Below are 115,343 nucleotides of genomic sequence, written 5' to 3' on the forward strand. Positions count from 1 at the left end.
CTTCATCAGAAGGGAGAAACAGAGATCTCCTTGCGGTCCCGCATGGCGCGCCTTGAGGCCGAGCTTGTGAAGGAGCGGGAATCCGCGGGCGAGAAGGTGGCCCTGCTCTCTGCCCAGAAAGACGAATTGCGCCAGATGCTCAAGGCCCTGTCTGCCGACGCCCTGGCAGACAACGCAAAGACCTTTGCCCAGCTCTCCAAGGAGACCCTGGAGGCGGTGGTTGGCGAGGCCCGGCGTGATTTTACCCGCCGGGGGGAGGCGGTCAAAGAGATCGTGGCCCCTGTGGCCGAGGCCATGAAAGCCTACGACGAGAAGGTCCGTCAGATGGAGATGCAGCGGGAAAAGGCTTACGGGGCCCTCACCGAGCAAGTGGAGACCCTGGCCCGGACCCATGCCGTGCTCCAGAAGGAGACCACCAAGCTCTCCGGGGCCCTGCAGGTGCCCAACGTGCGCGGCCGCTGGGGGGAGATCACCCTGAAGCGGGTGGCCGAGCTCTCCGGCATGGTGGACCGTTGCGATTTTTTCGAGCAGGTGAGCATGAGGGGCGAGGCCGGTGCCATGCGTCCGGACATGGTGGTGCAGCTCCCCGGGGGGCGGCGCATTGCGGTTGACTCCAAGGTCCCCCTGGCCGCCTATCTGCGGGCCATGGAGGCCACCACCCAAGGGGAAAAGGCCAAACATCTGGACGAACATGCCCGGGCCCTTCATCACCATGTGCAGGTTCTCTCGGGCAAGGCGTATTGGGCGGGTCTCAAGCCCGCCCCTGAGTTTGTGGTCCTCTTTATCCCGGGGGAGAGCTTTTTCTCCGCGGCCCTTGCCAAGCGGCCCGGCCTTATTGAAGAGGGCATTGAAAAAGGGGTGGTGCTGGCCACCCCCACCACCCTGATCTCCCTGCTCAAGGCCGTGGCCTACGGGTGGCGCCAGGAGCAGGCCGCTGAAAGCGTTCACGAGATCCAGGAGCTGGGCAAGGAACTCTACAGCCGCGTGGTTACCTTTGCCTCCCATTTGAACAAGCTGGGCGGGGAGATCGGCAAAGTGACCTCAACCTACAACCAGCTGGCAGGCTCCTTTGAGCGGCGCCTCTTTGTCTCGGCCCGGCGGTTTGAAGAGCTGGGGGTGCGGGAGAAGGATACGGCCGTTATTGAAGCACCGGATCCCGTCGAAACGGTGCCCAGAAAGGTGGAGGCAGGATGATGGACGCCTTTAAACGAACCGGTGCACGGTGGTGGCTCGTGGCTGCTGCGTTGGTTTTTCTGTGCTTTGGCTGCATCACCACGGGCAAAGAGAAGGGCAAGGCGCTTCCTGCGCTGGTGCCCGTGGTTCCGGGGGAGGCTGGGTACCCCGCCTTTGAAGACGACCTGGATTTCGAAGGGCTTGAAGAGGCCCTGCTCCGGAGCCTGGTCTACTACAACAGGATTCCCAAGACGCGTACCTTTACTGTGGGAGAGGACCGCTACAGCGTCTCGGAGATGATCCGCTCGGCCGTTGCCCTTCTCTACGCCATCCACGAGGACCCTTCCCCTGAGGCGGTTGCGGGATTTATCCGGGACAACTATCGTGTCTACCGGTCCACGGGACGGGACGGAAAAGGGGAGGTTCTCTTTACCGGGTACTACGAAGCCTCACTTTTCGGCAACACCGAAGAGACCGATCGGTACCGCTACCCCGTGCTCACCCGGCCCGACGACCTGGTGACCATCGACATCTCCCGGTTTCCCGGGGTGAAGGCCTCGGGAAAGCGGCACCTCATCGGCCGGGTGACGGAAAAGGGAACGGTGGTGCCCTACTACACCCGTCATGAGGCGGACAACGGCAGTGCTCTTCTCGATCGCACCGAGCCCCTGGCCTGGGTGGATGATCCCGTGGATCTGTTTTTCCTGGAAATTCAGGGTTCGGGGGTTATCACCATGGAGAACGGGGAGGAGCTCAGGGTCCACTATCAGACCAAAAACGGCCACCCCTACCGCAGTATCGGCAGGTACATGATTCGGCAGGGGTTCCTGGAAAGGGAGGCGGTCTCCATGCAGTCCATCCGCAGGTGGCTGGAGGAGAATCCCGAGCGCAGGCAGGAGGTGTTCAACTACAACCCCAGCATGGTCTTTTTTATGGAAGAGGCCAAGGGGCCCCTGGGCTGCTACAACGTGCCCGTGACCCCCAACCGTTCCATCGCCACGGATAAGAGGCCCTTTCCCGCCTGCGGCATCGCCTTTATCACCACGGAAAAACCCGGGGAAACAAGGCCGGATGAAGTGCTCTCCTGGGAGTCCTTCGGCAGGTTCGTGATGAATCAGGACACGGGCGGGGCCATCAAAGGCCCGGGGCGGGTGGATCTGTTCACCGGCCATGGGGAAGAAGCGGAACTTACGGCTGGCCACATGAAGCAGACCGGGTCCCTCTATTTTCTCGTGTTGAAGCCCTCGGTGAGGTGACGCCCTACGGCAAATTAACGAACACGAAACCACCTCGAAAGCGGATGTGAGAACAAAAAAAGGGTGGCCCCTGCCAGCGGGCCACCCTTGGAGAGTGAGCAAACCTCCCCGAATACCACCGGAACTCCCTTTGTTGTACGTTAACCTTTCGGGCCTTCACCCTGCCCAAGGTTACATGAATGGTGTTGAAGCTCGGCGGTAATCTCAATTTTTCATTTAGCGTACATTTACCTTATCTTTCCTGGAAAAACGTTTCAAGATCAGTCAAAGTTGTTGCTAAAAAACAAAGTTATAACGGGTGGTTAATCTCTCGTTCTCCTTCGTTGGCAGGGCTTTCGGCTCGGATAGGCCGCACCCCAATCTTTCGGTTTCCTCCTTAATTTTTACCCCCGCATTCAAATTAAGTTGATCTCTGGTTTGGTTTAATAGTTATTTCATGGGATTGAGCAATGATCTCCCCCGTGAATTGATTTGACAACCGACAGGCCCGGTGATTCAATGGTGTCAGACTGTCGACGCCCCGGGCGTTGGCTGATTTTCCTCATCGATTACCCTTCTGGGTCGGAACTTTGTGTCTTGCATCCGACCTGAGCGCACCCGGTTTCCTTCTCGTGCCCTGGAACCGGGCCCGCAGCCGCCCGCAAAAGACGGTCTGACCAACACCACCCGCTGAGCACTCGCATACCTGAAATGACGAAGGTTTCATGAAAAAGGGGGACCGGATGGACGCTGAGATCTTTTTGACCACAGAAGAAGCCAAAGATGCCGTATGCCTGGACCTGGAGCAGTACGGTCTCCAGGAGGACACCCTGGAAGAGATGGCTGCCATGGCCGGCGGGGGGTGGCCGGAGCGCTTCCAGGAGGTCATGAGCGGGGGGGAGGGGAGTCTGTACGAGATGATCGCCCTGGTCCAGGAGTTTTTGAACAGCCCAACCCTCACCGAAGAGGCCCTGTGCCGGGCCTTTTCCCTCATGTTCTGGTCGGATGTGCGAAAGGCAAGGGGGCCCGAAGGGGAAGAGGGGGTGGCCTTAACCACGGAACTCCACGACTTTACATGCCTCCAGTGCGGCCAGTGCTGCACCAACCTGGACTATAGCCGTGCCCTCACCGCCGAGGATATTGCCATGTGGAAGAAGGCCGGAAGGGACGATCTCCTGGCCTGGGTGGGCAAAGACAAGGTGGACGGGGGCTACACCATCTGGATCGACCCCGGCACAGGCGAGCCCCAGGACCCTTGTCCCTTTCTCACCATGGAAGGGGGCAAAGCCAAATGCGCCATCCATGATGTGAAGCCCGCCATCTGCCGGGAATACCCCGCCACCAAAAAACACGGCTTTATGACCGGCTGCCTGGGGGTGGAGCTGATGTTCCAAAAAGAGCAGGCAGGGTAGGCGAAAGGCCTTTGAGTTTTTTTCAGCGCACTTCGCGTAGCTACCGAAATTTTTGAGGATGGCAAGGACGTGGTCCTGGGTAACCTTGAGTTGATGGACGGGCCGTACCTGAAAAGGGCGGCCCGTCTTCTTTTTGCAGAAGAGGATCGGTGCCGGGTTCCTGGTGCGTGGATCAAGGTCGGCTTTTTTGTTTTTACGAGCTTTGCCCATCAGCGAATGTGACGTGCCCGAGGAACGAGGGCTCGGAGCATTCGCAACCCGCTTTCGAGGTGGTACACCTCGCCGCCGGAGGCCTGCTTTTTCTGCTTTTATTTCACCGCCGGCATGTTCCCCTCCCGGGTATGCTCAAAGAAATCTTTGATATACAGAATGTGTTCGGCCATGGCGGCATAGGCGTTGCCGCTGTCGCGCCGTGCGATGGCCTCAAGGATGCGGCGGTGCTGGGTGAGGATCTCTTCGGTGCGGTCGGGCATGTCAAAGAAGCGTTTCAGGCTTTCGTTGATGCCGTAGAAGATGAAGTCGTGGAAGTACTTCATCATGTGGACCTGCAGGGGGTTTCTCGTGGCGTGGGCGATGGCCATGTGGAAGTGGGCGTCTTCGTCGGTGCCCACCCGCCCTTCGGCGATGGCTTCTTCCATGGTGGCGATGCTTTTCTCCATGGTGCGGATGTCGTCCAGGGTCGCCTTTTCCGCTGCCAGGGCCGCGCCGTTGCACTCCAGGCCCATGCGCACCTCCAGGAGGTCGGTGATGGTGGCGTTGTGGGAGGCCATGAGATCCATGATGGGGTTGTCCTGCACCGACCCGAGGCCGCGGACAAAGGTGCCCTGGCCTTGTCGCTGATCCACCAGCCCCATGGCCACGAGCTTGTTCAGGGCCTCCCGCACCGAATTGCGGCTTACGCCCATCTCTTTCATGAGCTCCCGCTCGGGCATGATCTTCTCCCCCGGTTTCAGGTCTCCACGGAAAATGAGGTCACGGATCTGTTCAAAGACCTGGTCGGCAACGCGTTTGGGTTTGACAGGGGCCAGATGGCTGTTCATGGGGTCGGGTCCTTTGCTTGGAGAACGTCTGATAAAAAGCCGTACCGTTTTTTGCGTCCCGGGTGCTCTGCAGGGCCCGGGGGCGATGATCCGCCATTCGTTATCACGAAGGCGGATTTTTTGTGTGGGGTTTTTTGGCCTGGAAATGGTCGTACCTTTTTGCTGAACCCCTTCTGACTTGGTGTTTTATCAAAATCCGCACCGGGAATCAAAACAAATCAGGCGTGGCTTTTTCGGGTTATGGCGGTGTATTTCCTGTGGGTTTTGGAATTTTTCTTGACAGGGGGGCAATGTGTGCCTCATATTGGTACTACCAATTTTTGGTAGTACCAATGACGACATGCTGGCAACCCCAGGCCCGTGACCAGCTTCCACACGCGGAAGAGGTCCGGGGGGAAAGAGGGCTTCGGGCCGTTGCCATGCCATCAGGACAATGCCTTTGAAACGAACGCTGTTCAGCAGGCTGTTCGGCGCGTTAGGCGCCGATGGGTGTTTGAAGGGACGACGACGTCCCGATTCGTTTCAGGCGGTAACGAAGGGTGCCTGGTCCCAGGCGTTTTAAGGCCGCGGCCTCCGGGGTAACGGAGGGCGCAGGTGTCAGGGGCCCCACATAAGCGGGGCGGTCCGGGCCGAGGCATCCACAAGCAAGGAGGGCAACGTGAGTCAGGGTGAGATTCTTGAATCCATGAAAGCGGGGGCGGAGAAGGTGGCTGCGGTTGTGGCGCCGGCTGCATCCCTTGAAGAGGCGATAACCTACGCGGTTAATCTGACGGCGGAGGAGGGCGGCACCACCATGGCGGCCCCGGGCATGGAGGGGGAAGCGCGGGAGGCCCTGGCCTCAGCCTGCGCCGAAAAGGGGATCGTTCTTCTGGAGTCCCCCCTGCGGGCCCACATGAACGGGATCCACACGGCCTTTACCTGGGCGGACCGGGGCATTGCCGACACCGGTACCCTGGTGCTCAACTCCGACTCCGAGGAGCTTCGCCTGGCCACCATGCTCAGTGAAACCCATGTGGCGGTCCTTCCCACGGACAAGGTGGTCCCGGACATGGACGCCCTGGAGGGGTACATGAGCGATCATTTCAAAAAGGGCGCGGGGTACGTGGCCTTTATCACCGGGCCCAGCCGCACCGCGGACATCGAGAGGATCCTCACCATCGGGGTGCACGGGCCTGAACGACTTCATATTTTGTTGGCAGACCTTGCGGACGGAGGTGACAAATGATCCATACCCCTGAAACCGATAAAGCCTTTAAAAAGCAGATCAAGGAGTCCCTGGACAAGGACTTCATGCGCAAGACCCTCAACACCTTTTCCGTGGCCTACCGCCAGTCCCGCGCCAACGCCTTTGCCGAGCTGGACCTTGACGGGTTGCGAAACGACGTGGCCTGCATGAAGGACGAGGGCATCCCCCATCTCTCCGAGCTTTTTGATGCCTTCAAGAAAAACGCCGAGGCCGCAGGCACCGTGATCCACGTGGCCCGGGATGCCGACGAGGCCAACCGGATCATCGCCGAGATCGCCAAAGAGAACAACGTCAAGAGCATCGTCAAGTCCAAGTCCATGACCGCCGAAGAGACCTTCCTCAACGACCATCTGGAAAAGGACGGCTACGAGGTGGTGGAGACCGACCTCGGGGAGTGGATCATCCAGATGCGCCACGAAGGCCCCTCCCACATGGTGATGCCCGCCATCCACCTCTCCCGGTACCAGGTGGGGGAACTCTTTTCCGGTGTTACCGCCAGAAAGCAGGACCCCGAGGACATCGAGGGGCTGGTGAAGGTGGCCCGCAAGGAGCTGCGTCCCAAGTTTATCAACGCGGACATGGGTGTATCCGGGGGGAACTTTGCCATCGCAGATACCGGGGCCATCGGCCTGGTGACCAACGAAGGCAACGCCCGTCTCACCACCACCCTGCCCAGGGTCCACGTGGCCCTCATGGGCTTTGACAAGCTGGTGCCGGACATGGCTGCCGCCATGAAGATCCTGAAGATCCTTCCCCGAAACGCCACAGGCCAGGCCCTTACCTCCTACGTTACCTGGATCAAGGGCACCAACGAGTGCGCCACCGGGCCTGCCGGGCGCAAGGTTCAGCACATCGTTTTTCTGGACAACGGCCGCCTGGAGCTGGCCAAGGACCCGATCTTTGCCGAGGCCCTCCGATGCATTCGGTGCGGGGCCTGCGCCAACGTCTGCCCCATTTACCGCATGGTTGGGGGGCACACCTTCGGGCATGTGTATATCGGTGCCATTGGCCTGATCCTCACGCCCTTTTTCCACGGCAAGGAAAAAGCCCGGGAGATCGTGAAGTGCTGCCTCAACTGTCAGTCCTGCAAGAGCGTCTGCCCGTCCAAGATCGATCTGCCCTACCTTATTAAGAACGTGTACGCCAAGGTTCAGGACGAAGACGGCAAAAAGCCCTTCAAGACCCGCATGACATCCATGCTCCTGAAAAACCGCCGACTCTTTCACGCGGCCCTGAAGACCGCCTCCAAGATCCAGGGCCCGGCCACCGAAGGGCCTTACATCCGCCATCTGCCCACCTTTCTCATGGGAGAGCACAACTTCAGGCGCCTTCCGGCCATTGCCGACCGTTCCCTTCGGGATGACTGGAAAAAGGTGAAACCCAAGGTAACCAAACCCGCTCTGAAGGTGGCTCTTTTCGGCGGCTGCGCCGGGGACTTCATCTACCCCGAGCACGGCAAGGCCTTTGCCAGGCTCTGCGAGGCGTACAACATCGCCGTGGACTACCCCATGGACCAGACCTGCTGCGGCCTTCCCACCATGATGATGGCCCAGATGGACACGGCCAAGGAGATCGCCGCCCAGAACGTGAAGGCTTTTCATGCGGGCAACTACGACTACATCGTGACCCTGTGCGCTTCCTGCGGTTCCCACATCAAGGAGAATTTTCCCAAGCTCCTGACAACCAAGGGTGCGGTGCCAGCCGATGTCCAGGCCATGGCCGACAAGCTCATCGACTTCAGCTCCTTTATGAACGACGTGGTCAAAGTAAAGGCCGAAGACTTCATGAATCTGGGACGCAAGGTGACCTACCACTATCCCTGTCACCTGGTGCGGGGCCTGGATGTCACCGAGGCCCCCATGGCCCTTCTTGAAAAAGCCGGGGTAAACTTTACGGAGTGCGACGAAAGCCAGGTCTGCTGCGGTTTTTCCGGGTCCTTTTCCGTGGATTTCCCCATGATCTCCAAGAACATGCTGGCCCACAAGCTGGACAACGTGGAAGCCACCCAGGCAACCACCCTGGTCACGGACTGCCCGGGGTGCGTCCTCCAGCTGAAAGGCGGCATCAAGGCCCGGGGCATGAACGTCACCGTCAAGCACATGGCCGAGGTTCTGCTGGAGGAAAAGAAATAAGCAGGGGCTCCGGGCACGAACGTGCCCGGTGACCCCCTGGTTTACCATCCGATTAGTCGGCTTATGACTTCGGCGGGTCGCTTTATTAAAAAAAGATCCGAAAAAAAAATTTTTCAGGAACATGCCGTCATTGTTTCAGAGAGACCAGGAAAAAAGGGATTTACGGCCTGTTTGTCAAACGTATTAAACGGTTGGCCCCCCAAGGCAAGGGGTCGCTGAAAAAAGACCCACCACATTTGATTGTTCTGACCTCGCCCGCCCCGGTGTTGACGACCATAGCCCCCTCCCACAGGATCATGGTGTCACCGGGGCGGGTTTTTTTTATCCACCCCAGAGGGGAGCCGGCCCGTAGGTGCCTCTCCCCGGAACGGGGCCTTCCTTTTTTCCATACGCGGGGTTCGAAAAATCGGACTTTTCCCGGTGAATCAAAGATGTTAAAAATGGAGGATATGTGATTAACATGCCGGTTATATACGGATATATTTCTGTGGTCCCTTTTTCGGGGCCCCAGGGGCGCAACGCCGCCTGAAAGGCCCGTTGCAGCCGGTAACGTGGATCATTTCATGACGTTTCGTTCACAGGGTGTATGGCCATCGGTCATGGCGTCCATGGTGCTCACCGCGGGATACGCAACGGACGGCTGTTTCGCGTGGATAACAGTCCCCGGGGCGACCAATGCGGGCCCTGGGGACCAAAAAACGTGTTTTGGCAAAATTGATTTCCCTTTCGTTTCAACCACAAGGTTCCTCCTCTCCTGACGCTAACCTCCTATTGAAATAGCCTTTTTTTTGCGTCGTTTTTTTAAGGTACATTCTGCTTGATCACGGGATCCCAGCAGGTAAGCTTTGTTTGCTTGAAATTGTGGCACGACTTTTGTATGTTTCCCGGGTTGTCGAAAACCGCCCGTGCGGGCGTAATGCCAAAACACCAGAACATTTTTCACCTTCTTTCCTTATATGAAAAATTCCACTCCGCATGGGTGGTTTTCGACTTCTCATAATGCCCATATCAATCAACTGCCTGGTTTTTCAGGCGGTTTTTTCTGATTGGTCCGGGGGCCGGAGGCAGAGATTTTGATTTTTGTGCCAACCGGCAGCACCGACACAGGCAACACACTCCGTTTGCGTTAACTCAGGCGGGGTTCATATAACAACGACGTGCATCCGTCCGTCCCCTTCGGGGCGGTGCAGCCGGCGGACCGCACCAGCCAGGGCTGCGGCATGAGAACAAACAAAGACAAGGGAGTCTTCTTGTGAATCAGACGAAACAGTTTAAAAAGACGATTGACGGTAACACGGCAGCGGCCCATGTGGCCTATGCCCTGAGCGACGTGGCGGCCATCTATCCGATCACCCCCTCTACTCCCATCGGCGAGAACGCCGATGTGTGGGCTGCCGGCGGTAAGAAGAACGCCTTCGGCGAAACCCTCACCATCAAGGAGATGCAGTCCGAAGCCGGTGCGGCGGGCGCGGTTCACGGTGCCATTGCAGCCGGTGCGCTGACCAGTACCTTCACCGCTTCCCAGGGCCTCCTGCTGATGATCCCCAACATGTACAAGATCGCAGGGGAGCTGCTCCCTTGTGTCTTCCATGTCACGGCCCGCGCCCTGGCTTCACACGCTCTCTCCATCTTCGGAGACCACCAGGACGTCATGGCCACCCGTCAGACCGGTTTTGCCATGCTCTGCTCCAACTCTGTTCAGGAAGCCCACGACATGGCCCTGGTAGCCCACCTGGCCACCATCGAAGGCCGCGTGCCCTTCCTCCACTTCTTCGACGGCTTCCGTACCTCCCACGAGATCCAGAAGGTCGACGTGCTGGAGTACGACGCCATCAAAGAGCTGGTGAACATGGACGCCGTTCAGGAGTTCAAGGCCAACGCCATGAACCCCGAGCACCCCGAGATCCGCGGCACCGCCCAGAACCCCGACATCTACTTCCAGGGTTGCGAAGCCGCCAACCTCTACTACGATGCCATCCCCGCCATCGTCACCGATTACATGGACAAGGTGTACGAGGTTACCGGCCGTAAGTACCGCCCCTTCGACTACGTGGGCCACCCCGAAGCCGAGCGCGTCATCGTTGCCATGGGCTCTGCCTGTGAGACCATCGAAGAGACCATCGATCACCTCTCCGCCCAGGGCGAGCGCATCGGTCTGGTCAAGGTTCGTCTCTACCGTCCCTTTGTCACCGAAGCCTTCCTCAACGTGCTGCCCGCCACCTGCGACCGCATCACCGTTCTGGACCGTACCAAAGAGCGCGGCGCCATCGGCGACCCCCTCTACCTCGACGTCTGCACCGCTTTCATGGAGAGCAACGTCCTGACTCCCCAGATCACCGCAGGCCGCTACGGCCTCGGCTCCAAGGAGTTCACCCCCTCCATGGTGAAGGCTGTCTACGACAACATGAAGGCCACCTCACCCAAGAACCACTTCACCGTGGGCATCAAGGACGACGTCTCCTACACCTCCCTTGACGTGGTGGACGAGATTCACCCCGATGCCGAGGGCACGGTTCAGGCCAAGTTCTGGGGCCTCGGTTCCGACGGCACCGTCGGCGCCAACAAGAGCGCCATCAAAATCATCGGGGACAACACCGAGAAGTTTGCCCAGGGCTACTTCTCTTACGACTCCAAGAAGTCCGGCGGCATCACCGTGTCTCACCTGCGTTTCGGTGACACACCCATCCGCTCCACCTACCTGGTCACCGCCCCCGACTACGTGGGCTGCCACGTGCCCGCCTACGTCAACCAGTACGACGTGCTGGAAGGGATCAAAGAGGGCGGCACCTTTGTGCTCAACTCCTCCTGGAGCGCCGATGAGATGGAGACCCGTCTCCCCGGCAGCATGAAGCGCGTCCTGGCCACCAAGAAGATCAAGTTCTACACCATCGACGCCGTGAAGATCGCCGGTGAAGTGGGCCTGCGCAACCGCATCAACATGGTGATGCAGACCGCCTTCTTCAAGCTGGCCAACGTGCTTCCCATCGATGAGGCCATCGCGTACCTCAAGGCCGACATCAAGAAGACCTACGGCAAGAAGGGCGACAAGATCGTCAACATGAACATCGAAGCCGTGGATCAGGCCATGGACAAACTCGTGGAAGTGGCTGTTCCCGAGAGTTGGGCCGAAGCTGAGATCGAGAAGCCCGCCCAGGCCGACCTCCCCGAGTTCGTCACCGACGTGATGAAGCCCATCCTGGCCCAGAAAGGGGACACCCTGCCCGTCAGCGCCTTCGAGCCCGACGGCATCTTCCCCGTTGCCACCAGCCAGTACGAGAAACGCGGTGTGGCCATCGAGGTTCCCGAGTGGATCGCTGAAAACTGCATCCAGTGCAACCAGTGCTCCTTTGTCTGCCCCCACGCATCCATCCTGCCCGTTGTGGCTACCGATGAGGAGCTGGAAGGCGCACCCGAAACCTTCACCACCCTGCCCGCCATCGGCAAGGAGCTCAAAGGCAAGTACAAGTTCCGTATTCAGGTCAACACCCTGGACTGCCTGGGTTGCGGCAACTGTGCAGACATCTGCCCTGCCAAGACCCCTGCCCTGGTCATGAAGCCCCTGGCTACCCAGACCGCCGTTGAGGTGCCCAACCACGAGTTCTCCGAGACCATCGAGTTCAAAGATGAGGTTATGCCCAAGACCAGCGTCAAAGGCAGTCAGCTCCAGAAGCCCCTCCTCGAGTTCTCCGGTGCATGCTCCGGTTGCGGTGAGACCCCTTACGTCAAGCTCATCACCCAGCTCTTCGGGGACCGCATGTTCGTGGCCAACGCCACCGGTTGCTCCTCCATCTGGGCTGCTTCTGCTCCCTCGTCTCCCTACTGCGTCAACAAGGATGGCTTCGGTCCCACCTGGGGCAACTCCCTCTTTGAGGACGCTGCAGAGTTCGGGTACGGCAAGCAGGTTGCCATCACCCATCGCCGCAAGGCCCTGAAGAACCAGGTCCTGGCTGCCATGGAACTTGAGATCTCCGATGAGCTCAAGGCTGCCATGGGCGAGTGGGTCGAGAACATGGACGACGCCGAAGGTTCCAAGAAAGCCGGCCAGACCATGGAAGCCCTCCTGGTTGTCGAGCCCCTGGAAAACGAGCTGATCGATGAGATCGCTGCACAGGCCGACCTCTTCACCAAGAAGTCCTTCTGGGTCTTCGGTGGCGACGGCTGGGCATACGACATCGGTTTCGGCGGCGTGGACCACGTCCTGGCCTCCGGCGAAGACATCAACATCTTCGTTATGGATACCGAGGTCTACTCCAACACCGGCGGTCAGTGCTCCAAGGCTACCCCCACCGGTTCCATCGCCAAGTTCGCAGCCTCCGGTAAGAAGGTCTCCAAAAAAGACCTCGGCGCCATCGCCATGAGCTACGGTTACGTCTACGTGGCCTACATCTCCATGGGCGCCAACAAGCAGCAGACCCTGAAGGCCCTGCTGGAAGCCGAAGCTTACCCCGGTCCCTCACTGGTCATCGCTTATGCTCCGTGCATCAACCACGGCATCAAGAAAGGCATGGGCAAAACCCAGGAAGAGTCCAAGCTGGCTGTTGAGTGCGGCTACTGGCCCCTGTACAGGTACAACCCCCTCCTCAAAGACGAAGGCAAGAACCCCTTCATCTTCGAGTCCAAAGAGCCCAACGGCACCATCCAGGAGTTCCTGGGCGGTGAGAACCGTTACGCAGCCCTGGAAAAGAGCTTCCCCGAAGAGTCCAAAGCCCTTCGTGCGAAGATCGAAGAGGACATGCTCAAGAAGTACGAAATGTACAAGCACCTCGCTGAGCGTGACATGGGCGGCGAGTAGGCCCCCGGTGAGCTGACACCGTAAAAAACGAAAAAAACGCGCATCACCTGATGCGCGTCGAATAAAAAAAAGCCGCCCTTTCCGGATTATTTGGAAAGGGCGGCTTTTTGTTTTTGAAAAGGCGGTGGCTAACCCAAGGCCCGGGATCAGAGGTTGGCTGTGGTCAAGAGGTCCTCAAAGGCCTTCTGGCTCTTGGTCACCTGGCCCTTGAATGTCTCGCGGCCTTGCTTGCATGCATCAAAACCGCTCTTGACGATCTTTTTGGCCGGCTCGGGGAAGAGGGGGTTGTCACCGATAAGCCGGAGGGTGACCTCTTCTGCCTGCTCCTGGAATGAGCCCATGGCGTTGTAAGCATTTTCAAAACCGTTTTTGTTGAACTCATAGGCCTTGCGGATAAAACTGGTGGTCTCGCTCATGCTGCACCTCCGTTATATGGATGGGTTAAGGATGGGTTGGCTTGGGTGAAGTGGATATATAACATCTTCGTATTGTTTCGATAAACAATGTAACGCAGCCTGTACTTGTGTCAAGTATAAAAATGTTGCAGTGCAGCATAACGGAGCCCGATTCTCATGGAAAAGGCCAGCGGACGGAGGTCTTCACGCAATGGGGCGGCACAAAAAAAGTGGGGAAGAAGAAGGGCGGGAACCTCTGGGGCTCCGGCGTGGACGCGGGTAGGGCACAAGGGGGACCGGACGGCCCCCCTGTGGGGTTGAACAAAGGGAAGAGGGATAAGGATCAGACGTGGTAATCCACCACGCGGCGCTCGCTCATCACCTGCTGGATAAAGGCCACGACCCGCTGGTGCTCGGGGTGGTTGGCGTAGCGGTCCAGGGCCTCTTCATCGTCGAACTCGGAGTAGAGGCAGATGTGGGCGGTCTGGCTTCCGGAGAAGATGTTGATCCCCACTTCAAAGGCCCGAATCTCATCGATCTTGCCCACCAGGGCGTCGAGCATGGCTTTGAGCTTGTTTGCGTTTTCCGCGGCGCTGGCGCCTTTGGCCTCGTCCTTAAGTTTGAGCATCACAATATGTTTGAGCATGGTTCCTCCTTTAAAAAACGGGTGCGTTACCCGTCCGGTTGTGCGTTGGAACCATTCCCGCCTGGCGTCCCGGCAAGAATGGCAGGGCGTCTGTTCACGATCCGTGGGGTATATCACCTTTGGGCACCAAAAAAAAAGATGAAGCCCGGCATCAACCGCTGGTCGCCATGGGGACGGGCCGAAAGGTGATGCCGGGCTTCAGGTTCCCCGGCTGAAGGGAACCCACGGAAGACAGGATGTCGGTTTTCAGTGACGATGGTTAAAGGCCCCGGAAAAGAGCCGTGTTGTTCGGTTCATATGTCCTGCCGTGCTCATGGTGCGTCGATTGAAAAACCGGGCTGCCGGATGCAGATCGGCCATCGGTGGTGCTGCACGGGAAGACGGCTGAAGTTTGGGACGCTGCGCATGGGGGTCGAAGGGAGATTGATGGGGGGGACCCGGACGGGTCCCCCCCATCAGACGCAGTTTTGGAGTATTTCTGTGTAACACTGTTAAACCCAGCAGGAGAAAGAGAATCTAACAGGTTGTCTTTGTTAATATACAAATATTATGCCATGCACAATAGAAAAGTGTAACGCGTTGATAGGTAAGGTGTTGGGAGTACGGGGCTTCCGGTGTATCGGAAAAACCGTGCCGCCTTTGGCCGCATCTTATGAAAAATAGGACCGAAAGTCCGAAATTCAGAACTCCGTCCGAAAGGGAAACAGTGGTTTGCCTCATGGCTCGGGTATCACCTCTTCCTGGTAAAAAAAATACGTCACGGCAGGACCGGCGGGCCTCCTTCGCCCCAGAAAGCATGCGCACAGGGGCGAAGGTACCGTGACCGATTCGGTGCTCAACCCCGCCAAGGGAGGCTAGTCCGAGGAGATGGAGATCTCCTTCTTTTTAAGAAGGGTGTAAAAATGGGACTTGGAGAGCCCGGAAATCTGCATGATTTTTTTGGCGTTGCCCCCGGTGTGGCGGATGAGCTCCCGCAGGTACTGCTCTTCCATGATCCCCTTGAACTCCTTGATCTCCGGAATTCGGTTCCCGAAATGGCGGCTCACCTGGGCTTCGGTTTCCGACAGGATACGGCTTACGGGCGGGTTGGTGTCCCCGGGGGCGGCCTCGGGTGTGCTCGCCGATTCCCGGGTGAGGGTGGCCTTGGCCACCTTGATGCGGATGTTGCTGGGCAGGTCCATGGCATACAGGGTGGTGGTGCGCCCCGAGGTGATGAAGGCCATCTCCAGGACGTTGAAGAGTTCCCGGACGTTGCCGGGCCAGTCGTAGGCGGAGAGGGTCTCGAAGAACTCGGCGTCAAAGCCCTTGTTGGGCACACCGTACTCCTCGCAGAGGTGGTCCACAAAGAACATGGCCAGGCGCTTGATGTCCCCTTTGCGGCTTCTCAAGGGGGGCAGCTCCAGGTGAACGGCCCAGAGGCGGAAGAGGAGATCCCTTCGGAACTGGCCTTTTTCCACCATCTCTTCCAGATTGCGGTTGGTGGCGGCGATGAGGCGGAAGTTGCTGGTCACCTCCTGGGTCTGGCCCACGGGGCGGAACCGTTTTTCCTGGAGCACCCGCAAGAAAGAGCGCTGAATGGACAGGGGCATGTCCCCCACCTCATCCAGAAAGAGGGTGCCGCCGTCGGCCACCTTTACCAGGCCGGTGCGGTCGGCGTCCGCCCCGGTGAAGGCCCCTTTGCGGTGGCCGAAGAGGGTGCTCTCCAGGAGGGTCTCGGTGAGGGACGCGCAGTCCACGATGACAAAGTTGTGCCCTGCCCGGGCGCTGTTTTCGTGGATGGTCCGGGCAAAGAGTTCCTTGCCCGTTCCTGTTTCTCCAGTGATGAGCACCTGGGAATTGGAGACGGCGGCCTTGGCCACCAGGTCAAAGCATTTGCGCATGGACGGGCTCACCCCGATGATGTTGTCCAGGTTAAGGGCCACCGGGGTCTCGGCCTGTTTCTCCTGCCGGTACTTCAGGGCCCTGGAGAGGCTCAGGCGGGTCTGTTTGATGGAGGTGGGCTTCACCAGGTAATCCCAGACCCCGCCCTGGATGGCCAGCTCCGCGCCGTCCGGGTCCCCCTGGCCCGTAAGGATGATCACCTCGGGCTCGGAAGGGGCTTTTTTGATGAGGGGCAAGGCCGTGAGTCCGTTGCCGTCGGGGAGGCGCACGTCGAGGAACACCACGTCCACGTCGTTTCCGGCGAGAAAGTCCGAGCCCGCCTTCAGGGTGTGAGCGGTGACGCAGCGGTGGTCCATCCTCCCCACGAGGCTTTCCATGGTTTCGCAGAACTCGATGTCGTCGTCGATGATGAGGATGGTGGTCATGGGGTCTCCTTGGGCTGCTGATGCAGGGCGCTGTTGATGGCCTCGGACAGGCTTTGGCGGTTGTAGGGTTTGATCAGAACGCTCCGGACGTTTTCCGTGCGATCCATGGAGAGGCTTTTCTGGCGGCCCGAGACGATGATGACAGGGCAGGCCGGTGCGATGTTGCAGAGCTTTGCGGCAAGGACAAAACCGTTGTCCCCCGGCATGTCAAAATCGGTGATCACCAGGTCAACGGCCTCGGTCTGGGCGGTGATGATGGCAAGGGCTGTGGCGGCGTCACCGGCCACCAGCACTTGATACCCCAGGCGCTCCAGAACCCGGGGAACGGTTTGTTGCTGCTCCTCGTCGTCCTCCACGAACAGGATGGTTCCCTTGCCTGTGGCAGGGGAGAAAGAGCGCTGGGCTGCCGGGACATCGGGTTTCTCCGTCCTCGGCAGGTAGATGTCGAAGGTGGTTTCGATGCCGGGCAGGCTGCTGACGTGGATGCCCCCGCGGTGCCCCTTGAGTATACCATGAACCACGGCAAGGCCAAGGCCTGTTCCCACCCCCTTCTCCTTGGTGGTGAAGAAGGGGTCGAAGATCTTGTCCATGAGTTCTGAAGGGATGCCCGGGCCGTTGTCCGAGACCGTGACGCGGCAGTACTCCCCGGCCTGGATGCTGAGCAGGTCGGCCAGGTGGTCGTCCACCTCGGCCGGAGCCACGGAGACGGTGATGGTGCCGCCCCCGGTCTTCATGGCGTGAAACGAGTTGGTGCACAGGTTCATGATGATCTGGTGAAGCTGGGTGGGGGCGGCCAGGCAGATGCACTCCGAACACTTCTTGATCTCATTGAGTTCGATGTTCCCCGGAATGGTGGAGCGGAACAGGGAGAGGGCCTCGGCCACCACGTCGGTGACGTTGACGATCTGGTGTTCCTCCCGGGACGGGCGGCTGAAGGCCAGGATGCGGTTGACCAGCTCGCTGCCACGGGAGCTGGCCTTGAGGACCCGTTTGAGGTCGTCGGCGGCCATGGCCGTGGGATCGATGTCCTCCAGGGCCAGCTCCGTGGAGTTGATGATGGAGGTCAGGATGTTGTTGAAGTCGTGGGCGATGCCCCCGGAGAGGGTGCCCAGGGCCTCCATTTTCTGGGACTGCACGAGCTGCTTTTCCAGGTTCACCTTTTTGGTGATGTCCTCGGCCGTGCCCAGGATGCCCGTGATGTGGCCGTGCTCATCGCTCAAGGGGATCTTGTTGATCTCCAGGCACACCTCCTTGCCGTTGCGCTTTTTGATGTTGCGGCGGATCCGGTAACGAGGGGATGCCGAGCGGATGACAGTGCGGTCCACCTCGCAGGAGTTGCGAATGTCCTCGGGCTCGGCCATGAGATCCGTGTAGGTGACGTTGACCTCTTGGGCCGGGTCCAGGTCGTAGAAGAGCTTAAAGGAGCGGTTGCCCCCCACGTACGTAAGGGAGGGGTCCTGCCAGTAGACCAGCTGGGGGATGTTGTCCAGGACGATCTGGAGTTTGTTCTTGGACTCCTCCATGGCGATCTCCGCAAGCTTTCTCTGGGTGATGTCCTCGCCGATTCCCTCGATGTGCTCCATCTCTCCGTGCTTGTTTCTCACCAGGCCGGCATTGAGGGATGCCCACCGCTTTTTGCCGCCGATGGTGTAGAATTCGATCTCCAGCCCCTGGATGGTGTCGCCCTTTCGGATCATCTCCCGGAGCTTTCTCCGGGTCTCCTCGGTGGCGTAGTGGTTTTCGATCTTGTCGACATGGGCCAGGGCCTCCTTTCGCCCGTCGTACCCCAGCATCTGGGCAAAGGCGTTGTTGATGTTCAGGAGGCGACCGGAAAGATCGGAGAGAAAGATGCCCTTGGTGGCGTTTTCAAAGATGCTCCGGTACCGCTCCTCGGCCTTCTGCAGGTCCCATTGCGCCTTTTTCATGTCGTTGATGTCCAGAATGGCCCCCACGAGCCCGCAGATTTCGTTTTTGGCGTTGCGGTAGGTGGCTTTGTGCAGGATCACGTGATGGTTGTCGCTGCCGTGCTTGAAGATGCTTGCGTGGTGGGCTCGGATGCCGTTTTCCGCGGTAAGGTGGGTGTCGCTCTCATCGGAAAGGGGCGGGACCCCCTTGGGGTAGAAGAGGTCGTCGGTGTGGCCCAGGATTTCTGCGCGGGTTACCCCGAACCACTTTTCAAATTCCCGGTTCACCCCCTGGTAGTGGCCGTTGAGGTCCTTGACATAGATGGGGACGGGCACGGTCTCCATGAAGATCTCCAGAAAGGAGAGCTGGTCCTTTAAGTCCTCCTCCACCCGACGGCGCATGATGATGTTCATGACCAGGAAGATCAGCACCACGGTGAGGGTGACAAAGCTCACCACCAGCACCCAGAAGAGCTCCCGGTTCAGCCGGTAGAAGGGCTGGGGCATGTTGAGGATCTCGGCTTCGTCGGGCAGGGCGGTCAGGGGGATGTTGAATTTTTTGAGCTGATTGTGGTCAAAGATCCAGCTGTACTGGGCGTCGTAGGAGACAGGAAGCTCAGAGACCGGGGTCCCGCTCAGGATCTCCAGGGCCATGTGGGCAGCGGTCTCGCCGTGGAGGCGACCGCTGGTGACACGGCCCCCCATGGTCCCCTCGCCCACCATGAATTTCCAGAAGCTGTAGATGGGGGCCCGGGAGTTTTTCTCCAGGTCGGGAACGATGTCGGCGGTGCCGTAAAAGGTGCCGTCCCCTGCGCTGTACTGGGGAATGAAAAAGAAGATGGTGTCGTCGGTGGCCCCGCGGACCGTCTGAAAGAGGTTGTCCCGGTTGGCCATGTTGATGAATTCGATGTGCAGCTGCCGGTGGGCGTCGGGATAGATCTCCCGGATCTCACTGCTCACCGCCACCCCCGTGGCCGACGAGTCGGTGATCACCACGATGCGGTTGCGGGTGGGGTGAAGCTTCAGGGCGATGTCGATGTTGCCCGAGATATCCACGGACTCGGCCACACCGGTGATCTTGGTCTGGCCCTGGAGCAGCTCCGGGCTGTAGTTGTTGACCCCGCAGAAGACGATGGGGACCTCCGGGAAGAGGGCCTGGCGGTGGGTGACTGCAAATCGGAAGGCGTTGTTGTCCGAGACGATGACGATATCGGGGCGGAAAAAGGTGAGCTTGTGCCGGTACAGGGCCAGCAGGGTCTCCTCCACGGCATCGCCCCGGTACCTTTTGGAGTCCATGTACTCCACCTGCAGCTCAATGGGCACGCCGCTTTCTTTGAAGACAGCCCGGATTCCCTCCAGGATCTTGTCGGACCACGCGTAGCCGTTTTCATAGGAGTTGAGGATCAGCACATTGGTCTTACCGGCCAACGCCGGTGTGGCTGTCAGGAAAATAGCCGCGGCTGCTGCCAGCCAGAGGGTAACCGTGCGAATCATGACCTTCCTCTCTCTTTTTGGATCCTGTTTGCTCAATGGTACCTTTTTTCGGAAAATCAGCGTATTATGGACAAAATATACCGGAAAACGCCCGCCGTACCATGTGTCCATGGGGACGCTCCCGTACCCCTTGATCCTCGCCTCTCCCTACAGAATTGAATGTTCAAGATCCATGCCAGCTGCTCCCCTTCCAGTGTTCCCTGTTTTGGCTTCCCGTGACGTGTTGTGAGCGCTTTGGAAGACCCCGGCCGGGATGGGATCGGGAACTCGAAGGCCCCGTGGCGTGGAAAACACCGGATGTTCCTCATCACCTTACACCACCTGGCAATGTGGAGAAAGGGCGCCGCCCCCTCCCCGGGCAGTGGGTCCGTAAAAAAAGACCCTGCCGATTCTACCTGAAACCAGTTGCTTCTTGGGGCGGGATCGGCAACTCGCCTGATGGCGGCTTGCTCTTCTATTTCAGGTGAATACAAGGGGATATCTCGGGTTTCTCATCGGCCTGTTCCATGGCGGAGAAGCCAAAAGCCCCGAAGGCTCGGGGCGGAGTAGATGGTACAGGAAGTCCTTTTTTTGGAACCGTCCCACGCATGGAAATCCCGGGAAATTGGTCAGACCGGTTTGTTTTTCGGGAAAGGGCCGAGCGTTTTTAAGGGGAACACCGTTACACGCCCGGGACGATATTCAACCCCCGGCCCTGGCTAACGTCGCGTCGGATAAGGCGAAACAAAAAAGGACGGGCTGTAGGCACGGAAATTGAAACTCGGGTGTGGAAGCGTTTTGTGGCTTTATCTGCATTCCTTCTCTTACGGCTCGGGGCCGTCCCCATGGTGTAGGCGGGTGAACGTGGGTACCAAACATGCTCTGCACGTGCAGGGTTCATCGCACTCAAATCTAAAGTTAGGGGGATTTGAAATGTCGTTAGGTGTATTAGCACTCATTGCCTTTATTCCCATTGCCATCGTACTGATCTTCATGGTTGGTATGAAATGGCCTGCCACCAAGGCGATGCCCTTGGCCTGGGCCGCCTGTGCCGTGATTGCCATGGCCGTCTGGAAGATGCCGGCCGGTTTTGTTGCGGCGTCGACCCTTGCGGGTTTCGGAAGTGCCGTTAACGTCTTGATCATCGTCTTCGGGGCCATCATCATCCTGTATACCATGCAGGTGAGCGGGGCCATGGAGACGATCAGTTACGGGTTCCTGGGAATCTCCCGGGACCGTCGAATCCAGACCATCATCATCGCCTTTACCTTCGGTGCCTTTATCGAAGGTGCGGCAGGTTTTGGTACGCCGGCAGCCATCGCGGCCCCGTTGCTTCTGGGACTGGGGTTCCCCGCCCTGGCGGCGGTGTGTGTGTGCCTGATCTTTAACTCTGTGCCCGTAACCTTTGGCGCCGTCGGTACCCCGGTCTGGTTCGGTTTTAAAACCCTTCGAACCCCCATCGAGCAGGCCCTGGCGGACGGAGCCGTCGAGACCGGTTTCACCACCTTTGATGGGTTCCTCAAGCATGTGGGCCAGTGGGCCGCCATCACCCACGCCATCATCGCCTGCTTCCTTCTCGTCTTCGTGATCTGCTTTTTGACCCGCTATTTCGGCAAGAACAAGAAATGGAGTGAAGGCCTGGGCGCCTGGAAATTTGCTCTTTTTACCGCTGTTACCTTCGATGTTGTCTATCTCTCCACGGCCTTTCTGGTCGGCGTTGAATTCCCTTCTCTTATCGGTGGCCTCGTGAGCCTCGGTATTGTTGTGACCGCTGCCAAAAAAGGGCTCTTCATGCCTGAAGAGATCTGGGAGTTTGGCGAGCGCGCTTCCTGGGACAAGGATTGGGTCGGTGAAATCGAGCCCGGTAAAACGGATCTCAAGCCCCGCATGAGCCAGCTCATGGCCTGGATGCCGTACGTTCTTATTGCCGTGATCCTGGTGCTTACCCGCTTAAGTTCCCTGCCCTTTAAGGGATGGGTCACCTCATGGGTAATCAGCTTCCCCCATATCCTGGGGTATGAAAGCGTTAACTTTGCCACCAAGCTCCTTTACCTGCCCGGTACCATTCCGTTTATGCTGGTGGCCCTCATCACCATCGCTCTCCACAAAATTCCGGCGGAAAAAGCCATCGGCGCATGGAAAGAGAGCTTCATCCGCATGAAGAACCCCACCATCGCCATGCTCTTTGCCGTGGCCATGGTAGAAATCATGAAGCAGTCCGGGCACAACGTCCTGGGCTACAGCTCCCTGCCCTTGACCATGGCAGAGGCTGTGGCGTCCATCACCGGTAAGACATGGCCCATGTTTGCATCCTATGTGGGTGCACTGGGATCCTTTATCACCGGCTCCTGTACCGTGTCCGACCTTCTTTTTGCCGACTTCCAGTACGGCCTGGCCACCACCATCGGCGCCAGCCGTGAGATCATTGTCGCCCTCCAGGGCGTGGGCGGTGCCATGGGCAACATGATCTGTGTCCACAACGTGGTCGCGGTCTCCGCCACCGTAGGTCTGGTGGGCATGGAAGGCACCATCATTCGGCGCACCATGATTCCGCTGGTACTCTACGGCATCATGGCCGGTACCATCGGTACCGTTTTCTGCTACGTTCTGTTCCCCGGGGTCTTCTAACCCGGCCGCACAGAAGCCATACGTATAAAAAACACCAGGGGGCCCCACCAGGCTTGGTCCGGCAGGGGCCCCCTTTTCATGTCCGGACCTGAGTTGTGAGATAAAAACCCATAAGAAACATAAGGAACCTGTGGGAGGGGGCTATATGATTTCTGAGAATTTGAAAAAAGAGTTCGAGGCCCTGCTGGGTGAGAAAAACGTAATGAGTGACGAAGTCACCCGCATGAACTACGCATACGACGCAGCGGTCCTGGACCCTGTGATGCCTGCGCTGGTCCTGCGGCCCGACTCCAGCGAGCAGCTGGGCTCAGCCATCCGCCTGTGCGGTGAAAACGGCATCCCCGTCACCGTGCGCGGTGCCGGAACCAATCTCTCCGGGGGGACCATCCCCTTTAAAAACGGCGTGGTGATTCTGACCAACGCCATGAACAAAATCATCGAGATCAACGAAGCGGACATGTACGCCATTGTCCAGCCCGGCGTGGTCACCGCGGACTTTGCCGCGGCCGTGGCCGCCAAGGGGCTCTTCTATCCCCCGGACCCGGGTAGCCAGAAGGTCTCCACCCTGGCGGGCAACGTGGCGGAAAACGCAGGCGGCCTGCGGGGCCTGAAGTACGGCGTCACCAAAGACTACCTCATGGGCATCGATTTTTTCGACGCCGAAGGCAACCTGGTGAAGACCGGCTCCAAGACCGTGAAGTGCGTCACCGGGTACAATGTGGGGGGCCTTATGGTGGCCTCCGAAGGGACCCTGGGGATCTTTAACGAGATTACCTTAAAGCTCGTTCCGCCCCCCAGCGCCTCCAAATCCATGATGGCCGTCTACGACAGCGTGGCTGATGCCACCGAGTCCGTGGCCGCCATTATCGCTGCCAAGATCGTCCCCTGTACCCTGGAGTTCATGGATAACTTCACCATCCGTGCCGTGGAAGACTACGCCAAGGCAGGCCTGCCCACCGAGGCCCAGGCCCTCCTGCTCATCGAAGTGGACGGCCACGCCGGCCAGGTGGCCGATGACGCTGCCAAGGTGGAGGAGATCTGCAAGAAGCACAACGCCACCCGCATCCAGGTGGCCAAGGACGAAGAGGAGAAGAACAAGGTGTGGGAAGCCCGAAGGGCGGCCCTGTCGGCCCTGGCCAAGCTCAAGCCTACCCTGGTCCTCGAAGACGCCACCGTACCCCGGAGCAAGATACCCGAGATGGTGCGCGGCCTGGACACCGTGGCCGCCAAGTACGGCCTGTCCATCGGCACCTTCGGTCACGCCGGGGACGGCAACCTGCACCCCACCATCCTGTGTGACCGCCGAAACGAAAAAGAGTGGCACAAGGTGGAGACCGCCATCGAGGACATCTTTGATCTGGCCCTCAAGCTGGGGGGCACCCTCTCCGGGGAGCACGGCATCGGCATCGCCAAGGCCGGGTTCATGGCCCGTGAGGTGGGCGAGAAATCCCTCACCTATTTCCACAAGATCAAACAGGCGGTGGATCCCAAGGGCATCCTCAACCCCGGTAAGGTCATAGGAGATTAAGCCATGAAAGACATCGCCAATCTCCGGACCACCCTTGCCGAACTGGACGACCTGCTGGTGACCTGCATGCGCTGCGGGATGTGCCAGTCGGTGTGCCCCGTGTTCAAGGACTCCATGCTGGAAGGGGACGTGGCCAGGGGCAAGCTGGCCCTCATCGACAGCCTGGCCAAACGCATGATCGACAGCCCCGTGGAGGTTAAGGACCGTCTGGAAAAATGCCTCCTGTGCGGCTCCTGCGAAGCCAACTGCCCCAGCGGGGTAAAGATCACCGATATCTTTATCAAGGCCCGCGCCATCCTCACCGGATACATCGGCCTGTCGCCTATGAAAAAGGCCATTTTCAGGGGTACCCTGGTGCACCCCAGGCTCTTTTCCGGGCTTCTCTCCATGGGCTCCAAGTTCCAGGGGATCATGACCAGTGAGGCGGACACCTTCCTGGGGACCTCCTGCTCCAAGATCATGTCCCCCCTCATCGGGGACCGACACTTCATGCCCCTGGCCAAACGGCCTTTCCGAAAGGACTACTCGGGCATGGACACGGGCAAGGGCACCGCAAACATCCGCGTGGCCTTCTACCCGGGCTGCGTGGTGGACAAGATGCTTCCCCAGGTGGGCCACGCCGTGATCAAGGTGCTGGAACACCACGGATGCGGTATCTACCTGCCCAAGAACCAGGCCTGCTGCGGGATCCCCACCCTGGCCTCCGGTGACGAGGAGAGTTTCCTGAAACTCCTCAAACACAACCTGAAGCCCTTCTCCAGCGGCAACTACGACGTGCTTGTCACCCCGTGCGCCACCTGTACCTCCACCATCAAGAAGCTCTGGCCCAAAATGGCGGCCAAGATCTCTCCTGAGGCGGAGAAAAAGGCCCAGCGGGTTGCCAATCGCACCATGGACATCAGCGAGTTCCTCGTGAAACATTTCAACGTGGACCTCGCCGCCCAGGCAGGAAAGGGAGCGACCAAAAAAGTCACCTGGCACGATCCCTGCCACCTGAAAAAGTCCATTGGCGTCTCCCAGGAGCCCCGGGCCATACTCAAAGGCCTGCCCGGCTACGAGTTCGTGGAGATGAACGAGGCCGACACCTGCTGTGGCAACGGCGGCAGCTTCAACCTGGCCCACTACGACACCTCCAGCCGCATCGGCGGCCGCAAGCGGGAGAACATCCTCGCCACCGGCGCCGACGTGGTCACCACCGGGTGCCCGGCCTGCATGATGCAGATGACGGACATGCTCTCCCAGGCCCACGACCACGTGGCCGTCAAACACGTCATCGAACTCTACGCCGACGCACTCTAAACCCCACCAAAGCGCCTCTCCATCGGCGTGATGCCGAATCAAAAAACCCCCGCCCTTAGATCAGGGCGGGGTTTTTTGTTTGGGCAAAAACATTGGGAAAAACGCCTCCGGCGGGCAGGGGATAAATCCCCTGCACCCCAGGTTCGGGAATGCTCTCGGGCCTTCGTTCCTCAGGCCCATCGCATTCCCTGGCGGGCTTCGCCCGTGTTGACATCCGGGTGCAGGGTCCAATCCACTGAATCGGGGGCCCTTTCGTTCCCAGGCTCTGCCTGGGAATGATCAACGGAGGCTCTGCCTCCAACGTTGGTGACGGGCGGAGCCCGCAGCGAACGCCCTTGCGCTTTGCCCTGAGGAACGAAGGGCAAAGCGCAAGGGCAATCAGCTTTCGAGGTGGCTCACCTCGCCGCCGGAGGCATTTTTTAACTTAGGCCACGTGATGCTCGGCGAGGACGGCGTCGGTGAAGTGTTCGGTGTAGAAGCGCATGGATTCGAGTTGGGTGGCCTTGACCTGTTGGGAGATCTCTTTGGCGTGGTCGCCCAAGAGGCTCACCACCCGGGGTTCGATTTTGCCGTTGTCCGCCTGGTTTTTCAGGATGCCCAGGGCTTTGTCCAGGGGCATGCCGGTGCGGTAGGGGCGGTCTTCGGTGAGGGCGGTGAAGATGTCGGCAACAGCCATGATACGTGCCCCGGTGTTGATCTTTTCAGCCCCCACGCGGAAGGGGTAGCCGGTGCCGTCGAGTTTTTCGTGGTGAAAGGCCGCCCATTCGGCCACCCGCTCCAGGCGGTCGATGGAGTGGATCACCTCGTAGGTAAAGTAGGTGTGTTGTTTCATCACCTGGAACTCTTCCCGGGTGAGCTTGCCCGGCTTTTCCAGGATGGCATTGGGGATGATGAGCTTGCCCAGGTCGTGGAAGTGGCCTGCCAGGCGCATGAGTTTGACTTCGCTCTCCATGTAGCCGAAGTGATGGGTGAGAAGGGAAGCGCATTCGGCCACGCCCGCGGAGTGGGTGGCGGTGAAGGGGGACCGGAAGTCGATGAGTTTCTGTATGACCCGGGCAATGGAGCCGATCTCTTCAATGGGGGTCTCGATGGACCGCAAGGGGCCGTTTCGAAGGAGCAGGCCGTAGAGCCGGGTTGAGGAGAGGTCCAGCCAGAACTCCTCCCGGTCCGAGGTGCGGATGAAGAGCTCCACGACGTCCGGGTGAAAGACGGTGTGCTCCATGGTGCGGATCTGTGTGGTGATGACCTCCATCTGGCTGAGGATAAAGGCGTCCCGTTGAATAAGCCTTTCCACCCAGTCTGCCAGGTGGAGGATCTGGGCGTCGAGGACGTCCGGGTCCCCGATGGGGGCCTCACAGTCGCTCCAGTTGCGGTGGTGGTGGCGGATAAGGGGCGCGGCCGGGGCCAGCAGGGGGACGGATTCGAAGAGGACCTCCCCCCGGAGGCAGTGGGCCAGGATGTCCGATTCCTCAAAGGTGTGGAGTCGTATTTTGTCCTTGGGGGTCATGGCCCCGATGTCGTGGAGCAGGGCCGCCATGTAGAGCCGCTTGATGCGCTCTTTGGAGAGTTTGGCGGCTTTTCCCATTTGCCAGACGATGTAGGCACAGCGCATCTGGTGGCAGGCAATACTCGGGTTGGCCAGGTCGATGGCATCGGACAGGGAGAGAAAGACGTTGTTTAAGTCGACGTAAATTTCACGCAACATGGGGTAAGGCTCCACATACTGATCAAATCAGAAAAGGCTTATTTTTTATGTAACTATTTAGCTGAAAATTGCCTCCGGCGGCCCGGCCGAACGTTACCGATTACCTGACTGTTTTGAGCGTAACGAACAGGCATCGCCTTCTGCCGCCCAGCCCCAACGGGGCAGGGCGGCAGAAGACGATGCAACCGGAACGTTTCTGCGGAGCTTTTTTCAAAAAGCGACCCGCCGGAGGCATAAGCTGAATTCGGTACATTTTTATCAGACACGTTTCTTATCGGATCAAAAGAATGGAGCCTGAAGGCTTTTTGATCAGGCCGTAAAGAGGTTGAGGTTGGGAGTGGCGGCCAGGTCCAGGGGGCCGGCAAAGGTCTGGCGGACGTTTTCCCGCAGGCCGTCCAGGGTGTCGGCGTAGGCGAGTTGTTTGAACACGGGGTGGCCGAATTTGAAGTTGGCGGAAAAATAGATGACAAATTTCTTGAAAAGGCGCACGGCGTAGGCCGGGTCAAAGGCCTCTTCCACCAGATCGAGGAAGCGCAGGGCCACCTGGGGGTAGATGTCGGGGCCGAAGCTCTTTCCCTCCAGCATCTCGGCAAAGACAAAGGGCCGGGCAATGGCGATGCGGCCCAGGGAGACACCGTCACAGCCGGTGGTGTCCACCATGCGGCTAAGATCCGCCGGGGTGAAGACGTTGCCGTTGCCGAAGACGGGGATGGTGACGCCCTCCTTCACGGCTTTTATGTGCTGCCACTTCGGGGGACGGCTGCGGCGGTCCGGCGAGACCCTGGGGTGAAAGACCAGGGCGTCGGCACCGGCGTCTTCAAAGCGTTTTGCCATGTCCGAGGCAAAGACAGGGTCGTCTGTCCAGCCCGTGCGGTACTTGACGAACAGGGGCAGGGTGGTTGCGTTGCGGACCTCACGGACGATGGCCTCGGCCCGGTCGGGGTCACGGAGAACAGCAGCCCCGCTCTCCTTTTTGCAGATACCGGCGACGGAGCAGCCGAAGTTGATGTCCACTCCGAAAAGCCCCTCTTTCTCGATGCGCTCGGCGGCAAGGGCCATCTCCTGTGGGGCGGCGCCGACGATCTGCATGACAAGGCGCTTGGCCTCCTGGTCCCGCCAGCGGAACATGGGGGAGATGAGCCGGTTTTCTCCGGGCAGGGCCTTGGCGCTGCACATCTCAGAGAAGAAGAGGCCGCAGCCGCCGAATTCATCGATGATCTGCCGCATGGCCACGTGGCCGAGACCGGCAAGGGGGGCCAGGAAGAGGCGATTGGGGATCTCTTTGCCCCCGATGGTGATGGGGGTTTTTATGGTTTCAGGTATGGTGGTCATAGCTCGTGTTGCCGTGTCGCGACGTCTCTCTTTATTGGGGTTATGGTCAACGCATGCCTCCGGCGGCCCTGCCGGTGGCCAAACTTTTGAAACGTTAGATAAACAGGCTTTAAAAAACGTTCGTTCGGCTCCTCATTTTTTCACAAGGCGATCCACTGGCGGCATACGCATCTCACCGGGATGCTGGCGCAACATCCATGGTTGGGGCGCGTCAACCTTACTTTACGGGCACAGCCCGCAAGGGAATGTGATCCCCCGGGGTACGGGGGAGGAGCATTCGCGAACCATAGCATATTCGGCAGGGGGCGGGAAGGTGGATGCCGATTGATCTTGGTTAGATAGTGTACTATAGTTGCGGGATACCTTCGACCTTCGTTGGCATGAGTGGAAACGACTCTGATGATATGGATACGCGATGATTCTGGTGTAACGACAGAGAAGGAGTAAGGAAGAGATGAGCGAAAGCACGTACTATCTGGTGGAAAAGAAAGGCCATGTGGCCTGGGTATGGTTTAACAGGGCGGACAAAAAGAACGCCATGAGCCAGGACGCCTGGATGGACTCCCCGGCCGTGTTCAAGGAGCTGGACGAAGACCCTGAGATCCGCGCCATCGTGGTGGCGGGCAAGGGGGATTGCTTCTGCGCGGGCATCGACCTCATCGGCATGGTGGGCGCCATGCCCGAGCTGATGGAGAACGAGCAGAAAGGGGGGCTCAAGTGGAAGCTCCTTAAAAAGATCTACCCTCTCCAGGAGACCATGAGCGCCATGGAGAAGTGCCGCAAGCCCGTGATCGCGGCCATTCACGGCCACTGCATCGGAGCCGGCCTCGATTTTGTCACCGCCTGCGACATCCGTCTCTGCACGGAAGACGCCACCTTCTGCCTCAAGGAGACCGCCATCGGCTTTGTGGCCGACGTGGGTGTGCTCCAGCGCCTCCCCTTCATCGTGGGCCAGGGGGTGACCCGGGAGATGGCCTACACGGCCAAGAGCATTGATTCCCAACGCGCCCTGGATGTCAACCTGGTCAATGAGGTGTACAAGGACGTTGACACCCTGTTTGCCGAGGCCCAGGCCATGGCCGACACCATCGCGGCCAACCCGCCCATTGCGGTGCAGGCCTCCAAGGACGTCCTCAACCACGCCACCGAATCCACGGTGGCCGAGGGGCTCAAGTACGTGGCTTCCATCAGCTCAAACATCATTCCGTCCCACGATTTGATTGAAGCGTTTACCGCCTTTGCGGAAAAACGAAAACCGGTTTTTACGGGCAACTAGCCCAGACGGCAAGTCCCCTGATTCTCCCATGATCCCCGGGCGCCCTTTTTTGGAAAAAGAGCGCCCGGGCGATCCGCGGTGCTTGGGTACGGGCCGTTGTATCAGGAGTTTTTTTAAGATCCCATGAACATTTACCTGGTCAGCCTGGGTTGCGCGCGCAACCTCGTCGACAGCGAAGTGATGCTGGGCCACCTCACCGAGGCCCGCTGCACCATCATCGATTCACCGGAAGAGGCGGATGTCATCATCATCAACACCTGCAGCTTCATTACGTCCGCCGTGGACGAATCCATCGACACCATCCTGGAGATGGCGGAGTACAAAAAAAAGGGGACCTGTCGCTACCTGGTGGTGGCGGGCTGCCTTCCCCAGCGATTCAAGGAAGATGCCGTGCCCGAGCTTCCCGAGGTGGACCTGTTCATCGGCACCGGTGGGTACGAGCGCATCGCCGAGGAGGTTAACCGGCTCATGGCCGTGGACGGGCGCATAGGCAAAGCCACCTGCCTGTTTCCCGATCCCAACAGCACCTCCCCTGCCCGGACCCATTCGCCGCGCATCACCACCACAGGCCCCCTGGCTTACCTCAAGATCGCCGAGGGCTGCAGCAGGCACTGCACCTACTGCATCATCCCCAGCCTCAGGGGCCGGTACCGTAGCCGCTCCGTTGCGGATATTACGGCCGAAGCAGGGCGCCTTCTGGACGCGGGTGTTCAGGAGCTGAACCTCGTGGCCGAAAGCACCACCGATTACGGGGAGGACCTGGGCGAACCCGGCAAGCTCGCCGAGGTGCTTGAAACCCTGTCCGATAAGGCTCCGGACGCATGGATCCGGTTCCTCTACGCTTTTCCGGACACCCTGGACGATGCCACCATCAAGCTGGCCGCCGACAGGGAGAATGTCTGCGCCTACTTTGACATCCCCATCCAGCACGCCTCGGACCCCATCATCAAGAAGATGGGTCGCCATTACACCCAGGCGGACCTGAAGGCCCTTTTTGCACGGCTCCGAAAAGAGGTCCCGGGCGTGGCCCTGCGCACCACCCTCATCGTGGGCTTTCCCGGGGAGACCGAAGAGGATTTTCAGGAGCTCCTCGATTTCATCACCGAGGTAGAGTTCGACCACCTGGGTGTCTTTACCTATTCCGATTCCGAAGAGCAGGCCTCCCACGCCCTGCCGGACCATGTGGACGAAGAGGTCGCCCAGATGCGGCAGGACACCCTCATGGCCGCCCAGGAGGAGATCTCGGCCCGCCGGAACATGGAGCGGGTGGGCATGGTCACCAAGGTGCTCATCGAGGAGAACCCCGAAGAGGGTGTCTTTGTCGGTCGTACCTTTTTTCAGGCCCCGGAGGTGGACGGCGTCACCTTTGTCTACGGTGACGGGATCACCGTCGGTTCCTTTGTGGACGTCCGCATCACGGACGCCATCGTCTACGATTTGTCAGGAGAAGTGGTATGAGCGATTTGAAGGCGAGAATCCTGGGCGAGGTGGCCGGCGAGCTTGCCGCCATCGAAGCCGCGTTGAAAGAGAACCTGAATCCCTGGGCTGAGCTGGCCGGAGAGGTGGCGGGGCACCTCCTCTTTTCCGGGGGGAAACGCCTTCGCCCCCTGCTGATGATCCTGGCTGCCCGGGCCTGCGGGTCCGATCGCCAGGACCTTGCCCGCTACTCCGTGCTCTTTGAGTACCTTCACGCCGCCACCCTCATCCACGACGACCTGGTGGACGAGGCGGTGATGCGGCGGGGCAAGCCCGCGGCCCACGGGGTGTATGGCGCTCCCGAGGCGGTCCTTACCGGGGATTTTATCCTGGCCCGGTGCCTTACGCTCACGGCCGAGACCCGCAATTTTGCCGTCATCGACGAGATCTGCGGGATCACCGAGGCCATGAGCCAGGGGGAGATCCAGCAGCTTTACAACAAAGGCCGCATGGACCTCACCGAGGCCGAGTACCTGGATGTCATTGAGCGCAAGACCGCTGTCCTTCTCAAAGGGGCCTGCGTGACCGGCGCTCACCTGGCCGGTCAGCCCGACGAGGTGGTGGACGCCCTGGGGCGCTACGGGTGGCACATCGGCATGGCTTTTCAGATGGCCGACGACTTGCTGGATTACACCGCGGACCTGGCCAGCCTGGGCAAGGAGCCCGGGGCGGACCTCAGGGAAGGCAAACTCACCCTGCCGGTGATCTATGCCCTTTCCAAAGCCTCCAACGGTGAGAAAGAGCGCATGGAGGCCATCATGGCCGACCCCGATTTTACAGCGGACGCCTTTGCCGAGCTGGTGGCCATGCTCACGAGGCTTGACGGCATCGGGTACACCGAGCGTTGCGCCAGCGACCACGTGGCACAGGCCAAGAAAGCGTTGGAAGGGCTTCCCCACAGCCGTGAAAAGGAGCTGTTGCTCCTCGTGGGAGATTACAGCCTGGGACGTAAATCATAAAGGATGGAGCACCTGATGCAGAAACGGATCTTTTCATGGACTATGGCCATGCTTCTCGCCCTTTCCCTGACACTACCCTGCGCCCTGCGTGCGGAAGGGGAAGGCTCCCTCAAGGTCTTTCTTGCCCTGGGCAAGGGCGTGATTGCCCGCAGCAACATCCCGGACGCCAAGGACAAGGCGGTAAAGGAGGGGCTGTATACCGCCGTGGAAGAGGCGTTGTTTGATATCCTCTCGGATCGGGCCGTGGCAGCACACTTCGAGGCGGTGACCGAAATACTCACCGAGTCCCCTGCAACCTACATCGACGGATACAAGGTGGTGGCGGAGCGACGTTCCGGCACCTATTACCATGTGGCCGTGGAAGCCTCCGTGGCCATGGATCGCCTGGAAGGGCGCCTCACCTCTTCGGGCATCGTCCTTGAAGGCACGGACAAGCCCAAGCTGCTGTTTCTGGTCTCGGAAAAGCTGTCGGGTAGCGACTCTTTTGTGCACTGGTGGGGGCCGGGCATGTCCATTATCTCCACGGTCTCCGATGATGCCATTACAGGCATTATGGCCAAACGTGGCTTTGAGGTGCTTCCCCATCGGGCGATCATCGACGATGCGACTCCCCTGGGGCCCGACGGGCTGGTGCACCGGGAGGAGGCCTTGCGCATCGGCCGGGCCTTTGGTGCCGATGTGGTGGTGGTTGGACGGGCCTGGACCGAGCCGTCCGGCAACGTCATGGGGGATGAACGATCCATCAGGGCGTCCGTTGAGTTGGAAGGGTTTCTTGTGGGCTCGGACCGGTCCACAGACGGAGTCCTCAGGGCCAGCATTGCCGTGGGTACCGATCCTGTGGACGTAGGCACCCGGGCCATGAGCGATGCGGCCGCAGACGCAGGCCGGGATCTTTCAGCCCAGATCGTGGACGCCATGAAGGAGAAGAAGAGCCGTACCACCATGATCGAGGTGGTGGTGGAGGGCACCAACTTTTTCGAGAATTTTACCCAGCTTTCCCGCGACATGGAGGGGCTCAAAGGGGTGATTTCCGTAAGGCCCAGGGAGCGTCGCATCGAGCGGGCGGTGATGGTGGTGAACTTCACAGGGGAAGGCAGGCTGCTCGCCGAGCAGCTCCTGGCCAGGAACTACAACGGGTTTTCCATTACCCTTTCCGAGGTCTCCAGGGATCACATCAAGGTGGACATGGTGGCCGGAGGGAAAAACACCTTCATGCAGTAAGGGAATATCCTCCTTTGGAGAGGAGGGGTTAGGGAGGATACCCTTGGGGATGGTCTGTTTTTCGGGCGCCTCGGTCTTTTTCCCCTTGACACTCCCGGCCCATCGCTGCTAAATGTATCTTGTTTTTACAGGTAACACCTGAAGGCGCGTAGCTCAGTTGGTAGAGCGCTACCCCGACACGGTAGAAGTCACCAGTTCAAGTCTGGTCGTGCCTACCATGCATATTAAAGGGATCCAGTTTTCTGGATCCCTTTTTTTATTGCCTTAAGGCCGCTCTGCCCGCCAGAGCGCATCCAGCACCTCGCCCCCCATGGGGCGTGTCACAACGTATCGAATCTCCCCTTTGGACACATCGTAAATCTCCATGACCGGCCCTTTTTGATCAGGGTGGGTTTTGAACCATGCATTGAGCCTGGGGTAGACCTTCAAGGTCCCCAGCACCACCGAGAGCTTTCCTTTGTAAGGGAAGGTGATCACCGGCAGGGTTGCGCCGGGAATGGTGCCGATCAGGTAGTCTGCCCGAAGCCCTTCCCACTTTTCAATGCTTTCGTCAGGCAGGATGCAGCCGGCCAGGGAACGCAGGTTCTTTACCTCCACTTTTCTGGGGTTGTCGAAGTAGAGGCCCACCCCTTGCGTGGTGGAGATGCCCTCCTTATCGAGCTCCAGGTACATGTCGTTCATGGTTCGCCCGCTTTGGCGGTAATTGCCCGTCTGTTTTTTGTACGCAAAGCTGAAAGAGGGGATGGTCTGCTCGGATAAGGTGATGGGGGCAAAGAGGCCGTACCAGGAAAGGATGGCAACAATGGCGGCCAGGGCGATGAGCGTGACGGAGAGTATCGGTTTCATCCGCTATTCCTCATTGTGGGTGGGTGAGGGCCCGGCAGAGAAGGGCCTCAGCCCCTGATGCCGGTGCTGTTGCACCCGCCTTTTCTTCCTGATTCCATTGTAAGCAGATGCAAATACCCTTTATCACAACAACCAGGTGGGGACAAGAAGAGCAATGCTTCCGGCCAGGGGCAACGCATGTAAAAATTCAGTTGCCTCCGGCGGCCCGGTGGGGGTAACAGGGAAACCCTGTGGCGAATGCATGAAGGCAGTCATTATGCCAGTGTTCTCGGGGCATTCGCGTGATGTGTGATATGTGGCAACCGTTTTTGAAGGAGAGGCCGATTTTATTCTTCTGGAAATGTGATGAAGGCCGTTTGGCAACTGCCCCACGGGCGCAGCCCGTCAGCACATGTGACGCCGCTGAGGAACGAAGGGACGAAGGGACGGAGCATGTGCGCCCCCCTGCTTTTTAGTCGGCTGTGATGACCACCAGGCCGCCGTGGCCGTATCCGTAGGGCTTCAGGAGGCCCCCGTAGTGACTGGCGATGCCGTCGGCAAAGCGGGCCAGGGAGACCTCGTAGGGGACGGGCTGGTCTGGGTCCACGTCCAGCATGAGGACGGTCTGTGTCTCGGGGTTCCAGCGGCCCACTGGCGAGATATGGGGAATGGTGAGGACCGGCAGGAAGGCGCCTTGGTCAAAGTGGGCGATGAGATAGAGGCCGGGGTCGTTGGCAAACCGATCCAGAAGGGTGCCGGCCCGTGCCATGCGCGTTTCCAGGGACTCTTCCGGGTAAAAGGGCACCACCTCGGTGAGGGCGTGGATGCCGTGGTAGGCCAGGGCCGCAGGCACCACTTCACCCAGGACCTCCAGGGGCAGCCCCCGGCGGCCTTGCCATCCTTCCGGCGAGAGGCGCTCCTTCCAGCGCCCGGCACGGATCGTCTCCAGAAGATCCATCTGGTTTTGGATGCGCGGTTTTTCCCCTTCATCCATGGCGTTGATTACGCAGGCCACGGCCGCCGCCGAACAGGAAGACTCAGTGACCTGGGGCGTGCGCGTGGCAAAAAGCCGCTTGAACCGGCCGTCTTTGTCTCCGAGCACCGCAAGCTCCGCAGGGGAGAGGTGGTGCGGCGCCTCGCCGTGGGGCCCGCGCTTGAGGGTGCGCAGCCAGAGGAACCGGAGCCGCAGAAGGCTTCTGAGAATGTGGCGGAAGAGAGTGGCTAACATGGGGTTCATGGGCATCCTTTCGGGAAAAATCAAGATAGCTATTCAGTTCCAGTTTGCCTCCGGCGGCCCTGCCGGGGGCCAAACTTTTGAAAAGTTTGACAAACAGGTATTAAGAACGTCGCTCCAGGCTTCGCCGAAAGAAATTCATCACGTCTTTTGGAACGTTTTTGTGCGGGGCTTTTTTTCAAAAAAGTGACCCGCCGGAGTTATTCCGATTAAAGTCAATCAAATGCCACGTGCCCTTCATGGTGTTTTCAGAAGAATGAAATGAGCCTCTCCTGCAAAGACGGTTGCCCAATGCCATACATCACGCGAATGCCCCAAGAGCGATGGCATAATGACAGCCTCCATGCATTCGCCATAGGGTTTCCAGGTGCCCCCACCTGGCCGCCGGAGGCTGGTTTGTTCCTGCCGCTACACAACCGTTTGAAGCAGTTCCGTCAATCGGGTAAAGCGCTTGATGGTTTTGTTGGTACGGACGGCGATGGCAAGGGCCTTGTAGGACCCCACGAGGACCACGAGCTCTTTGCCCCGGGTGATGCCGGTGTAGATCAGGTTTCGCTGGAGCATGATCTGGTGCTGGGTGGAGACGGGGATGACCACGGCCGGGTACTCCGATCCCTGGGATTTATGGATGGAGACGGCGTAGGCCAGGGTGATCTCGTCCAGCTCGGCGGCCTCGTAGGTGACCTGGTTGTCGTCGAACCGTGCGGTGACGCGTTTTGCGGCCGGGTCTGCGTCGACGACTCGGCCGATGTCCCCGTTGAAGACGTCTTTGTCGTAGTTGTTTTTAAGCTGCATTACCTTGTCCCCCAGTCGGAACCTGAACCCGGCTTCGTCCGGGGCTCCCGGGGGCCTGGGGTTGAGGGTGTCCTGGAGGAGCTGATTGAGGCGCTCGCCCCCCAGGGAGCCCCGGTGCATGGGGGTGAGGAGCTGGATGTCTTCCATGGGGTTTAAGTTAAAGCGCCGGGGGATTCGCCGGGCCACCAGCTCCACGATGGTGCGGGCCACGGCTTCGGGGTCGTTTCTCTCGATGATGAAAAAATCCCCACCCGGTTCGCGGGTTCCGGAAAAAGGTTTTTCCCCTTTGTTGATGCGGTGGGCGTTGACCACGATGAGGCTTTTTTCAGCCTGCCGGAAGATTTCGGTGAGGGTGGTGACCGGGATGCATGTGGAGGCGATGATGTCCCGAAGCACGTTGCCCGGGCCCACCGGGGGCAGCTGATGAACGTCCCCCACTAGGATGAGGGTGGCGGTGTCGGGCACGGCCTTCAAGAGGTTGAACATCAGGGGCACGTCGATCATGGAGGCCTCGTCCACCACCAGGACGTCGCAGGAGAGAGGGTTCTCCCGGTTTCGCTGAAAGCCTCCCTTTTGAAAGCTGAATTCCAGGAGCCGGTGGATGGTCTTGGACGGAAAGCCTGTGGACTCGGTCATGCGCTTGGCCGCGCGGCCCGTGGGGGCGGCCAGGAGCATCCTGGCCCCGGCCTTGTGGTAGATCTTCAGGATGGCTTTTATGATGGTGGTCTTGCCCGTGCCCGGGCCGCCGGTGATCACCATGGCCTTGGCGGTGAGGGCTCCTTGCACTGCTTCCCGCTGGCGGGGGGCAAGGCGGATGGAGAGGCGTTTTTCCATGGCAGCCACTTCCCCTTGGGCATCTTCGAACACCGGAAATTTTTTTCCCCGTGCCACCTGGGCAAGGGTGTTGGCGATGCCCCGCTCCGAGTGAAAGAGCCAGGGCAGGTAGACGGCCTCACCGATCTCCGGGTTGTCCACCTTTTTGGTGATCACCTTTTCGTGTTCGGCAAGGTGGGCGATGCCTTGTCCGATGGGCTCGGCCGGGAGCTGGAGAAGCTCTACGGCCTTTTGGAGGAGCTGGTCCGCGGGCAGGAAAAGGTGGCCTTCGTCCGTGGCGTGGGAGAGGACGTAGAGAAGCCCCGCATGGATTCTCTGGGGAGCGTCCATGGCAAACCCGGTGGAGCGCGCAATGCGGTCCGCCGTAAGAAACCCGATACCCGCCACCTCCGTGGCCAGGGCGTAAGGGTTTCTCGTCACAACAGACACCGCCTTTTTGCCGAAGGCTTTGACAATGCGGGTGGCAAAGGCCGACCCCACCCCGTGGGAGTGGAGAAACACCATCACCTGGCGCACGTCCATCTGTTCTTCCCAGCCGGACAAGATCTGCTCGGCCTTCTTTTTGCCGATACCCTCCACGTCCAGAAGCTTTTCCGGCTCCTTGTCGATGACCTCCAGGGTCTTGGTTCCAAAGGCCGCCACAAGCTTTTCGGCCATTTTCGGTCCGATGCCGTGGATGGCCTTGGACGCCAGGTACTTTTCGATGCCCTTGGGCGTCACCGGCAGGGCCGTGGAGAATCTGTCGACCTTGAACTGCAACCCGTACTGGGAGTGGGATTCAAATCGCCCCAATGCCTCGATGAACGTACCGTCCGGAGGCCCCATGAGCGGCCCCACCATGGTCACTTCACCACGCCCCTTCACCTTTACCTTGGCAATGGTAAACCCCGTCTCCTCACTGGTAAACGTGGTGCGAACAATCTCTCCACAAAGGGTTTCGGTCATGATGAAAAGCGAGCCTTTCTATGGTTAACGTCGGTGGAAAAGCGTGCCTCCGGCGGCAAGGGGCTGAGCCCCTTGACCCCAGGATTGCGAATGCTCCAACCCTCGTGCCTCGGGTTGTCCCATTCGCTGACGGGCTTCGCCCGTGTTTATCGGAACGTTGAAACCGTTCTTTTATACGTTATTCACTAATAGACTACATAGTCGGCGAAATGCCAAGATTCAAGGGAAGAGCAAAATTAAAAAGTAACGATTCAGTGTGTGCCTTCTGTTGCTCTGCCACGGATTCCAAAACAACCACGAAAGATCGACCAAAACGGAGCGCCGCACTCCGGTGCGGCATTTTAGTCCGTCGTTACCCGTGCCGCACAGGAGTGCGGCGCTCCAGGGGACAAGGATATGAGGGGGGATGTGAATTGACCCGAGGAAACCGCCTGTGCCCGTGTCTATGTGGCACTATTTGTTCCACATCAACGGGCTACGGCGCGATAAGCGATTCGTCTTCGCCTGCGGCCAGTGTTTTCAAGGCGGTACCTTGTCGCCGGAAGCAGGCCGGTTAAGGCTGATTCTTAACGGGTTACGATAGCGCATCCTGGCCTGCCAATGCTTGTGGGACCGTTTGTACAAACTGCCAGCTCACGTATCGGGCGAAGCCCGAGCCGAAGGCGCGTGCGCATTTTTCTGAGGAACGAAGGAAAATGCGCACGCGCAACCAGCTTTCGAGGTGGCTCCACCTCGCCGCCGGAGGCTTTTTCCCTTAGCTATCCATCCACAATCGCCAGCGTGGCGTGGCCGTCGGCTGTGCGGGTCACTTCGATCTGGGTTCCCAGGCGGTTTTTGAGGAGTTCCACGTGGGAGATGACGCCGATGGTGCGGCTTGACAGGCGCAGGTTTTCCAGGGCGGCCAGGGCCGTGTCCAGGGTATCTGAGTCGAGGCTTCCGAAGCCTTCGTCGATGAAGAGGCTTTCGATGCGGGTTTTTCGGCCGGCCATTTCCGAGAGGCCCAGGGCCAGGGCGAGGCTCACGAGAAAGGACTCGCCACCGGAGAGGCTCTTGGTGGGGCGCACGGCATCGGCCTGGTAGCGGTCGATGATTTCGAGTTCCAGGTCTTCCCCCGGGATTCGCTGGATCTCGTAGCGGGGGTTCAAGGTGACGAGGTGCCTGTTGGCCAGGCTCACCAGCTGGGCCAGGGTAAGGCCCTGGGCAAAGGTGGAAAACTTGCTGCCGTTGGAGGAGCCGATGAGGTCTTTGAGAACCAGCCAGGGGCGGGCTTCGGCTTCCAATGCGTCGATTTGTTTGAGCTGATCGGCCTGGTCTGCACGGGCTTTTTTGTCTGCGGCAAGGGCGGCGCTTATTTCGCCCATGCGTTTTAAGAGGTTGTCCCGTTCTTTCTCTTTTTCCTGTTTCAGCCGGGTGAGCTCTAAAGCTTCTTCATCTGTGGGCGGCTTTTTCTCGGCGAGACGGGCCAGGGCCTCTTCGGTCTGGCGGGTCAGGGTCTCCAGGCGGACTTTTTGGGTTTCGAGGCGCTGACTTTCGGCTTGGAGGCCTGCCAGGGTGTCTTCATCCAGGAGGGCCGACGTAAGCTCCGGGATGTCCGCAAACCCCCGTTTGATGGCATTGGCAGTCAGTTCCACGTGAAACGCTTCCCGTGATGTTTCGCCATCGGCAAGCTCACGTTCGGTGGTGGCGATGCGGGTGGCAAGGGCGGCGAGGGCAGAGAGGGCCTTCTCGCAGAGGGTGCGGCGTGCTGGGTCTGTCAGGAGGGCGTCGGGCACCTCGGAGGGGGTAACCTCGATGTCGCTGAAGGGGGCGCTTTTTTCAGTCCATTCGTTGCGCTCAGTGTCGATGCGGGTGATCTGATCGGCAAGGGTGGCAAGGCCGGCCTCGGTGGTGGTGAGGGTATGCCGGGCCGTTTTGAGCGTATCTCCCTTTGATCGCCAGGTTGCAGCCCGGGTTTCCAGGGCGAAAAGGGCTTTGGATGCCTCTTCGGGAGATGTTGCCGTAAGGTCCCACGGGGCAAGGGACTGCCCAAAGGCGGATAGGGCCTGGTGGGTGTCCTTTTTGAGTCGCGCCTGGTGAGCCCTTTGCTCTTCAAGGCGGGCGGCTGTGTCGACCAGGGAGGCGTTTAGATGCACGAGCCGGGCAGCGATGGCCTCGCTTTTTCCGCGGGCTGCGATGCACGCTTTTTCGGCTGCGGTGAGTTTGGTCTCTAAGGTTTCGATGCTGCTGAGTTGACGGCCAATGGCGTCGAGTGTTTCTCTGTTTTTGGAGATCAGGGCGTCAAGTCCCGGACGGTCACCGATGGCTATTTCAATGGCCTGCTCAGACGAGATACGGGAAACATTTTTGCTTATCTCGCTGGCTTTTTTCTTCTGTGCTGTGAGCTGGGTATCAAGGCCTTTGAGGGTGGCGGCGGTTGCCGTGAGGCATTTTTCACAGTGCCGCTCTTTTTTCTCCAGGTCGGCCACGGTTTTTTTCTGTGTTTTTAAAGCCGCTTCGGTGTCCGAGGGTTTTGGGAGTTCGTGGTCTGCAAAGGGGTGGTCTGTGGCCCCGCACAGGGGGCACGCCTCTCCGGGCACGAGTTGTAATCTTCTTTCCTCCAGGCTGGCTATGACAGTGGCCTGGGTGTGAAGCAACTCTTTATCTGAAAGAATCCTTTGCTCGGTCTCCAGGGCTTTGCACAGCTCAGCAGCTTCGGCGTCCAGGCGTTTTTTCTCGGCCTCCTGCACTGATCGCTGGGCCTTCAGCGTTTCTTGTTCCGCACAGAGGGCGAGGTGGGTGTCCATGAGGCGGGTGAGATCTTCAAGGGCACCGCGCATCTTTTCAGCCGTTTCCTTTTGCCGGGTCCACTCTGCCTTGGGCTTGAGGGCGGAAAGATCAGTGGCCAGGTTTTTTGCGATCCCCTCTTTGTCTGCCAGCTCTTTTTTGGCTTGGGCCTCCTCGGCGTTGGCTGTGGCCATTTCTTTTTGGAGGCGATCCATGGATTGAAGGGTGAGGGCCGCTGCTTTGTCCGCTTCCATCAGGCCCTGGGCTATGGACCGGATTTCTTCGGCGTTGCCGCGCAATTTGGCAAGCGCGTTCTCGATGGCTTCATCGCTGCTGTGGGCTTGCTGCCAGGCTTCCATGGTAGCTATGTCAAGCGTGAGGGCCTCTTTTTGAGCAAGACCCTTGCCTCTTCTGGTTTCAATGGCCTGGATCTGGTTTGTGCAGGCCGCAACTGCCGATGCAAAGGCGGTGGCTGCACCGTGTCGGGCGTTGGTGTGGGCTGTCTTGAGCTCTGCCAGCTGGCCCTTGAGGGTTGTCAGGGTATTATTTTTAGAGGCCCAGAGTTTCAGGTCCCCTGCAAGGGGGGACGCTGCCTGATGGCGTTTCAGCTTTTCACGTTGCGGCTGAAAACCTGTGTTTTGCTCTGTCCAGGCCTGTTGATCTTTTGCAAGGGTCTCTTTTTCTGCTGTTGCCTTTACCCAGGCTGTGTGGCAGTCCAGGCGGCCGGTGAGGGTTTTCAGCTCACATTCAAGGGCCTGTTTCAGTTCGGCAAGGGAGCCGTGCTCCCGGTTTAGATTTTCGAGTTCTTCATCGGAAAGAAGGGCGATGAGGTTGGCCGCGATGCGGGCGTCCTTGATGGCCTCCTCTTTTTCCCGGGCCGCTTCGTGGGCCAGGATGCTCAGCTCCGAGTAGATCTCGGTGCCGGTGATGCGCTCTAAAAGCTCTCCCCGGTCTTTGATGCCAGCGTCGAGGAACTCTTTGAACCGGCCCTGGGCGAGGAGCACGGACCGGAGAAACCGGTGGTAATCAAGGCCCGTGAGTTCGGTGACGGCCTCGTCCACCAGCCTGATCTTTGTCTCCAGCACATCGCCGGAGGCGTCCGCCAGCTGGCGCTTGGTCCCCTGGATGCGGCCGTCGGGTTTTTTGCGGGCCCTGGCCAGGTCCCACCTAGCCGAATAGACCCCTTTCCCGCACTCAAAACTCACTTCGGCAAAGCATTCTCCTGTGCCCCGGCTCATCATGTTTTCCGGGTTGTTTCGTTTGTTGTCGTCGTACCGGGCTGCCTTGCCGAAGAGGGCCAGGGTGATGGCATCCAGGATGGTGGTCTTCCCGGAGCCCGTGGGGCCGGTGATGGCAAAGATGCCTGCTTCGGCCAGGGGGCCTTCGGAAAAATCGATGTCGAAACGGCCTTTCAGGGAGTTGAGATTCTGGAAGGCAAGGTGGAGGATTTTCATTTTTCCGACTCCTGGGCCAGGGTGAGAAGGTGAGCAAAGCACTGGCCCAGGGTTTCGGCGGGCACGTCGCCCTCATAGGCCTCGAGGCGCCGTTGGAAGACCTCTTCGGGTTTCAGTTCATTGATGGAGAGATCCCCCCGGGTAAGCTCGGCAGAGGGGCGGCCCGAGGTATCAAGGCCCACCTTGAGGACCTCTGCGCCGTGTTCTCCTGCCAGGGTCCTCAGTTCTTCGTTGAGGGTGGAGGAGGGAAGGCTCCCTTTGACGGTGAGTTCCACCCAGGGTGTGAGGCCTTCTTCGCTTACCTCAAGGGCTGTCAGGGTTTCCTTGAGGGTATCGGCGTCGCCTTTGATGCGCAGCAGGGGGCGGAACGCGGGGACGGCGATGGGCTCCTGGGTGAGGGTGTCGCCTGCCGTGTCGATGAACCGAAGTTCCTTGGGATGGCTTGCTTCGCTGAAGCTTAAGGCAATGGGGCTGCCCGAGTACCGGATGGTCTGGCTGCCCCCCACGGCCTGGGGGGTGTGGATGTGGCCCAGGGCCACGTAGTCGAAGGTATCGGGAAAGTCTCCCCCGGAGATGCTGCCCAGGTTGCCGATGTGGATGGTGCGCTCCGAGTCGGAGACCGAAGAGCCCAGGGCCGTGAGGTGGCCGGTGCCGATGACCGGGGTGCCGTTGCTTCTGGCGTGGGCCACCTCGGCAATCTCTGTGTAGGCGGCCCTGATGCCTGCGCGGGTTCGCGCTGACAACTCGTCAAAGCTTTCCCCGGCCACAGCCTTTCGCACGTCCCGGTCCCGTAAGTAGGGAACAGCCGCCACCCACACACCGGGATCGGTTTCATCCCGCAGGCAGGGCACATGAAAGACCGCCTCTTCCGCGCTTTCCGGCAGGGCGCCCACCACCCTGATGTTGAGGGTCTCCAGCACCGTGGCCGGGGCGTCCAGGTGGGGGGCTGAGTCGTGGTTGCCCCCGACGATGACCGCAGCGCAGGTCCCCATGGCCCCAAGGCGGGTGAGGAACCGGTAGTACATGCGCTCGGCCTCCCTGGGCGGATTGGCCGTGTCAAAGATGTCGCCGGACACAATGAGAAGGTCCACCCGGCGGGTTTCAATGGTAGCAAGGAGAAAGCGCAGAAACGCCTCGTGTTCCTCAAAGCGATCCCGGTCGAAGAAGTGCTGGCCCAGGTGCCAGTCCGAGGTGTGGATGATGTGCATGGCTCTCCGGTTTCGCATATGCTCCGACCCCTCGCTTATGGGGCTCCTCACATATGCTTACGGGCTGTGCCCGCAAAAAATAGGGTAACGATTCGGCTTCCAAAAGCGGCCTCCGGCGGCCCTGCCGGGGGGCAAACTTTTGAAAAGTTTGACAAACAGGCCTTGCTGATGACGTGGGCCGACCGAACGCTTTCGGCGATACTGCCGGGGGGAACCGATTTGATATCCAGAATTAGCAGTCCGGTGTAGGGGTGTCAAACGGGGATAAGCACGTGCCTTTCGTAACCGGTACATAGAAAATCCAGGGCACCGATGATGGCGGGGCAGTGTTCATGGAGGGTGCAAATGGCGTCGCCAAGCTCAGATGCCGGGATGGCGGAGAGCTGGGGCGTCAAAAGAACGTGGGGGGGGGGCAATGGACAGCACAGGGGGCAGCCTCTCAATGGGGGTGGTGATGAGGCGGGATTGCTTTGATATGGGAGTCACAACCCAGTCTAACCAAGGCAAAAAACCTCCGCAGGCAACGGTGCCCGGCGGAGGTTTTTTTAATGGTTGTTTCCAGGTTGGCGTGGGCTCTCTGTGATCAGACCTTGAACCGGCCCACCATGGAGGTGAGGTTTTCGCTCATGGACAGGATGCTGGAGACCCCTTCGTCGGATCGGGCACAGCTCTCGTTCATATCGCCGGAGGCGTGGCTGACGTCTTCGATGTCCTGGGCGATGGTGGAGGAGAGACCGGAGGTGGCCGCGACGTTTTCGTTGATCTCGGACAGGCCGCTGGAGATCTGGGTGACGTTGTCGGCAATGCCCTGGGTGGTCTGGGCCTGGGAGTCCACGGAGGAGGCGATTTCCGAGACAATGTCGCTGGTTTTGTCGATGACCCCGGAGATCCCTTCGATGTCCCCGATGGTGGCCTGGGTGGAGGTCTGGATGTTGACGATGGTGTCCCGGATGTCCCGGGTGGCATCGGCGGTCTGGCGGGCCAGGTCCTTGATTTCGGCGGCCACTACGGCAAACCCCTTGCCGTATTCACCGGCACGGGCCGCTTCGATGGTGGCGTTCAGGGCCAGGAGGTTGGTCTGCTCGGAGATGTCGGTGATGGCCTCGGTGACCTTGCCGATGGCTTCGGCCTGGTTGCCCAGCTCACCCACGCGCTCGGTGGCGTTGCGGGACTGGGTGACGGCTTCCATGGTGATTTCCCGGGCCCTTTCCGAGCTTTCGGCGATGGTGCGGATGGTGGCCGTCATCTCTTCGGTGGAGGCGGCCACGGCCGTGGTGCTGGTGGAGGCCTGCTCCATGGCGGCGGCCACAGAGTCCATGTTGCCCTTCATCTGGTCCGAGGCGGTGGAAACGGCTTCGGACTTGGACTTGACTCCGTGGGCCCCCTCTTTGAGGTTCCCGGAGAGGCGGGTGAGTTCTTCGGCGGAGTCGTTGAGGGAGGTGGCGTTGTCTGCGATGCGGGCAATCATGCTCTGGAGGTTCTCGATGAATTTGTTCATCCAGAAGGCGAGCTGGCCCACGTCGTCCTTGCTGTGGACGGTGAGGCGTTTGGTGAGGTCCCCTTCGCCCTGGGCGATGTCTTTGACCATCTCCACGGTGTCCGACAGGGGCCCGGTGATGAAGCGGCGGATGATGATGAGGTTAAAAAGGATGGTGGCCACCACCACCACGATGAACAGGGCCAGGTTCATCATTTGCTGGTGCCCTGCTTCCTGGCCCACGTCGTGGAGTCGGCTCTGGAGGGCTTCGGAGCGGGTTTTGGACAGGGTGGCCAGGGCCTCGGTGAGGACCTGGGTTTCATTGGCCAGAGCCTTGGATTCACGGGCTGCTTCTGTGTCCGTGCCTTCGAAGTCTTCGGCCACGCGGGTGTAGATGGTAAGGGCTTTGTCTGAGAAGGAGCGGATCTGTTGGGCCAGGGCCCGGGCCTCGGGTGCTGCTCCAGGGTCCAGCCCTGCAATGGCGTCCAGGTGGGAGATGACCTCGTCTGCTCGCTGCCCCGCAGCTTCCAGGAGTTCGGTGTCACCGGCCATGACGGCATCACCGTAGAGTTTGACCTGGGCCTTGAACTTGGCAAGGGTGGTCAAGGATTCCATGGCTGCAGGGAACATGGTGTCCGAGACTTGGTTCAGCTCCCCCCGCATGGAATAGCCGCCGATGAGCCCGACGCCCGTGGTAATGGCGTAACCCGCCATGAGGATCAACAGACTGCACCAGATTTTTTTCCCTGTGCTCAGCGATTGCCACATATGGTTTCCCCTCCACTGGTAAATTGTATGTCAGATACGTTTGTGTCCGTACGGTGTGTTTCGTTTGGTATCGGTGATCTCTTATTTAATATCGGTTCCTGTTCAACGTATATTTAACGGGTGTTTGTGTTTTGTGCCTGTTCTGTGATTACTCTTTATACTTATCTCGCCGTATTTGATTGACACTGTGTTTTTGGTTACTAACCAGCTGTACGGCGAGTATGATAGTCCGAAAATAAAGAATTATTCAGCTATGGTATTTCTAGTATTGATAAGACGGTAAAGGATATCGATGGTTTTTGTCAAAGAAAAACTATGTATACAAAGTTTTTGCGCAGGGAGGTGTCGGATATGGACTCGGGAGGCTCAAGAAAGGGTAAATAGATATTTCGAATATAGAACGACGGTTGCACAGAGCGAACGCTCGATAAGGTGGTCAACCTGTTTCACAGAGACGCCGGATGCATTTTTTCAGGCTGGTAAGTTCAGTGCCCGGAATGGTCGAGGTAGGTGACATCTCCGGAGAGAATCCGCAGGGCCTCACCGGCATCGGTGGTTACCAGCAGCACGCCGTCTGCGTCGATGTCCGTGACCCGGCCTTCGATCTCTTCACGCATCATGGAGACCCGGACCCGTCGTCCCACAATGTCGGAGAGTTCCTTCCAGCGGGTGAGAATGGACTCCGGGCCCTGGGTGGCCAGGGTGTGGTAGTGGGTTTCAAAGCTGGAGAGAATGGCCTGCAGGAGGGCGACCCGGGAAAAGGGGGCCGAGGATTCGGCCATGACCGAGGTGGCGATGTCCCGGATGTCCGGGGAAAACGCTTCGGCGGGGGTGTTGACGTTGAGGCCCAGGCCGGTGATGACGTAGTCCACGGCGTCGAGCTCCATGCTCATCTCCGTGAGGATCCCCGCGAGTTTTCTCCCCCCCACCAGAATATCGTTGGGCCACTTGATGCGGGTATCGATGCCGGTCTCGCGGATGAGGGCCTCGGCAACGGAGACGGCTGTCATCAGGGTGATGAGGGCGGCGCGTGACGGGTCCATGGCCGGGCGCAGCACAAGGGAGAAGAGGAGGCCTTCCCCGGGCCTGGCCAGCCAGGAGCGACCTTTCCGGCCGCGGCCCGCGCTCTGGGATTCGGCCACCACCAGGGTGCCTTCGGGGGCGCCGTCGCGGGCGAGCTCCCGGGCCCGGGTGTTGGTGGAGTCGGTGAGGTGGTGGTGGATAATGCCGGTTTTTCCCATGACCGAGGTGTCCAGCCCGAAGAGGACCTCTTCGGCCAGGAGAAGGTCGGGGGCTTCGGTGAGGAGGTATCCCTTGCCCGGCGCCGAGGAGATGGCGTAGCCGAGCCCCTTGATGGCGGAGATGTGTTTGGAGATGGCGGCGCGGCTGATGCCGAGTTCGCCGCTGAGTTCTTCTCCCGAGACCCAGTGGCCGGTGCGGCTGCGCAGGGTGGACAAAAGGTCCTGGCGTTTTCCAGACAAGGTCATGGTGGCTCCCATGGGGTGAAAGGATTTGGGCTCGGTCCCCGGAAACGCTTCGCCGGGCCCGTGGGGCCCCGGGAAGCGAAGGGGAAACCGGGTGGAGGTGATGCCGACGCTATTCCGGGCTGAGGAATTCGTTGAGCTTTTCGCACATCTCTTCCGGCCAGACCTCGGCGTGGAGGAAGAGTTCCACCTCTTCATCGGTGAGGCTTTTCCGGATGTTGGGGGGAAGGGCATCCAGGGCCATCTGACGCTCCGGATCCACGTTGTTCTTCTTGCTCTTCTTGTTGCCCATGGGGTGTGTTTCCTGTATTTCTATGTATTATTTACGAACCATTGGGGTGTCTGCGGCAGGGTTTTGGGATCGAAAAGAAAAGACACCGGTCTTGTTCTTGCTTCGGTCCTTCTCGTGCATGGTACCCGGCCTGCCGCACTCTCTTCGAGCTACTTATCACACAACCCCCGGAAAGGGCAACGTGATCCCCACGGGAAGGCCAAACCCATGAGCACCCAACAGGAGCGAAGTCTCAGGACACGGAAAAAACTGGTGGACGCCACCCTGTCGTGCCTCCAGGACTACGGTTACGCAGGGGCGAGCCTCTCCCGGATCCTGGATCGGGCCGGCGTCTCCCGCGGGGCCTGGAGCCACCATTATGAGACCAAGCGGGCCATGGTGGCCGACAGTGCCAAGGCCCTTTTGGCCATTGCCCTTGAAGAGGCCCGGGAGGTGGGGGGCCACCTGGCGTCCGAAGCCCCTGATCTGGAAACGATTCTGGAGGAGGTCTGGAACCGTTTTTATCAGGGACCGTACCGGGATGTCTGGGTGGAGTTCAATGTTGCCTGCCGCACCGACGACGATCTGCGGATTCGGCTGACACCTGTCATCGAAGACTTTTTCGACGAGCTGGACGCCATCTGGCGCTCACGGCTTCCCGATGCCGCCACCTATGCCATGGCCAAAGACCTTCTGGACCTCTCCCTTTATCTTTTGCGGGGCATGGCCATCCAATCCCTCTCCCTGGACCGTCCCGACCACTACCGCCATCTCAGGCAGGCCTGGGCTTCGATCATTCGACATACCGCTGCTTCCATACCTTGAACGGAACCATTCCGCTTGCCTCCGGCAGGACCGCCGGGGACCTGTGTTACCTGAGTTGTTCTCCCTGAAAATCCATTCCCTCTCCGGGAAACCGGTAACGCCACGGCACGCCCACGCTATGGGCCTGGCTGGAGATGATGTTTCTCGTTTGTGTTGTGGAACAATGTTTCTTGAAATGGTATAAGTTCTTTACTTTATTGGCTTGAGGTGTGACAATTCATAAACAGACTGTGTGGTCTGTTTTGGGTTGGCGCGGTGGCCGCCTGCTTTTAATTAGGGCTCACTTTGCCGATGGAGGAAATGCTGAGCATGTCTGGTGTGAATCCTGAATCAACCGATGGAACAAGGGGGAGAGATGGCGCACAGGCGGTTTGAAGCGGATGTGGTGATTGTGGGCGGGGGGCTGGCGGGCATGACCGCCGCCTTTGAGCTCCTCGGGCTGGGGGTAAAGGTCGTGATCCTGGACCGCGATGTGCCGGAGCGGTTCGGGGGCCTTGCCAAGGAGTCCTTTGGCGGGGTGATGATGGTGGATACGCCCCTGCAGCGAAAAAACGGAATTCGGGACTCCCCGGAACTGGCCCTGGCCGACTGGCTGAGCTGCGCCGATTTCGAAGAGGACGCCCACTGGCCCAGGAAATGGGCCGAGCTGTATGTGCACCGGTCCGCAGACATTATCCATGAGTTCCTCAAGGACCGGAAGGTCACCTTCCTTCCCGTGGTCAACTGGCCGGAGCGGGGGCTTTTCAAACCCGGGAATTCAGTGCCCCGCTGGCACATCGCCTGGGGCACGGGGTTCGGGATCATTGAGGCCATGGAAGCCGGGTTGAGCGGCCACCCTCACCGGAGGAACCTGGAGGTGCATTTCGGATGCAGGGTCGAGGCGCTCGACCTCAGGGCCGGGGCCGTCACCGGCGTGAGGGGGACTATGGAGGAGACCAGGGAGCCTTTTTCCGCCACGGGCGAGGCCGTGATCCTGGCTGCAGGGGGCATGTGCGGCGGTGACCTGTCCAAGGTGCGGGAGAACTGGTACGCCCCCTGGGGCGAGCCCCCGGACAAGCTCCTCAACGGCTCCCACCGCTACGCAGACGGCCTGATCCACGACGCGGCCGCAGCTGCCGGGGCCACCATCACCCACCTGGACAAGCAGTGGCACTACGCAGCCGGGGTGGACTACCCCGACGCGGATATGCCGGGCAAGGGACTCAGCCTGGTGCCGCCTCGGTCTGCCCTCTGGGTCAACGCCCTGGGGGAGCGCATCATGGATCCGGCCCCCCTCGTGGGGTACACCGACACCCGTTACCTGGTGGAGCAGATCTGCAGGCAGCCCGGAAAATACTCCTATCAGATCATGAACTGGAAAATCGCCGCCAAAGAGCTTGCCGTCTCCGGGAGCGAGCACATGAAAGCCTTTCGCAACAGAGACAAGGTGCGTCTTGTCAAAGAGCTCCTTTTGGGCAACACCGAGCTGGTGAAACGACTCCTGACCGAGTCCCGGGACTTCATCGCCGCAAGCTCCCTGGACGAGCTGGTGGACAGGATGAACGACATGGGCAACCCCCTGACCGTGGACCGTGACGCCCTCAAAACCGCGGTCAAAACCTACGACGCCCAGATCGACCGGGGCCCGGCCTTTTTCAACGACGACCAGCTCCGCCGCATCGCCAATTTCCGCACCTACCGGGGCGACCGCCTCCGGACCTGCAAGTTTCGAAAAATCGACGACCCCAAAGCCCGCCCCCTCATCGCCGTGCGCGAGTTCATCCTCAGCCGAAAAAGCCTGGGCGGCATCCAGACCGACCTCTTCTGCCGGGTCCTGAATAATGACGGAGACCCCATGGAGGGCCTCTACGCCGCCGGCGAAACCGCCGGCTTCGGCGGCGGAGGCATCCACGGCAAAGGCTCCCTCGAAGGCACCTTCCTCGGCTCCTGTATCCTCATGGGCCGCATCGCCGCCCACCATATCTGTGGCAAGGGATTGTAGGAGAAAAGCAGGCCTCCGGCGGCGAGGGTGGCGAAGCCACAATAGCGAAAACACCTCGAAAGCTGATTGCCCTTGCGCTTTTTCCTTCGTACCTCAGGAAAAAGCGCAAGGGCGTTCGCCGCGGGCTGCGCCCGCCATCAAGGCTGGTGGCTACGCAGGCATTTTCATAAGCTTCGCATGTCCATCAAATGTCGGGTTCACTCTTGACGCTGTCGGAAATGGAGCAGAACCATTGGAAGCACCCTGCTCCGTAGGGTGCATTCCATGCACCAGAACGAACGCATCGCGTATACCAAATTCATCCGTAAAATCGAGGGTATCACCTGGTAATGGGAGGGGATCACATGTCACCTGCGGGGTGGTGGCTGACGTTCTATACATACCAAAACAGGCCGTGGGAGATCCGAATGGATCATCCACGGCCTGTTTTGGTTAATCGACAACGAAGGCGAGCTAAACGCTCCGGCATCGTTCGCGGCAACGCCAGCGTCTGTTACGGGCGCAGCCCGTCAGCGAATGTGACAGCCCGAGGAACGAGGGGTGGAGCATTCGCGAACTTGGGTTCCAAGGGCTCAGCCCTTGGCCGCCGGAGGCGTGTACGTCTTACTGTCCTTCCACGGTCCCGATCTCCCGGCTGACGGTGGGGACAAAGGGGACGGGGCGGGGGATCTCTTCGAGGCCGAGGAACCGCCTTGCGCCGTTCAAGGCGTCGTCGATGTTGGTGTAGACGTTGTCCTCGCCGATTTTGTAGTAGAGGCCCGACTGTTCGAGGCAGATGAGGGGCTGGGCGTGGACGCCGGAGAGGATGAGCAGGGTTTTTTCCCGCTTGGCCTCGTCCACCATCTCTTCCAGGGCCCTTAAGGCGGTGGCGTCCATCATGAGGATGTGGCGGCATCGCAGGATGAGCACCTGGGGTTTTTCACGCACCACCCGCAGGGTGTCTTTGAATCGGTTGGCCGCCCCGAAGAAGAAGGGGCCGTTGATCTCGAAGATCTCCACGCGGCGGGGCACCTTGCGGCAGGCCAGGGCGTGGGGGTCGTTTTCAAAGTCGTCGGTGCGGCGTTTGATGCGGGTGAGGTTGGCCATGCGGTTCATGAAGAGCAGGGAGGCCATGACCACACCCACCTCAATGGCCACGGTGAGGTCCACGAAGACGGTGAGGCCGAAGGTCACCAGCATGACGGCGATGTCCGATGGCGGGCTCTTGAGGAGTTTGACGAAGAAGCGCCACTCGCTCATGTGGTAGGCCACCATCATGAGGATGGCCGACAGGGTGGCCATGGGGATGAGCACCGCCCATTTGCCGAAGAAGAGCAGGATGAGAAGCAGGGTCACGGCATGGACCATGCCTGCAACCGGTGTGGTGCCACCGCTTTTGATGTTGGTGGCGGTTCGCGCGATGGCTCCGGTGGCGGGGATGCCGCCGAAGAGGGGAACCACGAAGTTGGCAAGGCCCTGGGCCACCAGCTCCATGTTGGCGTTGTGGCGTTTGCCGATCATCCCGTCGGCCACCACGGCTGAAAGAAGGGACTCAATGGCGGCGAGCATGGCGATGGTAAAGGCCGGAGAGCTGAGCTGCTTGATCATCTCCCAGTTGACCTCGGGAATGGACGGGGAGGGCAGGCAGGAGGGCACGCTGCCGAAACGGCTCCCGATGGTCTCCACGTCGAGGCCGAGAAGGGCGGTGAGGACGGTGGTGGCGATGATGGCCACCACGGACCCGGGCACTTTTCGGGTGACCTTGGGCCAGAAGAGCAGGATGGCAAGGGTCACGGCCCCCACGGCCAGGGCCTGGAGGTTCAGGGTGTCCATGCCCGCTATATAGGCGCCGATCTTGCCGATGAAATCACCCGGGGTGTTTGCCAGGGTGAGCCCGAAAAAGTCCGGGATCTGCGTGGTGAAGATGATGAGGGCAATGCCGCTGGTAAAGCCCACGGTCATGGGGTAGGGGATAAACCGGATGGTGGCCCCCAGCTTGGAGAAACCCATGATGAGGAGCATGACCCCGGCCATCATGGTGGCCACGGCCAGGCCTTCGTAGCCGTACTGGGCCACGATGTCGAAGACCACGATGATAAAGGCCCCGGTGGGGCCGCCGATCTGGACCCGGCTTCCTCCGAAACAGGAGATGATAAAGCCGGCCACAACCGCCGTGAAGATTCCCTGTTCGGGCTTGACCCCCGAGGCAATGGCAAAGGCAATGGCCAGGGGCAGGGCCACAATACCTACGATGACACCGGCCATGACGTCACTGACGAGGATCTTTTTTGAGATCCCCTCCTTGAACGCACGCACCGATTCCGGAACAAAAAGCGAAAACATCTGACAACTCCTTGAGGAAGACAATCACCAGTTTTTTATGAGTCATGCGTATCGGTTGATTGGTCTGTCGGGTTGCCGGTGACGGCAAGGCGGCAATGGGGCGGCACGGGCAGCGACGGGGCGCTGCTTCGGTCGTGGCCAATCAAAGGATAACAACCTTTAGAATGGGGCTTGTTGCGGTTGATACGAAGGGAGGGCGCACCATGCCATGGCCCGGAATGGGGTGATATCTCCGGGTTGTTCAGCGGGATGCGGTCCGCTTGTTCTATCAAAAATACTTATGATAATTATGAATTTTAATAAGTATCCAACAAGACGACGCCGCTACGGTAACGCCATCACACAGTGATGTCAAGGAGGAATAAGGGGCATACTATTGTTGATTCTTCAGGCAGATGGGGTATGGTAAACGGCGGATGCGGGACGCCCGGAACGGACGGCGGGAAAGTGACGGTCCGGTTCGATTTCAATCCTGATGCGGCCCGCGAGCTGACCTTTAATCCTGGATCGAAACGTACACGCCATGACCGATATATTCTCACGAAAAATGAAGGTGAGGCTCTCCGAGGTGGACCCCCGGGCGCTGCTTAAGGTGCAGAGCCTCTTTGACTGGCTTCAGGACGGCGGTTGCGAGCATGCTTCCCAGCTGGGCATGAGCGCTGCAGAGCTTCTGGCCAAGAACCGTACCTGGGTGCTCCTGAAGTATCAGGTGCGGGTTTCGCGCTATCCTTTCTGGAACGAGGAGGTGACCCTCACCTCCTGGCGGTCGCCCTTGAACGACCTCTACGACTTAAGGGAGTTCCGGGTGGCGGATGCCTGGGGCGAAACCCTCATCACCGTGAACAGCGCCTGGGTGATCATGGATTACACCACCCGGAAACCCACACGGCTGAGCCGGTGTCTCTCTCCTGAGCAGTTGTCCGGTGGCGGGGCCATCCCCGACAGCTTTGAGCGGATCCTTCCGGTCAAGGAGCCTGCGCACACCACCGATTTCCGTGTGCGGATCTCAGACCTTGATTTCAACCGCCACGTGAACAACTCCATTTACATCGGCTGGGCCCTGGAGGCCCTTCCCGAATCTTTTCTCAGCCATCACCTTCCCACCCGGCTGGAGGTGCGCTTTATCCGGGAGATCTCCCGCGGCCGGGGCGTTGTTTCCGAAGCCCAGGTCGATGAAACCGACGATAACGCGTTTCTTCATCGCATCTCCGGCAAAAACGGCGAAGGGGAGCTCATGCGCATGCGGACCGTCTGGCAGCCCATGGAGGCCTTTGAGATGCCGGAGGCGCTTCAGTCCTTTTGTTAGCCGGGCGGGGCCGGCGCATCACAAGCCCGTTACCTCCGTCCAGGGGGAGTCGCTTTCCCATATCTCCTCTGCATGTGATGCCATGACTGTACCTGGTGGTTGACAGTCGCAATGTTCTCTGTCTATGATTAAGGCATTCCTTTTCATTGATTTTCGGCTTTTTCTCTCCCATCAGATTCCGTAACAGCAGCATGCACCCCCAGGCACAGGAGGATCATCCATGGTCTATCAGCCCGGCGAGCCGTATGACTACCCCCTTATTCTCAAGAAACTTCTGAATACGCCGCTTGTTTACTCACCGGAGCAGGAAATTGTCTATCGGGACCAGGTACGGTTCACGTACCGGGATTTTCGTCAGCGTATCGGCCGCCTGGGATCAGCCCTGGGGCAGCTGGGCGTCTCGACCGGAGACGTGGTGGCGGTGATGGATTACGACAGCCACCGGTTCCTCGAATGTTTTTTCGGCGTGCCCATGACCGGGGCCACGCTGCAGATGGTCAACTGGCGCCTCTCCCTGGAGCAGATGGTTTATACGGTGAACCATGCCCGTGCCCGGGTGCTTTTTGTGAACACCGATTTTCTGCCCCTGGTGGAGGCCATGCGCTCCCGCCTGGAGACGGTGGAGTCCGTGGTGCTGATGCAGGAGGGGGAGAGCCGCGTCAGCCCGTCATTTCCAGTTGCCGGTGATTATGAGGGGGTGCTTGGGGGCGGAGACCCGGCTTATGAGTTTCCCGACCTGGATGAACGTACCGTGGCCACCACCTTTTACACCACGGGCACCACAGGCAACCCCAAGGGGGTGTCGTTTACCCACCGTCAGCTGGTACTCCACACCCTGGCCGGTGCAGCGGCCCTGGGAGCCTTCGACTCGGTGGGGCGCTTTCGCTCCGGGGACGTGTACATGCCCTTGACGCCTATGTTCCATGTCCATGCCTGGGGCATGCCCTACCTGGCCACCCTGCTGGGGGTAAAGCAGGTGTACCCCGGCAAGTACGAGCCGCCCATGCTCCTGAAGCTCATCGTGGGCGAAAAGGTGACTTTCTCCCACTGCGTGCCCACCATTCTCCAGATGATTACCTCCAACCCGGCGGTGGCCTCCTTTGATCTGTCCCACTGGAAGGTGATCATCGGCGGGGCGAGGCTCCCCAGGGGGCTGGCCGAAGATGCATGGAAGATCGGAATCAAGGTGTATGCGGGGTTCGGCATGTCCGAGACCTGCCCCCTCATCAGCCTGGGCATGCCCGGGGCCGACTGGGAGAGCCTGGACCGCGACGCGCTCATGGAGACCGTGGTGAAAACCGGGCGCCCGGTTCCCCTTGCCGAGGTGGAGGTGGTGGACGAGGTGGGCCGGTTCCTCCCCCATGACGGGGTTTCCACCGGGGAGCTGGTTTTCCGGGCGCCCTGGCTGACACAGGGGTATGTGGCCGATGCGGAGCGAAGCACCGAGCTGTGGCGGGACGGGTGGCTCTACAGCGGGGACGTGGGCATCATCGATCCGGACGGCTACATTCAGATCACGGATCGCATGAAGGATGTCATCAAAAGTGGTGGTGAGTGGATCTCGTCTCTGGACCTGGAAAACATCCTGAGTCGCCACGAGGCCGTGCTGGAGTCGGCGGCCATCGGGGTGCCCCATGAAACGTGGGGAGAAAGGCCCATGATGATCGTGCACCTGAAGCCCGAGTACGTGGGAAGTGTGGGAGCTGAAGACCTGAAGTCCTATCTTCAGGGGGCGGCTGAAAAGGGGGACATCCCCCGATACGGGGTACCGGACGCCTTTGAGTTTGTAGACGATATCCCCAAGACCAGCGTGGGGAAACTGGACAAAAAAAGCATGCGCAGTGCCTTTCGATAAGGAGGTTTGCCATGGAACAGGATAAGTCGACACGTACGTCTCAATCGTTGAAGCAGGAGCCCCGGGGAGCCGGTCCGGGTTTTATCCGGGATCTGAGCGAGACCTGGGCGTTTTTAAAGGACATCACACGGGAGCCCTCCTGTGCGGAAGAACTCGGCTGGCCGGAGTGGCGGCGGTGGTTTTGAGCCGTCGGTTTTCGGTGACGCCTGCCGCCTGAGCAGGGCTCTTTCACAGGATCGAAACGGAGCCGACCCATGACACACAACAGGTTTGAGGTGGTGGTGGAGGTGGTGCCTCCGGCCGGGGCCGATGTGGAACCGTTACTTACGGCCCTTGAGGGGATCAATGACCTTTCCTTTACCGGGTTCAGCGTGGCCACCAATCCGGTGGCCAAGCCCCGCATGGATGCCCTCTCCCTGTGCCGAATTCTCCAGGACGAACTGAAACGGCCCGCCACCCTCCATGTCACCACCCGGGACCACAACCGGTTGAGCCTCCAGGGGATCCTCTGGGGGGCAAAGGCCCTGGGCATTACCACGGTGCTGGCCATGACCGGGGACTTTGTGCCCCTGGCCGAAAAGGGCATGACCAGTTCGGTTCGGGATATCTCCCTCACGGAGCTCATCGGCATGGCCAGGCAGGCCGGGTTAAAGGTCGGAGTGGTGATGAACCCCTTCACCGACGAGCTGCGCCTGGGTATCGCGGTCAAGCGCTTGAAGGAGAAGGTTGCTGCCGGGGCTCAGTTCGTGGTGACCCAGCCTGTCTATACCCCGGGGGATGCCGACATCCTGGCAGGCGCCCTCACCCCCCTGGGGATTCCGGTCATGCTCGGAATCCTTCCCCTGCGCACGTTCCGCCATGCCGCCTTTCTTCACCACAAGGTCTCGGGCATTGAGGTGCCCGATGAGGTGAGGAGCGCCATGGCAACGGCCGGGAACCCCACGGCCGAGGGGATTCGCCTGGCCCGCGACCTGTTGGCCGCCGCCCGGAAATGCTATGACGGCGTGTGCATCATGCCGCCCTTCGATCATTTTGAGATTCTGCACGGGGTGTTGCCAAGGGAAGGGGAAGACGCAGGGTAAGGGCCCGGGTGCGTTTCACGTACAGAGAGTGGGGGAAGGCCTGGCAAAAGACGGAAAGACCGTTTTGTGCCGGGCCTTTTTTGTTTACGTGGGAACGCACCCGGGCCGGGTGGAATCAGTAGCCCCAGGGGATGGCCGGGAGCGTGGGGTTCTTGGTGGAGAAGATCCGCTCAAGTTGACGCTTGACCTTCTTGAGCGCCTTGCGATGGGTTCGCACGGTGCTTCGTTTTTTGAGGTCGGTGAGGTACTGCTTCAGCACCGACAGGTCGGTGTTGCCGATTTCAATGTCGTACATGGCGTGCCTCCTTTGTCTGTGGGTGAGCTTCCGTGCCGTGGTCAGGACGCTGTCATGCCCGGCGCGCCTTCCGGGCCTTTGGCTTCCGGATCTCAGGGCTGTGAAGATCTGGCCCAGGTAGGTTCTGGTTGAATGTCGGTCCCGGATGCGGCAAGCCGCAGCGTTGGGGCCATAAGCATTTGCTTTCGTTGGAAGGATAGAGTCAAAAGGCGTGCCAAGGGAGGCGCAAAAATGAAATATCTATTGATATCAGTTGGATAGAAAAAAGCCCGTGGGGCCGGCATGGCCATGGCGTGTGCACCCGGTGACGGGCATGTACGGCAAAAAGGCAAAAATGAATGGCGAATGTTCTGTGAGTTCAGGGTGTTGAATAGTGTAGCCGGTGAGAAATAAATCAGGGCCATGGGGCAGTGTGTGCTTGCGCACCGCCGAAGAATCGTAACGGTCATGAAAACCCATATACGGGTACACTTCGCGGAGTAAAGACGATTGAGACACCTGGGCAAAGAAAGAGGCGGGGTACAAACGTGAAAGCCCCCCTGGCGCCATGCGCCAGGGGGGCTTTCGTGTGTGCGGCGGGTAGTGCTTACTCGATAACGCAGAGGACATCGCCGGTGGAGACGGTGTCTCCTTCGCGGCAGGGGAGGTCCCCGACGGTGCCGGAGGCTGGAGCCGAGAGGACGTTTTCCATCTTCATGGCTTCCAGGACCACGACCACGTCGCCTTTTTCCACCTTGTCACCGGGCTTTTTCTCGTAGCGGAGAACCACACCGGGCATGGGGGCGGTGAGGGTGGCCCCTCCTCCTGCGGCAGGTGCTGCAGAGGGTTTGGGGGCGGCGGGCGCAGGGGCCGGTGCCGCAGGTTTGGGCGCGGGCGCAGGGGCCGGAGCCGCGGGCTGGGCCGGGGCGGGTGCCGGAGCAACCGGGGCCGGTGCGGCCGGGGCCGCGGGGGCAGCCACCGGGGCGTGGCTCAGGACGGTGGGGCCTCCCACCTCGTCCACGGCCACTTCAAAGTGGTCACCGCCCACAAAGACGTTGAAAGTCCTTGCATAGGGGCTCTGGTCCGGGGCGTTGGACTTCCGGGCAAGGGCGTCCATGTCCCCGTCGAGGATCTTTTCCGCGATGGCGGCGCGGTCCAGGGCCTCTTCCAGGGAGAGGAACTTGGCCCCTTCCGGAACGCGCTTCACCCCTTTCTGCCACTCCAGGTGGCGTTTGCCTTCCACGGGGAAGAGGGCCATGATCACCTCGTCCTCCAGGCCGTTGGCCAGGGGGTTGCGGCCTTCCTCACCCTTGAGGGCGGCGGGGAGAAGTTCCGGGGGAAATTCGGTGGTGGGGGCCTCGCCCCTGGGGTAGCCTTCCAGGACGGTTTTTACGATGGCCGGGTCAATGGCTGCGGTCGGGCGGCCGTTCATGCCGTAGCAGTGGTCCTTCACCGCTGTGGTGGCGATAGAGTAGCGGGCTTCCACGTTGTCGAAGACCACGTTGTTGATGGACTGGGTCACCACCATCTCATCCAGGGGGAACTTCAGGGCGATGTTGCCCAGGTCGTTTCGCACGGCAAGGATCTCGGCCACCACCTTGTCCATAAGATCGGATTTGTCGATCTCGGCCAGCTGGTTCACGGCCACGCGCAGGGTGGTCACCGGGATGCGGTATTTCAGGGCCAGGCTGCGCAGGTGGAGGTTGGAACGCTTCATCAGGGTGCTCAGGTGCCGGGGGCGGATCTCCTCTTCAAAGAGGGCGGCGGCTTCGCACAGGGGTTCCAGGGCGCCTTCACGGGCCATGTTGAGCGAGTTGATGAGGCCTTCGGAGGGGATGGTGACCCCGCCGTCGGCAAAGGGGGAGAGGGCGGCTTCCACAACGGCTGCCCCGGCCTCAAAGGCGGCGTGGGCCGCGGCCGTGCCGCACATGGCGGTGTTGGCGATGGAGAGGTGCACGGGGATGGAGACCGCTTCGTTGACACGGCTCACAAGTTTTCTGGTGCTGTCCGGGCAGAGGAAACCTTCGGTGTCCATGAGGCAGACGGCATCGGCGCCGAGCGCCTGGATGCGGACGGCGATCTGGGCGATCTCGTCAAAGGGGGTGCGCTTTCCCGAGGTGGGGATGAGGATGGCGGCAACGGCCGTTGCTCCCAGCTCCTTAACGGTTTCCAGGGGTGCGGAGAGGTTCCTCAGGTCGTTCACCGGATCGAAGATGCGGAAAATGGAGACGCCGGCTTCAAAGGCGCTGCCCAGGAAGGCCTTCATCAGGTCCAGGGGGGCGGCGGATCGCCCGGCCATGTGAAGGGCGGAAAGGGTCATGGCAACGGGGGTGTCGTCCATGGCCCGTTTGATGGCCCGGATGCGACCGAAGGGGTTCTCGTTGAGTTCGGCCAGGGTGTGCTTGAAGGAGAACCCCCGGGTTGCCTCCACGGCGTAGAGACCGGCTCGGTTGAGAAAGGGGGCGATGCGTTCCATCTCAGACGTGCGCATGAGGCCGGAGAGGAGGCTCTCCTGTCCGGCGGTGAACGAGGTGTCGTATATTCGAATGGTTGATTGGCTCATATTTATCGTTGTGCTCCTGTGGTTCCTCCTGCGCCATGACGTGTGGGTCTTCCGGCGCTAGGGTTCGCGAAGGGTCCGGCCTTATATCACTGGCGGACGGGGCCCGCGTGACGAGTGGGTGTTGGGTTCTGCCTCACGGTGACGGGGCCACCGGTTACCTGCGCCCCAGGGAACGCAGCTGCATGAGGTTTCTCAGCTCCATGCTCTGGCTGCGCCCGGAAAGGCCCCAGGCATTGGACCGCTCAGCCACGACGGGCTCGGTCTCCTCTGCCTGTTCGGTGGCCAAGAGGGTGAGGACAGCGCTGATGGCCGCTTTTTTCCTGAGTTCGAGTTGCTTTCGTGCGTGGGTCTCCATGACAGCTCCTTAAAGGGGGATGTTGCCGTGTTTTTTGGGCGGCCGCATCTCACGTTTGGTGGAGCAGATCTCCAGGGCCTCCATGAGCCGTACCCGGCTCTCCGAGGGGACGATGACCGAGTCCACATAGCCCCGCTGGGCTGCCACGTACGGGTTTGAAAAGAGCTCCTGATACTCTTCCACCTTCTCCCGGCGCTTTTCGTCGGGGTCCAGGGCATCCTTGATCTCCCGGCGGTGGATGATGTTGGCCGCGCCTTCGGCACCCATGACCGCGATCTCTGCCGAGGGCCAGGCAAAGGCGAAGTCTGTGCCCAGGTGCTTGGAGCTCATGGCAATGTAGGCGCCCCCGTAGTCTTTCCGGGTGATGAGCAGGAGCTTGGGCACGGTGGCTTCGGCGTAGCTCCAGAGCATCTTGGCGCCGTGGCGGATGATGCCTCCCCACTCCTGCTGGGTGCCTGGGAGAAACCCGGGAACGTCGGCAATGGTGAGGATGGGAATGTTGAAGGCATCGCAGAACCGGATAAACCGGGCCGCTTTGTCCGATGCGTTGATATCCAGGCAGCCGGCCAGAACGTTGGGCTGGCTGGCGATGATGCCGATGCTTCGTCCCCCTAAGCGCGCAAAGCAGGTGATGATGTTGGGGGCGTAGGTCATGTGGGGCTCGAAGATGGAGCCGTCGTCCACGAGGTGGCGGATCACCGCGCGCATGTCGTAGGGCGCCGAGGGCGAATCCGGGATGATGGTGTCCAGCTCGGGAATGTAGCGGCGCCCGGAGTCCTCGCCCTTGATCAGGGGGGGATCCTCCATGTTGTTGGACGGCAGGTAGGAGAGGAGCTTTCGGATGTCGCTGATGGCTTCGGTTTCGTCTTCGCAGGCAAAGTGACACACACCGCTCTTGGTGGCGTGGGTGTCGGCGCCGCCCAGGGTCTCGAAGTCCACGTCTTCCCCGGTGACCGACTTGATCACTTCGGGGCCGGTGATGAACATGTGGCTGGTCTTTTTCACCATGAAGATGAAGTCGGTCATGGCAGGCGAGTAGACGGCGCCGCCCGCCGAAGGTCCCATGATGGCGGAGATCTGGGGGATGACGCCTGAGGCGGCGGAGTTTCGGAAGAAGATCTCCCCGAAACCGGCCAGGGCGTCGATGCCCTCCTGGATGCGGGCACCGCCCGAGTCGTTGATGCCCACGATGGGCACCCCGGACTTCATGGCCATGTCCATGACCTTGCAGATCTTCCGTGCCTGGACTTCCCCTAAGCTTCCCGCCCGGGAGGTGAAGTCCTGGGCATAGGCGTAGACCGGGCGACCGTCCACCAGGCCGTAGCCGCAGACCACGCCGTCGCTGGCGATGGACACTTCCTCCATGCCGTAGTTGGTGCAGCGGTGGGTGGCGAACATGTCCACCTCCCGGAAGGTGTTCCGGTCGAAAAAGAGGTCCAACCGTTCTCGGGCTGTGAATTTGCCCTTGGCTTTGTGGGCTTCCACCGCTTTTTTGCCCCCCATCTGCATGATGAGGTGCTTTCGTTGTTTCAGATCGAGGATTTTATCGCTGACTTTTTTCATAATAGAACGTCTTTTCGCTCCTTGCGGTAGGCCTTCGGCGGGCCGCTTGTGTCAATACAAAGCTCCCTGTAAACTGGTTTACTTGCTCAACTGGGCCGAAAGCCGTGGTTAGCCAACAGAAGGCAGGCCGGCTTGCGCCGCCTGCAAAAACCTGTGTGTCAAACCCTGTTAGAGATGGGGGAAAAGCTTAGCCCCCGGCGGGATCGCCGGGGGCTTTTTTTTAACTGAGAAAACTCCAGAGAACCCCTGCGCCGATGGCAGAGCCGATAACCCCGGAGATGTTGGGGGCCATGGCGTGCATGAGGAGAAAGTTCGTGGGGTCCTCCTGCTGGGCCACGGTGTGGACCACCCGGGCTGAGTCAGGCACAGCCGAGACGCCGGCAGCGCCGATGAGGGGGTTGATCTTCTCTTTGAGGAAGAGGTTCATGCCCTTGGCAAAGAGCAGGCCGCAGGCCGTGGCAACGCCAAAGGAGAGGGCCCCCAGAACAAAGATACCGATGGACTCTTTGGTGAGGAAGATGTCCCCCTGGGTGCTCGCGCCCACGGTGATACCCAACAGGATGGTCACCGTGTCGATGACGGTGTTGCGTGCGGCTTCGGCCAGGCGCTCGGTGACCGTGGCTTCCTTCAGGAGGTTCCCGAGGAAGAGCATGCCCAGAAGGGGCAGGGCGGCCGGGGCCAGCAGGCAGCTTAAGATCAGCCCGACAATGGGAAAGATGATGCGCTCTTTTTTGGAGACCTTTCGGGGCTCCCGCATCTTCACGAGGCGTTCCTTCTTGGTGGTGAGGAGCTTCATGATGGGGGGCTGGATCACCGGGACCAGGGCCATGTAGGAGTAGGCCGCGATGGCAATGGGGCCGATGAGCTTGGGCGCCAGCTTGGAGGTGAGGAAGATGGCCGTGGGGCCGTCCGCACCGCCGATGATGCCGATGGAAGCGGCCTCACCGGGACCGAATCCGAGCATGAGGGCTCCCAGGAAGGTGATGAAGATACCCGCCTGGGCCGCGGCTCCCAGCAGCATGAGGGAGGGCCGGGCCAGCATGGTGGAAAAGTCGGTCATGGCGCCGATGCCCATGAAGATCAGGGGCGGGTAGATGCCCTTGGTCACCCCGTAGTAGAGGTAGCTGAGGACACTGCCCTCTTCGTAGATACTGAGCCCCATGCCGTGGATGACGGGGATGTTGCCCATGAGGATCCCGAAACCGATGGGCACCAGGAGCAGGGGCTCGTAGTGCTTGGCGATGCCGAGGTAAATAAAGAGGGAGCCCACGCAGAGCATGATGATCTGGCGGTAGTCCACCAGGGCGAACCCGGTGTTGTTTAAAAACTGTAAAAACAGATCTTCCATAAGTTGTCTATGTCTTCATGAGGCGGCGGATCGCCGGAACGTGACGGTCGGCGGGCGCGTTCTCATCCTTCGCTTTTTAGCAACGGCGACCGGAAGGGGCCGTGCGTTGCGGGATTGGTCTCGGGTCGGGCGGTGCGGGCAAAGGGCCCTTCAGTGGCCCGGGCTACTTGGCCGCAGATTCTTCCCAGGTAAAGAGGTTTCGCACCTCTTTTTTCAGCAGGCCCACCTCAAGGAACTGGCGAACCATCTTTTCCGGGGGCGGGTTGGTGATGCCCCGGCCTTCGGCAAAACGGATGAGCCCTTTGAGGCTGAAGCTCTCCCCTAAGAAGGGGGTGAGACGCTTGTAGCGGGCCGCCTCCAGCTCCAGGCTGGGGGTCAGGAGGGACGCCACCTGTTTCTCTTTTTCGCGGCCCATAAAGAATTGACGTATGTTGAGGCGCAATTGGTCCCGGTTCTCGATAAACTCAAGAATTTTATGGATGCGGGAAATGGCCAGGGCCAGGATGACGAGACAGGAAAAGACGATAATGATGCCTGCCAGGGCCATGTTCCAGCCGTTGTGTGCAGAAACCTGTTCAATAAGTGTCGCAATCTGCATCTGTTACTCTCCGAAAATGTTGGTCCCGAGGCGCCTCATGCATATGAGAGCACATGATGTGCATCGGGTGTTGATGCGTGTATTCCAGGGGCCTATGCCTCGTGGCGGGTCTCTCGCTGGGGTAACATCCTGTATCTGTGATGTATCATTGAGGGGGTCCGTCCGTTATCCTGGAGGTGATCAGGCCTTTTGTGAGGTCACAGGTAAAAGTAAGCATATTGCGTGCCAATGTAAATCTGGGCACGATGAAAAAATGGCTCGACGGGAATCGGGTCGGAGAGGTGCAAGGGTTATACGTTTCTTGAGACGTAAAACCAGATCGTGTTCATGCCGGGCAGGGGAAAGGGCCGGAGTCTGAGGAGGGATGTGAAGAATAGTCGCAGTCGCTGCAATGTGCGGGGATCGATTCAGTGCCTGCAGGTGTGCTGAGACGCCGATCCGGAAAAACGTTCCTGAACAGGTCTATAGTATACTCGCAAGCCGCTGGTAACATCAACGCCCTTGATGCAACAACTCAGAATAGATGACTCCGGGGCATGGGAGCGGTGCCATGTTGCCCGGATAGTTTTTTAAGGTCTGTTTGTTAAACCCAACGCATAAAATTGGCAAAGGTTTGGTCCCCGGAAGGGCCCGGAGGCCCCGCCACAAACAACGAAGCCGCCCTTTCCGGTGGGAAAGGGCGGCTTCATAAGCTCCCCCGGAGCCGCAGGGTGCGACTCCGGGGTGTTTATTCTGATCAGGCGGCGGACACTTTGCCGCTGATTTTGTGCTTGTCGTCGAGTCGGGACAGCTTCACCATGCGGAAGTTGGTCAGATCCAGGTAAACCTTGCCTTCCAGGTCGGTGAGGACCATGCGGTAGGTGTTGGTCCGGTCGTCGGAGGCCACACGCTGGGTGATGCAGTAGTACTCCTTGCCGCGCTCCACGGGGCGGACGAACTCGAATTTCTCCAGGCCGTAGGGCAGCACCAGCTCGCTGGTGGTGAAGAACTCGAAGAGGCCGCCGGTCTGGAACATGGCATCCACCATAATGACGTCGGTGAAGAACTCGGGGCGGGTCTCGCCCTTGAAGAATTCACGTTCACCATTGTGGATCACCTTGGTCACCAGGGTCTCGCCGTCAAAGGAGGCGATGTCCCGGATGGTTCGAAAGGAACCGTGCATGAAGAGGCGCTCCGGATGGTAGACCAGCTCGTCCACGGTGCCGTCGAGTTTCACTTTCGTGAACTCGGGAAGCGCCATGACGCGGTCCTCCACGGGCTTGTCCGTGAAGTGGAAGGTCCCTTCGTAGTGCAGAGTGGTCTTGCCGGTGATCTTCCCTTTGCGGAAGGTGGAGGTGATGCGGCAGTTGAGGGCGTCCTCACCCTTGTCGCTCTTCTCCGTTTCAATCTCCAGCTCCTTGGGGCGCTCCTTGAGGATCTTGATGCCGTAGGGGATGGAGAAGTCCGTCACGCTCTCAAGCCGTGCGCCGGACCGGGGGAAGAGGCGGGAAGCCGCTTCGGCCATGGTCTCGATGCCGGTGGCGCCCAGGAAGATGGGCACGTCCTTCATGCTGTGGTCTTTCAGGAAAAGGTCCCGCTTCAGGTCCAGGACCCGGGTGAAGACCATCTTGTCGTCGCTCTCGGCCTTGACCTCGTCGATGAAGGGGGTCTGCCGGTCAAACTCGGCGGCGTCCACCTCTTCGAACATGAAGTCCCGGTCAAAGGCGATGTCCGGTCCGGTGAAGAGGCTCTCGCAGCTTTCGGTGCCTGCCAGCTCGCCCATGAAGAAGTCCACGCCCCGGTCCAGGGGCAGGAAGGTGAGCCCTCGGGATTCGAGGACCTTCTTCACGGTGTCGTTGGTGGCGGCCATGCCGCTGCCGCTCCAGGCGGTCCAGTCCATGACTTTGGCGATGCAGCCTTTTTCCGCTCCGAATCGCTGAACCATGCGGCCCAGCATGTCGTTGGCGCAGGTGTAATCCACCTGGGCCTCGTTGCCGAAGCGTGCGGTCACCGAGGAGAAGGTGATGACAAAACGCGGTGTTTTGCCTTCAAGGCCTTTGAAGAGGTTCTCCGCTCCCTTGATCTTGGTGTTGAAGACCCGGTTGAAGGAGGAGAGCTCTTTCTTCTCGATCATGGCGCTCTCTTCCAGGCCTGCGGCGTGGATGACCCCGTCGATCTTGGCGTAGCCCGCCATGGCCCGGGTGACGGCCTGGGTGTCTGCCGCGTCCACGGCGTGGTAGGCCACGCTCTGGGCGGCCTGCCTCAGGGTGTCGAGGTTGTCCCGGGTTTCGCGGATCTTGACGATCTTGCTTGCCGCGCGCTTCAGCTCCAGGGGTTTGGCCCCTTTCATGGTGGCGCGGAGCTTGGCCATGACCGCCCCTTCGGAGAGGTCGCCCGTGGCGAACTCGGGGGCAAGGCCCTCGATGTCCGAGCGACCCAGGATCACCAGGTTGCAGGGGGCGTGGGCCACGACTTTTTTAAGGATGTCGTAAGTGATGCCCCGGGCACCGCCGGTAACCACCACGGTGTCCCCGGCCTTCATGAGCGGGGTGCCCTTGGCGGAGGACTCGGCCACCAGCCTGAGGCCTAAGCGTTTTCCGCTCTCAAGGCCCGTCTCCACGCGGCGGCTGCCGTTGGTCAGCTCGCCCATAAAGGCTGCTGCTGCCATGCGGGCATCTGCTGCGGTGATGCCGGGGGCCAGGTCGATGATGCGGACCAGGGCGTTTTCGAACTCTTTGTTTACCGTCTTCAGCATCCCGGAAAGCCCGGCAAAGGCGGGGTGGCTCTTGGCGCCGCCCGCGTCTCCGTAAGGGAAGACCACAGAGCCCACGGAGAGGGCGCCGATGAGGGCCCCTTCGCGGTTCAGGGACTCTTGGAGCTCCCGAAGGATAAGGAAGAAGCCTTTGATGGCGCCTTCAGCGTCGGCGGCAACCCCGTTGGGGCAGCTCTCCAGGTACCCGTCCATGGCAGACAGGTGCAGGAGGCCGTCCACCGAGGGTTCCCGTTTCTTCATCTCGGCCAGGGTGGCGACAAGGGCTTCGTGGTCGGCGAGGTCACAGGCGTAGGTGCTGTCCTTAGACCCGATGGTGATGACGCGTCCGCCCCGGGCTTCCACCACCAGCTTGACCTGCTCGGCAAAGCCGTGACGGTCCTGGGTGACAAGGATGGTCTTTTTGGCAAGGTCCACATGAACGCCGGAGCGCTCTCCCAGCTGCTTGACGCGGATGGCGTAGCGGTTGACCCCACCCTCTTCAAAGGCGGGGACGCCTAAATCCGTGACCCCGGACCCTGCAGGGGCCGCGGGAGCGGAAGGAGAACCGCTCTCGGGCGCCTCGATGTGGGCCCTTTCGGTGACGTAGCCTGCCAGGCTCTCGATGGAGTTTAAGTCCCGGAGTTGAAGGTCTTCGGGCACGTCCAGGCCGAAGTGGGCCGAGATCTTGCCGAAGACTTCCACCTGCTTGACGGTGTCGATGCCGAGGTCGGCTTCCAGGTCCAGGCCGTCGTCCAGCATGTCCACGGTGTAGCCGGTCTCATCGGCGATGATACCCTTGATGGCAGAGACAACGCCGGTGGCGGCTGACGCCGCGCCGGAAGCAGCCGGTGCTGCCTCAACTGCGGGAGCGGCGGCTTCAGCAGGCGCTGCGCCCCCCTGGGCAGCAATGTAGCCTGCCAGCTTGGCGATGGTGTTCAAATCCCGGAGCTGAAGGTCTTCGGGGACGTCCAGGCCGAACTCAGCGGAGATCTTGCCGAAGACTTCCACCTGCTTCACCGTGTCGATGCCGAGGTCGGCCTCAAGGTCGAGGTCTTCGTCGAGCATGTCCGTGGTGTAGCCGGTTTCCTCAGCGATGATGTTCTTAACCGTGTCCACGGCGCCGGAGGCGTCTGCTGCCGGGGCTGCGGGAGTTGCTTCCGCTGGGGCGGCAGCTGCTGCGCCGCCCTGTGCAGAAATATAGCCAGCCAGCTTGGCGATGGTGTTGAGGTCCCGGAGCTGAAGGTCTTCGGGGACGTCCAGGCCAAACTCAGCGGAGATCTTACCGAAGACTTCCACCTGCTTCACCGTGTCGATGCCGAGGTCCGCCTCAAGATCAAGGTCCTCGTCGAGCATGTCCGTGGTGTAGCCGGTCTCCTCTGCGATGATGTTCTTCACAGTCTCCACCGCGCCGGAGGCGTTTGCTGCCGGTGCTGCGGGAGCTGCTTCAGCAGGGGCAGCAGCTGCTGCGCCGCCCTGTGCAGAAATATAGCCAGCCAGCTTGGCGATGGTGTTTAAGTCCCGGAGCTGAAGGTCTTCAGGAACGTCCAGGCCGAACTCAGCGGAGATCTTGCCGAAGACCTCCACCTGCTTCACCGTGTCGATGCCGAGGTCCGCCTCAAGGTCGAGGTCGTCTTCGAGCATGTCCGTGGTGTAGCCGGTCTCTTCTGCGATGATGTTCTTAACTGTATCCACAGCGCCGGAGGCGTTTACTGCCGGGGCTGCGGGGGCTGCTTCAGCGGGGGCGGCAGTTGCTGCGCCGCCCTGTGCTGAAATATAGCCAGCCAGCTTGGCGATGGTGTTGAGGTCCCGGAGCTGAAGATCTTCGGGGACGTCCAGGCCGAACTCAGCGGAGATCTTGCCGAAGACTTCCACCTGCTTCACCGTGTCGATGCCGAGGTCCGCCTCCAGGTCGAGGTCGTCTTCGAGCATGTCCGTGGTGTAGCCGGTCTCTTCAGCAATTATTTGCTTAACTGTATCCACAGCGCCGGAGGCGTTTGCTGCCGGGGCTGCGGGAGCTGCTTCAGCAGGGGCGGCAGCTGCTGCGCCGCCCTGTGCAGAAATATAGCCAGCCAGCTTGGCGATGGTGTTGAGGTCCCGGAGCTGAAGATCTTCGGGGACGTCCAGGCCGAATTCAGCGGAGATCTTGCCGAAGACTTCCACCTGCTTCACCGTGTCGATGCCGAGGTCCGCCTCCAGGTCGAGGTCGTCTTCAAGCATGTCCGTGGTGTAGCCGGTCTCCTCAGCAATGATTTTTTTAATCGCGTCCACGGCGCCGGAGGCGTTTACTGCCGGTGCTGCGGGAGTTGCCTCAGCCGGAGCGGCAGCCGCACCTCCTTGAGCAGAGATATAGCCAGCCAGCTTGGCGATGGTGTTGAGGTCGCGGAGCTGAAGGTTTTCGGGCACGTCCAGGCCGAACTCAGAAGAGATCTTGCCGAAGACCTCCACCTGTTTCACCGTGTCGATGCCGAGGTCGGCCTCAAGGTCGAGGTCGTCTTCGAGCATGTCCGTGGTGTACCCGGTCTCCTCTGCGATGATTTTCTTCACTGTCTCCACAGCGCCGGAGGCGGCTGCGGCGGGCGCTGCTTCAGCCGGAGCAGGTTTCTGCTCCTGAACCTGGGCTGCGGTCTGGGCGGCCGGAGCGGGCGCGGGCTTTTCAGCGGGAGCGGCCTGGGCCTTGACGTTCACTGGGGCTTCGATGGTCTTGCGGCCCCCGGGGGTGGTGTCGGACTGAACCCTCAAGGTGTGGTCCACCACCTCCAGAACGGGGTACTCCTCGCCGGAGATGTGCTTGAGCCAGTTGAAGTAGTCGGCGTTGTTCTCGCGGCTGAGCTCGGCCTCCTCCCGGATAAAGAGGAAGGCGAAGTGGGAGCCGAAGCCCGCGGCAAAGTGGATGCCGTACTCCAGGTCTTTCTCCTCGCCTCGGGAGAAGGTCAGATCGGAGAACTCTTCGGCCAGGTCCGTGAGGTTGGCGATGGGGGGCGCCTGGTTCTTGGCCAGGGCCTTGACCATCACGGCGTCTTCAATGGCCGCGCCCAGGGTGTGGCCGGTGAAGCCCTTGGTGTTGGCGATGGTCACCTTGGAAGCGTGCTCACCAAAGGCGGCGCGCAGGGCCTTGATCTCGGCGTCGGCGCTGCCGCCCCGTGCCGGGGTGTAGGTCTCGTGGGACATGAACAGGGCCTTTTCGGCGTACTGGTCACGCTTGAGGCCGTGGCGTGCTTCGATGCGGGAAACAAAGCGGCTCAGCTCCCGGGCCAGGTGCTCCTGGTCGATGCGGGTGGAGTGGAAGGCGCTGTTGCCGATGTAGGAGCCGAGGATATCGGCCTGGCCGCGCTGGCCCCTGCCTGCCAGGGAGTCTTTTCGCTCCACGATGAGGGAGACGGCACCGGCGCCCAGGATGGTCCCGTTGCGGTTGGTGTCAAAGGGCTTGGCTGCTTCGGCCACGGTCTTCTTGATGCTGGCAGCCCCCATGGAGAGGAAGCTGGAAGCGATCCAGGGCACCTGGGCCTTGTTGGTGGCTGCCTCGCCGCCGATGACGATGACGCGCTCGCAGCGGCCCGTGCGGATCCAGTCCTCGGCCGTGGCGCAGGCCTGGGTGGTGGAGGCGCAGGCACCGGAGAGCAGGAGGTTGGGACCCTTGGCCTTGATCATCTGGGCAAAGTGGGCGGAGCCCAGGGCGATGGCGTTGATGATCAGCTCCCGGTTGAACTGGTAGGGGGTCTCGGGCTGGTCCTTTTTGAGGCCGAAGAACCAGTCGGTGAGGCGCCCTTTGAGCTCGGTGTCCTTCACGGTCTCCATGAGATAGTAGTAGATCTTCTCCATCTCTTTGAAGGGCTTCACGGAGAACTTGTCCCGGCAGTAGTTTTCCACCTCGGTGAGGAGGGTCTCCCATCCCTGGAACAGGGAGGTCATGATGACGCCGGTGGTCTCCTGCATCTCTTCGGGCAGGGCAAATCCGTTGGTGATGCGCTTGCCGCTGGGCCCGGTGGTCCAGTTGCGCACCAGGGGGATGCCTGCGTCGCGCAGGGCGTTGATGCCGGCTGCGATCCCTAAGTTGATGCTGATGTCGTAGTTGTACTTGATGCCGAAGTCGCTGTGGTGGAAGTACCCCAGCTTACCGGCCAGCTGGATCACCTCCTCGGGGGAGTTGATGGCCATCATGCGGGCGTTGCCGTTGGGCGCCTTGTGGATCCGCACGATGTTTTTGTCCAGCATGAACCCGCGCTCTGCCTCGGTGAGGTTCTCGATGCAGTTGTGGCCTGCGATGATCTTGTCGAAGTTGGCCTCGTCAAAAACGCGTCCGGAAGAGCCGGGCAGGCCGATGGAGACACCGGCGATGGAGATGGAACCGGTGTAGAACCCGAAGGTCTCCACCTCGCGCAGGCGCTTCTCGCGGCGGGATTTGATGTACTCTTTTTCGATGAGGGCCTTTAAGCTCTCGGAGTTGTCCTGCAAAAAGGCGTTGAAGTCGTCGTGGTCGCCGGAAAAGGTGCCTTCGGCCTCGGAGGGCGCGGAGGCCACGGGCACGGCCGCGGGTGTCGGGGCCTTGGGGGCGGCTGCTGCGTGTGCAGCGGGTGTGTCTTGTTGAACAGTGTCGGTCATAACGGGTCTGATGGTCTCGATAAGTGCCTCAAGGGAGGCCGCCTCGCCCTTTCCTTTGTCCACGGAGAGGTGAGCGGTGTAGCCCTCGGGCAGGATGTATTTTAAAAGCCCGGTGAGGATCTTGCCGGTTCCCACCTCGTAGAAGGTGCGAACCCCGGCTGCGTGGACGGTTTCCACGGATTTTATGAACTCCACCGGAGAGATAATCTGGTTGATGAGGAGGCGTTTTACCGCGGCCTCGTCATTGGGGTAGGGCAGTCCGGTGACATTGGAGATCACCTTGGAAAAGCCCTGCCGGTTGAAGGCCATGCCTTCGATGAACCGGGCCAGCTCGTCGGCGGCGGCCCTGAGGATAGGGGTGTGGAACGCTCCGGTCAAGGGGAGCTTTCGGAACATGGCACCCTTTTGGGTCAGGAACCCGCAGAATGTGTCGATGGCCCCTTCGAGACCGGAGACCGCCGTCTGCTTGGTGCTGTTCTTGTTGGTGACGTAAATGTCGCCGATGCCGGACTCCGCGATGAGGGCGGCGGCCTCTTCGGCGTTCTTGAAGAGCACCAGAATGCGGCCCGGGGTGTTCTGGTCCGCTTTTTTCATGAGCTCGGAGCGCTTCATCACCAGACGGAAGGCGTCGTCAAAGGAGAGGATGCCGCTGGTGTAAAGGGCCGAGTACTCGCCCACGCTGTGGCCGATGTGGTAGTCGGTGTCAAACCCGGCTTCGGAGAGCAGGTCGAATACCGCTGCCGTGGCCAGGAAGACCGCGGGCTGGGTGAAGTCCGTGGAGTGGATCCTCGAGTCCTCCTCGGCAAACATCACCTCCAGAAGGGAGGTGCCCCGCTCTTTTCGGAAGAGGGCGTCGGCCTTGTCGAACATCTCCTTGACGTAGGTGTTGCTCTCGTAGACGGGCTGCATCATCTTCGGGTACTGGGAACCCTGGCCGCAGAGGAGGGCGCAGGATTCTCCGGCGTGGACCTCACCGTGGGGCATGGGTGCAGCCACGGTTTCGGTGGCTGCCTCTTCGGCAAAGGAGGCTGCCTCCTCGGACATCCACCGGGGCAGGGTGCTGACAACGGCGTGGCCGTGGTTGGCACCGAAGCCGAAGAGGTTGGCACCCAGGCTCAGGCGATGCCCCTTGGGGGCGTCTGCCAGGTCGAGGCCGGGGACCAGGTTGTAGCGGTCCGCCACAATGGAGTGCTCGGAGGAGTGGCTGTGGTGGGGCAGCAGCTTGCCGTGCTTGGCCATGAGGGCCAGCTTCACCAGGGCAATGGCCGGGTTGGCGCCCTTGTAGTAGCCGAACTCGGGCTTGATGTTGCCCAGGCGCGTCTTGTGGCCGAAGCTCTTGGAAGCGGCCTGGAGCTCCACCTGGTCGAGCATCAGGGAAGAGAAGCCGAAGAGGTCCACATGGGCCAAGTCCTCTTTGATGACGTCGCAGCGGTCGAAACGGCGGGTGGTCACCTCGCGGAACAGGGCCTCGGACGGAGCGTAGAGGTTCCGTGCCGGATTGGAGCGGAAGCCGATCTCAGAGAGTTCGGCGAACACGGGCATGTTCAGCTCTTTGGCCTTTTTATAGGTGGTGAGCACCAGGGCCGCGGCCCCTTCACCCAGGTGGATGCCCTTGGCCCGCTTGTCGCAGATGAAGGTCTCGGCGTCGGTGAGAACCCCGAGGCGCTTGAAGACCATCATGATGGCCGGGTAGAAGCTGGCGTCCACGCCCCCTGCCACGACCATGTCAAAGTCTCCTGCCTTCAGGCCTTTTACAGAAAGGTCGGCAGCAATGCCGCCGGAGGCGCATGCTGCGTCCACCACGAAGTTGGCACCGTTGGCGCCGAAGAAGTTGGCGATACGTCCGGTGATGATGTTGGTGAGAAGGCCCGGGGTGGTGTCCTCGTTGTTCTCCATGAACCGCTCACGGATGCTCTCCATGAGGGCTTCACCGGCTTTGGCTGCCTTGGCAGGGTCCACGCCCGGGGTCTCGGCGATAAAGCTCGCAACCAGGGGGGCGCGGGTCCGCACGATGTTCTCCACGTGCTTCTCGCCGCTGATGCTGCCCATGATGACGGCGGTCTTGTTGGCTTTGCCGAACATCTTCTCGCGGTCCCCGCCGCAGGCTTCGTCAATGGCCTGGGTGGCGGCGTCCAGGGCGAAGAACTGGGCGCGGTCGATGGATTTGGCCGTCTTGGGCGGGATGCGGTACTTCAGGTTGTTGAAGGTGTAGTCGGGGATCACCCCGGCCTTGACCCTTGGCAGGCTGAAGTCGTTCTCTTCATCCACGAAGTAGTCGAGGTGCAGGCGGTTTTCCGGCATCTCGGAGAGGATCTTCTTGCCGTCCACCAGGGTCTCCCAGAACTGGTCCGTGGAGAGGCCGCCGGGAAGGACGGTGCCCATGCCGCTGATGACGATGCGGTCGTCGTTGTAATCCCAGGTCGTGTCCGGGAAGATGGTTCGCGCCGGGGGCTGGTAGTCGGCGGTGAACTCCTCCACCACCGCATGGTAGTTGATGCCGCCGAATCCGTAGGCGGAGACAGCCGCACGCTTGGGCTTTCCTGCCTCGGTGGTCCAGGGCTTGGCATCCTTGATGATGTAGAGCTTGGAGTTGTTGTCCAGCTCGTGCTTGGGGGATGCCTTTTCAAACTGGCCGTTGGGGGGCAGGATGCCGTGTTTCATGGCCAGGAGTACCTTGATAAGGCCTGCTGCGCCCGCACCGCCCAGGAGGTGGCCGATCTGGGATTTCACGGAGCTGATCCCCTTGGGCCTGCCCGTGTCGTAGACCCGCTTCAGGGTCTTGATCTCGGTGATGTCCCCCAGGATGGTGGAGGTGCCGTGGGCTTCGATGAAATCCACGTCGTCGAAGGTGAGGCCACGGGCCTGGTCGAAGCAGCGCCTCAGGGCGTACTCCTGTCCGTCGGGGTTGGGTGCGGCAATGGCCTTGCCCTTGCCGTCGGAGCTGCCGCCCACGCCCTTGACGATACCCAGGATGGTGTCTCCGTCCCGCAGGGCGTCCTTGGCACGCTTGAGGACCACCACACCGGCGCCTTCGCCCAGGACAAAGCCGTCGGAGCGCTCGTCAAAGGGCCAGGAGCCTTTGGCCGAGAGGGCCCCCATCTTGGCAAAGCCGATGAAGGTCTCGGGGTTGATGCTGGTGTTGATGCCGCCGGTGATGACCACGTCGTGGCTGCCGGAGAGGAGCTCCTTGATACCGGAGTCCAGGGCGGCAAAGCTGGTGGCGCAGGCCGCGTCCACTACGTAGTTGGCGCCCAAAGCGCCGATGGCGGCTGCCACGCGGGAGGCTTCGATGTTCAGGGTGGCGCAGTCCGGGGATTCGTTGCGGTAGTCACCGGCCATGCGGTCCTTGAGGTGGGCCAGGACCTTTACCTTTTCATCCTCGGTAAGGGCTTTGAAGGCGTCGCTCTGCTCTAAGTGCCAGCGCAACTCAGGGTAGTAGTACTTGAGGTTGAGGTGGTGGCTGGTCTCGTTGCCGAGGCAGCTGCCCATGATCACCGCGGTGGTGGCCAGGGGAAGGCCCTTGCCCTGGGGGTACCCTGCTTTTTCCAGTGCCTCGAAAGTGGCGGTGAGGGCCATCTTCTGGCTTCGGGAGATCTGCTGGCCGGCCTTGGGATCCTGGCCGTAGGTTGCCGGATCAAAGACGAAGTCGTCCACGGTGGCGGCGATCTTGGTGTAGGTGCTGTCCATGGCCTTGCGGTTTTCGTTGTAGAACGGCGCAAGGTCCACGCGGGCCGGGTCCACCTCTTTGATGGAGTAGCGCTTGGACTCGATGTTCTTCCAGAAGTCGTCGGTGTCATGGGCGTCGGGATAGACACAGCCCATGCCGATGATGGCGATCTCATCGTTCATCATCCCGCACTTGGCGGTCATGACTTCCAGCTCGTTTAAGTTGGCGGAGAGGCCTTCCTTGCTCTGCATCTGGCCGTCGTGAACCGCCTTGACCGATGTGGTCTCAGCAAAGAAGGCGAGGCTGTTGCCCACGGAGTAGTTGCCCTTGTGGAAGGCCTCGTCGTCGTTGTACTTGATGTAGGAGAGGGGCTCGCCCTTCTTGAGCTTGTCAAAATCCGGGGAGAAGCCCTTGGCCGCGATGAGAAGCGAGCCGATGTTGTCCTTTTCAAAGGCGCGCTTCCGGTCGGAGAGAGACACCTTTTCCACGATGCGCTGGTATTCGTTGGCCACGATCTCCATGGAGAAGGGGGTCTTGATGGTACGGCAGGCAAGGCCCACGGTGGTACCGATACGCAGGGTGGTGATCTCTTCCCGAGCCACGTCCTGGTATTTTTTCATCAGGGCGCCGGTTTCAACGATCTCGTCGGTGAAGAGGTAGGGGGTGCCGAGCTGGATGCCCACCTTGGCCCCTTTTTCGGCCAGGACCGCGGACATGGCGGAGATGAACCAGGAGCCGGTGCGGGTGGCGATGCCCCCTGCAAAGATGGCGGTCTGGTTTGCAAGGGCCCCTTCAGGCTGGGCCAGGAGGTGGGTGATGCCCATCTCCCAGAGGACCAGGCTGCTCAGGCGCCCGACGTGGCCGCCCGCTTCGGTGCCTTCGAAGATGAAGCGCTTGCAGCCCGAGGAGAGAGCGTTTTTCAGCATCCCCGAGGCCGGGGTGTGCAAAAAGGTCTTGGTGCCCGCTGCTTCCAGCTCAATGGCCTGGGAGGGGATGCCCCCTGCAAACAGGGCAAAGGGAACCTTGTATTTTTTTACGGTCTCAATGTGACCGGCAACGGCTTTGTTCAGCGCTTCGATGCCGATGAGGCCCGCACCGAACCGGGGCACCTTGCGGGAGCCCTCTTCGATGATTTTCTCGGCCAGGTCGGCCGGGAGGCTGCCCATGGCAAAGTAGGGCAGGCCCCCTTCGCGGAAGACGGTCTCGGCGAAGTCGGCGTTGTCGCTGATGTTGGCCATGGGGCCCTGCATGATGGGGTAGCGGGTGCCGAGCTCCTGGGCCAGGGGAGAGTTCTCTTTTAACGGATCGTGGGCATCCACCAGGGCGGTGAGTTCACCCACGCGGGTGAAAAAGCGGTCGATGACCGAGGCCACATCCGTGCCTTCAGCCACAAAGCGCTTGGCAAAGACCCCGTCCTGCCCCAGGAAGAAGAGGCTCTGGACCGGGTTGGCCCCTTCGGTGTTGATGGGGGTGAACCGCTTTTCGATCTCGCGGCGCAGCACCTCGGCTTCGTCCGCGTGGTTCAGCAGGGCGGATTCCATCTCCCCGAGCTCCTTGACCACCTTGGTGGCGAGCTTGCAGAAGAAACGGAAGCGGAAGGGCAGGGTGCGTCCGATGGAGATGGAGTCGAACTCTTCGAGTTTTTTGAGCTGCTCTTTAAAGGCCGGGGCCACCGGCGCTTCGTCGGTGAGGTAGAGCTGGGAGTCGAGGACGACGCCCGAGGCACCGGCGCCGAAGAGGCCAGCAGCGGTATGGAAACCGACACCGCCGTGGACAAAGACAGGGAACTCGCTCTTTTCCAGGTACCACTGGAGCAGGATAAAAGAGGTGTAGCGGGAGATGCATCCGCCCGCTTCCGAACCGCGGACCACAACGGCGTCGGGCTTGCCGTCGGCCAGGGGGAAGGTGGTGCCCAGGTTCACGGCTTCCACCACCACCTTGCAGCCCAGGCGGCTCTTGGAGATAGCGGAGAAGTGTTTGGCAGCCGCTGCCGCCACAACCACCAGGTCCAGGGTGGGGATGCTGCTGGTGTCGAGGAAGTGAATCAGCCCGCCCATGGAGGTGCGGAGCCGGACGCCGAAGGGGAATCCTTCCTTGGAAAGGGTTTTCACGCCTTCAATGGCGGTTTTTTCGTCCATCATTTCGGTGTCGAACACAGGGAGCACGCCGGCCCTGGAGAGCGCGCGGAAATAGCCGATGTCGAAAGCGCCTGTGGGGTTGTAAGCCAGTGCCGGCAGTCTGGATCCTAAGACTCGTTTGATCATTCAAAGACTCCTGAGTATCTCCGGACCCGAAGGGGCTTAAGTGCCTCGTCGGGGCCGGGGTTGTGTCATCTTCTGCATCGTGTTTGAGCGCCATGGGGTCTTGGGGCCGGTAATCTTGCCCGGAGTGACCCGTACGTGAGGCGGTCGTGAATACATGCTGTCTTGGCCGGGCAGACTCGGCGCCCGTAGTGCGGGCCGTTGAATATGGCCCTGATGCAGAAAAAAATGAATAGCATTCATAAATTTTGAGTCCCAAACGGATGCAAAAGGCGTGCCATTTATTTTAAACTGGGGTAAGCTCTCGATTTGCCGACCTTTGATGCCCATGCTTGCCGGGTACCTTGGGAGGGTGCTATGGTAAAAAGTCGACACCCCGTGCACTCGGTGTGCATGAAAGGAACAGTGTGGGGAAAGGAATATGCCAGTGATGCTCAAACGAAGTACGCGAGTCGGAGAACTCACCCCGGAAGAACGCGAATTGTTTACCCTGGTGGGCCGCGCCCCCCGGGTCAACCCCTTTGGGGAAGAGCGGATCGTCCTGGACCGGAAGATCGCCGGGGTCCCGGAATCCACCTCCCCGTCCCGCGCCGTGGAGGCGGCGGTGAAGCGTGTGGAGACCGAAGCGATCCGCATGGAAAAAGAGAACCGCCTGGACCTTCGAATGTACAAGGGCGAAGATCGCAAGCTCCTTACCGGCGTGGTGACCTTTGTCTTTTTTTACCGATACAGAAAAGAGTTCGACCGCCTCATCAAGGCCCAGGCAAGGGCCGGAGAGCACCAGATCCGCGCCAGTTTCCTGCGGGAAGCCATCAGCGGCCTGGAGGCCGCGGGCCTGGATCGCGACGAAGCCATCCGAACCGTGGAGGGGTGCTACCAGCTCCGCCGCGCCTATCATTTTATCCACTACTCCCTGGTGGGGCCCAGCGAGTCCATGGTGGCCCTGCGCTACCGGCTCTGGAACAACGTCTTCACCCACGACATGGAGCTCTACAGCGGGATCCTCTGGAACCGCATGGAGGATTTTTCCACCCTGATATTAGGCGAAACCGGCACGGGCAAGGGCTCGGCCGCCGCCGCCATCGGCCGCTCCGGCTACACCCCCTACGACCGCAAACGGGGTTGCTTCAAGGAGAGCTTTACCCGCTCCTTTCTCTCCATCAACCTCTCCCGGTTTCCCGAAGCCCTCATCGAAAGCGAGCTCTTCGGCCACCGCAAAGGCTCCTTTACCGGCGCCATCGACGACTACCAGGGGGTCTTTTCCCGGTGCAGCCCCTGGGGGGCCATCTTCCTGGACGAGATCGGCGAGGTCTCCATCCCCGTGCAGATCAAACTTCTCCAGGTGCTCCAGGAGCGCGTCTTCTCCCCGGTGGGGAGCCACAACGAGGTGCGCTTCAAGGGCCGGGTCATCGCAGCCACCAACAAGCCCGTTGAGCAATTGAGGAGCGAAGGCCGGTTTCGGGATGATTTCTACTACCGCCTCTGCTCGGACGTCATCACCGTGCCCCCGCTTCGCCAGCGCATCGAAGAGGACAAGCGGGAGCTGGTGGACCTTGTGGAGCTCCTTGTTGCCCGTACCGTGGGCAAGCGTTCAGCCAACCTCACGGACATGGTTCTGGATGTCATCGAGACCGACCTGCCCAAAGGCTACCCCTGGCCCGGTAACGTCCGGGAGCTGGAGCAGTGCATCCGGCGCGTCTTCCTTAACCGCAGCTACCACGGAGACGCCTCCCAGACCGCCCGCCACACCGGACAGGTCCCCGAAGGCTTCGGTGACCTGGAACGGGGCGAACTCTCTGCTCACGAACTCGTCACCGCCTACTGCCACATGCTCTACCAGAAATACGGCAAATTCGAAGAGGTGGCCCGGCGTACCAGCCTTGACCGCAGGACCGTTAAAAAGTACGTGGTGGAGTGGCAGGATCGGTTGGATGGGGAGGAGGACGAAGGCGCATTATAGGGGGCGATAGGGTATAGTTCGAGTATCAGGTGGATAGCAAAAAAAGTGAGGCCTTTTGAGGGATGCCTCCGGCGGCAAGGTGGAGGCACCTTGAAACCCCATGGCGAATGCATGGAGGGCGACTCATGCCAATGCTTTCGGGGCATTCGCGTGGGGTGTGGCATGTGGCAGGCGTTTTTGCTGAAGAGGCCCATTTCATTCTTCTGAAAAACCGATGGGGTCATTGGGGACGTTTCACGTTAACCGGGATAACTCCGGTGGTGGGGGGAGCCGCCTGAATCACAACGGCATTCATGCGCAGTTTCTACTTTTGTCCGGTGTTTAGGGCTTTTATAACAAGATATGGGGGGCACCGAATGGCTTTGGAATTGAGCAATCTGAAAAAGGCGATTGCTTCATTGGAATCCCTGTTGGATAGGGCCCAGAACCCAGAGTTGATGGGGACCCTGGACGAGGTGACGCGTTACGGCCTTCGTGCCGGGGTGATCCAGAACTTTGAATTTACCTATGAGCTGTGTTGGAAGAGCCTGAAACGCTGGTTGGAGGAGAACATAGGTTCAACCTATGTGGATGGGGTAACCCGACGGGAGCTTTTCAGGTATGGCGCTGAGAACCGCTTGATTGATGATGTGGATCTCTGGATGGACTTTCACAGGTCGCGCAACATGACCTCGCATACCTATGATGTGTCGGTTGCAGACGACGTCTTTGAGTCCGCAGCTCTTTTTTCCAAGGAGGCGGTCCGGTTTCTGGCCGCCCTTGAGGCCAGGAATGATTGACCTTAAGGAAAATCACCTGAGAGAGGTGATGGATATTCTTTCCCGTCATGTTCCGGCATGCGATGTGTGGGCTTACGGATCTCGGGTGAAGGGTACTGCCAAGCCATGGTCGGACCTTGACTTGGTCGTGATGGGGGCTACACGCCTTGAGTCTCGGCGGTTCTTTGATCTTCAGGAGGCATTCCAAGAGTCCAGCCTTCCCTTTCGAGTGGAAATTCTGGACTGGCATGCTGTTTCAACAGAGTTTCAAGATATTATTTCATCCCGCTATGAAGTGATCAAACACAAAAATAAGTAGACATTTAATGAAGAATCGGCCATGAAAAAGGCCGGTTCAGTCATGGGCATCCGGGTTGTATCTGGGTGCCTTTTTTGTGGCATGAGGCTGTTTAGGCATAAAAAAAATGAGATATCCGTGCCGTGGGTGGTATCTGGTATTGCAGGTGAAAGGAAAAGAGGGATGAGGTATATGAAGGCGGGCCTGGTGATGGCCCTTGGCGTTTTATTACTCAGCGGGTGCGCATCCATTGTCAAACACGATATTCCGGTCACTGAGTGCCAGCCGGTGTCATTGAGTGCGGATGCCAGGGGGGACATGACCTACAGCGTTGAGGTTCATAACAACCTGCCGGGGAGCGCAAGTGTCTCCATGCATGGGGTAACATTGAGCGGTTCAGACTGGACGGCCACGGAGTCCCAGGTCAGCCGGGCCATTAAGCGTCATTTTTCTGAGACAGGCTATTTCAACACCGTCAAAGAGGTGAGAGACCCCGGGAACTTTCATATCCGCTTTGACGTGACCATGAACCCCAGCCCCAATGAAGCCAGCGGTTCCTACCTTGCCGGGTTTACCCTTTTCCTTCTTCCCGTGTGGTACTCCCACAACTGCGAATGGGTGGCCACCTTGTATGAGCACGGGCAAAAGGCCGAATCCTTTTTCTCCCGGGATGAAGTGACCCAGGTGTGGTGGCTCCCCCTCCTGCCCGTGGGCCTCTTCAAAAACCTTTCAACCGCAGAAAAAGAGATCGCCAAAAATTATATCAACTCCCTGGTGCTTGAACTCAAGGGCAAGGGATACCTTCCCGTAAAAAAAGAACCCATCCCCAATACTGTGGTGGCCGCTCCCGGAGTATCCGGGTAAAGAACCCGGCCGATCTGCCGGTGGGTTGGCTTTAAAAAAAAGTCTGTGAAAAGCGGTTTCGGCTCATTGCCGGAATCGCTTTTTTTTTTGCTTTTTGCCAGTGACGGTGGCTATTCTTCTGGCGTTGGTCGTAGGAATAGTGGAATGCTTAATAACTGGTAACTATTCAGCTCCAAAAAACAGCCTCCGGCGGCAAGGTGTGCCACCTTGAAAGCAGATAGCGGATGTGATTTGCCCCTCGTTCCTCGGGTCAAATCACATCCGCATTTATAACGGCATTCATGTAACTATTCTTTATGACCTATTTGTTCAACTTTTTAAAAGTTTAGTCCCCGGCAGGGCCGCCGGAGGCGTTTGTAGCGTATGAAAGGCGGGCGATATGACGATATCAACGATCCAGGCCATGTACTTCAGCCCCACGGGCACAACCCGGCACGTGGTGTGGGGGCTGGCAACGGCCCTGGCGGAAAAGATACCCGGCATCGCAGAGGTGGAACAGAAGGACTTTACCCTGTCGGGCGCAAGGAAAGATGTGGTCTCCTTTGGTCCCCAGGACTTTGTGGTCTTCGGGGTTCCGGTCTATGCCGGGCGGGTTCCCAATGTCCTGCTGAAATACCTGGATACCATCGAAGGCCGGGGGGCAAGGGCCGTGCCTGTGGTACTTTTCGGTAACCGGCACTACGACGATGCCCTTGTGGAACTGGCCGATATCCTGGAGGCAAAGGGCTTTTCCATCGTGGCCGGAGGCGCCTTCGTGGGCGAGCACTCCTTTTCCAAAACCCTGGGAAAAGGACGCCCCGATGACAAGGACAATGCCCTCGTGGCCGACTTTGCGGACAAGATTGCAGCAAAGCTGTCAGGACCTGACCCAGCCGCCCCGGTCCCCCTTAAGGGCCATCGCCCCTACCGGCCCTATTACAAGCCCAAAAATCCGGATGGGGTGTCCGTGGACATCCGAAAAGTCGCCCCCAAAACCAGTTCCGACTGCACCGATTGCAAGCTGTGCGTCACCGTCTGCCCCATGGGCTCCATCGATCCTGAGGATGTCTCGACTATCAACGGCATCTGCATCAAATGCGGGGCCTGCATCAAAGCATGCCCGGTTCAGGCCAAGTACTACGACGACGAGAACTACCTTCGGCATAAGCACGAGTTGGAAGTTGAGTTTGCTGATCGGAAAGAGCCGGAGGTTTTTGTCTGAGGAGTGGTTTTGGAGGACGGGGGCAATTGTCATGATATCTCGGACTCACACACCCCTTTCCTCTCCTCTCTAAGAACTCATCGCTTACGACATATCTGATGAAGATACGTGTCTGTGAATGATCTTCTTGTTTGTCGATGTATACGAGGGGGCTGCTTGAGGCTGTTTTATACGTATTGTGGTGCGTTGTATGCGGCAGAAGCTATCGATTTTTAATTTTTTCATTTCAATATCTATTTTACGTTTTTTCCCTCCATAAAAATGGCCTTCGGTTCAAAAATAATTACCGAGCAAAACCAGGCCAAAACCACTCGCCGTTCACCGATTGTAATTCCGGGGCCTTGTCAAATTTGTGTGATCTTATGTCTATATCACAATGTTTATGGTGAATAGATGTCATTATGATCGATGTCCTATCTTGTAAGTTGTGTTTAGATATTATGAAGTCTCTTTGACCTTTTGCTGTGTATATGTTTTTAACTGTTGTTATTTATTAATAGTTTTAGTCTTTTAAGCGCGAAGAGTTGCTTTTTGTTGCTTGGTAGGTAATTCTGTCAAGAAAAAAATGTTTACTTATTAATGAGGGGGTGTAACAATTTTCGCGGTGCATCCTTTTCGATTTGGTTTTATCTCATGAAGATAGAACAAATATGTATCACTTGTAAGTGATCATTTGCTGTTAATATTTTTATTGCGTTGATTAATAAAAGTCTATTTTACAGTAGGTTATGGGCATGTGCGAAAGCAAGACGACGAAAATTTCGTTGCTTCAATTTTGATTGATTATGTTGCCTTTGACTTCTTAGGTAACAGGAAAGAGCATTTGATTTGTCTAAAGGACGCCGCAATTCTTTTCAACGTTATTAAATTGTACAGAAAGACTCTTAAATATCATCAAGTAGTGATGTGTCGCATCAAATTCGATAGGTCAAGTCTATGAAACAGTTTCTTATCACTCTGGGATTGCTCGCTTTTATTGTCGTGCCTGTGCATGCTGAAGATATGGTTCTCACCGGAGACCTTGAAGCAAAAGTCTATACTGCTGGTGGGGATATTCGGACTTCAGAGGTCTGCCAGGTTAACTCTGGGGGGGCTACCGTTTTTATTCCCATGAGTCTGGCAAGACTCAGCCCTGGGTTTCGGGTTGGGAAAGGTTCCCGGTTTATCGTAAACAACGATCGGGACGGGCTGGATAATCAATGGGAGTGGGACAATTTCGGTAGCTTTGCTTACACCCAGGATGATGATCCGGACGAAGATGGCCTTTTAAACTGGATGGAAGAGGCCATGGGATCCAACCCAACGCAGAGCGACGTTGACCCCGAAAAACTGTTCCCAGATACGGATGGAGACGGAATTAGCGATGTCTGGGAGATGGCTCGCCATGGCACCCTTGATCACGGTTCGTATGAGGACGCGGATAAGAACGGCAAAGTAGAGCTGGCTGACTTCATCGAAACCCAGGGGGTTCTCTACCTCGAGGGAGACTTGGCTTCCCAGACCTATAGCGCCGACAATATCGTTACGCGCAACACCTGCCGTGTGCTGCCCGGGACCGATGTGGCCTTCAGCATGGTTTATTTTACCCGTTTGAATAAGGGGTTTTCCGTAAAAAAGGGTGCTTCCCTTCGTGTGTCTCCGCAAGATCTTGACGGGTTGTCCAATAGTTTTGAGATGGTGTACTGGGGCAATCTTTCTCACGATCCCACAGGAGATGATGACGGTGATGGTTTAACGAACCTGGAGGAGCACCAGCTCTGTATCAACCCCACTTCGACGGACAGTGATTCGGATGGCATTCACGACAGAATCGAGAAAATTCTGGGAACCTTTCCGGGGGACAGTACCAGCAGCCCTGCACCCGGTTCTTACTATACATACGATGAGCTTGGGCGAATAAGGCAAGTCATTCGGGTTCAATAAATGGGTGATGGTCAGTCTTCGAGATGTTTCGATTTTCATATACTCAAGGTGATGCACATGCGTGTTTCGATTGACGTGGGGAAAGTAAATAGGTGGGTTGTTCTTGTTATCAGTGCCGTGCTTTTTTTCGGTGCACAGGCCTGGGCTGAAGAGAGCGGTGAGGCCGAGAGTGCTGATAGTCTCATGAGTGTCTGTGCCATGGGAGTGGGGGATGGTATCGGAACTGCAGAGGCGGGCTTGGGGATGCCGGTCCCAGATACCTTGTTCCAGGAAAATCATAGCAATCATGGCGCGGCAACCTATTCCATTCCTGTCCCTGTTCCCCCCGGACGCGCAGGCGTCTCTCCGGTTTTGAGCCTTGAGTACAACAGCCATGATACCCGCAACGGCATGCTGGGAATTGGCTGGCAATTAAAAGGGCTATCCAGCATCAAGCGTGTGCCTAAGAGCCAGATATTCGACGGGGTCGATAGGGGAGTGTTGTTCGACGCATACGATGGTCTGGCCATGGACGGGCAACGTATCCTTTCTGTGGTAAAAGGCTCAAACCTTTCTCAGAACACCGTGTACCGCATGCACCGGAGCGGTTTTGATAAAATTGTCCCCGGCGGTATCGGAGGTTCAGGACCCACTGAGTTTCGGAGGTACTTAAAAGACGGCCGTGTCTTTGAGTATGGTGTGACCGGTGATTCTCGGGTATTGGCCCCCGGTAAGGCAGCCGTTTACCTTTGGAACATGAACGAGGTCGTCGACTCAAACGGCAACTACATGTCCATTGCCTACACAAAGGACGGTGGGGTGAGTTACCCATCCCATATCGACTATACAGGCAACAAAAACGATGGGGATCCATCATATTATCGTGTTGAATTTATCTATAAGTCGGGCATAAGGGGCGATCAGCATTCCAAGTACATCCATGGGTCGATATTTCAGCACCGCAAATTGCTGGTCCAGATCAATACATTGAAAATCGACAGCAACGAGGTCATCAATCGGATTTCCATCGATTATGCCGAGGGCTCTCGAACGACCACCTCCCGAATAACCCGTATTACCGTGTGCGATGCTGACGGTACGTGCTTAGAGCCGTACACGTTCCAGTGGGGAGATGGCAAGGGGCTGAAATATGGGGGTACAGCGGGTATCTCCTGGGACAACCTCAAAACAACTGGTGATTTTAATGGGGATGGTCTCACCGATTATGTGTCGGGCAACTCGATCTGTTTTTCAAAAGGGAACGGAAGTTTTAGCTCTAAAAGCATCTCATCGTCCGTGGAGAGCAATTCCCTGATTTATTCCGGTGATTTTAACGGCGACGGCATCTCTGACCTTTTCGAGTACAGAGGAAGAACCAAATCCGCTATCTTTCATCTCTTAAACTATTCAGGAAACATATATAGAAGCTACTCCCATTATAACGGAGATGTCTGGCGGCCGGATCTGCGAACGGCTTTTGTCGGAGACTTCAATGGTGACGGAAAGAGTGATGTGGTTCTTCAGGGGAGGCATCCAGACCACGATAGCTTTATATTTCTGTCAAAGCGCGGGGAAAATCAGTACTCCCTCAGCCGTCTACCTGCCAGCGTGTGGGCCAGGAGCAACCGCAGGGCTTTGATCGGTGATTTCAACGGGGACGGAAACGACGATGCCTTTTTGCAGGCAAATGCTACAAACCACGATACTTTTCTTGCACTATCCAATTCACAGGGCGGATTTTCTCATCATCGAGTGACCTCTTCCAATGGCGGCTCAGTTTCTGTGTGGGACAAGCGCCAAAGGCACGCCTATGTCGGTGATTTCAACAACGACGGCATAGATGACATTTTTTTGCATGGGGCAGGAAGAGGCCATGATTCCATGCTTGTGACCATGAAGGATCACGGTGTCTTTACCATCAAGAATTTCCATACAGCCAACTGCGCTGAAAGCTCTCCGTGGCATTCCAACAAAAGGGTTACCGTCGGTGATTTTAATGGCGACGGAAGCAGCGATTTGCTGATGAGCAGCAGTGATCCCGGAAAAGGCACGTATATCGGACTGTCTGATTCAAATTTCAACTTCTCCTTTGTCGGTGCCCGGCAAGCCCTCGGGGTTTCCAGCATGTCGGGTGTGGTTGGCGCTTTTGATGTTAACGGGGATGGCATCTCGGACGTGATTCACGACAAAAAAGTCCATCAGTCAAAAGCCTCTCCAAGGGACAAGATCAAAACCATTGATAACGGCAAAGGCCTTCGACTTTCGTTTACCTACCAGCAGATGAACAACTCTTCGGTATACAAAAGAGATGGTAGCCGATCTTTCAGCTATCCCAAGCGTCATTTTGTCAGGCCTTTATGGCTGGTTTCCGAAGCCACTCAGAATCCGGGTTTTGGTGTGTCCACTACCTATACATACTCCTACGCCAACGCTGAGATGGATCTTTCGGGATACGGTTTCTTAGGCTTTGACCGGGTCTGTTCAAAAGAAAAAGAGACCGGGCTGAAAACAGAAGTGGATTTTTATAAGACCTATCCAAAAACAGAACTTGTGAAGGAGGTCAGAAAATACCCCAAAGAGAGCGACACGCCTTATCTGACCCAACGTGTTGCCGTCGGTGTCGATAAACTCTACACTTACCACGGTGGAGAGGGACCAAGCTCTGGAAACCTTTATGTGGTCAAGGACGTGAAAAGGCTTTCGGAGTACAACGACAATGGAGCCACCTATGAGCAGAAAGAGGCAAAGACGCTCAGCACCCGCCATGGTGGGGTGCTGAGGCTTGTTGTTTCAGGGACAGGGGTTCCAGAGCATTCCTGGAGCACTTCCTATGAAAGCAAAGAAAATTTTATGGGTAACCTTTGGAACTGGCGTGTGACCGAGCAAACCCTCACCGGCCAATTGAATGTCGGTGGCGACATCGATGATATGGTCAGGCAAGTACATTTTGCTTATGACCCCAAGGGGAATCGCATTTCTGAAGAGCATACCAACAATCAGGGTGACAACCCGCTTTTTGAGTACGCATACAATGACAATGGTAACCTGTGGAAAGAAACAGATGGGTTCGGGGGGCTCAACGGGCAAAATGTTTTAGAATATACATATGACGAGATAATTCATACCTACCCATCCCAAGTCGATTTTCCGAATACAAACAACGCCCACGGCGAATCTATTGCGCAAGTGCTGCGCTACCCTCTTTATGATGACCGCTTTGGCCTGGTCAGGCAAAGTGCTGATGAAAACGAGTGGGATGCCGGAACAAATAAGGAAAAGATCTACGATGGGCTTGGTAGATTGGTTCAGGTGGACAACTCGGACGGTGGTCGGGTTACCATTGCCTATGAAGCATACCGTAAGGCCACAAGCCGGCCTGAGTCCGTCACACAGAAAATCTGGGAAGACACAAATGGTTCAGGCATTGTCACGGTAAACTATTATGACGGATTAGGGCGCCTCATCCAGAGTTCAACTAAGGGGCAGGCCGATGAAAGCAATACCACGCCATTTGTGACGACCCTCTATACATACAACACAAGGGGGTTCCCTGAGTATGTGGTTGGGCCCTATGCTGTTTCCGATACTTCGTTTCAGGTTCAGGATTTTGGTCAACCGGGCTCAGAGGCCTTTCTTGAAGGCAAAGTCTTTTCAAAAAAAGTCTATGACGACTGGGGCCGCCCTTTTCGCTTTGAAGAGTCCAGTGGCCGGGTGACGCATTATGCCTGCGACGGGCTTTCCACCACCATCACCGACCCTGACGGCAACCGGAAGACCGAGGTACGTGATGCCTTGGGGCGAATCGTAACAATTATCGAGCGTGGACCGGGTAATGATCATTATACCGACTATGCATACAATGCCGCAGGCGACCTGTTGTCGGTCACCCGCATGGATCCCGATACCCAGAATGATATCGTCAACAGGATGACATACAATACCCTAAGCCAGAAAATTTCCATGTCCGATCCGGACATGGGACTGTGGACTTACGGGTATGATGCAAACGGTAACTTGGTAGAGCAGGCCTTTTGGGGTATAGACGGCAAAGCGGACTGGAAAACCATGACCTATGATGTGTTAGGCCGTTTGACGAAAGTTCAGTGGCATTGCGCAGGAAATCAGCCCGGCTTTGGAAAGGACAACCCCACTGTGACTTATTTTTACGACGACACAACAATTCCAAACGGAAAAGGCCGGCTTCACAAGGTGGACAACGGGGATGTGGCCTCGGTCATCACCGCCTACGATTTGTCGGGCCGGGTCTTGGGGGAAGAGAAAAGCATTACTGGTTTTGGCGGGACGGTTCAGACCGCGGCGATGGGGTACCGGTTCGACAAGGCCGGACGCATGTCTGGCTTGACGTACCCAGGGGATTTTCAGGTGGATTACGTCTACTATGAAGGCACAAGCCTCCTCAACCAGGTGCTTCTGCCGGAAGGCCAGGTTTTGGTTGAAAACCTGGCCTACACCCCAACTGGAAAGACCAAGGGTATCGTGTTTGATAACGGTCTTACCACGACCTACGGCTATGACCCTGAAACCGATCGCCTGACGTCCCTTGTCACCTCCAACGACCAGCAGGACTTTGCATACCAATATAGCCCGGCCGGGGATATTAACGAAATTAAGGATCGCGTCGGCGGTGTGACGCGTTCTTACAAATACGATCACCTGCACAGGCTGCTCTCTGAATCAAGCAGTTCAGAAAACCTTCCTGTAGCTCATTCTGCAACCCTAACGACCTATGAGTATGAAGCGGATGACACACAAGGCGTCCATAACGTCAAAGCAATTGAAGAGGTTTCCTCTAAAGCAAAAGTAAGCCGTTACTTTACTTACGATGAAAAAGGAAACATGACCAACGGGCCGAATCCTTCCAGTCCCGCTCAGGTTCAGGCCAGGTCCATTGATTGGAACGCCGCTAACATGCCGGTGAGGGTTAATATTGGCGGCAAGCCTGTTGCCAAGTTCAAATACGACGGTGCCCAGCAGCGAGCTGTAAAAAACGTGAACAATGTCGAGACGTTCTATTTTAATGAATACTACGAAATAATAAACGGCACCCCTGTTAAATATTTCTTCAACGGGAACCTCCGCGCCGCCCGAATCAAACAGGGTACACTGACTTACTATCACAAAGATCACCTGGGAAGTTCCACGGTACTCACCGATATCGAAGGCGCTCAGGTGGGGGGAAAAGCTTCGTACATGCCCTTTGGCCTGGAACGAAAAGAGTCAGCAAGGCTGGATGCGAGCTATCTTTTTACCGATCAGGAGAAGGACCGGGCTATTGGTTTATATAACTATGATGCGCGGTTGTATAGCCCGGGGTTGGGGGTGTTTGTTTCAGGGGATAGTATTGTACCAAACATTTTTGACCCGCAAAGCATAAATAGATATTCCTTGTGTCGTAATAACCCATTAATTTTTATAGATCCAACTGGGCATATTCCTTGTGACCCAGATAGTGATGATTATGACCCTTCAGCCAGTTATGGGGGAGACGGTAGGTGTAATGATCCTGATAGTAATACATCTAGAGATGCTCAGTTGAGATCAATTTCCTCATCAGAGTACGACGATATCAAAAGAAATACTAACAGCGGAACAAACGGGAATGCATACCATTTTCAAAGAACGAAAGATTCTGATAGTGGCGATAGGCTTGACTCAACAAAAAATTATAACATCGAAGGGTCAATAGTAGGAGGAGCTAACGCTGGTCTTTTCAACTATCATTTATATTCAAACAATGATCCAGGCTCAGTTACATTCAACTCAGGAATAGACTTTTCCTTAGGCCAGTTGAGCGAGTCAAGAACTTTCTATAGAAAAATGGTTACTTTTGGGGTTAGTACTTACCATTGGAGGGGAAAAGTTGGGGGTGGAGTTATTAATGGTCAAAAAATCGAGTCAGCACTTAAATTAACGGCATTTGAGGTTGAGTTATATGGACAACTCAATCTTTCTAGGTGTTTTGTAAAAGTGACGGCACTTGGGAGTTTGGGGGGGCTTGGGTACGATTTTAGTGTTGGAAAAAACGGGTTGAGAATCGAAGTACATAAGGCTTTTGGTGCTGGGGTAGCTGTTGAGTGGGGTTGCCATTGAATATGCTTGAACATTGAAAAGTCGAATAACCAATTTGAAATAACTTTTGGGAGTGTCTTCAAGTTTCAGTATGCTGTAATATCTTTAAAGCTTCGAATTGCAAATGAGTATAATATTGACTTTGTTACAATTATAAAATAGCAATGTGCTATGGAGAAAAATATATGGAATATTTACCTTTTTTAAAGGCGTTGTCTATAGGGGTTATGATGTTAATTTTCAGAAGGAAGATAGCTATATTTGTTGAAAAGTTCTTTACAAAAATAACAAGGCCATTAGAAAAAGATGATTTTATGAAGTTTAATTACTCGGTTAGGCCGGTGTATATTGGAGTATTAGGCGCTATTTTTATATTGTTAGCTTTTCGTAGCCTTGTAGAGATTGTCAAATAAGTCAAATAAGTCAAATAAGGGTCAGGCCTATACATATGACAAAACTTCTTTTTCTTCAAAAATCAGTCGAAAAATGAGGCTCGCAATTCAACATCGACAGGGCGCTTTTTCTCTATCTATAGAGTGAACAGGCCTGATTGATGTCATAAGAGATTGTTCCCAACTCACCAAAAAAAGATGAGAGTTTTTGCTTTATATAGATAAGAATTTAATATGTGGTCCTGTTGATAAGGAAAACAGGGCCTTTCGTAGAATTAGGTCCTTCAGGCAAATATTTTTTATAGCAATAACCTTTTTCCGAGCGAGATGGCAATGATGAGATTAAGCGCGTTGGTCGTATCACTTCTGTTGGTTTTGTCTGTATCCGGGTTTTGTGATGAGAACAGCCTCGTGGTGACGGAAGAGGGGAAGGTTGGGGTGGGTGTGGAGACCCCGACAAAAGACCTTGAAGTCGGGCAGACCTTGAAGGTCGACAATGATCATGGCGTGGTGCTGATAAAGGGGAAGGTAGGGCTCGGCAATGAGTTTCCCGGGATGGCCCTGGAGGTGGGTGACACCTTCAAGGTAGACGATGACGAGGCCATTACTCAGACGAGCCGGTATGTAAAAGAGTTTTCCGGGGTCATAGTCGGGCCGGACGATTGGCCTGACTGCAAGGCTCCGGCGAAAAGAGTGACCATAGGGACGGTTAAACCCAACTCGCCGTATCAAAGCTTTGTTTCTATAGAATTGTTTGGCTCACATAATGGGCATAATAGGTCAAATTACGTAGAGTATAAAAAGTGGGTAGTAATGCTGGGGCATACAAAGCTCAGCTCATTCAGAGTGGGGAATTTTGGCCAGGAATTTGTCAATTTGTATGATGGAAAAAATGCACGAGATTACGATGGCATCGTTATTGGGGATGGATTCGATATCTTGCTTCAGGTTAAGCCGAGGTGCGGTGCAGGAATGAAATATACGTATGTCGTGAGGTATTATTCCGATGCCAACTTTACCGCCCATAAGAAGCGGATTTGGTAACATTTTTTTTCTATAGGCAAGATCAATGTTTACGTTTGAGCATCAATAAGCAACGGGTTGATAATATGAATGTATGGAAAACGATACGGGTCGCGTTTTTTTTGTTGCTTGGCTTCGTGAATATCGGCCTGTGCGATGAATCCAGCCTGGTGGTAACGGAAGAGGGCAAAGTAGGGATCGGGGTTGAGTCCCCTACAAAGGATCTTGAAGTCGGCGAAACCATGGCAGTCGATGATGAGAGTCATGTGGTAAGCCTCAACGGGAAGGTGGGGCTTGGCGTTGAATCACCGGATATGGCGTTGGAGGTGGGGGATGCCTTCAAAGTGGACGGTGAGTCAAATGTGACGCAGACGAGTCAATATGTGAAGGAGTTTTCCGGGATAATCATGGGGCCAGGAAATTATCCCGAATGCACTGATCCGCCTAAAATGGTAACTCTAGGAAGGATTCAAAACTCTTCTTCTCAATCGTTTATTTCAATTGAAGTCTATGGTTCACATCGTGGGTATTCAGCATCGTCATATTTTGAGTATTCTCGATGGGTGATTATGGCTGGGGATAAACTTTCGTCTCATCAGGTTCTTCATAATGGAAGAAGTTTTGTCACTTTGTCTCCTGCTGCCTATGACAACTATACGATTGGGGATGGTCACGACATAAAGCTGAAGGTTGCACCGTACTGTGGTGCAAATTTCGTTTATACCTATGTCGTTCGTTATTATTCAAACGCTAACTTTACCCCCCATGAAAAACGAAATTGGTAAGTTGAATTTTTAAAGCACCTGCAGTCAGAATGATATTGACCATGTGGGTTTTTTGACTTTTTTTAGGCGTAAATTTGCAGGGATGGGTAAAGATGAAATGTAAGTCCTTAATCGCTTCGCTTTTGTTTGTTATTCCGGCTTTTGGGTTTTGTAATGAAACCAGCCTTGTGGTGACAGAAGAGGGCAAGGTGGGGATCGGAGTTGAGTCACCGGTAAAAGATCTTGAGGTCGGCACGACCGTAGCTGTTGATGATCAAAATCATGTGGTCAGCTTACAGGGAAACGTTGGGATCGGAGTCGAATCTCCTGCAAAGGATTTTGAAGTTGGCAGAACCATGGCGGTCGATGATGAGAGTCATGTGGTAAGCCTTAACGGGAAGGTTGGGCTGGGGGTTGAGTCTCCGGATATGTCTTTGGAAGTGGGGGATGCCTTTAAGGTCGACGGTGAGTCAAACGTGACGCAGACAAGCCAGTTTGTGAAGGAGTTCTCCGGTACCATTGTTGGTCCAAACGGATATCCGGAATGCAAAGCACCTCCGAAAATGGTCACCCTCGGCAACATCAAGGTATCTCCCTTTCAAACCTTTATTTCGGTGGAAGTCTTTGGATCCCATTTTGGCTACAGTACAACTTCACACTATGAGTACGATAAGTGGGTAATTATGGTAGGCGAAAGGCTTTCCTCTCATATGATTGAGCAGAAAGGAAGAGGCTTGGTGTCCCTTTCCCCTCCAACATACAACAGCTTTGTCATAGGGGCTGGTCACGATATCAAACTTCGTGTCGCTCCCAGTTGCGGAGCAGGGTTTTCATTTACCTATGTCGTTCGTTACTATGCCAATTCCAACTTTACCCCCCATGAAAAGCGGAGTTGGTAAGTTGTGTCCATCATCGGCGTGGATGAAACGACTCGCCTTCTAAATAGTTAGAGAACCAGTTGAGTTTTTGAAGGGTATCTGTTGGAAGGATTGCGCTAAATGTCTATGATTTTCTATTCCTTTAGAAGTGAATTTGCGGGTGTGGGAAGGGTAAAGATGAAAAGTAAATTTGTATTTGTTTGGCTTTTGTTGGTTTTCCCGGCCTTCGGGTTTTGTGATGACTCCAGCCTTGTGGTGACAGAAGAGGGAAAGGTGGGGATCGGAGTTGAGGCACCTGTGAAGGATCTTGAAGTGGGGGAAACGCTTCGGGTCGATGATTCGGCAAAACATGTGACCGTAAACGGAAGCGTCGAAATCGGCGTCGGCGAAGCAGGGGCTTCTCTTGAGGTCGGTGGAAATGTTGCATCATCATGCGCGACCACAAAGAAGACCCTCATGGTTCAATCTCATGTGATGGATTATGTCCCTCCTTCTTATGAACCCGGGCAAGAATGGAAGCCGAGATATTTTCATATCAAGACACCCGACATTGCAAAGAATGGCAATATGTATCGGTATGACTTGAAAGGATATTCTTACGGTATTGCAAGGCCCATAGATTTTGTATGGACAGGGTATTTGTATGCCGACGGACTTCGACAGATTTATGCCAGGGACAATGCAGGTAATAACATTCCAGCTTCCCAATACATAGGGCGTGACAATCATCTCTATTTGAAATTTGGCCCAATAACTCAGTACTGTATTCTTTTTAAGTTGGATTACCTATCGTGTGTAAACAAGTTTGACAGATCCCAAGGCGGCTTTGAAGTTTTTAGGACCTTGGGTGATGTGCAGTATTGATTTTTATGTCCATGGATAAATTCGAGCACGTTTTTCTTCCTCTTCTTTCTAAGTGGTTCACGACATCTGTATGATTGGAAAAAATATTATAAATATGGGATGACAAACCATTTGTGGGTTTGAGGAGATCATACTTTCTTGTTGGTGGTAAAAAAATGAAAAGCAAATTGCTGTCAGTTTTTATTCTGTTGATGTGGCCTGCATTGGGGCTTTGTAATGAATCCAGTCTTGTTGTGACGGAAGAGGGCAAGGTTGGAATCGGTGTTGAGGAGCCGGTAAAGGACCTTGAGGTGGGTGAAACCCTTCGGGTCGACAACTCAAAGAAAAAGATAATTGTCGAAGGTAAGGTGGGTATCGGGACGGATTCCCCAAAGTCAGATTTACACGTCGAGGGGAGAATTCAGCAGGGAGATTATTTTCATACGCTGGCCCTCAGTGGGAATACCTCATTAGAGACAGAGTTTTATCATGATATATACACCTGCGGCGCTGCCCATATTGTGCATATTGAGGCGGTTATTTCACATTGGACAAAGAACTACAGGGCATCTGTAAATAAAGTTTTCTATCTGGATTCATACACATCGCTCAGCGCGGATACAATCCTGGATACAAATACGGCTAACGCTGGAAGTTGGTCTTTTGAACGTATAGTAAATGGTAATAATGGGCATGGGGATACGAGCAATACACTAAGAATAAAGCATAATGCCGGCACCTATGGGGGAGGCTCATTTTATTATATTTTTATAAAGTCAACTTGCCCTGTCTACGAAGTCAAATAATACCATGTTATTCGATGATTCTCTTGCAAAATAGTTCGTCCGCGCTGATGGGAGTTTAATCATGAAATTTAGAGCTTTGGTGGTTTTTTATTTGTTGCTCTGGCCTGCTTTGGGCTTTTGCAACGACTCCAGCCTTGTGGTGACGGAAGAAGGCAAGGTGGGGATCGGCGTGGAAAATCCTTCAGTAGATCTGGAAGTCGGTAAAACCTTGAAAGTTGACAATCCGAATCTTACCGTGAAGGTTGAAGGAAAGGTCGGAATAGGTATTGATGTTCCCAAGGCGAATTTGCATGTTAATGGGGCAGCTATTGTTGGTTCGGGTATAGGGGCTACAACTTTTAATGTTGCCAGTTTTTTTACCGAAGAAAAATTAACCAATCACTATGTACATATCAGGTTGCCGTATGATGTGACAACTGAAAGTAAAATGTTTCATATCAAGGTCAGGGGGTATTCATATTGCAACTCTTCATCAAAAATTATTGATCTTACATTCGTGGGGTATGCACAGCGGTCGAAAAAGCAAATTGTTTGTACTAGTGTCTTTGACCTTACAGGTAACTATTCTCCAGCAATCTATAAGGGCTCAGATAATTATGTTTACCTTAGATTCAAACCAAGCGATACATTTTATTTGACTTTTGTTGTTGATTCAATGTCCGTCGGAAACGGCAGAATCATTCAGCCGGGTGAAATCACAATCACAGCCTCCCCCTCTTTAACGCTTTAAAAAATAATCTTGAAATGTCGATTCATGCAGGAATTCTAAGGACCTCCTGTGAATACGATAATAACAATGCCCCATCGGCTGGGGTAGGCTTTGGTTCGGTCGTGAGGGTATGATTGCGCACCGAGATAAAATGGCAGGGGGGGCGGGTTTGCCTTGATAAAAGATCATAGGCTCACACGACAGTATCTTGCATTGCCGGAGTTTGTTGTTCCTTATTGTCGAAATGCTGTTTTAAAGACTTGGAAAAATTAAAAGGCCATGATTCCTAAGCGCACCTTAGAATTCATGGCCTTTCGTTTTATAAAATTACCGGAACGAATTAACCAGGAATTTAGAGGTGAAAATGATGAAGAGAATGATGACAATGGTTTTGGTGGTATTGATATTGGGTGCCTTTGAAGAGCCCGGATTTTGCAGTGACGCGAGCCTCGTCATTACAGAGGAAGGAAATGTGGGCATCGGGATTGAAGTGCCAGAGAGTATTTTGCATGTACGTGGTTCCAGCGAACCTGTCCCTTTCAAGGTGGGGCGCACCAATGGTAGCGGGAATGAGTTCACCCTCGACGTGGCGGGAGGACAAGGCCTTGTAAGCCTTGTCGCTGGTGCACAGATTCGACCTGATGGCAAGGGTTATAATTTTCTTGGGTCAAGAGGGGCTTCACGAGTCGTTCTAAATGATGGGGCCATTGGATTGTTTACGTCAGACAATCCGTTGGGGGCACCAGGAGAATTAGTAAGTGGGTTATCTATTGGCCAAGAAAAAATCTATATTGGATCTTCTGGAAAAGTAGGTATTGGAACGACTTCCCCTTGGCATAAATTTTCTGTTAACGTAAGTGATTCACTTGATGGCGGCTCCTTCCAATCGAGGGGAGGTTGGATTCAAATTTTACCTGCAACTATGTATTGTAGTGCATGGAACGGGCTCTCACAATCAGGTGATAGTGGAATCATTTTTTCTAACGGAAGTATCAACACGGGTAATTTGGTTATCGCACCGTGGGCCGGTGCAACATCTGGTATTAGGATATCCAGCAGCGGCAATGTCGGAATAAACATGGTTGCAGATACTCGTTACGCGCTGGACGTTAACGGTGTTGTCCGTGCGGGAGCCTGGGCATCCAATTCCGACATTCGTTTGAAAGAGAATATTAACCCTATTAATAACGCATTAGAACACATTTCGAAGCTTCAAGGAGTCCACTACGAGTGGATCGATAAATCCTATGGAGAAGGCCAACAACTCGGAGTTATAGCCCAAGATGTTGAAACGGTATTTCCTGAAGTGATTCATACCGATAGCCATGGGTACAAGTCAGTTGACTATGGAAAACTCGTGGTACCTCTCATTGAGGCCGTGAAAACGTTGAAAGCCGAAAATGAAGCACTAAAAGTAGAAAATCAAGAGATCAAATCAAAATTTGAAGAGATTTGTATGCGACTGGATGCCCTGAAAAAGTGATACAAGAGGGCAAAACTCAAGTGCAGCTTAAAGGAATACTATTATAAAATTAAAAAAAAGAGCATGCCCTCAATCGTATCTTTCAGTTTTGTCCGGTGGGGTTAATTTTACTGTGCCTTTCCTGCAGAATACCGATACTGTGACTGTAGTGATTTGATAATTTCAGTTGCCAGCACAGCAGACGGTAGCGAAACGATATGCCGCGTCGCGGCTTTATTGAACAGGAGAGATACGATGAGTGCGTTTTTTGAAGAACTGGATTATCAGCAGACGGCCCTTGGAGAATTGATACTGAGGCGGCGGCGAGCGCTGGAAATGGGCGGGCGTGAGGTGTACGAGGTGAAACTCAATGAAGAATTTCTGATGTCTTCTCTGTTTCATGACGCCGAAGTGGCGCTCACGGATCTGGGGCTGGCAGGCCTTTCCGGGGATGCATGGGATATCGTGGTCGGAGGCCTGGGCCTGGGGTACACCGCCGCAGCCGCATTGAAATACAGCCAGGTAGCCCGCATGACGGTGGTTGAGGCGCTGGCCCCGGTCATTGAATGGCACCAGCGGGAGTTGGTACCCAACGGCGCACTGCTCTCCAACGATGACAGGTGTCGCTACCTCAACGCAGACTTTTTCGCCCTTGCACGGGGCGATGGCTTTGATCTGGATGAGCCGGGGCACCAGTTTGACGCCATCCTTCTTGATATCGACCATACCCCGGATGCCCTGCTGAATCCGTCGCACGCAGACCTTTATTCCGTAGACGGGCTGACGCGCCTTCGCGCCTTCCTCAAGCCTGGCGGCGTCTTTGCCATGTGGTCCAACGATGCCCCGGAGAAGGGATTTCTGGATACGTTAGCCGGCGTTTTTGATGAGGTCCACGGGCATGTGGTTGAGTTTGAGAACCCCATCCAGGGGAACACCGCTGAAAATGGGGTTTATGTCGGGGTAAAGTAACGTAACTATTCAGTTTAAGCCTCCGGCGGCCCTGCCGGGGGCCAAGCTTTTGAAAAGCTTGATAAACAGGTTATAAAAACCCTTTTAAAGGCGAGGGGTTGCGGGACGGATCACGGTGTGTACGTGATACCATTGTCCTTGCACCAGGCCACAGCAATCTCTTTGTGGGCTTCCCCTAAATAGCGATACCAATCGTCTTCGATGCCGTAGCGGCGGAGGTTGTCCCGAAACCTCCTGAAGGCACCTCTTCCCTGTAGACCGTTGCACATGGCCTCTCGAATGTTTTCCTGTGAGAGCGTTTGGCAGAATCGCTCCATGATCCGGTACTCGTGGATCTCAAACTTTGTGGGCAGGGCAATGTGGTCCTCCTGGGTGTCCAGAAATTCCCGGACCTCGTCAATGGCCTCTTGTTCCCAATCCGGGTGGTCTGAGGTGTTTTCGCCGTCTTCCACAATGCAGATGTAATCTGTGTTTACCAGAATAAATTCTCCGGTTTTTTTGTTGAAAAACGCTTCAAATTCTTCGGATTGCAATTCCAGTTGTTCGATGACGTCGCTCAGTTTAACAGGTAGAGTTATGGGGCTCCTTTTGGGCGTATGGTGAAAAGATTGCCTGTGGATTTGTGTTGGTTTTGGTGTCGTAGAGAATTGATTTTCGGGGTTGTGGGTGATTTTGTCAAATGTGCGTGTTTGTTACGCTTGAAATAGTCGGCTGGACGATAACCTTCGGAGGGTCCACGGAACTCGCATGAAATAAAAAAACCGCCCTGTTTCAAGGCGGTTTTTGATTGTGTGAGGGAGTGCCTGGGGACGGTATACGCCCTTTCTTGTCAGGGCAGGGTTCCGGTGGGAGTTGATGGGCCTGGGCCCCTGGCAGGGCGACGGTGTGCAAGCCAGATGGGGGAGCGCCTGAATCCGATATGGTAGACCGTATGCTGGACCATCAGCTGCTGGTCCCCGGCCTGGATGACCATGACCCCTTTTTCCGTGCCCACCAGTTGCCCGCGGCCTTCGGAGAGGCAGCGATTCACAAAGTCCATCTGGGCATTGATTTCATCCTGGGAGGGAAGCCTGTCTACCCGGGTTGGGCCCACCACGATACGCTCGATATGCGTGACTTCATCAAGACCAAATTTGCGTCCCATGGGGTGTGTGCCTCCTTGTCCCGCGTCATTCCGGAGAGGTTGATGGGTTTAAAATCATGGTGCATGATTCCGTTGGGGGGCATGCAGGACGTCTCCCTTTGAAGGCTGCCGCATCAAGGGAAACGGGCAGCATGGCAAAAGGGGAGCGCAAGCGGTGGCGGTCCGGATTGGACCGCCACCGCCCCTTGTGTGTTCTCGCAGAGAACCGCTCTATTTGCTTTCGGTTTTGGCTTCTGTGACAGAGCGCGGTTCGCAGGCAGTGATGAGGTGATCCAGTACCCGCATGAGGCCTTCCGGGGGCTCGGACTGGCTGGCGTGAACATGCACCTCGTACTTGGCGCTGTTGTCTGTCTTGCGGGTGTTTTCACGGTGGGTACTGACCGATCCGCTGATTTTTACGGAAAAAGGCCCCCACCCCGCCTTGCCCGACAAAGAGGCGCTTGCGTCCGTTTGGGACGAGGACTCCGCGCTGGTCTTGACTTCCATGTTGAATTTGACATCCACTTCGTCGATTAACAGAGCGGGAATCGGTACGATGGAAAGCACCGGGGCTTTGATGTTCATGGTTTCGGACGTAATGGTTCCGTCGGGAAGGTTCACCGGCCGGGTGGCCTCGAAATCCACTGTGCGAGTCGTCAGCGAGTCGTCGCTGCCGTTTTTAATCAGGCCCACCTCGTTGATGAACTGCGTTTCGGCCTTGGCCAGCTGCACCTGTGCGTTGCATGCCGCCTGAAGCGGCCCGCCGATGAGGGACTCCATGGGGAGCCCGCTGAATTGATTTGCCATGTCACCCATAACCAACCTCCTTGACTGATTGCGTTTATGTGTGTCCATCATCCAATCATCCAGACCCTCATCCCTTGCCCCCCTTATGTCTCCACAAACTTTGCAAGGCTCTGTTCGATGCGTGCCACCACCTCGGGGGGCTCCCCTCCTTCAAAGGTGATGCGTATTCTGGCGGTTTTCTTGTTACGCCCCCCAAAAAAGGAGCCGCCTCCGGCCACCTGAAGCCGCCGTTTCATCCGATCCACCATGGCCCGTTTGGACTTTCGGCTTGCCAGCCTCAGGCTCATCTTCTTTTTTTCCCACTCCTCCTCGCTTAAGGGAGCTGTGGCCTCTTCGGCGTCGGGGTCCTCTTCCGTGATATCAAGGCTGCCGATGGGGACTTCCATTTCCACTTCAAGCTCTTTAAGAACAATGGAATTCTGAGGCACCAGGGTGATCTTGGGGACGTCCACCGACACCATGGCCGGGGCGATTTCGTTGCCGTTGTCGTCGAGTTTTCCTGCCTCGGGGTGGGGGTTGGGGAGCTTCAGAGGAATGGTGACGGGTTCCCCGGTGTCCGTGAAATACTCCGCGATTTGCCGTGCATGCTGCGTTTCAGCGACTTCCTGGGCCTCAACCACCGCATACTGGATCGCCTCAAGCAATTCATTGATCGAAAATCCTTTTGCCATGGTGTCTCCTTGCGCAGAAGCAGACCAACTCGAGGTGTCAGGTCATGACGAAGCCAAGCCAGCTGCTGCCATGATTACGGGTCGTTGCCATGTGTCGGATGGTTCGGGAGGTGAAAAAAGGATGGAGCGAAAAAACGCTGTTTCAGGGTCGTGGGTATCCGCACGTTTGCGGTCGTATCTTGTTATCCAATATACCACCGTCGCTGATCAGGTCCAAGCAAAACGCGCTCTTAGGGGAAAGAACGCGTTTACGCTTCAGACACTATCTTGATGGTCTTATTCAAAGTAGTTTCGGATGAAGTCGTGGCCCTTCACGTTCTGGGCCTTCAGCTGTGCCTTGGTGGTGATGGTAAACTCTCCAGGGGCCCCAGACTGGTTTCCAAAATAGATTTTGTAAAGATTATACAGGTAACTTCCGTACTTCAATGCGTTTTGGGCTGAGGCGTTTTGATGGATTTCGTCCACATAGCCGTCTTTGTATGCATCCCCCGGTGTGAAAATCCCGTTGTCGCTGGCCTCTTTGTAGGCTGCCTTGAGCTCTTCGTAAATGGAGGAGAGGCCGGGGTCTGTGAGGAGAGAGTAGTAGACGCACAGGTACATCATTTCGAGTTTTGTATTGGATAACCCCACATCGGTGGAGGAGGGAAGCGTCTCGTCCGTGCCCCCGTTGTCGGCGAAAATGGCTTCAAGAGGGAGCAGTTTGGTGTAGTAGCTGATATCCCCTTCCACTTCGGCTTCATCTTTCACCACAAGCAATTTGGCATGGGAGGCGAAAAGCCCGTTTTTGATTTGGCTGTCCAAGGTGGAAAGAACGTGTCGAACGTCTGTGACGACACGATCATACTGAGCTTTGCTTATGGTTTTGGAACCGTATACGGCTATCATGTCGGAACTTTGTTCAAGAATATAGTCGAAATGCGCGGCTTTGTCCGGGTCTACCACCGACTTGGAGTCGTTGTCGTCGCAGGCGGCAAAGGCCAGCGGGATGAGGAGGACGAGGAGGACGAGGAGGGGGGTAAGGATTTTTTTCATAGGAATACTCCGTGTGGGGGGCTGAAGCATTAAGGGGGTAAGCTAACCTTGAATGTCCATGGTTTTACCTAAATCGGGGCATTCAAGGGCTGTCCTGATGCCAGACTTTTTATTTCCGTTTGGGTATGAAACCAGTGAGCTATGTCGATGTTTTTGCTTAACATAAATTTAATTTCATGTATTGATAAATTTAGATTTTATTTTGTTGTTATTTAAAAATACTATAGGTTTGTTTCCGAGGTGGGCCACCGGGAAACTGGGAAAAAGATCAAGGGGAGCATACAAAAATAAATGTTGAGGATGGTGTCGGGGTTGTTTCGGGAAAGGCCAAGGGCGTTTACTGATTTTTTTTGGTGTCATAGTTTTCGGCTATGCTTCACATATTGAAACGGTATTTTACTTTCTCAGAAGCTCCGTTGATAATGGCTTTAAAAACACGTTAACCCTTTGTAAACGTAATTTAAAAAAGGATAAGCTATGAAACCTCTTGTCATTGTGACGGGCGCAAGCTCTGGTATCGGTGCGGCATCCGCACGCCATTTTTCTGCCCTTGGGCACCCTCTTCTCCTGGTGGCGCGTCGCGTTGATCGCCTCAAGGCCCTGGATCTTCCCAACACCCTGTGTGAGGCCGTGGATGTCACGGATCTGGACGCCTTGAAAAAGGCCGTGGAAAAGGCAGAAGCACAGTACGGTCCCTGTGATTGCCTGGTGAACAACGCCGGTGTGATGCTCCTGGGCCAGGCAGATGTTCAGGACCCTGCAGAGTGGAAAACCATGTTCGATGTGAACGTGATGGGACTTTTGAACGGGATTCACGTGATTCTCAAGGGCATGAAGGAGAGAAATTCCGGCACGGTCATCAACATCAGCTCCGTGGCAGGCCGCAAGACCTTCCCCAATCACGCCGTGTACTGCGGAACCAAATTTGCCGTGCATGCCATGACGGAAAACATTCGGGAAGAAGTGGCCTCAAGCAATGTCCGCATGACCACCATCGCGCCGGGTGCGGTCGAAACCGAGCTGCTGGGCCACACCACCTCCGAGGAGATTGTCGACGGCTACCAGAGCTGGAAAGAGGATATGGGAGGGGTGCTGGCCGCCGACGACATCGCCCGGTCCATCGGGTTTGCCTATGCCCAGCCCCAGTCCGTGTGCATCCGGGAAATTGTTATTGCCACGACCAAGCAGGAGCCCTGATCCATGGACCTTCGCTTGGTGCGCTACTTTATCGCCGTGTACGAGGAGAAGAGTATCACCGGGGCGTCCCGGCGGTGCAACATCTCTCAGCCCTCTTTGTCCACGGCGATCAAACAGTTTGAGGAAACCCTGGGCGTTACCTTTTTCCAGCGCCACAAAAAAGGGGTGCGCCTTACCGATGCGGCCCATCATCTCTACCCGTCAGCCAAGAAGCTGGTTCGGGACGCCGCTGAGATAGCCTCCCTTTTTTCAAAAGGCGGGGCGCCCCTGAAGGTGAGGCTGGGGCTCTTTCCAGACCTGAGCCCCACCCATCTCAAGGCTGTGTTGTCACACGCGCGCCAATCGATACCCGGTATCCAGCCGGAGATCGTGGACCATGATGCCGAAGCTGACGGACGCATTACTCTGGACGTCTTTAAACGGGAGGATGAGCTGTTTATCCCCTTGTGGGAAGAAGATTACAGGGTTTGTATCCCCGAGGGGCATCCCCTGGAACAAGAGAGCCTTATCACCTCCGAGTTGCTTCACGCCTATCCCTTTGTGGAGTGCCCACCCTGTGAGGCCCATCAGCAGACCATGGGTATCCTTGCAGGGGAGGGCATCAGCCTGAATATCGCCTGCAGGGCCGAGCACAAGGGGCAGGTTCTCCACCTGATCCAGGCTGGCTTCGGGATCTCCTTTTTGCCGGACGGCGTGGCCGAATATGGTCGCCAGATCGTGACCCGTCCCTTTGACGGGCCCCGGATGTTCCGGCGTATCGGCCTGTGCTACTCCGCAGGCCGTGATACCGCTCCGGTTATCCGCCAACTGGCCGACAGCCTTGCAAGATGATGGAAAGGCCGATTAGTCTTCGGCTTCTTCGTGCTGCGTTTCGATGAAAAACCAACCCAGCGCTCTTTCCAGGGCGCTGTTAAAGAACACCCAGTTGTGTTCCCCGTCCCACGCCTCAAAGGAAAAATCAAGGTCCAGCCTTTTCATTTCGCCTTCAAACCGTTTGTTCTCCTGATACATGGGATCCTGGGCGCCGCATGCGGCGTAGATCTGTGGTGTGGTCCCCCGTTGGGCCGCCGTCGCGGCCAGGGCGAGGATGTCGTGCTCCGGCTTCCAGGTGAGATCGGGGCCAAAGGCGGCCTCGAAATCGTTGAGGAGCTGGCGACCGTAGGTTTTCTCCAAATGAGGCCGTTTGGCAGGGTCCCTCTGGGCATCGAGCCCCTCCTTGAGAAAGAGGCAGGGAGAGGAGAATGCCGCGCAGCCGCCGTAAGTCTCCGGGTAGGCCAGGGCGCATTTCAACGCGCCGTATCCGCCCATGGAGGTGCCCATGACATAGGTCTCCTCGCGGCGTGATGAGACCTGAAAGACCGAGGCGCAGACGGCAGGCAGCTCCTGGGTAACGTAGCCGAAGAACTGCTGGCCGTAGGCCATGTCCGTGTAAAAGCTTCGGGCCACCTCCGGCATGACAAAGACGCAACCGAAGCGCTCCGCGTACACCGGCAGCATGGAGTAATGGAGCCAGTCGTCGTTTCTGCCGCAGAGCCCATGGAGCAGGTAGACCACGCTGTGGTTGCCCTTGGTAAGAGAGCTGTTGGGAGCCAGCACGGACAATCCCGTTTCCATCTCAAGGGTCTGTGAATAAAAGGAACCTTTTAGAATCATGGGTGCATGTCCTGTTTGTTCAAGACGTCATAAACCTGTTCAGTTTGCCTTCAAGGGGCAAAGCCAGTTCAAAAAACCAGGGGATACACCCCCTGGACCCCAGGTTCGGGAATGCTCTTTCTCCTTTGTTTCCAGGCTTCGCCTGGGAGCGAGAAAAAGCAATGCCTTCTATGGTTAAAGTGCATGGAAAAACCTGCCTCCGGCGGCGAGGTGAGCCACCTCGAAAGCTGATTGCCCTTGCGCTTTGTCCCTCGTTCCTCGGGCCAAAGCGCAAGGGCCTTCGGCTCGGGCTTCGCCCGACATAAATGCTGGTGGTTTATGTGGGCTGGCTCTCAAGCTTCGACGTCACAGGATACGTTGTCGCTACTTGTTCATTGTCGATTTAGCCGCACTGCCTCCGGCGGTGAGGTGTGCCACCTCGAAAGCAGGTTGCGAATGCGCTTTGCCCCCCCCCGTCCCTCGGGGAAAATCACAGTCGCCTTTGATGTGGATTGGCCTGAATCTGTTTTTTAAAACCTGTTTGTCAAACTTTTCAACAGTTTGGCCCCCGGCAGGGCCGCCGGAGGCTTTTTTACAGTCCTTTTTTATTCTGCCCAGTACCCCACAACACGCGCGCAGATCCGCAGGGCTTTATCCATGTCCTGAAGGCTGACCCATTCCATGGGGCCGTGGGGGTTCTGCATGCCGCAGAAGATGTTGGGGGTGGGGATCCCCTTTTCGGTCATGAGGGAGCCGTCTGTGCCGCCCCTGAAGGCGAGCATGTTGGGGATGAACCCTTCATCGACGTAGGCTTTTTTGGCGATGTCGGCCGGGCGCATGTCGTTTTCCAGCCAGTAGCGCATGTTGCGGTACTCGGGCCGGATGTTGCAGGTGATGCGGGCGCGGGGCTCGGTCTTGGCCACTAGGGCGCAGGTCTCCTGAAGGAGGGTGGCCTGTTCTTCAAGGCCATCCAGCTCAAAGTCCCGGAGGTTGAGTTTCAGGGTGACTTCGGCTGCGTTGCCGGAGATGCTCTCCGTAAAGATGAACCCTTCCCGGCCTTCGGTGGACTCGGGGCTCAGGCGGTGCTTGGGCAGGAGCTCGATGATCTTGGAGGCGAGGTAGAGGGCGTTGACCAGGCGGTCCTTGGCGCAGCAGGTATGGATGGAGACGCCCTTGATGTTGATCTCGGCCTGGTCGGCGGAGAAGGTCTCGGCCACAAGGTCGCCGGGATTTTCTCCGTCCAGGGTGTAGGCAAAGTCGGCGTGGATGTCTTCCATGAGGGCGTCGCTGACGCCCCGGCCGATCTCTTCGTCCGGGGTAAAGCAGATGCGCACGTCGCCGCGGGGAATCTCCGGGTGTTCGTTGAGATAATCGATAAGGCCCATGATGATGGCAATGCCCGCCTTGTCGTCGGCGCCCAAAAGGGTTGTGCCGCTGGCCGTGACGATGTCTTCGCCTTTTTTGCCTTTCAGGTGCGGGTTCTCTTCCGGGTCGATGACCACGGCCGGATCGTCGGGCAGTACGATGGTGGTACCGTCCCAGTTGTGATGCACAATGGGCTTGACCCCTTCGGCGTGGAAGGAGGGGGCGGTGTCCACATGGGCCACAAAGGCGATGGTGGGGATCTTCCGGTCCGTGACATTGCCAGGAATCGTCCCGAAGACCGCCCCGTAATCCGTGAGCCGTGTATCTGCAATGCCCACGCTTTTCAGCTCTTCCACCAGCATCCGGGAAAGGTCGAGCTGACAGGGCGTGCTGGGAGCCGTGGGTGAGGTTGAGTCGCTCTGGGTGTCGACTTTGCAGTATCGGACAAATCGTTCTTCAAGTGTGTTGATGCGTGCTTCAGACATGGGGTCTCCTTTGATTCGATGCATAGAGAAAGGGACAAAAAACGTGCCTCCGGCGGCAAGGTGAGCCACCTTGAAAGCGGGTTGCCGCAGCGCTTTGCCCCTCGTTCCTCGGGTCAAATCACTGCGGCCTCTTTCATAAAAAGTGGGCATCTATTTCTTGCGCGAGTCCTTACACATGCAATGGCGGGCTGATTCGATCATGCCACGGGAAAGGCTGGGATGAAAAGGGGGAGCTGGCGAGTCGTTTGTTGTAACGGCAGGAGCATAGCGATTCCACGCCCGGTCACCGATGGTTATTAACGAATACCCATTGCGTTGCCTTCGTTTCTCCGGTGTTGGTTCATGGGTGGGGAGAAAGGGGCGCATCCTCTTCCTCACACACCCGTGTTGATACAACCGGTGGCGGTACGCCGGGGGGTGACGCCCTCTTGGGTGCGTCATCGCTATGCCGCACCGGAGTGCGGCGCTCCAAAGCGTACCTTACTTTGTTTCAGTGCTTTCTATTGTGGCTTTTATCATCCTACGGGCACTTTTTTTACGTAGAGCCCGTGAAAAAATACAATATACAAAAGCGATACCTACGGCTGTTCTGCGGTGGATAAACGAACAAACAGGCCTTAACTAAATTCGTTTTAAAAGCGGATGTGATTTGCCCCGAGGAACGAGGGGCAAAACGCATCCGCAACCTGCTTTCGAGGTGGCTCACCTCGCCGCCGGAGGCAGGTTTTTGGTTTTTTCCTTACACTGCCTTGGCTTCACCCTGCATCTGGTCTGCCATGACCTGTTCGGCCAGGTGGCAGGCCACGAAGTGTCCGGGGGACACCTCGTTGAGGGCCGGGGTTTCGCTGGTGCAGGCGCCGATCTTCTCGTAGTAGCAGCGGCCGGCAAAGCGGCAGCCCGGGGGCGGGTTGATGGGGCTGGGCACGTCTCCTTCGAGGATGATCCGTTCCCGGTCGAGGTTGGGCTTGGGAATGGTGATGGCGGACAGGAGCGCCTTGGTGTAGGCGTGGACCGGGGCGTTGAAAATGGTCTTGTAGTCGGCCATCTCCACGATGCGGCCCAGGTACATCACGGCGATGCGATCAGACACGTGATGGACCACGGAGAGGTCGTGGGAGATGAAGAGATAGGTGAGGCCCATCTCTTTCTGGAGGGTGTCCAGAAGGTTGAGGACCTGGGCCTGGATGCAGACGTCCAGGGCCGACACCGGCTCGTCCAGGACGAGGAACTCGGGGTTCAGGGCCAGGGCCCGTGCAATGCCCACGCGCTGGCGGCGGCCGCCGTCTAGTTCATGGGGGTAGGCGTTGGCGAGCCGGGAGCCAAGGCCCACGATGTCCATGAGTTCGGCCACGCGCTTTGTGCGGTCTGCGCCGGAGCCGAGGCCTTTGACGTCTAAGGGCTCGGAGATGATCTCCGAGACGGACAGGCGCGGGTTGAGGCTGGAGTAGGGGTCCTGGAAGACCATCTGCATCTTGGCGCGCATGGCCTTCATCTCTTTTTTGGGCAGGGGCAAAATATCGCTGCCGTTAAAGAGGACTTCCCCGGAGGAGGGCTCCAGGAGCCGGATGACGGCCCGGCCCGTGGTGGACTTGCCGCAGCCGGACTCGCCCACGAGCCCTAAGGTCTCCCCTTTGTTGATGTCGAAGGTGACATCATCCACGGCGTGGAGGGGCCCTTTTTTGGTGTCAAAGTACTTTTTCAGGTTCTTGACCTGGATAAACGGGGCGCTCATGCGTCACCTCCTTCCAGGAAGCAGGCCACCATGTGGCCGTCTTCGCGGACGACGGGTTGCGGGATCTCGGTGCTGCAGCGGGGCATGGCCTTGTCGCACCGGGGGTGAAAGGGGCACCCTTTGGGCATGTCCGTGGGATCAGGGGGAAGGCCCGGGATCACGGCCAGGCTCTCGCGCTCCTCTTCCACGTTGGGGATGGAGGCAAACAGTCCCTGTGTATAGGGGTGGCTGGGATCGGCGTAGAGCAGCTCGGTGGTGGCCTCTTCCACGATGCGGCCCGCGTACATGATGGCCACCCGGTCGCAGGTTTCGGCAACGATGCCCAGGTCGTGGGTGATCATGATCATGGCGGTCTCGAATTTTTTCTTCAGGGCCTTCATGAGCTCCAGCACCTGGGCCTGGATGGTGACGTCCAGGGCCGTGGTGGGCTCGTCGGCAATGAGCAGGGCCGGGTTGCACGCCAGGGCAATGGCGATGATGACCCGCTGCTTCATGCCCCCGCTGAACTGGTGGGGGTACTCCCCGGCACGATCGGGCTGGATGCCCACGGTCTCCAGCATGGCAAGGGCCCGCTTCAGGGCCTCTTCCTTGGAGACCTTGTTGTGCAGGGCGATCATCTCGGCCACCTGTTCGTCCACGGGGATGATGGGGTTCAGGGAGGTCATGGGGTCCTGGAAGATCATGGCGATTTTGCCGCCCCGGATCTTGCGCATGTCGGCCTCAGAGGTCTTGGTGAGGTCCTTTCCTTCAAAGAGGATCTCCCCTCCGGTGATGCGGCCGGGAGGGTCGGCAATGAGCTGCATGACGGACAGGGCCATGGTGGTCTTGCCTGCGCCGGTCTCTCCCACGAGCCCTAAGGTCTCGCCCTTGTCGATGGCGAGGTGAAAGTCGGAGATGGCTTTCACCGCGCCGTTGTCGGTGCTGTACCGGACGCTTAAGTCCCGGATGGATAGCAAAGGTGTGTCGGACATATATCGTGACTCCAAATCAGAGCTGGTTTCAAACTTAGTTCTTGAGCTTCGGGTCCAGGGCGTCCCTAAGGCCATCGCCCAGGAAGTTGAGGCCCAGGATGGTGATCATGATGGCCAGGCCGGGGAAGACGGTCATGTAGGGGTAGTCCCGGATGAACTCGCGTCCGCCGGAGAGCATGGCGCCCCACTCAGGTGTGGGGGGCTCCAGGCCGAGGCCGATGAAGCTTAAGCCCGCTGCAATGAGAATGGCAAAGGCCACGCCCAGGGTGGCCTGGACGATGATGGGTGCCATGCAGTTGGGCAGGATGTGGCGACAGATGATGCGCAGGTCGCTGGATCCTACGGAGACGGCAGCCTCCACAAACTCCTGGTCCCGGATGGAGAGCACCGAGGCCCGGACAAGGCGGGCGTACTGCGGAATGGCGGCGATGCCCACGGCCAGCATGAGGTTCAAAAGGCCCGGCCCCAGGGAAGCGGCCACGGAGATGGCCAGCAGCAGCTGGGGAATGGAGAGCAGGATGTCCATGAGGCGCATGAGGATGTTGTCGGTGCGGCCTCCGTAATAACCGGCCACGGCGCCGATGAAGCCCCCGGCCAGGACGGAAAATCCCACGGCCACGAAGCCCACCTGCAGGGAGATGCGGCTGCCGTAGATGATGCGGCTGAAGATGTCCCTTCCGAACTCGTCGGTGCCGAACCAGTGGGCGGCAGAGGGCCCTTCCAGGGTGGCGAAGAGGTCCTGCTCGTCAAAGGGAAAGGGGGCGATGACATTGGCAAAGAGGGCCGTGAGCAGCAGGGCAAAGAGGATGAAAAGGCCCATCATGGCCATGCGGTTTTTTTTGAGGCGGCCGAAGACCTGGCCCCAGAGAGAATTTTTCTTGGTCTGCACGGAGGCTCCTTTACGTGTACTGGGATTTGATACGGGGGTCGAGCCAGGCGTAGAGCAGGTCCACTCCCAGGTTTACCAGGCAGAAGGCCAGGGCGATGAAGAGAACGCCCCCCTGGACCATAGGGTAATCCCTCATTTCAATGGAGCTCACCATGAGGCGTCCCAGCCCCGGGATGGAGAAGATGATCTCGGTCAAGACCGCGCCGCCCAAGAGGATGCCAAACTGGATACCGGCGATGGTGACAACCGGGACCAGGGCGTTGGGCAGGGCGTGCTTGCGGATCACCACGCTCTCTTTCTGGCCCTTGGAGCGGGCCGTACGGATGTAGTCCTGGCGAACCACTTCCAGCATGCTGGAGCGGGTCATGCGGGTGATGATGGCAACACTCTGGAGGCCCAGGGTCACGGCGGGCATGATCATGGCGGCAAGGGAGTCAAAACCCGATGGCGGCAGCCAGGCGAGTTTTACCGTAAAAAGCAGGATCAAAAGCAGGCCCAGCCAGAACACCGGCATGGAGATGCCGATGAGGGCAAAGAGGGTGACGATGTTGTCGAAGATGGAGTATTGCTTCACGGCCGTGACAATGCCGCAGGGGATTCCCACCAGAAGGGCGATGCCCATGGCCAGGGCCGAGAGCTTCAAGGTGATGGGAAAGGCCGTCATCAGCTCGTCCCACACGGGGCGCTTGGTGATGTAGGAGCGGCCAATGTCCCCGTGTACCACGGCTTTGTAGACATAGCGTCCGAATTGAAAGAGAAAGGGGTCGTCAAGGCCCATCTCCGCCCTCAGGTTGTCCACATCCTCCTGGGGCGCCTGCTCCCCCAACACCATACGGGCCGGATCGCCGGGCGTGACGTACATCATGACAAAAACAATAAAGACAACGCCAAGGATCACGGGGATCAGCATGGCGCATCGTCTCAGAATATAGCCGAGCAATTCGACCTCCTTACATTTAGGTAAAAACGCCTCCGGCGGCCCTGCCGGGGGCCAAACTTTTGAAAAGTTTGACAAACAGGTTTTACATATTCATGCGGACGTCAAACCCCTTCCGCATACCTTCTTGCATTGCAAACAACGAGGGGTTGGTTACCGAGTCGTTGCAAGGGCTTCGCAAAAAACTTTTGGTTGCCGCCTTGCTTTTCCCTTTGTTCCTCAGGGAAAAGCAAGGCGGCCCTCCAAAGTGACTCTTCAGAAGGCCTTTACCTGAAAATGGACATGTTTCTTACAAAAAAGCGTGGGTGCAGCCTGGCACCACATGGTGTGCAAGCTGCACCCTGAAGAGCATGCTTCTTTCTGCTTACTTCTTCATTTTCACTTCGTAGAGGGCGTGGAAGCCGTAGGGGCTGGGGGTGAACCCTTTTAGGTAGTTCTGCATGCCGTAGGCGATCTTCTTGTTGGCCAGGAAGACCCAGGGCGCTTTTTCACGAAGCTTATCCTGAATGTCGAAGTAGAGGGCCTTACGCTCGGCACCGTCGGGGGTGATGCGGGCTTTGTCCAGAAGAGCGTCCACCTCTGCATCGCCGAAGGCTGCAAAGTTGTTGCCGCCGATCTGCGAGGAGTGGAAGGTGGGGAATACGGCCATGTCGGGGTCGGGGGTCTGGCAGGTCCAGCCCACGATGAAGAGCTCGTGCTTGTTGTCCTTCAGCCCCTGGAGGTAGGCGCCCCACTCCAGAACCTGGATCTTGACGGTGACGCCGATCTTTTTGAGCTGGGCCTGGATGATGGTGGCCATGTCCACGCGCACCTTCTTGGAGTTGGTCCAGAGGGTGGTGGTGAGGCCGTTGGGGTAACCGGCTTCGGCAAGGAGCTTTTTGGCCTTTTTGATGTCGGTCTTGGAGGGCTGAAGGTCGTTGTTGGAGTACTTGACGTTGGGAGCGATGGGACCGTAGGCGGGGAAGGCGTTGCCACGGAACACGGCCTTGACGCTGCCGGGGATGTTGATGGCAAGGGTCAGGGCCTGACGGAGCTTCTCATTGTCGTAAGGGGCCTTGCTGCAGTTGAAGCCCATGTAGGTGGTGGCGGTGTCCACCAGGGTAAGGAGCTCCAGGTTTTTGTTGGCCTTTACGCGGGAGACGTCCAGGGAAGAGACCTCAAAGGAGATGTCCACATCGCCGCTCTCCAGCTCGATGGTGCGGTTGGATGCCTCGGGGATCACGCGCAGGACCATCTTGGGGAACTCGGGCTTGGTGCCGTGGTAGGCCTCGAAGCGCTCAAGCTCCATGCGGTCGCCTTTTTTCCAGGAAGCGAGCTTGTAGGGGCCGGTGCCCACGGGCTTGAAGCCGTAGTCGTCGCCGGCTGCTTCCACTGCTTTCTGGTTGAGAATGACACCACCGCCGAAGTGGGTAAGGGCGGCCAGGAAGGAGCTCATGGCCTCCTTGGTCTTCACTTCAAAGGTGAGGTCGTCGATTTTTTTGAAGCCTGCGGGGTCGATGACACCCAGGATGTGGCGGACAGAAGCGCCTCGTTCATAGGCGCGCTTCAGGCTGTAGAGGGCATCGTCTGCGGTGAGGGTCTCGCCGTTGTGGAATGTGACCCCTTTTTTCAGGGTAAAGCGATAGGTCTTTCCGTCAACGCGGTCGATTTTTTCGGCCAGGGAGGGAATCACGTTTCCTTCGGCGTCGATGGCCACGAGGGTCTCATAGATCTGGCGCATGGCGTTGGACGAGGCCACGTCGTTGGTCATATAGGGATCAAGGGTTTTTGCGTCGTAGGTGGTGGCGACAACAAGGGTATCGGGGTGCTTGGACGTACGGGCAAGGGCGTTGGGCGCTGCAATCAGACAGGCGAGCAGGGCCACCAGGCCGCCCTTGGCCAGACGGCTGAACGAGAGCGTTCGATTCATTGAAAACCTCCAGTGATTATAAAAAATAAGATGAACTTTGATTCTCATTAATAGGTAGGCCCTGTCAATTTTTTTGTCTGATTTTACGTCCATGGAATTTGGGTAAAAAGGACTTAATTTGACTGATAAAATAATACGGTTTAGTCGTTTTGCCCGGTATATCGGAATGTTGTCCGATAAGCCGGAAAACCGATTAAGAAAGAGACATGCCTGTGTGTGAGGGAAGCGTTTCGTGGGCTTTCCCAAGGGCGACGCCCGTATCAAATATTAGGCAATAGGGGATGTATCAATGGGTTGCGTGGTGGCATGGGTGTACCTGCTGGGGGTATAATGAGCGTGAAAATGGGCTGACAGGTTGCATGGCGGCTGGTACACTTTCCCCCGATGGGCGCTGCGGTGCAGTGGCCGGATCAAGGAGTGTCAGGACAGACGGGGGGGGGCAACCACGAGCCCGGCCGTGGCGCCGGGACAACACCAAAAGGAGGATCAGATGATCAAGCATGTCGTCGCATTTCGAATAAACAAGGACCTGAGCGCAGAGGACAAAAACGACGCGATGCATAAAATGAAAACCCTTCTGGAGGCCCTTCCTCCGAAAATCGCCGAGCTGGAGACCGTGGAGGTGGGCATCAACTTCAACCCCACGGAAGCGGCCTTTGACGTGGTTCTCACCACCACCCATCTCAGCAAAGAGGCCCTGAGCGTCTACGCGGGCCATCCCGAGCACCTGGAGGTCCTGGCCTATATCCGATCTGTCATTTCCGACAGGGTGGTGGTGGATTACGAAAGCTGAATCCACCCTCGGCCTTCATCGGTCGCTTTTGTAAAACAGGCCGTGCTTGATCCTGCCGGATCGATCACGGCCTGGTTTGTTTTTTCCGGGAGGGCGGATGAAAGAATGGCGGGTGACCGACGGGATGGGTGCCGGTGACATGGGGAGCGTTCCTGCTAAAGTCAGGGTTGTCATGGGTCGATGAGATACGCATGAACCTGGATGTAGCGCGTCTGCTAAGGGCCGTTCGGGCAAGGGGGCGGCCTGGGTGCGTAAAAACCTGTCGATTTTAGAAAAAAGTGGCTTGATTCGGGAAAAAACGGTCTTATGTTTGTTGGTATCAGATTTTAGGAATACCCTTTCCACTCTTTCGTTGTTTCCGTCTTATTCGCTTTTCCCGAAGAACCCCCTGGTTCGACAATTCAGGTTTCTTTGTCTGGTGTGTCAGTGTTGGGAGGATTCATGCCCTTCCGTTTTATTGACGGGCGTTAGCCTGAAGCATCGCAGGTGTGGTAGTGAAGTTTTTTTTGGCCGCTTTGTCGGCATTTGTGGTAAGTGCGTGTGCCACGACATCGGAGTGGAAAGTCGATCCGGTGGCTGTGGAACGCGACGTGTCCAAAACCCTCCAGCTTTATCCCTCCCAGACAGATTACAGCATCCTGATCGTTCCGGACAGAGAGGCCGTGTCCAAGGAGCACAACCGCATCTTCGGACGCCCCACGAAGGTGCCCGCCTTTTATGCAGCCGTGGAGAACCTTATCGTGATCCCCATGGAGTGTGAGATCCACATCCTGCGCCATGAAATCGGCCACGCCGTGGTGAGGGCCTACTTCAATGAGCCGATCCCCAGCTGGCTCCACGAGGAGCTTGCCCGGAAAGCGGAATCACCTGCTCCGGAGTCGTGAGGGATAACGATCGCCACCTGCTCTTGTCGACAGTCTGGGCCTAAGGTTTGAGAAACCGATCCACCCCTGCCACGAGAAACGTCACCGCGTCTTCCCCAACCTTGAGGATGTCCGCCTCTTCCTCTTTCCAGAAGAGGTAGTTGTAAGCCACCCGTTCGTAGATCCCCACGATGCTGACAGCCAAAACGTCCGCGGAATCCGGGTCGGTGAGGGGCCGGCCCATGTTTTCCGCCATGAAGAGAATCGCCTTGCGCACATCCTCGGTGAGCTGGGTAAACCCTTTTTTCCTGGCTTTTTCCACGGCCTGGCTGTGTCCCACCGCTTCCCGGAAGAGGAGGGTCACCTTTTCAGGGTGAGGAATGCAGAAATCTTTAAAGAAGGAGATCCCGGCCCGCCTGAACCCGTCCAGGGTGCCGTCGGAGTTGGTAAACTCCGAGCCCACCAGCTTCCTGAGTTCATAAGAGATCTCTTCGGTGAGGCGGATGAGAAGGGCCTCTTTGTTTTTGAAGTAGAAGTAGACCGTGCCCACGGACACTTCGGCGGCGTTGGCGATTTCATTGGCGCTGGTCTTGTGAAAACCCTTTGCCACAAAGAGATTTAAAGCCGCATCGAGAATAGTGCGCTTCCGGTGGGCTTTTTCCCGCCTGCGCCTGGCCGTTGAGGGTTTTTCTTGTCTGGTGGTGTCCGTGTTTTCCTGCATCAAGCTCTCCAAAGTCTGTATTTCCGCGCAATCCATCCACATTCCATAGCAAACCCCACAACGCGGGCCAAGGCAAAGTATGGGCAGTTCCCGCACCGCTTTGCGTAACGCGATCCGCCAGCGTGCATCGCACGTTAAGCGGTAGGTACGGCGTACCCTAATGTTTTGCTCGAGCCGCATCGGAGTCGCCATGGCCTGTCGGGCGCGGTTCCCGCACCGATTAGCGCAACGCAAACCGCCATCGTGCATCGTACGTCAAACGGTTCGCACGGCGCATCCTTGCGTTTTGCTCGAGCCGCATCGGGGTTCCGTGGCCTGTAGGGTGCGGCTCCCGCACCGATTAGCGTAACGCGAGCCGGCAGCGTGCATCGTGCGTCACGCGGTACGCATGGCGTACTCTTGCGTTTTGCTCGAGCCGCGTCGGAGTAGTCGTGGCCTGTAGGGTGCGGCTCCCGCACCGATTAGCGCAACGCGAACCGTCATCGTGCCTCGTAAATCAAGCAGTGCATACGGCACACCCGCAAGCTGCTTTCAAGATGGCACAGCATGCCACCGGAGTTCTTCCGGTTAAACCGATAATGGACAAGTTACGATAGCGTATCCCATACCGTCGATGGGAGAGAGCATGTCCGCCTAAACCACCGGCGTTTGTATCGGGCGAAGCCCGAGCCGAAGGCCCTTGCGCTTTGGCCCGAGGAACGAGGGACAAAGCGCAAGGGCAATCAGCTTTC

At 57.7% G+C, this 115,343-nt stretch carries 78 protein-coding genes and 1 tRNA gene (1 of these 79 running past the window's edge); 41 read left to right on the forward strand and 38 right to left on the reverse strand.

Going from position 1 to position 115,343, the window contains the following annotated elements; translation table 11 throughout:
- The 3 genes from ACOYW0_RS11820 to ACOYW0_RS11830 form a co-directional block, all read left to right on the forward strand.
- Positions 1 to 1,194, forward strand: the 3' portion of a protein-coding gene (locus tag ACOYW0_RS11820) for a DNA recombination protein RmuC (RefSeq protein WP_482418627.1). 255 nt of this gene lie to the left of the window's left edge; only the last 1,194 of its 1,449 coding nucleotides appear in the window; its start codon lies beyond the left edge, outside the window; it ends in the stop codon at positions 1,192 to 1,194.
- Positions 1,191 to 2,429, forward strand: a complete 1,239-nt coding sequence (mltA, locus tag ACOYW0_RS11825; protein ID WP_482418628.1) for a murein transglycosylase A — start codon at positions 1,191 to 1,193, stop codon at positions 2,427 to 2,429. The genes ACOYW0_RS11820 and mltA overlap by 4 nt, the downstream gene beginning before the upstream one ends.
- A gap of 722 nt (positions 2,430 to 3,151) precedes the next feature.
- Positions 3,152 to 3,820: a YkgJ family cysteine cluster protein gene (locus ACOYW0_RS11830; RefSeq protein ID WP_482418629.1), complete on the forward strand. Its 669-nt coding sequence runs from the start codon at positions 3,152 to 3,154 to the stop codon at positions 3,818 to 3,820.
- 308 nt (positions 3,821 to 4,128) lie between these two features.
- Here the strand turns inward: ACOYW0_RS11830 and ACOYW0_RS11835 are convergent, their stop codons facing one another.
- A complete protein-coding gene (locus ACOYW0_RS11835; protein WP_482418630.1) occupies positions 4,129 to 4,860 on the reverse strand; it encodes a FadR/GntR family transcriptional regulator in 732 nt (243 codons plus the stop codon).
- Positions 4,861 to 5,518: 658 nt separating this feature from the next.
- On the opposite strand from ACOYW0_RS11835, the gene ACOYW0_RS11840 reads away from it, so the two are divergent.
- Entirely contained in the window at positions 5,519 to 6,085 is a 567-nt protein-coding gene (locus ACOYW0_RS11840; RefSeq protein WP_482418631.1) for a LutC/YkgG family protein, read from the forward strand.
- A complete protein-coding gene (gene ldhH, locus ACOYW0_RS11845) occupies positions 6,082 to 8,238 on the forward strand; it encodes an L-lactate dehydrogenase (quinone) large subunit LdhH (protein WP_482418632.1) in 2,157 nt (718 codons plus the stop codon). The genes ACOYW0_RS11840 and ldhH overlap by 4 nt, the downstream gene beginning before the upstream one ends.
- 760 nt (positions 8,239 to 8,998) lie before the next feature.
- Here the strand turns inward: ldhH and ACOYW0_RS11850 are convergent.
- Entirely contained in the window at positions 8,999 to 9,181 is a 183-nt protein-coding gene (locus tag ACOYW0_RS11850; RefSeq protein ID WP_482418633.1) for a hypothetical protein, read from the reverse strand.
- Positions 9,182 to 9,490: 309 nt separating this feature from the next.
- Here ACOYW0_RS11850 and nifJ point away from each other — a divergent pair, with 309 nt between their 5' ends.
- Entirely contained in the window at positions 9,491 to 13,030 is a 3,540-nt protein-coding gene (nifJ, locus tag ACOYW0_RS11855; protein WP_482418634.1) for a pyruvate:ferredoxin (flavodoxin) oxidoreductase, read from the forward strand.
- Positions 13,031 to 13,176: 146 nt separating this feature from the next.
- On the opposite strand, the gene ACOYW0_RS11860 is transcribed toward nifJ, so the two are convergent.
- The 4 genes from ACOYW0_RS11860 to ACOYW0_RS11875 all read right to left on the reverse strand — a co-directional run bounded on the left by ACOYW0_RS11860 (position 13,177) and on the right by ACOYW0_RS11875 (position 19,775).
- Entirely contained in the window at positions 13,177 to 13,446 is a 270-nt protein-coding gene (locus ACOYW0_RS11860; protein ID WP_180138370.1) for a hypothetical protein, read from the reverse strand.
- A 322-nt stretch (positions 13,447 to 13,768) separates the two neighbouring features.
- On the reverse strand, positions 13,769 to 14,071 hold the full coding sequence (locus ACOYW0_RS11865) for a Dabb family protein (protein WP_482418635.1): 303 nt from the start codon (positions 14,069 to 14,071) through the stop codon (positions 13,769 to 13,771).
- A gap of 854 nt (positions 14,072 to 14,925) precedes the next feature.
- Positions 14,926 to 16,377 carry a sigma-54-dependent transcriptional regulator gene (locus tag ACOYW0_RS11870; protein ID WP_482418636.1) on the reverse strand — a complete coding sequence of 484 codons (1,452 nt, stop codon included), beginning with the start codon at positions 16,375 to 16,377 and terminating at the stop codon, positions 14,926 to 14,928.
- Positions 16,374 to 19,775, reverse strand: a complete 3,402-nt coding sequence (locus ACOYW0_RS11875) for an ABC transporter substrate binding protein (protein WP_482418637.1) — start codon at positions 19,773 to 19,775, stop codon at positions 16,374 to 16,376. Before ACOYW0_RS11875 ends, ACOYW0_RS11870 begins: the two co-directional genes overlap by 4 nt.
- A 912-nt stretch (positions 19,776 to 20,687) precedes the next feature.
- On the opposite strand from ACOYW0_RS11875, the gene ACOYW0_RS11880 reads away from it, so the two are divergent.
- The 3 genes from ACOYW0_RS11880 (at position 20,688) to ACOYW0_RS11890 (ending at position 25,209) form a co-directional block, all read left to right on the forward strand.
- The gene (locus tag ACOYW0_RS11880; RefSeq protein ID WP_482418638.1) at positions 20,688 to 22,382 is read left to right on the forward strand and encodes an L-lactate permease; all 1,695 of its coding nucleotides are present in this window, start codon (positions 20,688 to 20,690) and stop codon (positions 22,380 to 22,382) included.
- 145 nt (positions 22,383 to 22,527) lie between these two features.
- A complete protein-coding gene (locus tag ACOYW0_RS11885; RefSeq protein ID WP_180138375.1) occupies positions 22,528 to 23,910 on the forward strand; it encodes an FAD-binding oxidoreductase in 1,383 nt (460 codons plus the stop codon).
- A gap of 3 nt (positions 23,911 to 23,913) precedes the next feature.
- Entirely contained in the window at positions 23,914 to 25,209 is a 1,296-nt protein-coding gene (locus ACOYW0_RS11890; protein ID WP_482418639.1) for a (Fe-S)-binding protein, read from the forward strand.
- A gap of 424 nt (positions 25,210 to 25,633) precedes the next feature.
- Here ACOYW0_RS11890 and ACOYW0_RS11895 read toward each other — a convergent pair whose 3' ends face one another.
- A complete protein-coding gene (locus ACOYW0_RS11895; RefSeq protein WP_482418640.1) occupies positions 25,634 to 26,914 on the reverse strand; it encodes an HD domain-containing phosphohydrolase in 1,281 nt (426 codons plus the stop codon).
- A gap of 309 nt (positions 26,915 to 27,223) precedes the next feature.
- Positions 27,224 to 28,246, reverse strand: coding sequence for a tRNA dihydrouridine synthase (locus ACOYW0_RS11900; protein WP_482418641.1), 1,023 nt, complete (start codon positions 28,244 to 28,246; stop codon positions 27,224 to 27,226).
- A gap of 454 nt (positions 28,247 to 28,700) precedes the next feature.
- On the opposite strand from ACOYW0_RS11900, the gene ACOYW0_RS11905 reads away from it, so the two are divergent.
- From ACOYW0_RS11905 to ACOYW0_RS11925, 5 genes are all read left to right on the forward strand, one after another.
- A complete protein-coding gene (locus ACOYW0_RS11905) occupies positions 28,701 to 29,522 on the forward strand; it encodes a crotonase/enoyl-CoA hydratase family protein (RefSeq protein ID WP_180138382.1) in 822 nt (273 codons plus the stop codon).
- Between the two features lie 123 nt (positions 29,523 to 29,645).
- Positions 29,646 to 30,980, forward strand: a complete 1,335-nt coding sequence (rimO, locus tag ACOYW0_RS11910) for a 30S ribosomal protein S12 methylthiotransferase RimO (protein ID WP_482418642.1) — start codon at positions 29,646 to 29,648, stop codon at positions 30,978 to 30,980.
- Positions 30,977 to 31,957 (forward strand): polyprenyl synthetase family protein, encoded by a 981-nt coding sequence (locus tag ACOYW0_RS11915; protein WP_482418643.1) that lies wholly within the window; start codon positions 30,977 to 30,979, stop codon positions 31,955 to 31,957. Before rimO ends, ACOYW0_RS11915 begins: the two co-directional genes overlap by 4 nt.
- A 15-nt stretch (positions 31,958 to 31,972) precedes the next feature.
- Positions 31,973 to 33,178: a hypothetical protein gene (locus tag ACOYW0_RS11920; protein ID WP_482418644.1), complete on the forward strand. Its 1,206-nt coding sequence runs from the start codon at positions 31,973 to 31,975 to the stop codon at positions 33,176 to 33,178.
- Between the two features lie 142 nt (positions 33,179 to 33,320).
- Positions 33,321 to 33,396, forward strand: a tRNA-Val gene (locus tag ACOYW0_RS11925).
- A 46-nt stretch (positions 33,397 to 33,442) separates the two neighbouring features.
- On the opposite strand, the gene ACOYW0_RS11930 is transcribed toward ACOYW0_RS11925, so the two are convergent.
- Both ACOYW0_RS11930 and ACOYW0_RS11935 read right to left on the reverse strand, forming a co-directional pair.
- The gene (locus ACOYW0_RS11930; RefSeq protein ID WP_482418645.1) at positions 33,443 to 34,024 is read right to left on the reverse strand and encodes a GyrI-like domain-containing protein; all 582 of its coding nucleotides are present in this window, start codon (positions 34,022 to 34,024) and stop codon (positions 33,443 to 33,445) included.
- Between the two features lie 451 nt (positions 34,025 to 34,475).
- Positions 34,476 to 35,240, reverse strand: a complete 765-nt coding sequence (locus ACOYW0_RS11935) for a phytochelatin synthase family protein (protein ID WP_482418646.1) — start codon at positions 35,238 to 35,240, stop codon at positions 34,476 to 34,478.
- Between ACOYW0_RS11935 and ACOYW0_RS11940 the strand changes: the two genes are divergently transcribed.
- Entirely contained in the window at positions 35,230 to 35,427 is a 198-nt protein-coding gene (locus tag ACOYW0_RS11940) for a hypothetical protein (protein ID WP_482418647.1), read from the forward strand. The two genes, ACOYW0_RS11935 and ACOYW0_RS11940, sit on opposite strands and share 11 nt — an antisense overlap.
- A 218-nt stretch (positions 35,428 to 35,645) precedes the next feature.
- On the opposite strand, the gene recD2 is transcribed toward ACOYW0_RS11940, so the two are convergent.
- The 7 genes from recD2 to ACOYW0_RS11975 all read right to left on the reverse strand — a co-directional run bounded on the left by recD2 (position 35,646) and on the right by ACOYW0_RS11975 (position 47,257).
- Positions 35,646 to 37,811 (reverse strand): SF1B family DNA helicase RecD2, encoded by a 2,166-nt coding sequence (gene recD2, locus ACOYW0_RS11945; protein ID WP_482418648.1) that lies wholly within the window; start codon positions 37,809 to 37,811, stop codon positions 35,646 to 35,648.
- 758 nt (positions 37,812 to 38,569) lie between these two features.
- Entirely contained in the window at positions 38,570 to 42,028 is a 3,459-nt protein-coding gene (locus ACOYW0_RS11950; protein WP_482418649.1) for an AAA family ATPase, read from the reverse strand.
- Positions 42,025 to 43,236: an exonuclease SbcCD subunit D C-terminal domain-containing protein gene (locus tag ACOYW0_RS11955; RefSeq protein ID WP_482418650.1), complete on the reverse strand. Its 1,212-nt coding sequence runs from the start codon at positions 43,234 to 43,236 to the stop codon at positions 42,025 to 42,027. Before ACOYW0_RS11955 ends, ACOYW0_RS11950 begins: the two co-directional genes overlap by 4 nt.
- Before the next feature lie 254 nt (positions 43,237 to 43,490).
- Complete coding sequence (locus ACOYW0_RS11960) at positions 43,491 to 43,679, reverse strand: CcdB family protein (protein WP_482418651.1); 189 nt, start codon at positions 43,677 to 43,679, stop codon at positions 43,491 to 43,493.
- A gap of 140 nt (positions 43,680 to 43,819) precedes the next feature.
- Positions 43,820 to 45,481 carry a methyl-accepting chemotaxis protein gene (locus tag ACOYW0_RS11965; protein WP_482418652.1) on the reverse strand — a complete coding sequence of 554 codons (1,662 nt, stop codon included), beginning with the start codon at positions 45,479 to 45,481 and terminating at the stop codon, positions 43,820 to 43,822.
- Between the two features lie 485 nt (positions 45,482 to 45,966).
- Positions 45,967 to 46,968 carry a biotin--[acetyl-CoA-carboxylase] ligase gene (locus ACOYW0_RS11970; RefSeq protein ID WP_482418653.1) on the reverse strand — a complete coding sequence of 334 codons (1,002 nt, stop codon included), beginning with the start codon at positions 46,966 to 46,968 and terminating at the stop codon, positions 45,967 to 45,969.
- Between the two features lie 109 nt (positions 46,969 to 47,077).
- The gene (locus tag ACOYW0_RS11975) at positions 47,078 to 47,257 is read right to left on the reverse strand and encodes a hypothetical protein (protein ID WP_180138406.1); all 180 of its coding nucleotides are present in this window, start codon (positions 47,255 to 47,257) and stop codon (positions 47,078 to 47,080) included.
- A 207-nt stretch (positions 47,258 to 47,464) separates the two neighbouring features.
- Between ACOYW0_RS11975 and ACOYW0_RS11980 the strand changes: the two genes are divergently transcribed.
- Together ACOYW0_RS11980 and ACOYW0_RS11985 are read left to right on the forward strand one after the other, a co-directional pair.
- Positions 47,465 to 48,061: a TetR family transcriptional regulator gene (locus ACOYW0_RS11980; protein WP_482418654.1), complete on the forward strand. Its 597-nt coding sequence runs from the start codon at positions 47,465 to 47,467 to the stop codon at positions 48,059 to 48,061.
- Between the two features lie 355 nt (positions 48,062 to 48,416).
- Entirely contained in the window at positions 48,417 to 50,042 is a 1,626-nt protein-coding gene (locus tag ACOYW0_RS11985; protein ID WP_482418655.1) for an FAD-binding dehydrogenase, read from the forward strand.
- 603 nt (positions 50,043 to 50,645) lie between these two features.
- On the opposite strand, the gene ACOYW0_RS11990 is transcribed toward ACOYW0_RS11985, so the two are convergent.
- Positions 50,646 to 52,364 carry a SulP family inorganic anion transporter gene (locus ACOYW0_RS11990; protein WP_482418656.1) on the reverse strand — a complete coding sequence of 573 codons (1,719 nt, stop codon included), beginning with the start codon at positions 52,362 to 52,364 and terminating at the stop codon, positions 50,646 to 50,648.
- 523 nt (positions 52,365 to 52,887) lie between these two features.
- On the opposite strand from ACOYW0_RS11990, the gene ACOYW0_RS11995 reads away from it, so the two are divergent.
- From ACOYW0_RS11995 to ACOYW0_RS12010, 4 genes are all read left to right on the forward strand, one after another.
- The gene (locus ACOYW0_RS11995) at positions 52,888 to 53,670 is read left to right on the forward strand and encodes an acyl-[acyl-carrier-protein] thioesterase (protein WP_482418657.1); all 783 of its coding nucleotides are present in this window, start codon (positions 52,888 to 52,890) and stop codon (positions 53,668 to 53,670) included.
- Positions 53,671 to 53,890: 220 nt separating this feature from the next.
- On the forward strand, positions 53,891 to 55,525 hold the full coding sequence (locus ACOYW0_RS12000) for a long-chain-fatty-acid--CoA ligase (RefSeq protein ID WP_482418658.1): 1,635 nt from the start codon (positions 53,891 to 53,893) through the stop codon (positions 55,523 to 55,525).
- An 11-nt stretch (positions 55,526 to 55,536) separates the two neighbouring features.
- Positions 55,537 to 55,710, forward strand: coding sequence for a hypothetical protein (locus tag ACOYW0_RS12005; RefSeq protein ID WP_482418659.1), 174 nt, complete (start codon positions 55,537 to 55,539; stop codon positions 55,708 to 55,710).
- 69 nt (positions 55,711 to 55,779) lie between these two features.
- Positions 55,780 to 56,607, forward strand: a complete 828-nt coding sequence (locus tag ACOYW0_RS12010; protein WP_482418660.1) for a methylenetetrahydrofolate reductase — start codon at positions 55,780 to 55,782, stop codon at positions 56,605 to 56,607.
- 115 nt (positions 56,608 to 56,722) lie between these two features.
- On the opposite strand, the gene ACOYW0_RS12015 is transcribed toward ACOYW0_RS12010, so the two are convergent.
- The 7 genes from ACOYW0_RS12015 to ACOYW0_RS12045 all read right to left on the reverse strand — a co-directional run bounded on the left by ACOYW0_RS12015 (position 56,723) and on the right by ACOYW0_RS12045 (position 76,569).
- Entirely contained in the window at positions 56,723 to 56,902 is a 180-nt protein-coding gene (locus ACOYW0_RS12015) for a hypothetical protein (RefSeq protein WP_482418661.1), read from the reverse strand.
- Positions 56,903 to 57,488: 586 nt separating this feature from the next.
- On the reverse strand, positions 57,489 to 59,444 hold the full coding sequence (locus ACOYW0_RS12020; RefSeq protein ID WP_482418662.1) for a biotin/lipoyl-containing protein: 1,956 nt from the start codon (positions 59,442 to 59,444) through the stop codon (positions 57,489 to 57,491).
- Positions 59,445 to 59,598: 154 nt separating this feature from the next.
- Positions 59,599 to 59,799: a hypothetical protein gene (locus ACOYW0_RS12025; RefSeq protein WP_180138425.1), complete on the reverse strand. Its 201-nt coding sequence runs from the start codon at positions 59,797 to 59,799 to the stop codon at positions 59,599 to 59,601.
- Positions 59,800 to 59,808: 9 nt separating this feature from the next.
- Complete coding sequence (locus ACOYW0_RS12030) at positions 59,809 to 61,362, reverse strand: acyl-CoA carboxylase subunit beta (RefSeq protein ID WP_482418663.1); 1,554 nt, start codon at positions 61,360 to 61,362, stop codon at positions 59,809 to 59,811.
- Between the two features lie 220 nt (positions 61,363 to 61,582).
- Positions 61,583 to 62,710 carry a sodium ion-translocating decarboxylase subunit beta gene (locus tag ACOYW0_RS12035; protein WP_180138428.1) on the reverse strand — a complete coding sequence of 376 codons (1,128 nt, stop codon included), beginning with the start codon at positions 62,708 to 62,710 and terminating at the stop codon, positions 61,583 to 61,585.
- 163 nt (positions 62,711 to 62,873) lie between these two features.
- A complete protein-coding gene (locus ACOYW0_RS12040; protein ID WP_180138430.1) occupies positions 62,874 to 63,308 on the reverse strand; it encodes a hypothetical protein in 435 nt (144 codons plus the stop codon).
- 736 nt (positions 63,309 to 64,044) lie between these two features.
- Positions 64,045 to 76,569, reverse strand: coding sequence for a beta-ketoacyl synthase N-terminal-like domain-containing protein (locus ACOYW0_RS12045; RefSeq protein WP_482418664.1), 12,525 nt, complete (start codon positions 76,567 to 76,569; stop codon positions 64,045 to 64,047).
- A 427-nt stretch (positions 76,570 to 76,996) separates the two neighbouring features.
- On the opposite strand from ACOYW0_RS12045, the gene ACOYW0_RS12050 reads away from it, so the two are divergent.
- From ACOYW0_RS12050 to ACOYW0_RS12125, 16 genes are all read left to right on the forward strand, one after another.
- Positions 76,997 to 78,526 (forward strand): sigma-54-dependent transcriptional regulator, encoded by a 1,530-nt coding sequence (locus tag ACOYW0_RS12050; protein WP_482418665.1) that lies wholly within the window; start codon positions 76,997 to 76,999, stop codon positions 78,524 to 78,526.
- A 356-nt stretch (positions 78,527 to 78,882) separates the two neighbouring features.
- Positions 78,883 to 79,305: a nucleotidyltransferase substrate binding protein gene (locus tag ACOYW0_RS12055; RefSeq protein ID WP_482418666.1), complete on the forward strand. Its 423-nt coding sequence runs from the start codon at positions 78,883 to 78,885 to the stop codon at positions 79,303 to 79,305.
- Positions 79,298 to 79,603: a nucleotidyltransferase family protein gene (locus ACOYW0_RS12060; protein WP_482418667.1), complete on the forward strand. Its 306-nt coding sequence runs from the start codon at positions 79,298 to 79,300 to the stop codon at positions 79,601 to 79,603. Before ACOYW0_RS12055 ends, ACOYW0_RS12060 begins: the two co-directional genes overlap by 8 nt.
- A 162-nt stretch (positions 79,604 to 79,765) precedes the next feature.
- On the forward strand, positions 79,766 to 80,446 hold the full coding sequence (locus tag ACOYW0_RS12065) for a hypothetical protein (RefSeq protein WP_482418668.1): 681 nt from the start codon (positions 79,766 to 79,768) through the stop codon (positions 80,444 to 80,446).
- Positions 80,447 to 80,825: 379 nt separating this feature from the next.
- Positions 80,826 to 81,647, forward strand: coding sequence for an EFR1 family ferrodoxin (locus tag ACOYW0_RS12070; RefSeq protein ID WP_482418669.1), 822 nt, complete (start codon positions 80,826 to 80,828; stop codon positions 81,645 to 81,647).
- Positions 81,648 to 82,583: 936 nt separating this feature from the next.
- Positions 82,584 to 83,570, forward strand: a complete 987-nt coding sequence (locus ACOYW0_RS12075) for a hypothetical protein (RefSeq protein ID WP_482418670.1) — start codon at positions 82,584 to 82,586, stop codon at positions 83,568 to 83,570.
- A 57-nt stretch (positions 83,571 to 83,627) separates the two neighbouring features.
- Positions 83,628 to 89,660 carry an FG-GAP-like repeat-containing protein gene (locus tag ACOYW0_RS12080; RefSeq protein ID WP_482418671.1) on the forward strand — a complete coding sequence of 2,011 codons (6,033 nt, stop codon included), beginning with the start codon at positions 83,628 to 83,630 and terminating at the stop codon, positions 89,658 to 89,660.
- A 164-nt stretch (positions 89,661 to 89,824) separates the two neighbouring features.
- Positions 89,825 to 90,052 carry a hypothetical protein gene (locus ACOYW0_RS12085; RefSeq protein ID WP_482418672.1) on the forward strand — a complete coding sequence of 76 codons (228 nt, stop codon included), beginning with the start codon at positions 89,825 to 89,827 and terminating at the stop codon, positions 90,050 to 90,052.
- Positions 90,053 to 90,364: 312 nt separating this feature from the next.
- Entirely contained in the window at positions 90,365 to 91,075 is a 711-nt protein-coding gene (locus tag ACOYW0_RS12090; RefSeq protein WP_482418673.1) for a hypothetical protein, read from the forward strand.
- Between the two features lie 65 nt (positions 91,076 to 91,140).
- Entirely contained in the window at positions 91,141 to 91,839 is a 699-nt protein-coding gene (locus ACOYW0_RS12095; protein ID WP_482418674.1) for a hypothetical protein, read from the forward strand.
- 92 nt (positions 91,840 to 91,931) lie between these two features.
- Positions 91,932 to 92,717: a hypothetical protein gene (locus tag ACOYW0_RS12100; protein ID WP_482418675.1), complete on the forward strand. Its 786-nt coding sequence runs from the start codon at positions 91,932 to 91,934 to the stop codon at positions 92,715 to 92,717.
- A 99-nt stretch (positions 92,718 to 92,816) separates the two neighbouring features.
- Positions 92,817 to 93,560: a hypothetical protein gene (locus tag ACOYW0_RS12105; RefSeq protein ID WP_482418676.1), complete on the forward strand. Its 744-nt coding sequence runs from the start codon at positions 92,817 to 92,819 to the stop codon at positions 93,558 to 93,560.
- A gap of 155 nt (positions 93,561 to 93,715) precedes the next feature.
- Positions 93,716 to 94,345, forward strand: a complete 630-nt coding sequence (locus tag ACOYW0_RS12110) for a hypothetical protein (protein ID WP_482418677.1) — start codon at positions 93,716 to 93,718, stop codon at positions 94,343 to 94,345.
- A gap of 61 nt (positions 94,346 to 94,406) precedes the next feature.
- Positions 94,407 to 95,075, forward strand: coding sequence for a hypothetical protein (locus ACOYW0_RS12115; RefSeq protein WP_482418678.1), 669 nt, complete (start codon positions 94,407 to 94,409; stop codon positions 95,073 to 95,075).
- A 343-nt stretch (positions 95,076 to 95,418) separates the two neighbouring features.
- A complete protein-coding gene (locus tag ACOYW0_RS12120) occupies positions 95,419 to 96,537 on the forward strand; it encodes a tail fiber domain-containing protein (RefSeq protein WP_482418830.1) in 1,119 nt (372 codons plus the stop codon).
- Between the two features lie 234 nt (positions 96,538 to 96,771).
- On the forward strand, positions 96,772 to 97,485 hold the full coding sequence (locus ACOYW0_RS12125) for a polyamine aminopropyltransferase (protein WP_482418679.1): 714 nt from the start codon (positions 96,772 to 96,774) through the stop codon (positions 97,483 to 97,485).
- A gap of 110 nt (positions 97,486 to 97,595) precedes the next feature.
- Here ACOYW0_RS12125 and ACOYW0_RS12130 read toward each other — a convergent pair whose 3' ends face one another.
- From ACOYW0_RS12130 to ACOYW0_RS12150, 5 genes are all read right to left on the reverse strand, one after another.
- Positions 97,596 to 98,018, reverse strand: a complete 423-nt coding sequence (locus tag ACOYW0_RS12130; protein ID WP_482418680.1) for a UPF0158 family protein — start codon at positions 98,016 to 98,018, stop codon at positions 97,596 to 97,598.
- A gap of 296 nt (positions 98,019 to 98,314) precedes the next feature.
- The gene (locus tag ACOYW0_RS12135) at positions 98,315 to 98,629 is read right to left on the reverse strand and encodes a hypothetical protein (RefSeq protein WP_482418681.1); all 315 of its coding nucleotides are present in this window, start codon (positions 98,627 to 98,629) and stop codon (positions 98,315 to 98,317) included.
- Positions 98,630 to 98,839: 210 nt separating this feature from the next.
- Positions 98,840 to 99,424 (reverse strand): DUF2589 domain-containing protein, encoded by a 585-nt coding sequence (locus ACOYW0_RS12140; RefSeq protein ID WP_482418682.1) that lies wholly within the window; start codon positions 99,422 to 99,424, stop codon positions 98,840 to 98,842.
- Positions 99,425 to 99,498: 74 nt separating this feature from the next.
- Positions 99,499 to 100,086 (reverse strand): DUF2589 domain-containing protein, encoded by a 588-nt coding sequence (locus ACOYW0_RS12145; protein WP_482418683.1) that lies wholly within the window; start codon positions 100,084 to 100,086, stop codon positions 99,499 to 99,501.
- 276 nt (positions 100,087 to 100,362) lie between these two features.
- The gene (locus tag ACOYW0_RS12150; protein ID WP_482418684.1) at positions 100,363 to 101,118 is read right to left on the reverse strand and encodes a hypothetical protein; all 756 of its coding nucleotides are present in this window, start codon (positions 101,116 to 101,118) and stop codon (positions 100,363 to 100,365) included.
- A gap of 477 nt (positions 101,119 to 101,595) precedes the next feature.
- Between ACOYW0_RS12150 and ACOYW0_RS12155 the strand changes: the two genes are divergently transcribed.
- Together ACOYW0_RS12155 and ACOYW0_RS12160 are read left to right on the forward strand one after the other, a co-directional pair.
- The gene (locus tag ACOYW0_RS12155; protein WP_482418685.1) at positions 101,596 to 102,315 is read left to right on the forward strand and encodes an SDR family oxidoreductase; all 720 of its coding nucleotides are present in this window, start codon (positions 101,596 to 101,598) and stop codon (positions 102,313 to 102,315) included.
- 3 nt (positions 102,316 to 102,318) lie between these two features.
- Entirely contained in the window at positions 102,319 to 103,146 is an 828-nt protein-coding gene (locus ACOYW0_RS12160) for a LysR family transcriptional regulator (RefSeq protein ID WP_482418686.1), read from the forward strand.
- Positions 103,147 to 103,158: 12 nt separating this feature from the next.
- On the opposite strand, the gene ACOYW0_RS12165 is transcribed toward ACOYW0_RS12160, so the two are convergent.
- From ACOYW0_RS12165 to ACOYW0_RS12195, 7 genes are all read right to left on the reverse strand, one after another.
- Positions 103,159 to 103,968, reverse strand: coding sequence for an alpha/beta hydrolase (locus ACOYW0_RS12165; protein ID WP_482418687.1), 810 nt, complete (start codon positions 103,966 to 103,968; stop codon positions 103,159 to 103,161).
- 584 nt (positions 103,969 to 104,552) lie between these two features.
- Positions 104,553 to 105,797 carry a peptidase T gene (pepT, locus tag ACOYW0_RS12170; RefSeq protein ID WP_482418688.1) on the reverse strand — a complete coding sequence of 415 codons (1,245 nt, stop codon included), beginning with the start codon at positions 105,795 to 105,797 and terminating at the stop codon, positions 104,553 to 104,555.
- Between the two features lie 739 nt (positions 105,798 to 106,536).
- Positions 106,537 to 107,529, reverse strand: coding sequence for an ABC transporter ATP-binding protein (locus tag ACOYW0_RS12175; RefSeq protein WP_482418689.1), 993 nt, complete (start codon positions 107,527 to 107,529; stop codon positions 106,537 to 106,539).
- Entirely contained in the window at positions 107,526 to 108,500 is a 975-nt protein-coding gene (locus ACOYW0_RS12180) for an ABC transporter ATP-binding protein (protein ID WP_482418690.1), read from the reverse strand. Before ACOYW0_RS12180 ends, ACOYW0_RS12175 begins: the two co-directional genes overlap by 4 nt.
- Before the next feature lie 34 nt (positions 108,501 to 108,534).
- Entirely contained in the window at positions 108,535 to 109,389 is an 855-nt protein-coding gene (locus ACOYW0_RS12185) for an ABC transporter permease (protein ID WP_482418691.1), read from the reverse strand.
- Between the two features lie 10 nt (positions 109,390 to 109,399).
- Entirely contained in the window at positions 109,400 to 110,329 is a 930-nt protein-coding gene (nikB, locus tag ACOYW0_RS12190; protein WP_180138452.1) for a nickel ABC transporter permease, read from the reverse strand.
- A 361-nt stretch (positions 110,330 to 110,690) separates the two neighbouring features.
- A complete protein-coding gene (locus ACOYW0_RS12195) occupies positions 110,691 to 112,235 on the reverse strand; it encodes an ABC transporter substrate-binding protein (protein WP_482418692.1) in 1,545 nt (514 codons plus the stop codon).
- 490 nt (positions 112,236 to 112,725) lie between these two features.
- Here ACOYW0_RS12195 and ACOYW0_RS12200 point away from each other — a divergent pair, with 490 nt between their 5' ends.
- Both ACOYW0_RS12200 and ACOYW0_RS12205 read left to right on the forward strand, forming a co-directional pair.
- Positions 112,726 to 113,028 (forward strand): Dabb family protein, encoded by a 303-nt coding sequence (locus ACOYW0_RS12200; protein ID WP_482418693.1) that lies wholly within the window; start codon positions 112,726 to 112,728, stop codon positions 113,026 to 113,028.
- A gap of 494 nt (positions 113,029 to 113,522) precedes the next feature.
- Positions 113,523 to 113,912, forward strand: coding sequence for a hypothetical protein (locus ACOYW0_RS12205; RefSeq protein WP_482418694.1), 390 nt, complete (start codon positions 113,523 to 113,525; stop codon positions 113,910 to 113,912).
- Positions 113,913 to 113,952: 40 nt separating this feature from the next.
- Here ACOYW0_RS12205 and ACOYW0_RS12210 read toward each other — a convergent pair whose 3' ends face one another.
- Positions 113,953 to 114,612, reverse strand: coding sequence for a TetR/AcrR family transcriptional regulator (locus tag ACOYW0_RS12210; protein WP_482418695.1), 660 nt, complete (start codon positions 114,610 to 114,612; stop codon positions 113,953 to 113,955).
- Positions 114,613 to 115,343 lie beyond the last annotated feature (731 nt).

It is taken from the genome of Desulfoluna sp. HI9BLuna, from assembly GCF_056829775.1.

Excerpts from the sequence above, each read along its gene's own strand:
- ACOYW0_RS12000 (WP_482418658.1), top strand. The coding sequence starts at position 53,891 with ATGGTCTATCAGCCCGGCGAGCCGTATGACTACCCCCTTATTCTCAAG.
- ACOYW0_RS12140 (WP_482418682.1), bottom strand. The coding sequence starts at position 99,424 with ATGGGTGACATGGCAAATCAATTCAGCGGGCTCCCCATGGAGTCCCTC.
- ACOYW0_RS12160 (WP_482418686.1), top strand. The coding sequence starts at position 102,319 with ATGGACCTTCGCTTGGTGCGCTACTTTATCGCCGTGTACGAGGAGAAG.
- ACOYW0_RS12150 (WP_482418684.1), bottom strand. The coding sequence starts at position 101,118 with ATGAAAAAAATCCTTACCCCCCTCCTCGTCCTCCTCGTCCTCCTCATC.
- ACOYW0_RS11915 (WP_482418643.1), top strand. The coding sequence starts at position 30,977 with ATGAGCGATTTGAAGGCGAGAATCCTGGGCGAGGTGGCCGGCGAGCTT.
- ACOYW0_RS12115 (WP_482418678.1), top strand. The coding sequence starts at position 94,407 with ATGAAATTTAGAGCTTTGGTGGTTTTTTATTTGTTGCTCTGGCCTGCT.
- ACOYW0_RS12120 (WP_482418830.1), top strand. The coding sequence starts at position 95,419 with ATGATGAAGAGAATGATGACAATGGTTTTGGTGGTATTGATATTGGGT.
- ACOYW0_RS12100 (WP_482418675.1), top strand. The coding sequence starts at position 91,932 with ATGAAATGTAAGTCCTTAATCGCTTCGCTTTTGTTTGTTATTCCGGCT.
- ACOYW0_RS11890 (WP_482418639.1), top strand. The coding sequence starts at position 23,914 with ATGAAAGACATCGCCAATCTCCGGACCACCCTTGCCGAACTGGACGAC.
- ACOYW0_RS11900 (WP_482418641.1), bottom strand. The coding sequence starts at position 28,246 with ATGACCACCATACCTGAAACCATAAAAACCCCCATCACCATCGGGGGC.
- ACOYW0_RS12165 (WP_482418687.1), bottom strand. The coding sequence starts at position 103,968 with ATGATTCTAAAAGGTTCCTTTTATTCACAGACCCTTGAGATGGAAACG.
- ACOYW0_RS11940 (WP_482418647.1), top strand. The coding sequence starts at position 35,230 with ATGGGGTTCATGGGCATCCTTTCGGGAAAAATCAAGATAGCTATTCAG.
- ACOYW0_RS12005 (WP_482418659.1), top strand. The coding sequence starts at position 55,537 with ATGGAACAGGATAAGTCGACACGTACGTCTCAATCGTTGAAGCAGGAG.
- ACOYW0_RS12040 (WP_180138430.1), bottom strand. The coding sequence starts at position 63,308 with ATGCAGATTGCGACACTTATTGAACAGGTTTCTGCACACAACGGCTGG.
- ACOYW0_RS12060 (WP_482418667.1), top strand. The coding sequence starts at position 79,298 with ATGATTGACCTTAAGGAAAATCACCTGAGAGAGGTGATGGATATTCTT.
- ACOYW0_RS12020 (WP_482418662.1), bottom strand. The coding sequence starts at position 59,444 with ATGAGCCAATCAACCATTCGAATATACGACACCTCGTTCACCGCCGGA.
- ACOYW0_RS12070 (WP_482418669.1), top strand. The coding sequence starts at position 80,826 with ATGACGATATCAACGATCCAGGCCATGTACTTCAGCCCCACGGGCACA.
- ACOYW0_RS11885 (WP_180138375.1), top strand. The coding sequence starts at position 22,528 with ATGATTTCTGAGAATTTGAAAAAAGAGTTCGAGGCCCTGCTGGGTGAG.
- ACOYW0_RS11895 (WP_482418640.1), bottom strand. The coding sequence starts at position 26,914 with ATGTTGCGTGAAATTTACGTCGACTTAAACAACGTCTTTCTCTCCCTG.
- ACOYW0_RS12045 (WP_482418664.1), bottom strand. The coding sequence starts at position 76,569 with ATGATCAAACGAGTCTTAGGATCCAGACTGCCGGCACTGGCTTACAAC.
- ACOYW0_RS11830 (WP_482418629.1), top strand. The coding sequence starts at position 3,152 with ATGGACGCTGAGATCTTTTTGACCACAGAAGAAGCCAAAGATGCCGTA.
- ACOYW0_RS11950 (WP_482418649.1), bottom strand. The coding sequence starts at position 42,028 with ATGAAAATCCTCCACCTTGCCTTCCAGAATCTCAACTCCCTGAAAGGC.
- ACOYW0_RS12030 (WP_482418663.1), bottom strand. The coding sequence starts at position 61,362 with ATGAAAAAAGTCAGCGATAAAATCCTCGATCTGAAACAACGAAAGCAC.
- ldhH (WP_482418632.1), top strand. The coding sequence starts at position 6,082 with ATGATCCATACCCCTGAAACCGATAAAGCCTTTAAAAAGCAGATCAAG.
- ACOYW0_RS12080 (WP_482418671.1), top strand. The coding sequence starts at position 83,628 with ATGCGTGTTTCGATTGACGTGGGGAAAGTAAATAGGTGGGTTGTTCTT.
- ACOYW0_RS11930 (WP_482418645.1), bottom strand. The coding sequence starts at position 34,024 with ATGAAACCGATACTCTCCGTCACGCTCATCGCCCTGGCCGCCATTGTT.
- ACOYW0_RS11985 (WP_482418655.1), top strand. The coding sequence starts at position 48,417 with ATGGCGCACAGGCGGTTTGAAGCGGATGTGGTGATTGTGGGCGGGGGG.
- ACOYW0_RS12050 (WP_482418665.1), top strand. The coding sequence starts at position 76,997 with ATGCTCAAACGAAGTACGCGAGTCGGAGAACTCACCCCGGAAGAACGC.
- ACOYW0_RS11875 (WP_482418637.1), bottom strand. The coding sequence starts at position 19,775 with ATGATTCGCACGGTTACCCTCTGGCTGGCAGCAGCCGCGGCTATTTTC.
- ACOYW0_RS12095 (WP_482418674.1), top strand. The coding sequence starts at position 91,141 with ATGAATGTATGGAAAACGATACGGGTCGCGTTTTTTTTGTTGCTTGGC.
- ACOYW0_RS12075 (WP_482418670.1), top strand. The coding sequence starts at position 82,584 with ATGAAACAGTTTCTTATCACTCTGGGATTGCTCGCTTTTATTGTCGTG.
- ACOYW0_RS12210 (WP_482418695.1), bottom strand. The coding sequence starts at position 114,612 with ATGCAGGAAAACACGGACACCACCAGACAAGAAAAACCCTCAACGGCC.
- ACOYW0_RS11870 (WP_482418636.1), bottom strand. The coding sequence starts at position 16,377 with ATGACCACCATCCTCATCATCGACGACGACATCGAGTTCTGCGAAACC.
- ACOYW0_RS12155 (WP_482418685.1), top strand. The coding sequence starts at position 101,596 with ATGAAACCTCTTGTCATTGTGACGGGCGCAAGCTCTGGTATCGGTGCG.
- rimO (WP_482418642.1), top strand. The coding sequence starts at position 29,646 with ATGAACATTTACCTGGTCAGCCTGGGTTGCGCGCGCAACCTCGTCGAC.
- pepT (WP_482418688.1), bottom strand. The coding sequence starts at position 105,797 with ATGTCTGAAGCACGCATCAACACACTTGAAGAACGATTTGTCCGATAC.
- ACOYW0_RS12055 (WP_482418666.1), top strand. The coding sequence starts at position 78,883 with ATGGCTTTGGAATTGAGCAATCTGAAAAAGGCGATTGCTTCATTGGAA.
- ACOYW0_RS12010 (WP_482418660.1), top strand. The coding sequence starts at position 55,780 with ATGACACACAACAGGTTTGAGGTGGTGGTGGAGGTGGTGCCTCCGGCC.
- ACOYW0_RS11955 (WP_482418650.1), bottom strand. The coding sequence starts at position 43,236 with ATGCACATCATCCACACCTCGGACTGGCACCTGGGCCAGCACTTCTTC.
- ACOYW0_RS11905 (WP_180138382.1), top strand. The coding sequence starts at position 28,701 with ATGAGCGAAAGCACGTACTATCTGGTGGAAAAGAAAGGCCATGTGGCC.
- ACOYW0_RS12200 (WP_482418693.1), top strand. The coding sequence starts at position 112,726 with ATGATCAAGCATGTCGTCGCATTTCGAATAAACAAGGACCTGAGCGCA.
- ACOYW0_RS12195 (WP_482418692.1), bottom strand. The coding sequence starts at position 112,235 with ATGAATCGAACGCTCTCGTTCAGCCGTCTGGCCAAGGGCGGCCTGGTG.
- ACOYW0_RS11880 (WP_482418638.1), top strand. The coding sequence starts at position 20,688 with ATGTCGTTAGGTGTATTAGCACTCATTGCCTTTATTCCCATTGCCATC.
- ACOYW0_RS12085 (WP_482418672.1), top strand. The coding sequence starts at position 89,825 with ATGGAATATTTACCTTTTTTAAAGGCGTTGTCTATAGGGGTTATGATG.
- ACOYW0_RS11920 (WP_482418644.1), top strand. The coding sequence starts at position 31,973 with ATGCAGAAACGGATCTTTTCATGGACTATGGCCATGCTTCTCGCCCTT.
- ACOYW0_RS12065 (WP_482418668.1), top strand. The coding sequence starts at position 79,766 with ATGAGGTATATGAAGGCGGGCCTGGTGATGGCCCTTGGCGTTTTATTA.
- ACOYW0_RS11860 (WP_180138370.1), bottom strand. The coding sequence starts at position 13,446 with ATGAGCGAGACCACCAGTTTTATCCGCAAGGCCTATGAGTTCAACAAA.
- ACOYW0_RS11990 (WP_482418656.1), bottom strand. The coding sequence starts at position 52,364 with ATGTTTTCGCTTTTTGTTCCGGAATCGGTGCGTGCGTTCAAGGAGGGG.
- ACOYW0_RS11980 (WP_482418654.1), top strand. The coding sequence starts at position 47,465 with ATGAGCACCCAACAGGAGCGAAGTCTCAGGACACGGAAAAAACTGGTG.
- mltA (WP_482418628.1), top strand. The coding sequence starts at position 1,191 with ATGATGGACGCCTTTAAACGAACCGGTGCACGGTGGTGGCTCGTGGCT.
- ACOYW0_RS11995 (WP_482418657.1), top strand. The coding sequence starts at position 52,888 with ATGACCGATATATTCTCACGAAAAATGAAGGTGAGGCTCTCCGAGGTG.
- ACOYW0_RS11935 (WP_482418646.1), bottom strand. The coding sequence starts at position 35,240 with ATGAACCCCATGTTAGCCACTCTCTTCCGCCACATTCTCAGAAGCCTT.
- ACOYW0_RS12090 (WP_482418673.1), top strand. The coding sequence starts at position 90,365 with ATGATGAGATTAAGCGCGTTGGTCGTATCACTTCTGTTGGTTTTGTCT.
- ACOYW0_RS12025 (WP_180138425.1), bottom strand. The coding sequence starts at position 59,799 with ATGGAGACCCACGCACGAAAGCAACTCGAACTCAGGAAAAAAGCGGCC.
- ACOYW0_RS12125 (WP_482418679.1), top strand. The coding sequence starts at position 96,772 with ATGAGTGCGTTTTTTGAAGAACTGGATTATCAGCAGACGGCCCTTGGA.
- ACOYW0_RS11865 (WP_482418635.1), bottom strand. The coding sequence starts at position 14,071 with ATGCTCAAACATATTGTGATGCTCAAACTTAAGGACGAGGCCAAAGGC.
- ACOYW0_RS12135 (WP_482418681.1), bottom strand. The coding sequence starts at position 98,629 with ATGGGACGCAAATTTGGTCTTGATGAAGTCACGCATATCGAGCGTATC.
- ACOYW0_RS11835 (WP_482418630.1), bottom strand. The coding sequence starts at position 4,860 with ATGAACAGCCATCTGGCCCCTGTCAAACCCAAACGCGTTGCCGACCAG.
- ACOYW0_RS11970 (WP_482418653.1), bottom strand. The coding sequence starts at position 46,968 with ATGACCTTGTCTGGAAAACGCCAGGACCTTTTGTCCACCCTGCGCAGC.
- ACOYW0_RS12180 (WP_482418690.1), bottom strand. The coding sequence starts at position 108,500 with ATGTCCGACACACCTTTGCTATCCATCCGGGACTTAAGCGTCCGGTAC.
- ACOYW0_RS12105 (WP_482418676.1), top strand. The coding sequence starts at position 92,817 with ATGTCTATGATTTTCTATTCCTTTAGAAGTGAATTTGCGGGTGTGGGA.
- ACOYW0_RS12175 (WP_482418689.1), bottom strand. The coding sequence starts at position 107,529 with ATGAGCGCCCCGTTTATCCAGGTCAAGAACCTGAAAAAGTACTTTGAC.
- ACOYW0_RS12145 (WP_482418683.1), bottom strand. The coding sequence starts at position 100,086 with ATGGCAAAAGGATTTTCGATCAATGAATTGCTTGAGGCGATCCAGTAT.
- ACOYW0_RS12110 (WP_482418677.1), top strand. The coding sequence starts at position 93,716 with ATGAAAAGCAAATTGCTGTCAGTTTTTATTCTGTTGATGTGGCCTGCA.
- ACOYW0_RS12035 (WP_180138428.1), bottom strand. The coding sequence starts at position 62,710 with ATGGAAGATCTGTTTTTACAGTTTTTAAACAACACCGGGTTCGCCCTG.
- ACOYW0_RS11965 (WP_482418652.1), bottom strand. The coding sequence starts at position 45,481 with ATGTGGCAATCGCTGAGCACAGGGAAAAAAATCTGGTGCAGTCTGTTG.
- ACOYW0_RS11975 (WP_180138406.1), bottom strand. The coding sequence starts at position 47,257 with ATGGGCAACAAGAAGAGCAAGAAGAACAACGTGGATCCGGAGCGTCAG.
- recD2 (WP_482418648.1), bottom strand. The coding sequence starts at position 37,811 with ATGACCGAAACCCTTTGTGGAGAGATTGTTCGCACCACGTTTACCAGT.
- ACOYW0_RS12015 (WP_482418661.1), bottom strand. The coding sequence starts at position 56,902 with ATGTACGACATTGAAATCGGCAACACCGACCTGTCGGTGCTGAAGCAG.